Origin of the sequence: Sphingomonas immobilis (assembly GCF_030580995.1) — a bacterium.
In the GTDB taxonomy this organism is placed as follows: Bacteria; Pseudomonadota; Alphaproteobacteria; order Sphingomonadales; family Sphingomonadaceae; genus Sphingomonas; species Sphingomonas immobilis.
Genome location: NZ_JAUQSZ010000001.1, coordinates 395,894 through 504,605, shown reverse-complemented (window position 1 = coordinate 504,605; position 108,712 = coordinate 395,894). Strand labels below are relative to the sequence as shown.

Below are 108,712 nucleotides of genomic sequence, written 5' to 3'. Positions count from 1 at the left end.
TCGCCCTTCTTGAAGCGGGCGAGCACGCCGACATGCTGCGCGTCGAAGGCAAGCGTGCCGGTGGTGGTATAGGCGCCGAACGACGAGCGCGGCCCGACATCGACCGGCAGCGTGTAGGCACCGGTCGTCGTCGCATCGTCGAGGATGATGTCGCGCTGGCCGACCTTGGCGAAGGGATAGCCCTGTTGCGGCAGGACGGTGCTGACGTTCGCCTCCGCGCCCTGCACGCGCGCGGCATCGATCGGGTCGCCGGTCTTGAGCGGCATCGCCGTCGTGATGAGATCGGCCGGGACGACGGGGTCGGCGACGATCGTCACCGAACTCAGATGATAGAGCTTGCCCGGCGTCGCGCTGACGATCGCGCGCAGGCGGTCGGTGGTCTTGCCGTCCGCGCCCTTGACGACCTCGATGGTCGAGATCGCGGTGCCGTCGTAATAGCCGAGCGAGCGCATCAGCCGTCCTGCGAGCGCCTCGTCCTCGCGTGCCCGCGCCGACACCATCGTCGCATTGGCCGCCTTGCCGCCGCCGTCCTTCAGCGCCGACAGGCTGTTGAACTGTCCCCCCAGCCCGATCCCGTCGAGCCCCTTGAGGACGGTGTCGTAGCGGATCTGGGTTTCCTTGTCCTCGACGTCGGCGACCGTGACGAACGGCGTCGAATCGAACGTCGCGAGCGGCGGCAGCGGCTGCGACAGCTCGGCGGGTTCTTGCGGCGTCGGCGCGGTCGGCGGGACGGTGACGGGCGGCGGCGCGCCGATCGGCTCGATGGCGATCGGCTCGAGCGGCGCGTTGATATCGTTCGACAGCGGCGGCAGCGCCTTGTCGAACTCGGCCTCGGGTATGATCGGCTTGTCGGCGTCGGGATCGGCCGGCTGCGCGGGTGCCTGATCCGCCACGGGCGGCGGCGGCGTCACCTGCTGGGGTGACGCGGCGGCAACGAGCAACAACAGGCCGGTCGAAAATTCCAGCGACACCAAGCGATTCTATCCCCTTTGCTGGGGATACAACCACGTTCGCCATACCCCCGACCTTCACCTAACGCGCGCGAATCCGAAAGGTTTCCATCAGCCGCGCGCTTTCGCCCGCGCGCGGTAGGCATGGAGCAACGGCTCGGTGTAGCCGCTCGGCTGCGACAGCCCCTCGAACACCAGCGCCCGCGCCGCCTGATAGGCGAGACTGGCATCCTCGTTGCCCGCCATCGGCCGGTACAGCGGGTCGCCCGCATTCTGCACGTCGACCTTCGCCGCCATCCGCGTCAGCGCGGCATCGACATCGGCGGCGGTGGCGACGCCGTGGTACAGCCAGTTCGCCATATGCTGCGACGAGATGCGCAGCGTCGCGCGGTCCTCCATCAGGCCGACGTCGTGGATATCGGGCACCTTGGAGCAGCCGACGCCCTGATCGATCCAGCGCACGACATAGCCGAGGATGCCCTGCGCATTGTTGTCGAGCTCGGCGCGCACCTCCTCGGGGGTCCAGTTCCGCCCCTGCGCCGCGACCGGCACCGTCAGCAGCCCGCCGAGATCCGGGATCGCCTCCTTGGCGATTTCCTTCTGCCGCGCGAAGACATCGACCTGATGGTAATGCATCGCATGCAGCGTCGCGGCCGTCGGGCTCGGCACCCAGGCGGTGTTCGCGCCCGATTTCGGATGCGCGATCTTCTGCTCCATCATGTCGGCCATGCGGTCCGGCGCGGCCCACATGCCCTTGCCGATCTGCGCCTTGCCCGACAGCCCGCAGGCAAGCCCGATGCGGACGTTGCGATCCTCATAGGCCTTGATCCAGTCGCTCGCCTTCATCTCGGCCTTGGGGATCATCGCCCCGGCCTGCATCGCGGTGTGCATCTCGTCGCCGGTGCGATCGAGGAAGCCGGTGTTGATGAAGACGATCCGGTCCCGCACCGCATGGATGCAGGCGGCGAGATTGGCGGAGGTGCGGCGCTCCTCGTCCATCACGCCGACCTTCAGCGTATGCCGCGCCAGCCCCAGCAGATCCTCGACCGCATCGAACAGGCGGTTGGTGAAGGCTGCTTCCTCGGGTCCGTGCATCTTCGGCTTGACGATATAGACCGAACCCGCGCGGCTGTTGCTGTACCGACCGAGCCCGCGCAGATCGTACAGCGCGATGGTCGACGTCACGATCGCGTCGAGGATGCCCTCGGGCGCCTCGCCGTCGTGCGGCAGATGGATCGCCGGCGTCGTCATCAGATGCCCGACGTTGCGGACGAACAGCAAACTGCGCCCCGGCAGCGTGACGTCGCCGAACACCCGGTCGCCGTTCAGCGCGCGCGTGATCGTCTTGCCGCCCTTCTCGAAACTCTCGACCAGATCGCCGCGCATCAGCCCGAGCCAGTTGGCATAGGCCGCCACCTTGTCCTCGGCATCGACCGCCGCGATCGAATCCTCGAGATCGACGATGCTGGTCAGCGCCGACTCCAGCACGACGTCGGCGATGCCGAGCGGATCGGTCGCGCCGATCGGATGATCGCGGTCGACCACCACCTCGATAAACAAGCCATTGTGCCGGAACAGCGCGCCGCGCTCGCTCGCCGCGACGAGATCGGGATGCCCCTCGCCTTTCAGCGCGCCTTCCCAGCCGGGCACGGCGGCGTTCAGGAACTCGCGCGCGGCCGCGATAACCTGATCGCCGCGCACCGGATCGTATCCGCCGGGCACCGCCATGCCGGGCAGCGCATCGGTGCCGTAGAAGGCATCGTACAGGCTGCCCCAGCGCGCATTGGCGGCGTTGAGAACGAAGCGCGCGTTGAGCACCGGCACGACGAGCTGCGGCCCCGCCATCGCCGCGACCTCGGCATCGACGTTCTGCGTGCCGACCGTGAAGGGCTCCGGTTCGGGCACGAGATAGCCGATCTCGCGCAGGAAGGTTTCGTCTGCGGCCTCCCCCGCCTGATAGCGCGCATCGATCGCCGTCTGCAGATCGTCGCGCTTCGCCAGCAGCGCCGCATTCTCCGGGGCCATCGCGACGAGGATGCCCGCAACGCCCTCCCACCATCCCGGCGCGGCGATACCGAGCGGCGGCAGCACCTGCTCTTCGATGAAGGACACGAGCGGGGCGGCAACGGACAGGCCGGCACGGTTGAGCATCTCGGGCACAAGGTCTCCTGACGATAAGCACCCGGGGAGGCGGCCCGCGCTTAGGCGAGCAGGCGGGGTTCGTTCAAGGGGCTGAACGAAACTCCGCCTCGTCCTTTAGAACACCGCCTTCCCGTCGCCGCCCAGCATCGCCTTGCGCACCAGCGGGATCGGCGGGCCGCCGAAGCTGAGGAACGTGTCGTGGAATTGCTTCCACGACGCCCGCCCGCCGTGCTTCGCCGTCCAGTCGTCGCGCAGCTTGCGGATCATCAGCTTGCCCATCGTATAGTTGAGATACGCGGGGTCATACGTGCCGCGCGCCGATTGCTGCTTGGCGTTGCCCTCGTCCTGATAGCATTCCTTGAGGAACATCTGGCGCGACTGTTCCTGCGTCATGCCCCGCGCGTGCAGCCCGATCGCCGAGAGGAAGCGGCAATCGCGCAGCAGCGCGTTGGAAAGCTGGCCGACGTGCGTCTCGGCGTTCCCCTTATGCAGCCCCGCTTCCCACATCATCTCCTCGGCATAATGCGCCCAGCCCTCGGCATAGGCATAGCCGACGAAGATCCGCCCGAAGATCGAGGGCGATTTGTTGGCGTGGCGGAACTGCAGGAAATGCCCCGGCATCACCTCATGCACCGAGGTGAACAGCAGATCCTCCTTGCCCGGAATGAAGGCGAGCTGGTCGGCCTTGCTCCACGAAGGATCGGGCGGCGAGATATAGTAGATCGACGGGATGCCCTTCTCATAGGGCCCCGGCGGATCGATATATGCCGAGTTCTGCCGGTTGTAGGGCGGGCTCTCCTCGACCAGCGCCTGCTCGTTGTCGGGGATCGAAACCACCCCGCTCGCCAGCACGAACGCGCGCAGCTCGGGGATCTGCTTGCGCGCCTCCGCCACCGGATCGTTGTTGGCGGGCTTGTTGGCGCCCATCTTCGTCATGCATGCCTGGATCGTCGCACCCGGCGCGTAGATCGCACACGCCTCGCCAAGCGCCTTCTGGTTGCGCGCCAGATCGGCCTTGCCCGCCGCCTCCAGCGTGGCGAGCGGCACGTCGACGCCCTCGGTCTCCTTGATCATTCGCGAGAATTTATCCGCGCCCAGCGCGAAATCCTGCGTCGCCGTCCCGCGCTGGCTCTCCAGCCACGCGGCAAGATCGGTCATCGCCTTGTTCGCCGCCTTCGATGTCTTGTCGAACTCATCCTGCAGCGCGGGGCTCTTCACGTCCGCGAACGCTTTTTTCGCGTCGCCGGTGTAGTAATCGGCCAGCCCCTTGAAGCCCGCGACACCGTAATTGATGTAGCTGAGCGGCATCGGCGTCTTCAGGTTCGCGCGGATCTGCGCTGCGGCCTTGGGGATCTTGTGGAGGAAATCGATCGTCGCGCGCATCCGGGTCGCGGGATCGGTATAGTTGCGCGCGATATAGACGTTCGGGTCGAGCCCCTGCCCGATATACCAGGCCGGGTTGCGATGCGGCTGGTCGGCATCTTCCAACCAGAACAGCTGCCCCTGTGCAACGGTGATCAGATACTCGCGCTCGAACGCATCGTCCTTGCTCAGCTTGGCAGCGTCGAAGCCCTTGGCCTTGGCGATCGCATCGCGCAGGAAATCGCCCTGCTGCTTGAGCCCCTGCGGGCTCCAGTCGCCGAGGCCGCCGTCGAAATCGTGGCGGCCCTGATAGACCGCGCCCGCCGGCGCGATGCGGAAGCCGTTCTCGATGAAGGCGTCGCGGAATTTCGGCCAGCTATCGGTCGGCATCGCGGCCAGCGTGGGCAACGTATCCTTCGGTGCGGGCGGGTGCGCCGAACAGCCCGCCAGCGCGAGCGCGGCCAATCCCCCAAATACCACCTTACGCATACCCGCTCCCGTGATTCGTTTGCGGCCGGATGCTGGCAGCTTGCGGCGGCGTGCGCCACCCCGGCGGGAACGCCCCCGCCCCGCGCTCGTTTTGGCTGTGATCTCAAGGAGAACGACCATGCCCTATGTAAAGACGCGCGACGGCACTGATCTCTACGTCAAGGATTGGGGCGAAGGCCGCCCGGTCATTCTCCTCCACGGCTGGCCGCTCAACGCCGACAGCTGGGACGCGCAGGCCCTGGCGCTGGCGGAGGCCGGTTTCCGCGCCATCGCCTACGACCGGCGCGGCTTCGGCCGCTCGGGCCAGCCCTGGGGCGGCTATGACTACGATACGCTCGCCGACGATCTCGCCGACGTCATGAAGGCGGCGGGTGCGGAGCAGGACGCGACCATCGTCGGTTTCTCGATGGGCGGCGGCGAGGTCGCCCGCTACATGAGCCGCCACGGCGGCCGGGGCGTGATCGGCGCGGGGCTTATCGCCTCGGTCGTGCCCTATCTCCTTCAGACCGACGATCATCCCGAAGGCGTGCCGGCCGATCAATTGCAGGGGATAGCCGACGGCATCAGGCGCGACCGCTACGGCTTCTTCCAGCCGTTCTTCAAACAATTCTTCGGCGTCGGCTTCATCAGCTCGCCGGTCAGCGAGGAAACGCTGGAATGGGCCGCGCAGGTCACCGGTCAGGCCGGCCTCAAGCCGATCCTGGAATGTGCCAAGGCGTTCAGCTTCACCGATTTCCGGCCCGATCTGCCCGCGATCACCGTGCCGACGCTCGTCGTCCACGGCACCGCCGACAAGACGGTGCCGATCGATGCGACCGGGCGTCTTGCCGCCAAGGGCATCCGCCAGTCGCAGCTCGTCGAATATGACGGCGCGCCGCACGGCCTGACGATCACCGAAAGCGACCGTTTCACGCGCGACCTGCTCACCTTCCTCGGCCACCGCCCCTCGGTGGAAGAAACGCGCGCGATCGAGGAAGGCGAACGCGACGCCTTCTTCGATGCGAAGCTGCAGCCGATCCTGCCGGGCGGTTGAGCATAGCGATATCCTCCCCCGCCAGGGGGAGGTGGCATGCGAAGCATGACGGAGGGGGAGGTCAGCGGAACGCTCGAGAGGACGCCGCCGTCCGCCCCCTCCGTCGCTGCGCGACACCTCCCCCTGGCGGGGGAGGATGGAAAATCACTTCCCGTCGAGCGGAACGATCACCTCATCCGGGTGCGCGACGTTCAAGTCCTTGCGCACCAGCTCGTCGACCATGTCCGGGTCGGCATGTTTCGGATCGAGCAGCTCGACGCGATTCTTCAGGACGTCGCGCTGCTTGCTCAGCGACGCGAGCTCCGCCTGCTTCTGCCCCAGGTGCCGCTCGATATCGCCATATGCCAGCGCGCCGTTCGGCCCGATGATCGCATAGCCGCCGAAGAACGCGCCCACCGTCAGCAGCGCCGCGGGCGGACCCGCGCGGCGGAGCATGTTGCGGAGCGTCGACGGCTTCGAGCTTTTACGTTTTGCCATGCGCCGATTCTGACGCATCGCGACTCGCGGATCAAGCTCGATTCGCCGCAAATTTCTACCTAGCGGAACACTACTTACGCAGCACGCTCCGTCCGGCATAGACCGCCGCCAGATCGAGCTCCTCCTCGATGCGGATAAGCTGGTTGTACTTGGCGAGCCGGTCGCTGCGCGCGAGGCTGCCGGTCTTGATCTGCCCGCAATTGGTGGCAACGGCGAGGTCGGCGATCGTCGCATCCTCGGTCTCGCCCGAACGGTGCGACATGACGGCGGTATAACCCGCGCGCTGCGCCATCGACACCGCTTCCAGCGTCTCGGTCAGCGTGCCGATCTGGTTGACCTTCACCAGGATCGAATTGGCGATACCCTGGTCGATGCCGGTCTTGAGGCGCTTCGGATTGGTTACGAACAGGTCGTCGCCGACGAGCTGGCACTTGCTGCCGACGAGGTCGGTGAGCGCCTTCCAGCCCTCCCAATCGTCCTCGCTCATGCCGTCCTCGATCGAGAAGATCGGATATTTCGCGACGAGATCGCCGAGATAGCCCGCCATCTCCTGGCTGGAGAGGATCTTGCCCTCGCCGGAGATGTTGTACTTGCCGTCCTTGTAGAATTCGGTCGCGGCGCAATCGAGCGCGATCATCACGTCGTCGCCCGGCGTGTAGCCGGCCTTCTCGATCGACTGCATGATGAAATCGAGCGCGTCGGTGGTGCTGGCGATGTTCGGCGCGAAGCCGCCCTCGTCGCCGACCGACGTCGCCAGGCCCTTGTCGTGCAGGCCCTTCTTCAGCGTATGGAAGATCTCAGCCCCGCACCGCACCGCCTCGATGATCGACGGCGCGCCGACCGGCACGATCATGAATTCCTGGAAATCGATCGGGTTGTCGGCATGTTCGCCGCCGTTGATGATGTTCATCATCGGCACCGGCAGCACGTGCGCCGAAACGCCGCCGACATAGCGATAGAGCGGCAGCCCGCGCGCATCCGCCGCCGCCTTCGCCACCGCGAGGCTGACGCCGAGGATCGCGTTCGCGCCCAGCCGGCCCTTGTTCTCCGTCCCGTCGAGCTCGATCATCGCCCGGTCGACGTCGCTCTGGTCCTCGGCATCCATGCCCAGCACGGCGTCGGCGATCTCGGTATTGGCGGCATCGACCGCCGCCTGCACGCCCTTGCCTAGCCAGCGGGTCTTGTCGCCGTCGCGCTTCTCGACCGCCTCGTGCGCGCCGGTCGACGCGCCCGAGGGCACCGCCGCGCGGCCGAAACTGCCGTCCTCGAGCATCACGTCCACCTCGACCGTCGGATTGCCCCGGCTGTCGATGATCTGCCGGGCGTGGATGTCGATGATTGCGGTCACGGAATGATCCTTCTATCGTTGTGCGGCGCGGTATGCGGGCAGCCTCTATCGGCTAACGGCACGGGCCGCAATTCATCTACGGGCGATGGAACCGGGGCCAGTGCCTGCCGGTTTGAAGCGTCAAGACTTTACCCGGGAAAGGCGTGTGGCATGGCCGACGAAACTTCGAACGAGCTCAACGACGTGCTGAACGACACGCCCCCCAGCGAGGCGAGCGGCGCGGCGGATGCCAAGCCCAGCGCGACGCAGGCGATCAAGGACGGTGCCGCCAAGTTGAAGACCGAGGCTGCCGACAAGGCGCGTACCTATGCCGAGGACGGCAAGGCGCGCGCGGGCGGCGCGCTCGACGAGCTTTCGCGCCTGATGGGCGATGCCGCCAACACCGTCGATGAGAAGGTCGGCGCGCAATACGGCCAGTACGCCCGCTCCGCAGCAGAACAGATCGCGAGCCTTTCCGAATCGATCAAGGCGAAGGACGTCGACGATCTCATCGAAGACGCCCGCGCTTTCGTGAAAAAGAGCCCGGCGGTTGCCATCGGCACCGCCGCCGCGCTTGGCTTCGTGCTCGTGCGGCTGATCAAGTCGGGGCTTGAGGCCGATAACGCCCCCGACAAAGCCTGATCTCGAACGCGCCTGGGGGAATGATGGCCGAAGAGGCGCCACTGGAGCCGCAGCCCGCGCCACCTGCACCCGCCGCCGAGGACGGCGGCTTCGTGAAGCTGTTCCTGCGGCTGATCGACGATGTCGAACGCTTCATCCGCGCCGAGCTGCGGCTGTGGCGCGCGCAGGTCTACGAACGGCTGCGGCAGGCGCGCACCGCGATCATCCTGATCGTGGCGGGTTTCCTGATCGCGCAATCGGCATTCATCGCCTTCCTCGTCGGGCTGCTCATCATCCTTCGCCAGGAAGCGCAACTAAGCCCGGCGCTCGCGACCCTGATCGTCGTCGGCACCGCCCTCCTCATCGCCGGCGGGATGATTCAGGTCGCGATCCTCAAGATCAAGAAGCTCACCGAGATCCGCGAGAAGGCCGACCGGAAATGACCGACGAACGCACCGAACTGACCACGGCGGAGGAGCGCTCGCAGCTCGCGCGCTCGCGGCTGGCGGGTACGTTGGTCGCGATCCAGGCGCGGCTGAAGCCCGCCGCCCTCGCGCGTGACGCAATCGACGAACTGCGCGAGACCGGGCAGGAACTCGCGCATGCGGGCATCGCCGCGGCGAAGCGCAATCCGCTGCGCGTGGCGGGCGTGGTTGCGGCGGTCGGCCTGTTCGCGGCGCGCGGCCCCATCGCCGCGCTGTTCCGGCGCAAGCCCGCTGAAACGGAACCGACACCGAAGAGTTACTCCAGACGCAAGGCTGCGGCCGCGACGAAAGGAAGCGAACAATGACGACCACCGAGACGACCGCGCCCGCCGGAACCCCCGAAAAAGCGCCCGCCACGACACTCGAAAAGGCCAAGGACAAGGCCGTTCAGGTTCTCGATTCCACCCGCGACAGCGCGAAGGAAAGCGCGCGCAAGACGGTCGATGCGATCGAGGCCAATCCGCTCGGCGTGCTGGTCGGCGGCGTCGCGCTCGGAGTGCTGGTCGGCGCGCTGATCCCGCGCACCAGGAGCGAGGCGCAGTTGCTCGCGCCCGTCGGCAAGCGCCTCGCCGACACCGCCAAGGGCGCGGTGCTGGCCGCGAAGGACGCGGGCCAGGCCGAGCTCGACGCGCTCGGCCTCAACAAGAACGTCGCGCGCGATACCGCCGGCAAGCTGATCGACGGCGTGTTCAAGGCGCTCAACACCGCCGGCTCCGCCGCGGCGAGTGCCGCAAAGGGGGCGAAGAAAGACGCCTAGAGTGATTTTCTGGTTTATGATGTCAGCACAGCGTTGAAATGAACCGCCGTCCGCTTAGGAGAGGTGAAACCCCTTCCCCAAGGAATCATACGCCATGAGCAAGCTCCATCTCGTCTTCGGCGGCCGCGTCAGCGACCCCCAGACCCTCGACTTCAGCAACCCTGACGCCCTCGACGTCGTCGGTATCTTCCCGGACTATGCCAGCGCCGAAAAGGCGTGGCGTGGCGCGGCACAGCGCACAGTAGACGATGCCGAGATGAAATATGTGATCGTGCATCTACATCGGTTGCTGGAGCCAGACCTGCGCGAAGGCGCGTAAGCCAAAGCTTACAAGCCGGTGCGCGCAGCGCATCGCCAGGTTCGGACGGCGGGTCGCGCAAGCGCGAACCCGGCCGACGGCTCTGCCGGCGGCGAACTCAACAACCCGTCGCCCCGGCCTTGAGCCGGGGTCTCACTTCTTTCTCTGGCGATGAAATACGAGCCGGGCGCGGCTTGAGCTCGCGATTGGCTTCGCCAATCGCGTCGCCGCCGCCTAGATAAACTCGATCTTCTCGACGACGTAATACCGATCGCCCGATGGCACCGTCACCTCGACCTCGTCCTCGACCTTGCGGCCGATCAGCGCGCGGCCCAGCGGCGAGTTGTACGAGATGCGGCCGCCCTTGGCGTCCGCCTCGGTCTGGCCGACGATCTGGTATTTGATCGGTTTGTCGTCCTCGTCGAGCAACGTCACCGTCGCGCCGAAGATCACCTTGTCGCCCGACAGATCCTTGGGATCGATCACCTGCGCACGGCTCAGCTTGTCCTCGATGTCGGAAATCGACGCCTCGATCTGGCCCTGGCGCTCCTTGGCGGCATGATATTCGGCGTTTTCCGAAAGATCGCCGTGCGCGCGCGCTTCCTCGATCGCATCGACAATGGTCGGGCGCTCCGCCTTGAGTTGCTTGAGGTGCGCAGTGAGCGTGTCATAGCCCTCCTGCAGCATCGGCATCTTGTCGACGGTAGCCATCCCTAAAGTCCTTCGTCCCGAAAAATAGCGCCCCCAACCCGCTCTCTCGAGCCGGCCCGCACTGTTCTCATCGGTGGGGGATTAGTGGTGCGAAGAGGAATAATAGGATTGAAGCGGCTTTACTTCAAGATCGCGCGTCGCCAGCGCGACGATTGCCTGCGCCGCTTCGACGCTGGCGGACGCCGTGGTGAAGTAGGGAATCTTCTGCGCGACCGCCGAGGCACGGATCGGCTGCGAATCCTTGAGGCTCTGCCACCCTTCCGTCGTGTTGAAGATCAGGTCGATATCGCCGTCCTTGATGCGATCGACGATGTGCGGCCGGCCCTGCGCAACCTTGTTGACGCGCTCTACCGCCACTCCGTTCTCCGCGAGGTAATCGGCCGTCCCCGCCGTCGCGACGATCGTGAAACCGTGATCGGCGAGCAGCCGCATCGCCGGCAGCACGACCTGCTTGTCGGTGCCCTTGACGCTGACGAACAATGTCCCCGACTGCGGCAGCACGGTGCCCGCGCCGAGCTGCGCCTTGGCGAACGCGGTCGAGAAGTCGGGATCGATCCCCATCACTTCGCCCGTGGACTTCATTTCCGGTGAGAGCACCGGATCGACTCCCGCGAAGCGCGCCCAGGGGAACACTGCCTCCTTCACCGCATAATATTCGATGTTACGGTCGATCGGCGGCAGATCGGCGAGTTTCTCGCCCGCCATCACTCGCGCCGCAATCTTCGCGACCGGCGCGCCGATCGCCTTGGCGACGAAGGGCACGGTGCGGCTGGCGCGCGGATTGACCTCGATGAGGTACACCAGCCCGTCCTTGACCGCGAACTGGATGTTCATCAGCCCGACCACCGACAGCGCTTTGGCGAGCGCGCGCGTCTGGCGCTCGATCTCGGCGATCACATCGGGCGCGAGGCTGTAGGGCGGGATCGAACACGCGCTGTCGCCCGAATGGACGCCGGCTTCCTCGATATGCTGGAGCACGCCCGCGACGACGACGTCGGTGCCGTCGGAGATCGCATCCACGTCCACCTCGGTCGCGTCGCGCAGATACTGGTCGATCAGAACCGGCGAGGAACCAGAGACTTGCACCGCCGTCTGGATATATTCCTCGAGCTGCGCGCGCCCGTCGACGATCTCCATCGCCCGCCCGCCCAGCACGTAGCTGGGGCGCATCAGCACCGGATAGCCGATCTTCTCCGCCACCGCGACCGCCTCGTCGCGGCTGCGCGCGATGCCGTTCGCGGGCTGGCGCAGGCCGAGCTTGTTGATCATCGCCGCGAACCGCTCGCGGTCCTCGGCCAGATCGATCGCGTCGGGTGAGGTGCCCAGGATCGGGATGCCGGCATCCTGCAGCGCCTGCGCGAGGTTGAGCGGCGTCTGCCCGCCGAACTGCACGATCACACCGACGAGCGTGCCGTTCGACTTCTCGACCTCGAGAATCTCCAGCACGTCCTCGGCCGTCAGCGGCTCGAAATAGAGCCGGTCGGACGTGTCGTAATCGGTCGAGACTGTCTCCGGGTTGCAGTTGACCATGATCGTCTCATAGCCGGCATCCGCCAGCGCGAAGCAGGCATGGCAGCAGCAATAGTCGAACTCGATCCCCTGCCCGATCCGGTTCGGACCACCGCCGAGAATGACGATCTTCTTCCGGTCGGTTGGCTGGCTCTCGCACTCCGGCTCGCCGAAGCTCGGCGCCTCGTAGGTCGAATACATATACGGCGTCTTGGCGTCGAACTCCGCCGCGCAGGTGTCGATGCGCTTGAACACCGGCCGCACGCCGAGCCGGTGGCGCAGCTTGCGCACATCCGCCTCGCTCGTACCGCCGGTCATCGCGACGACCGCATCATGGATCAGGCCGGTGCCGCGCGCGAAGCCTTCGGTGCCGCGCCGCAGATTGGCCGATTGCAGCGCGAGATACGCCAGCCGCTTGTCGGAAAAACCCATCGCCTTCAGCCGCCGCATCCCAACCGCGTCGCGCGGCAGGCCGTTCGAACAGACATGGTTCTCGGCCGCGACGATCTCGGCGATCCGCTCCAGGAACCACGGATCGTATTTGGCGATCGCATGGACCTCGGCGACGGTGAAGCCCTCGCGCAGCGCCTGCGCCGCGACCAGCAGCCGGTCGGGCGTGGCGGTCGCCAGCGCCGCCTCGATCTCCGCGCGCGGCGCGCCCTGCAGATGCTCGACCATGTTGAAGCCCGACAGACCGGTCTCCAGCCCGCGCAGCGCCTTCTGCAACGATTCGTGGATGTTGCGGCCGATCGCCATCACCTCGCCGACCGATTTCATCGCGGTCGACAGCACCGCTTGGCTGCCCTTGAACTTCTCGAAGGCGAAGCGCGGGATCTTGGTGACGACGTAATCGATCGTCGGCTCGAAGCTCGCCGGGGTCGCCCCGGTGATGTCGTTGGTGATCTCGTCGAGCGTATAGCCCACCGCCAGCTTCGCCGCGACCTTGGCGATCGGGAAGCCCGTCGCCTTGGAGGCGAGCGCGGAGGAGCGCGAGACGCGCGGGTTCATCTCGATGACGACGAGGCGGCCGTCCTTCGGATTGACCGCGAACTGGACGTTCGAACCGCCTGTTTCGACGCCGATTTCCCGCAACACCGCGATCGATGCATTGCGCATGATCTGATATTCCTTGTCGGTCAGCGTCAGCGCGGGCGCGACGGTGATCGAATCGCCGGTATGCACGCCCATCGGATCGATATTCTCGATCGAGCAGATGATGATGCAATTGTCGTGGCGGTCGCGCACGACCTCCATCTCGTACTCTTTCCAACCGAGCAGCGATTCCTCGATCAGCACCTCGGTCGTCGGCGAAGCGTCGAGGCCGGAGCGGACGATCTCGATGAATTCCTCGCGGTTGTACGCCACCCCGCCGCCGGTGCCGCCCAGCGTGAAGCTCGGGCGGATGATCGACGGCAGCCCGGTCTTCTCCAGCCCGGCCAACGCCTCCTCGACCGTATGCGCGATCGCCGAACGCGCGCTTTCCAGCCCGATCTTGTCCATCGCGTCGCGGAACTTCAGCCGGTCCTCGGCCTTGTCGATGGCGGCGGCATCGGCGCCGATCATCTGCACGCCATACTTCTCCAGCGTGCCGTCGTTGTAGAGTGCCAGAGCGGTGTTGAGCGCGGTCTGCCCGCCCATCGTCGGCAGCACCGCGTCGGGCCGTTCCTTCTCAATGATCTTGGCAACGATCGCCGGCGTGATCGGCTCGACATAGGTCGCATCGGCCAGCTCGGGATCGGTCATGATCGTCGCCGGGTTCGAATTGACGAGGACGATGCGATAGCCCTCCTCCTTCAGCGCCTTGATCGCCTGCACGCCCGAATAATCGAACTCGCACGCCTGCCCGATGACGATGGGCCCCGCGCCGATGACGAGGATCGAGGAGATGTCGGTACGTTTTGGCATATCAGTTCGTCTGTCCGTCCTCGGCCGTGCAACCCCAGCCGTCATATTCCACATCGTAGATCAGCTCGATCTGCAGGCATTTCAGCGTCAGCGCGCGAATCGCGGCTTCGTCGGCGGTCTGCTCGCAGCCGAGGAACAGGCTCATCTCGCCGTCCTCGTCCTCCTCGCGCTCGATCACTTCGAAGCCGAGTTCCCCGGCATCGTCCTCCAGCCGGTCGAGCGCCTCGTCGTCGCCGCGAAAGCTGACGTCGACGGGGCGCACGATCTCCGCGCGGTCGCCGTTGGCGGCGAGGCTGGCGAGCACCTGCTTGTCCTCGGCCCATTCCGCCTCGAGCCGCGCCGGATCCACATCTGGGAGGGTCATTCGGCGTCCTTCTCGGGCGGATAGGTGAAAGGATGGTCGTGGAGCTGCTTCTCGACCGCGGCGAAGGCCTCGGTGAAGCCTTTCATTGTCCCGATCTCGGTATCGGCGGGCAGCTTGCAGGTCTTGGCATAGCCGGCGAACACGGTGTGAACGGTATCGCGTACCGCCTTCTCGCGGGCAGCGGCGCCGTCGAAATTCACGCCCATCGCGGTGTTCCCGCCGGTGCATCCGGGAAAGGATGCGACGAACACCGCGACGATGCCATTTTCGGGCGAACGGCCGTTGGGCGTGTAGCGCACCTCCGCCGCATCGGTCGTGCGATCGATCGAAAGCGAGCGGTCGCCATCATCCCCGGGCTTCCCGCCCGCGTCGGCCAGCGTCCAGCCGGCAACCGTGCGCGACACGTCGGTCGCGTGCGCACCCGATGCCAGCAACGCGATCGCCAATGTGGCGACGATACGCCTCACGCCTTCAGCATCCCGACGAACTTCTCGAACAGGTACAGGCTGTCCTGCGGGCCGGGGCTCGCCTCGGGGTGGTATTGCACACTGAACGCGGGCTTGTCGGTCAGCTCGAGACCGGCATTGGAGCCGTCGAACAGCGATACGTGCGTCTCGCGGGCGTTGGCGGGGAGCGTCTCGCGCAGCACCGCGAAGCCGTGGTTCATGCTCGTGATCTCGACCACGCCGTCCGACGCGCGCCGCACGGGATGGTTCGCGCCGCGATGCCCCTGGAACATCTTGCTGGTCTGCGCGCCCACCGCCAGCGCGAGCAACTGGTGCCCCAGGCAGATGCCGAACAGCGGAATACCCGTTTCCAGCAACTTCTGGATCACAGGCACGGCATATGCGCCCGTCGCCGCGGGATCGCCGGGGCCGTTCGACAGGAAGATGCCGTCGGGCATCAGCGCCATCACATCCTCGAAGGTCGCCGTCGCCGGCATCACCGACACGCGCGCACCCGCCGCGACGAGGTTGCGGTAGATGTTGCGCTTCGCCCCGTAATCGATCGCGACGACATGCGGGCGCGTATCGTCGCGGCCTTGCGCGTCGTAGCCGAAGCCGAGCCGCCAGATGCCGCCGTCCCACGTCCCGTGCGTCTCGCGCGTCACTTCGATGGCGAGGTCCATGCCCTCGAGCCCCGGCCATGCCTGCGCCTGCCTGAGCAGTGCCGGGATGTCGAAATCACCCGAGGCCGAATGCGCGATCACGCCGTTGGGCGCGCCGCCGGCGCGAATCCGCCGCGTCAACGCGCGCGTGTCGATGCCCGACAGGCCGATCCGGTTGTGCCGCACCATCCAGTCGTCGAGCCGCTCGTTGGAGCGGAAGCTCGACGGCGCGGTCACGTCCTCGCGCACGATCATGCCGAGCGCATGAGGGTCGTCCGCTTCGATATCGTCGGGGTTCGCGCCGACATTGCCGATGTGCGGAAAGGTGAAGGTGATGATCTGCCCGGCGAACGACGGGTCGGTCATGATCTCCTGATAGCCCGTCATCGCGGTGTGGAAACACACCTCGCCGACCGCCGCGCCCTCGACTCCAAACCCGCGCCCCCACAACACATCGCCGCTTGCGAGGACCAGAACGCCGGTCGCTCCTTCAGGCGCGGGCATGGGTTTAGGCTCGGCCATTGCGGCGGGCACTCCTTCGTCGGGTTGTCGATGTCGCTAAGCGGCGGGAGCTAGAGACAGCGGGGCATAGCGTCAATCTGTTATCGCCCGGCCGCTTCGGCTAAGCGTGCGGATTGCTATCGGGACTTCGAAAAATGATTCGGGATGACATCAAGGCCGCGCTCGTCACCGCCATGAAGGCGGGCGAAAAGGCCGACACCGCCACGCTCCGCCTCGTGCAGTCGGCGATCAAGAACCGCGACATCGAGGAGCGCACCAAGGCCCAGCCGACCGAGGATGACGCTTTGGTGGTCGAGGTGCTGCAGAAGATGGTCAAGCAGCGTCGCGAATCGATCGAGATGTTCGTGAAGGGCGGCCGCCAGAAACTCGCCGACGCGGAAGGCGCGGAGATCGCGGTGATCGAACGCTTCCTGCCGCAGCAGATGACCGAAGCCGAGACGACGGCCGCGATCGAGGCGATCAAGGCCGAGCTGGGCGCGAGCGGCATGAAGGACATGGGCCGCGTGATGGCCGAACTGAAGGCCCGCCACGCGAGCGAACTCGACATGACCAAGGCGAGCGGCCTGGTGAAAGCGGCGCTGAGCTGAGGTGAGCGACACAGGCCTTCTTCCCACCTCCCCCCGGCCTGCGCCCACTCCTTCCCGTTCGTGCTGAGCTTGTCGAAGCACGTGCCCCAAGTACCACCCTCTCGACCGAATCGCCGATATCTGGCATCGCCTCGCGATGGTGTTTTGGGCCTATCTCCTGCGCTGCGGTGACGGCAGCTACTATGCGGGCCACACCGACGATCTCGAACCGAGGATCGGTGCGCACGAAGGTGGCGCGGGAAGCGACTACACGGCTCGTCGCCAGCCGGTGGCCTTGGTCTGGTGTCAGGATTTCGCGAGCCGGCTCGAGGCGCTTGCGGCGGAACGGCAGATTAAGGGGTGGTCGCGCGCCAAGAAGGAAGCGCTGATCGCGGGCGATTGGGAGCGGGTGTCGCAACTGGCGGTGTCGCGTGGGACACGTGCTTCGACAAGCTCAGCACGAACGGAGTCGGGGGTCAGTCCCTCATTTCAAAATCCCGTTCGTGCTGAGCCTGTCGAAGCACGTGCCACAGATCCCGCGCCATGACCCTCTCCCCGCAATTCCTCGACGAACTCCGCGCGCGCACCACGCTGTCGACGCTGATCGGGCGCACCACCAAGCTGCAGAAGGCGGGGCGCGAGTATCGCGCATGCTGCCCGTTCCACAACGAGAAGAGCCCCTCCTTCTACGTCAATGACGAGAAGGGCTTCTACCATTGCTTCGGCTGCTCGGCGCATGGCGATGCGATCCGCTGGCTGACCGACCAGCGCGGTCTGCCGTTCATGGATGCGGTGAAGGAACTCGCGCAATCCGCCGGCATGGAACTCCCGGCGATGGACCCGCGCGCCGCCGAAAAGGCCGAGGCCGCCAAGGGCCTGCACGAAGCCTGCGCCGATGCCGCCGCCTGGTTCACCGAGCAGCTCGACGGCATCGGCGGCGCGGAGGCGCGCAAGGTGCTCGAGAAGCGCGGCATCCGCCCGGAGATCGCGCGCGATTTCGGCTTCGGCTTCGCGCCCGATTCGCGCGGGAAGCTGAAGGCCGCGTTGAAGGACTATGGCGACCCGCTCCTCATCGAAGCAGGCCTCCTCATCTCGGTCGAGAACAAGGAGCCGTACGACCGCTTCCGCGGCCGCCTGATGATCCCGATCCGCGACCAGCGCGGCCGCACTGTCGCCTTCGGTGGGCGCATCATCGGCGACGGTGAGCCCAAATATCTCAACTCGCCCGAGACTCCGCTCTTCGACAAGGGCCGCACGCTCTACAATATCGACAGGGCCGCCCCAGCCGCGCGCAAAGCCGATCGGCTGATCGTGGTCGAAGGCTATATGGATGTGATCGCGCTGGCCGGCGCGGGCATCGCCGAGGTCGTCGCCCCCAACGGCACCGCCGTCACCGAGCATCAGCTCGAGCGGATGTGGCGCATGTCCGACGTGCCGATCTTCTGCCTCGACGGCGATTCGGCCGGGCAGAAAGCGGCGATCCGTGCCGCGCACCGCGCCCTCCCCCTGCTCGCGCCGGGCCGCAGCCTCGCCTTCGTGACGCTGCCGCAGGGTCAGGACCCCGATGATCTCGTCCGCGCGAAAGGCCCGGCGGCGTTCGAGGCGCTGCTGCGCGAGACGCGCCCGCTGGTCGATCTGCTCTGGGCGCACGAGCTCGCCGCCGAGTCGCTCGCCACGCCCGAACAGAAGGCCGGCCTCAAGGCGCGCCTGACCGAACTGGCCAACACCATCGCCGATCCGGGCGTGAAATCCGAATATCTCGCCGAATTCCGCCACCGTTTCGACGAGCATGTCCGCCCGTCGCGCGCACCCTTCGTCCCGCAGCAGCGCGGCCCCGCCCGCAAACCCGGCCAGCCCTGGAAAGCCCCCATCGCCCCGGTCGGCCACCACGCCAAGGCCGTGCGCGCGTCGGGCATCGACCGTATCCTCGCCAAGGCGGTGCTCGCCGGGCTCATCCGCCACCCGGCCGAAATCGCGCGCCACATGGACGTACTCGGGTCGCTACAACTGGCCGACGGCGCGCTCGGGCGGCTGTTCGAGGCGGTGGTCGATCTCGCCGTCGAAGATCAGGCGCTTGATAGTGATCGGCTTCTTACCATATTGGCGTCATCCGGTTTCGATCAAATCGCCAATGAATTGCTTCGTCCCGATCAGCTCAGCCTCTCCTTTACCGAGAAAGGCTCGGATTCCGAGCGGGCGCGTGCTGATCTTGACGAAGCGATAGCGATTTTGGTGGCACGGCCCGAGATCGATGCGGCACTCGCCGAGATCGATCGCGAGGCGGCGACGTTATCGGATGAGGCATTCGAGCGGCAGGTGTCGCTGGTACGGGAAAAACAGGCTCTGGACTCGCGGCTTGCAAATCTGGTGCAGGCGAACGAAGACGCCAGAGCTTCCAACGCTGAGGGCAATTGATGGCGAAGACGGACATGGCGGACCTGCCCGAGACGAACGAGGGTAGCGATGCGCCGCTGATCGATCTCAACGATGCGAACATCAAGAAGGTGGTCGCGCGCGCCAAGAAGCGCGGCTACATCACCTATGATCAGCTGAACGAGGCGGTCGGCGAAATGTCGACCGACCAGATCGAGGACATCACCTCGGCGCTCAGCGAGATGGGCATCAACATCGTCGAGAACGAAGAACAGGGCGAGGACGGCGACACCGCCCAGCCCGACGACGACGAGGCCGAGGCGACCGATACCGCCGAGGAATCCGCGCCCAATATCGACGTCAAGAAGAAGGAAGTCGTCGACCGTACCGATGATCCGGTGCGGATGTATCTGCGCGAGATGGGTGCGGTCGAGCTGCTGTCGCGCGAAGGCGAGATCGCCATCGCCAAGCGTATCGAGGCCGGCCGCGACACGATGATCCTCGGCCTGTGCGAATCGCCGATTACCTTCAACGCCATCATCGACTGGTCGACCGCGCTCAACGAGGGCACGATGCAGCTGCGCGAGATCCTCGATCTCGACGCGATGCTCTCGAAGGATCCCGCCCCCGAATCGCTGACCGACGACGATGACGATGCGTCGGGCGAAATCTCCGAAAAGACCGCCGGTCCCAGCTTCAAGGAAGAGGAAGAGCCCGAGGAGGCTCCCGCCGAGGAGGAAGAGGATTCGATGCAGGAGCGGCGCACGCCGCGCCCGAGCGACGATGAGGAGGAGGATAACACCCTCAGCCTCGCGCAGATGGAGGAGCAGCTCAAGCCGATCGCGCTGGAGCGGTTCGCCAACATCACGGCGATCTACAAGAAATTCTCCAAGATGCAGGCCCAGCGCCTCGACCAGATGAGCGCCGGCGGTGAGCTGTCGGCGGCGGAGGAGCGCAAGTATCAGAAGCTGCGCGAGGAGCTGACCGCCGAGGTCGAGAGCGTCCAGTTCCACAACGCCAAGATCGAATATCTCGTCGATCAGCTCTACGCCTTCAACCGTCGCCTCACGGCGCTGGGCGGCCAGATGCTGCGCCTCGCCGAGCGCCACAAGGTGCCGCGCAAGGATTTCCTCGATCGCTATATCGGCCATGAGCTCGACGAGCAGTTCCTGTCGAGCGTCGCCAAGATCGACAAGAAGTGGACGAACTTCGTCAACGGCGAGAGCGACGCGGCCGACCGCATCCGCCTCGAAATCTCGGAGATCAGCCAGCAGACCGGCATGGCACTCGGCGAGTTCCGCCGCATCGTCAACATGGTCCAGAAGGGCGAGCGTGAGGCGCGCATCGCCAAGAAGGAAATGGTCGAGGCGAACCTGCGCCTGGTCATCTCCATCGCCAAGAAATACACCAACCGCGGCCTGCAGTTCCTGGATCTCATCCAGGAGGGCAACATCGGCCTGATGAAGGCGGTCGACAAGTTCGAATATCGCCGCGGCTACAAGTTCAGCACCTATGCGACGTGGTGGATCCGTCAGGCGATCACCCGCTCGATCGCCGACCAGGCGCGCACGATCCGCATCCCTGTCCACATGATCGAGACGATCAACAAGCTGGTCCGCACCAGCCGCCAGTTCCTGCACGAGCAGGGCCGCGAGCCGACCCCGGAGGAGATGGCAGAACGCCTCTCCATGCCGCTGGAGAAGGTCCGCAAGGTGATGAAGATCGCCAAGGAGCCGATCTCCCTCGAAACGCCGATCGGCGACGAGGAGGATTCGCATCTCGGCGATTTCATCGAGGACAAGAACGCGATCATCCCGGTCGATGCCGCGATCCAGGCGAACCTCAAGGAAACCGTCACCCGCGTACTGGCGAGCCTCACCCCGCGTGAGGAACGCGTGCTGCGCATGCGCTTCGGCATCGGCATGAACACCGATCACACGCTCGAGGAAGTCGGACAGCAGTTCAGTGTGACGCGCGAACGCATCCGCCAGATCGAGGCGAAGGCGCTGCGCAAGCTGAAGCATCCGAGCCGCTCGCGGAAGATGCGCAGCTTCCTGGACCAGTGAGCCCGCGCGCCCGCAGATAAGCCTAGGCTTATCTGCGGAATCAGCGCCGGGCCGGTCGGCGGCGCGTAGTGCCGTCCGACGTCACGGGTTTCCTCCCGCGACAGCTCGGAAAACTTGCTCCGTTCCGGCGCGGAGCCATCGTCAGCCGCGCGCACGGCCCTACACCGGCAACGATGCTTCTCGATATCGATTCCTCCGCGCGGCAGATCGTTACCTCTTCGGATCTCGTCCGCCATTTCGGACACTGGCAGGACAAGGCCGCGCGCGAGCCCGTGTACGTGCTGCACCGCGGCCGTCTCCGCTTCGTCATCACCGCCGTGGACATCATGGATGCGCTCTGCGCCACCTCGGCCGATCAGGGCGCGCTGGCAGAGGCGATGGCGGCGGCGGGCGGAATCGCCGCCGCGCGGATCGACCGCGACGGCTTCATCGAATCCCCCGATCCGGTCCTCGCGGATTTCCTGCGCCAGCCACTGCACCTCCTCCATGCGCTGCCCTTCGCGGATCTGTTCGATACGGGCAGCCGCAAGGCGGTGGCGCACGCCGTCGCGGCGGTGGCGGCGGGCGCGCAGCCGCAGTCGGTGGACGCGCGCAGCTGGGACGATCCGGAGGCGCCCGCCGACATCCGCATCGGCCTCGCCCGGCGGCGCGGCGGCGCGGCGGAAAGCGGCGTCGTCGCGGTGATGACGACGTCTTTGTTCGCGCCGCCATCTGGTTGAGACAGGCTTAAGCGGCTCTAAACCGTGTCTTTACGTGCTTCGGTTATAGCCTCGGGTCACAAGGGGGTTCGCCCCCGACCCGAAAAGGCACAGCGATCTCATGGCGTTCGAAGCACCCTCGTCGGAAACCTTTGGCGGCGCGTGGCCGGTCCTCGCCTCGCTGGTCGAGATCGACGGCAGCGCCGGCCACCGCGTCGTCGCGACGCTGGCCGAGCCGCGCGTCGCCAAGCGCGATCTCGCCGATGCCGTCCACGCCATCTGCGCGCTCCACGGTCGCCATCTGTTCGAGGATGCCGCGCGCGACCGCACGGACCCCGGCACCACCGACTGGATCGACGCGATTACCGGCGGCTTCCCGGTCGAACGCGCCTATCTCGCCCGCCTGACCGCCGCCGCCGGCCCCCTGCCCTCCACACCCGGCCAGGCCGAGGCCGACGCCGCCTTCGCCAACCAGCGCCACGCCTTCGACATGCTCGTCCGCTCCGATCGCAAGGGCTGCGCGAGCGGCGCGGCGATCGCGCTGGTGCTCGACTGGCGCGCATTCCGCACCGTGCTCGACGGCGCGGCGACGCGCTTCGGTATCGAGGCGCCCGCCTGCGAACTGCCCGACATGAACGAACTCGCGGGCCTCGCCGCCGCGATCGGCGACACGCCCGGCGTTCAGCGCGCCATCGCCTTCGGCGCGCAACAGGTCTTTGCTCAGCACCGCGGCCTGTGGGATCTGCTCGAAGCCCGCGCCATCGCCCGCGACCATCATCACTAAGTTAACTTGCTTTGCGGCGCGGAATGATTCTAATCGGGTCGTATGAAAAGATTCGAAGGCACGCAGAGCTATGTCGCGACCGATGACCTGAAGGTCGCGGTCAATGCCGCCGTCACCCTGCGGCGTCCCCTGCTCGTCAAGGGCGAGCCCGGCACCGGCAAGACCGTCCTCGCCTATGAGATCGCCAAGGCGGTCGACGCGCCGCTGATCGAGTGGAACGTCAAGTCCACCACCAAGGCGCAGCAGGGCCTTTACGAATATGACGCGGTCGCCCGCCTGCGCGACGGCCAGCTCGGCGACGAGCGCGTTCACGACATCTCCAATTACATCCGCAAGGGCAAGCTTTGGGAGGCGTTCACCGCCCCGAAGCTCCCCGTCCTGCTGATCGACGAGATCGACAAGGCCGACATCGAATTCCCCAACGATCTCCTGCAGGAGCTCGACCGGATGGAATTCCACGTCTACGAAACGCGCGAGACGATCCGTGCGGTCGAGCGCCCGATCGTCGTCATCACCTCGAACAACGAAAAGGAACTGCCCGACGCATTCCTGCGCCGCTGCTTCTTTCACTACATCAAATTCCCCGATCGCGACACGATGCAGGCGATCATCGACGTGCATTTCCCGGGCATCCAGAAGCTGCTCGTCACCCGCGCGATGGATATCTTCTACGATCTGCGCGAAGTGCCCGGCCTCAAGAAGAAGCCGAGCACCAGCGAGCTGCTCGACTGGCTCAAGCTCCTCCTGCATGAGGACATGCCGCTCGAGGTGCTGCAGAATCGCGATCCCACCAAGGCGATCCCGCCGCTCCACGGCGCGCTGCTCAAGAACGAGCAGGACGTGATGATGTTCGAACGGCTCGCTTTCCTGTCGCGCCGCAACCAGCCCTGAGCTGCCAGCCGTGAGCTACACCGGCCGCTGTGCCTGCGGCGGCGTCACCGCGACGCTGTCGGGCACGCCGGTCGCGATCCGGCAATGCTGGTGCCGCCAGTGCCAGCAGGTCGCGGGCGGGGCGCATACCACCAACGCGATCTTCCCGGCCGACGGCGTCGCGATCACCGGCACGCTCGCCACGCATTCCTACACGGCGGCGAGCGGCAACGTGCTGACGCACAGCTTCTGCCCCGGCTGCGGCACGCCGGTAATGGCGCAGACCACCGCGCGGCCGCATTTCCGCACGATCCGCCTCGGCTTCATCGATGCGCCGCACGATCTTGCGCCGGACACGGCGATCTGGACCGGCGATGCCCCCGCCTGGGCGGTGATCCCCGATCATCTCGAACACTATACGGCCCAGCCGCCCGCCCCGCCTGCGCCTGCGCCTGCCACCGATCCGCCCCCGAAATGAAAAACTGGTAACCGCCACTTAAACCAGATTCGCACACCGGATCGCCGGGGCCCCGCGCCTAGGGTGGCCCCATGAAGAAGCTGCTCCTCTCCGCCGGTATCCTCGCCAGCCTGATGGCGACGTCTCCCGTCTCCGCGCAATCGCTGCTCGATTATGTTGGCCAGTGCGTGCCCTTCGCGCGCGCCGCCTCGGGCATCCAGATCTACGGCGACGCCTGGACCTGGTGGGAAAAGGCGGAAGGCCATTACCAGCGCGGCGACGTGCCGCGCGTCGGTGCGGTGGTGGTGTTCGCCCGCACGCAGCGCCTGCCGCTCGGCCATGTCGCCGTCATCAGCCGCGTGGTGGACGACCGCGTCGTGATGGTGACGCACGCCAACTGGTCGCGCGTCGGCGGCGAGCGCGGCCATGCCGAGCAGGACGTGACGCTTACCGACACCTCGCCCGACAACGACTGGAGTTCGGTGCGCGTCTGGTATCGCGACATGGGCGGCCTCGGCAGCACGACCTATCCGGTGTCGGGCTTCATCTACGGCACCCCCGCCACCCGCAGCGCCCCCCGCGCCCGCCCCGCACGCGAACTCACCAGCCGCGACCCGGACTATGTGGGTGCGCTGCTCGACGTCTACAGGTAAGCCCCTCCCCCCTTCCTGCTCCCCTCCCTGGAAGGGAGGGGCTGGGGGTTGGGCTTTCTGGGGCAGGCGCCACGATTCCTCGCGGGCCGAAGAAACAGTTGATCTGATCGCGACCGGCGATACGGTCACGCCATGTTCCTCAATTTCCTCGACGCGCTCCGCGCCGCCGGCATCCCCGCCAGCTTGAAAGAGCATCTCCTGCTGCTCGAAGCGCTCGACGCCGAGGTGATCGATCGCGACCCCGAGCAATTCTACTACCTCTCCCGCGCCGTCTACGTGAAGGACGAGGGCCTGCTCGATCGCTTCGATCAGGTGTTCGGCAAGGTCTTCAAGGGCTTGCTGACGAGCTACGGCCAGGACGTCACCGACGTTCCCGCCGAATGGCTGCGCGCCGTCGCCGAGAAATATCTCACGGCCGAGGAGATGGAAAAGATCAAGTCGCTCGGCGACTGGGACGAGATCATGGAGACGCTGAAGAAGCGGCTCGAGGAGCAGCAGGGCCGGCACCAGGGCGGCAACAAGTGGATCGGCACCGGCGGCACCTCGCCCTTCGGCCACAGCGGCTATAACCCCGAAGGCGTGCGGATCGGCGGCCAGGCCAAGCACGGCCGCGCGATCAAGGTGTGGGAACAGCGCGAGTTCAAGAACCTCGACGCCACGCGCGAGCTCGGCACGCGCAACATCAAGATCGCGCTGCGCCGCCTGCGCAAGTTCGCCCGCACCGGCGCCGCCGACGAGCTCGACATCGACGCTACGATCAGCGGCACCGCGCGCCAGGGCTGGCTCGACGTCCACATGCGCCCGGAACGGCGCAATGCCGTGAAATTGCTGCTGTTCCTCGACGTCGGCGGATCGATGGACCCGTTCATCAAGCTCTGCGAGGAGCTGTTCTCCGCCGCGACGACCGAGTTCAAGAACCTCGAATTCTTCTACTTCCACAATTGCCCCTACGAAGGCGTGTGGAAGGACAACCGCCGCCGCTTCGCCGAGCGCACGCCGATGTGGGATATCCTCCACAAATACGGCCACGATTACAAACTGGTGTTCGTCGGCGATGCCGCGATGAGCCCGTACGAGATCACGCATCCCGGCGGCTCGGTCGAGCATATGAACCCGGAAGCGGGCGCGGTGTGGATGGACCGGCTGACGACAACCTATCCGGCGGCGGTGTGGCTCAACCCGACCCCGAAGGAACAATGGGTCCATTCGCAATCCACCAAGGTGATGCGCGAGCTGATGAACGACCGCATGTACCCGCTGACGCTGCAAGGTCTCGACGACGCGATGCGGGAGCTGACGAGGAAACGCTAGGTGGCCCACGCGGATAGCGCAGCTATGCGCGAGAGGCCACCGGCCCGGCCGGCGGTCGCGCCCGCGACCGTCCGACGACGCGGCTTCGCCGCGGCGGGCCTCGCTACCGCGCTCGCGCTGGCCGGCTGCAATAAAACCGGTGTCCCGACCGATGCGTACCGCCACCTCGACGATCAGGCGAAGGCGGTGACCGGAGGAGTCTTCGGCTATCCCTGCAAGCGCCCGGCCAGACACGCAGACGGCACAGCGTATCTGCAAGATACTGACATACGCGATTGTTACCGCTTTGGAGACGCCCGCCCGATGCGCGGCATCATCTATGGAACGGATTTCTACGAAAACGCGAACAAGAGACCAAGCAATTATTGGAACTCAACCCGCAGCGTAGTGACAACCTCCCCGGGCGTGAAATGGTGGGCGAAGCTAGGCGAACCGAGATGCGAACATATGATTGAACTGATCGGACGACGCACGGTTATAGAGAGTGCTCACGGCTACCCGAACTCGACCAATAACGCCGTTCTCATCGACCGGGTCGTTAACTTGAAACGCCTTCCCGGAACCTGCGAGAAACCCACGACATTGAAGTGGAACGGGCCCTATCTGTAATGCCCCTGTCCTACACGCCCGAAACCTGCCATCCCTCGGCCGAACGCTCTTTGACATCGCCGGAGATCATCGCAATTTCGGAAACGATCAGTCCGAATAGTTTCCAACCAGGTGTCAATCGTGTCAACCAGGTGTGAACTTCGCCACGCCACATGCGCGCCCGAAACATGCCAATCAGTGTGACCTTAGTGTGACTTTCCGCGCCCCCGCTCAGGCGCTCATCTTCTGCGCGGCGACCTTGGCTTCGAACATCTGCGCCAGTTCGAGCCGTCGCTGGCGGGCTTCCGCGGTGAGCGCCGTGCGGGCCGCGGCATGTTCCTGCATGGCGCGGCGCGAGTAATAAAACAGGTTCGATTCCATCTGCCCCAAGTCCACTTCGCGACTTTGTTTTGCTCTGAACCAAATCCAGCGCAAATTTCCGAACGAACATAAGACTTTGTGACGAACCGCTCCCGCAGCGCGGCAAAATGAGAGCTTAACCTGCGTAAAGCAGCAAATGGCGGATTTCCGCGGCCCAGGCGGCTTCATCGGGCAGCGTCAGCGAGTCGAGATCGCCCGCCGTCGCGCCCGAGTCGTCCACCCATTCGCGCAGCAAAGCACTGCCATTGATGACGTCAATGGCGAGCTTGCCGAACTCGTATTCGTACGGGAAATCACGCCACAGATCATAATCCGGCCGCAGCCGCCGGATCGCCTTGAACGCCAGCGCCTGCAACCGCCACGGCTTGAAGGCGGCATGGTCGTAGAACGGCCCCTCGGCATGCACATGCACGCCGTTGCAGAGCTGCCCGACATGCTTGTGGAACGTCGGCTGGAACCAGATGTCGCGCAGCACGCAGCCCTCCAGCCACTCCGGCGCGAGCTTGCGCATCTCGGCGATCACCGCCTTCGCATCGAGATCGGGCGCGCCGAACAGTTCCAGCGGCCGCGTCGTCCCGCGCCCCTCGGACAGCGTCGTCCCCTCCAGCATCACCGTCCCGGCATAGGCGCGCGCCATGTTCAGATTGGGCGCGTTCGGGCTCGGGTTGATCCACACCCGGTCCTCGGGCCAGCCGAAGCCCGGCGCGGCGCCCGGCTCCCAGCCCTCCATCGCGATGACGCGGTACTCGACGTCGAGCCCCAGCGTCTCGACGAACCAGGCCCCCAGCTCCCCCATCGTCAGCCCGTGCCGCATCGGCATCGCGCCCGCGCCGACGAAGCTCTCCCAGCCCGGCCGCAGCGTCAGCCCCTCGATCGGCCGTCCCGCCGGATTGGGCCGGTCGAGTACCCACACCGCCTTGCCGTGCTGCGCCGCCGCCTCCAGCACGTACCGCAGCGTCGTGATGAAGGTGTAGATGCGCGTGCCGAGATCCTGCAGATCGACCAGCATCACGTCGAATGTGCCCATCGACTGCCCCGTCGGCCGCCGCACCTCGCCATAGAGGCTGAACACCGGCATCCCGTAGGTCGGGTCGGTATAGTCCGGCGACTCCATCATGTTGTCCTGCAGGTCGCCGCGCACGCCGTGCTGCGGCCCGAACACCGCCGACACATTGAGCCCCGCCGCGACCAGCGCGTCGAGGCTGTGTGTCAGGTCCGCCGTCACGGAAGCCGGATGCGCGACGAGCGCGACGCGCTTGCCTTCGAGGGGCCTGCGCAATTCTGGGTCGGCGAGCAGCCGGTCGATTCCGAATTTCATGCCGGCTCAGGTGCCGGGAGCGGCGCGACAAAGCAATCCGGGTCGTGGAAATCCGGCGGCCCGTCGCCGTGCGCGAGTGCCCAATAGGATTTGGTCCCGTCGCGCTCCTCCACGACGACGCTCAGCGCGGCGAGCGTGCCGGGCGGCGCGGGTGCCGCGATCCGCACCGCGACGATCAGCGCATCGCCCTCGTCGCTGATGCCGATGCGCGGCGCGGCGTCGGCCGGTGCCATGCCGGTGCGATAGTCGGAGAAGCGATAGGCCGCCCACGCGCTCGACGGCGAGAAGTTGAATTCGAGATAGTCGGTCGCCCCGGTCTGCACGAACAATTCGAAGCAGGTCGTCCGCCACAGTTCGTCGGTACGGCACGGCGCTGCTGCGGGCGGAATCACCAGCCCGGCGGTATCCCCACCGATGACGTAGCAGAGGTTCAGTCCATGCTCGTCCTGCCGTATCGAGACGCCGACGAAGTCGATCGCGCGCGGCGGCGTGTCGGGATGTGGAACAAGGGTATATTCGGCCATCGGCCCTTCTAGGCGGGCAAAGTCAGCGTCCGCAACATGGCCCCTGCGATCGGTGCATCGAAACGACAGCCGGCGAGGCCATCCCCGCACCACACCACCGTCGCCGCCACCGGCAGGCCGCCGAGGAAACGAAGCCACAGCCGCTCGCCCACTTCGGTGTCGAGATCGGACTGGATCCGGCAGCCGAAGATCGAGATGTCGTGCAGGCTCGCATCGACGGATCTTTTGCCATGCCGCCGCACCGCCGCGCGGTTGACGACGACTGTATGCCGTGCCGCTCCGCGTGCCTCCAGCGAGGCCGGTTCGACGGGCTGATATTTGCTCGCTCTCGACGCCATATAGGGCTCCCCCAGTGACGGGGTTTGCGCGCGACATGGTAAACACCGGGTTAACGCGCCCACCTATGGAAAAACCTCGCGATCTCGCCTATGTGGCGCGCTTCTCATGGCAACTGTCCTCCCCTCCCCGCCGCGCGTCGGCATGGTTTCGCTCGGCTGTCCCAAGAACCTGGTCGACAGCGAACGCATCCTCACCAAGCTGCGCAGCGACGGCTATGCCATGTCGCCCGATTACGCCGGCGCCGACGTGGTGCTGGTCAACACCTGTGGCTTCCTCGATTCCGCCAAGGAGGAATCGCTGGAGGCGATCGGCGAGGCGATCGCCGAGAACGGCCGCGTCATCGTCACCGGCTGCATGGGCAAGGAGGCGGAGGTCATCCGCGCGCGTTTCCCCAACGTCCTGGCGGTAACCGGCGCGCACCAGTATGAAGAGGTCGTCGGCGCGGTCCACGAGGCGGCGCCGATGCCGCCCAGCGCCTTCCTCAATCTCGTTCCCGACAGCGGGTTGAAACTGACGCCGCGCCACTACAGCTATCTGAAGATTTCGGAGGGGTGCAACCACCGCTGCGCCTTCTGCATCATCCCGAGCCTGCGCGGCGATCTCGTCAGCCGCCGCCCCGACGCGATCCTGCGCGAAGCCGAGAAGCTGATCGAAGCGGGCACCAAGGAACTGCTGGTCATCAGCCAGGATACCTCGGCCTACGGCGTCGATATCCGCCACCAGCCGCGCGAGTGGAAGGGCCACGAGGTCCGCGCGCACATGACCGATCTGTCGCGCGAACTCGGCAAGTTGGGGGCGTGGGTGCGCCTGCACTATGTCTACCCCTATCCGCACGTCGATCAGGTCATTCCGCTGATGGCCGAGGGGCTGGTCCTCCCGTACCTCGACATCCCGTTCCAGCATGCCAGCCGCAACGTGCTCAAGCTGATGAAGCGCCCCGCCAACGAAACGAAGGTGCTGGAGCGTATCAAGAGCTGGCGCACCATCGCCCCCGATATCGCGATCCGCTCGACCTTCGTCGTCGGCTTCCCCGGCGAGACCGAGGACGATTTCGCCTATCTGATGGACTGGCTGGAGGAAGCGCAGCTCGACCGCGTCGGCGCCTTCCGTTTCGAACCCGTCGAGGGCGCCGCCGCCAACGACCTGCCGAACCCGGTGCCTGAAGAGGTCAAGGAGGAGCGCTACGCCCGGCTGATGGAGCTGACCGCCCGCATCTCCGCCGAGAAGCTGCAGGCCAAGGTCGGCCGCACGCTCGACGTCATCATCGACGAGGTCGGGGAAGAAGGCGCGACTGGCCGCTCCAAGGCCGATGCACCCGAAATCGACGGTGAGGTGTTCCTGCGCGATGCAGGCCATCTCAAGCAGGGCGATATCGTCGCGGTCTCGATCGAGGATGCCGACGAGCACGATCTCTACGGCGTGCCCGTCGCCTGAGTCTCGCGCGCGGTGACGAGGCCCCACGAAGCGCTCACCGCGCTCCCGCCGCAGCGTTACGCCGATATCCGCAAGATCGTCCGCACCGGCGATCTGGCGCTCTGTTCGGGCGATCAGATGTTCTCCAAGGTCATCCGCTGGGCGACCAAGAGCGACTGGAGTCACTGCGCGATGATCGTGCGCGTCGATGCGCTCGACCGCGTGATGGTGCTGGAGGCGGTGCAGAAGATCGGCGTGCGCTGCGTGCCGCTCAGCCGCTTCCTCAATGATTTCAAGACGCCCGACCAACCGTTCCCCGGCAAGGTCGTGATCGCCCGCCACGACCGCGTCGCCGACGCGAGCCCCGCGCAGTTCCGCCAGATGAGCGAGTTCGCGACCGACCAGCTCGGCCTGCCGTTCGATGCGATGGAGCTGGTCAAGATCGGCCTGCGCATCGCCTTCGCCCGGCCGCATATGCGGGTGCCGAAGCTGATCCAGCCCGGCGACGAATATTTCTGCGCGGAATATATCGATCAATGCTTCCAGCGGCTCGGCATCGCGATCCCGTGGGACGGGCGCGGGTTCATCGCCCCATGCGATTTCGCGAAGGCGCCCGAGGTGCGTGCAGTCGCGCGCGTTTCGCGATACCCTCTGCGCAAGGGCCCGATGGAGGACGACGAATGAAGCCAGGCTGGTTGCTGCCGATATTCGCGACGGTAGCCGCGCCCGCCGCCGCGCAGGATCTCACCCCGGCCGAAACCGCGCGCATCAACGCCATCGTCGCGCAGAGCCTCGCCCGCACCGGCGTCCCTTCCGCCTCGGTCGCGATCGTGCGCGGCGGGCGCATCGTCTTCGCCAAGGCATACGGCAAGCAATCCGACACGATCCCGGTCGCGCGCACCGACGCCAAATATCCGATCGCCTCGGTCTCCAAGCAATTCACCGCTGCCGCCGCGCTCCTGCTCGAGGACGAGGGCAAGCTCAGTCTCGACGACACCGTCGCGAAATACCTTCCCGGCATCAGCGGCGGCGACAGGATCACGATCCGCCAGCTCCTCAGCCACACCTCGGGCCTGCAGGACTATTGGCCGCAGGATTACAGTTTCGCGGCGATGAGCAATCCCACCACGCCGCAGGGCATCATAGATCGCTGGGCGAAGAACCCGCTCGATTTCGCGCCCGGCACGCAGTGGCAATATTCGAACACCGGCTATGTCGTCGCCGGCATGATCATCGAGAAGGTGGCGGGCATGCCGCTGCTCGATTTCCTGAGGGCCCGCGTCTTCACCCCGCTCGGCATCGCGGCGATCGACCAGGATCTTGCGACCGGTTCCGGCTTTCCGAACGGCTATCACCGCTACGCGCTCGGCCCGGTGCGGGTCGCCCAGCCTGCAGCGCCGGGCTGGCTCTACGCTGCGGGGGAACTGGCGATGTCGGCGAGCGATCTCGCCAAATGGGACATCGCGCGGATGAACCGCACGCTGCTGCCCGCCGACGACTGGGCAGCGCAGGAAACGCCGGTACGCCTGCCAGACGGCAGCACCAACGGCTACGGCCTCGGCGTCTATGCCAAGGAGCAGGACGGCCACGCCTACGTCGAACACAGCGGCGAAGCGGTCGGCTTCCTGTCGCAGAACACCGTCTTTCCCGACGACAAGGCGGCGGTCGTCGTGCTGGTCAACGGCGATTTCGGCGACGCCCAGGGCAAGATCGCCAGCCAGATCGCGGCGCTGATCCTCCCGCCCCCCACCACCATCGCCACCGAAGCCACCAGGGCGAAGCAGGCGCGCGCGATCTTCGACGCGCTGCGCACCGGCACGCTCGATCGCGCGACGATGACCGACGACGCGAACTACTATTTCACGCCGACCGCGCTCGCCGACTACAAGACGTCGCTCGCTCCGCTGGGGGAGCCCAGGAGTTTCGAGCTGGTCCGTCCGCCTCGCCTGCGCGGCGGTTTCGTCAACCGCAACTACCGCGTCACCTTCGCGAACCGTGCCGTCAACGTCGTCACCTATGCCGAACCCGGCGAGCATGGGCGTTACGAACAGTTCCTGATAATGCCGGGCGAATGAGCTTCGATCCCCAACCCCTGCTGCAGCCCGATCGCGGGCAGAGCGCCCGCACCATCCATGTCGTCGTCAAGGATGGATTCGACGCTTGGCGTACCGCCCAGCCGCCGCGCGCGCGCGCCCTGCTCGACGCCCAGCGTTTCGAAGGCAAGGCCGGTGCCTCCGCCATCCTCGCCGTCGACACGCCCGAGGATTGGTCGGTCCTGCTCTGCGTCGCAAAGACGCCGCTCGGCCCGTGGGATCTCGCCAGACTCGCCGAGACCCTGCCTGATGGGAACTACCGGCTCGACGGCGCGGACGCTGGGGCGGCGATGCTCGGCTGGGCGCTCGGCCAACACACGTTCGCCCGCTACAAGAAGCCCGATCGCACGCCCACGCGGGTGCTGCTCTCGACCGAGCCTGCGCGCATCGCCGAAGCGGTCGCGCTCGCCGCCGCCACCGCCAGGGTTCGCGATCTCGTCAACACCGCCGCCGCCGATCTCGGCCCGGCGGAGCTGGAGGAGGAAGCGCGCGCCCTCGCCGAGACCCACAGCGCCGTCCTCGCCGTGACGAAAGGCGCGCCACTCGTCACGGGCTATCCGATGATCCACGCGGTCGGCCAGGCCGCCGCCCCCGGCCGCGAGCCGCGCCTGATCGAGCTCGAATGGGGCAACCCCGCGCATCCGCGCATCGCCGTGATCGGCAAGGGCGTGTGCTTCGATTCCGGCGGGCTCGACATCAAGCCGAGCTCCGCGATGCGGCTGATGAAGAAGGACATGGGCGGCGCGGCGCACGCGCTGGCGCTCGCCGAGCTCATCATGGCCGCACGCCTGCCGGTGCGGTTGCACCTGCTGATCCCGGCGGTCGAGAACAGCGTATCGGCCAGCGCCTTCCGCCCCGGCGACGTGCTCGCCACCCGCAAGGGCCTGACGGTCGAGAACACCAACACCGATGCCGAAGGCCGCCTGATCTTGGGAGACGCGCTCACCCGCGCCGCCGAGGAAAGCCCGACGCTGATCCTCGACTTCGCAACCCTCACCGGCGCCGCGCGCGTCGCGCTCGGCCCCGATCTGCCTGCGACCTTCGCCAATGACGATACGCTCGCCGATGCGCTGATCGCGGCGGGCACGGCGGCGGAAGATCCGCTGTGGCGGCTGCCGCTATGGGACGGCTATGACGAGATGCTTAGCTCCGACATCGCCGATCTCGTCAACGCCCCCGACGGCGGATTCGCGGGCGCCGTCACCGCCGCGCTGTTCCTGCGCCGCTTCGTGCCGGAGGGCACGCCCTGGGCGCATCTCGATACCTTTGCCTGGCGTCCCGCCTCCAAGCCCGGCCGCCCCAAGGGCGGCGAGGCGCTGGGCCTGCGCGCCGTCTGGGGAATGTTGAAGGCGCGCTACGGGCAGCCCTAGAGCGCCGCCCCCGCGTCGATGATCGGCACGAACTTCGCCGCCGTCAGGCTCGCCCCGCCGACCAGTGCGCCGTCGACATCGCCCGCGCCGAGCAGCGACGCCGCATTCTCCGCCGTCACCGATCCGCCATACAGCACGCGCATCGCCTGCGCATCGTCGCCGAGCAGATCGACCAGAGTCGCGCGGATCGCGCCGTGGATCGCCGCCACATCCTCGACCGTCGGCGTGCGGCCGGTGCCGATTGCCCACACCGGCTCGTACGCGATCGAGAGCCAGCCCGACGCTGCGCCGTCCGGGAAAGACGCGCGCAGCTGCCCCGTCACCACCGCCTGGGCCTGCCCCGCGTCGCGCTCCGCCAACGTCTCGCCGACGCACAGGATGGCGTGCATCCCGTGCCGCAGCAGCGCCTCCGCCTTGGCCCTCACGTCGGCGTCGGTCTCGCCGCAATCGGCGCGGCGCTCGCTATGCCCGACGATGGAAAAGCTCGCCCCCGCCTCGCGGATCATCGGCACGGAGATGCAGCCGGTATGCGCGCCCTTGTCGGCGGGATGCACGTCCTCCGCGCCGATCGTGAAGCCGGGCACGCGCGCCGCCGCCGGTGCGATCAGCGTGGCCGGCACCGCGATCGCCACGTCCACGCCGGGTGCCGCGACCGCAGCGGCGGCGATCCCCTCCAGCTCGGCCAGCGCCGCGAGGTCGCCGTTCATCTTCCAATTGCCCGCCACCAGCTTGCGTCGTGCCATGCGTATCTGCTCCCGGATCAGTCTTTGCTGCACCGCGATAACGCGCTCGTCCGCCCGCACAAGCTTGAAGCGCCGCCGGTCCGCCCGTAAAGCACCCGTTCTGCAACAGATCGGCCCGTGTTTTCATGCTCAGTTTCTTCCGCCGCCTGATCAATTCGAAGGTCGGTGTTTTCGTGACCCTCGGCGTGCTCGTCGTCATCGCGGCCATGTTCGCGCTCGGCGACGTGGCCGGGCTGCGGAACGGGAACAGCGCGACGCCGACGGGCGACGTCGTCGCGACGGTCGGCAAGGAAAAGGTCACGGAGGCCGAACTGCGCGACCGCGTGCAGCGCGACGTCGAGAATTTCCGCGCGCAGCAACCGAACCTCGACCTCGCGCAATATATCGCCGGCAGCGGGCTGGAGGGCTCGCTTGATCGCACGATCGATACGATCGGCTTCGAACAATTCGGCGAAGCGCAGGGCCTCGTCATCACCAAGCGCGCGATCGACGGCAAGATCGCCAGCATCCCCGGCCTGCAGGGGCCCGACGGCAAGTTCAGCCAGGCCGTCTACGACAACGCGCTCCAACGCACCCGCCAGACCGACGCGGGGATCCGCGCCGATCTGAAGCGCGACATGATGTCGCAATTCCTGATCGTGCCGACGATCGGGGCGTCGCAGGTGCCCAAGGGCGTCGCCACGATCTACGCATCGCTGCTGCTCGAAAAGCGCCACGCGCATATCGCCGTCGTGCCGACCACCGCCGTAACCGTGGACACGCCGCCGACCGACGCGGAGATCGCCGCTTTCTACAAGCAGAACGCGGCGCGCTACACGATCCCGGAGCGCCGCCAGATTCGCTACGCGGTGATCGCGCCGAAGGATTTCGCCGCGCAACTCACCGCCAGCGACGCAGAGATCGCCGCCGCCTACAAGGCCGGTTTCGCCAAATATAATGCGGTCGCGCGCCGCACCGTCACCCGCGTCGTCGCGGCCGACCGCGCCAGCGCCGACGCGATTCTCGCCAAGGCCAAGGCGGGCACACCGCTCGATGCTGCCGCCCGCGCCGCAGGCCTCGAACCGACGTCGCTCAAGGAGCAGGAAAAGGACGCGCTCGCCGCGCAGACCTCCGCCGAATTCGCCACCGCCGCCTTCGCCGCGCCGAAAGGCGGGCTGATCGGCCCGAGCAAGAGCGCGCTTGGCTATATGATCGGCCGCGTCGATAGTTTCGACGACCGCGCGCTCATCCCGCTCGAGGCGGCTCGTGCCGATCTCAGCAAGCAGGTCATCGCGCAAAAGACCACCGCGAAGGTGCGCGCCGTCCACGATGCGCTCGACGATGCGATCTCGAACAAGGCGACCTTCGACCAGATCGTCGCGCAGCAGAAGCTGTCGCCGCAGACCTCGGTGCCGGTGCTGGCTTCGGGTCAGGATCCGACGCTGCCGCCGAGCACGCCGCCCGCCGTCGCCAAGGGCATCGCCGACGCCGCCTTCGCCGCGCAGCCGGGCGATGCGCCGCAGCTCGTGCCGGTCGACAACGACAGCTTCGCGGTCGTCGCGCTCGGCAAGATCACCGCAGCCGCTGCCCCGCCGCTCGCGCAGGTCCGCCCGAGCATCGTTCGTGACTTCACGCTCGACCGTGCCGCCAAGAAGGCGCGCGAGATCGCCCGCACCGTCATGCTCGCCGCCAGCAAGGGCACTCCCCTGCAACAGGCCATCACTGCGACCGGCGTGAAGCTGCCACCTGTCCAGCCGCTCGACAAGGCGCGCGCGGAGCTGGCCAACGCACAGGGCGGCGTGCCGCCGCCGCTCGCGCTGCTGTTCAGCATGTCGGAACGCACCGCAAAGATCATCGCCGCGCCGGGCAACGCCGGCTGGTACGTCATCTATCTCGACAAGATCGAACGCACCGACGCCGGCAACCGGCCGGATCTGATCAAGGCCACTCAGGCGGACATCGGCAAGATGGTCGGCCGCGAATATGTCGGCCAGTTCGCCAAGGCGGTACGCAAGGTCGTCGGCGTCAAGATCAGCACGCCAGAGGTTGCCAAGCTCAAGGCCTCGCTCACCGGGCAGGAGGTCAGCGATCAACAGTGATCGTGACGGCCCCTTGAACGGGAATCTTCAGGCAGCGGTCGCGGCGCTCGGCGCCGGGCGGCCCGCGTTGCTGTGGCGTCGCCAGATCGCCGACACCGAAACGCCCGTAGCCGCAGCACTCAAGCTGATCGAGCCCGGTCGCGGCGATTTCCTGCTGGAATCGGTCGAGGGCGGCGAGACGCGCGGCCGCCACAGCCTGATCGGCCTGGCGCCAGATCTCCTTTTTCGCGCGCACGGCCAGAGCGCCGAGATCAACGCGCGCTGGCTTACCGACCGCGAGGCTTTCGTGGCGGCGGACAAGCCGGCGCTCGCCGCTTTACGCGATCTCGTCGCGTCGTGCCGGATGGACGTGCCGCCCGAACTGCCGCGCGCGCTCGCCTGTCTCGTCGGCTATTTCGGCTACGAGACGGTCGGCCTGGTCGAGACGCTGCCGCGCCCGGAGAACGACCCGCTCGGCCTCGCCGACATGATGTTCGTGCGGCCGACCGTGATCCTGATCTTCGACCGGCTCGCCGATGCGCTGTTCCTCGTCGCCCCGGTCTGGCCCGATGCGACGCGCGATCCGCACGTCATTGCCGCCGAGGCGCAGGAACGGATCGAAGCGACCGCCGCGCGCCTCGCCGCCACCGCGATCCCTGCGCCCGTCCGCGCCGCCGATCTCCCTGACGTTGCGCTGACCCCAACGCTGCCGCCGGGCCGCTACACCGAGATGGTCGAGGCCGCGCGCGACTATATCGTCGCGGGCGACATCTTTCAGGTCGTGCTGGCACAGCGCTTCACCGTCCCCTTCCCGCTGCCGCCATTCGAACTCTACCGCTCGCTGCGGCGGATCAATCCCTCGCCGTTCCTCTATCATCTCGACCTGCCGGGCTTCGCGCTCAGCGGCTCCTCGCCCGAAATCCTCGTGCGCGTGCGTGACGGTGAAGTGACGATCCGCCCCATCGCCGGCACCCGCCCGCGCGGCAAGACGGCGGCGGAGGACGAGGCCAACCGCACCAGCCTGCTCGCCGATCCGAAGGAACGCGCCGAGCATCTGATGCTGCTCGATCTCGGCCGCAACGATGTCGGCCGCGTGGCAAGTGTGGGCAGCGTGCAGGTGACGGCGAGCTATACGACCGAATTCTACAGCCACGTCATGCATATCGTCTCGAACGTGATCGGCGCGCTCGATCCGGCGCACGATGCGCTCGATGCGCTGTTCGCTGGCTTCCCGGCGGGCACCGTCAGCGGCGCACCGAAAGTCCGCGCGTGCGAGATCATCGCGGAACTCGAAAATGCCGTGCGCGGGCCGTACGCGGGCGGCGTCGGCTATTTCTCGCCCGACGGATCGATGGATTCGTGCATCGTGCTGCGCACCGCGATCGTGAAGGACGGCGTCATGCACGTCCAGGCCGGCGCCGGCATCGTCGCGGACTCGACACCCGAATACGAACAGCGCGAATGCGAAGCCAAGGCCGGCGCCCTCCTCGCCGCCGCCCGCGAGGCGATTGCGCGGGCGGGCGATGCAGGGTTCGGGCAATAGCCATGAGCGTCGCCCCAGCGAAAGCTGGGGTCTTTCCGGGGTTGATGCTGCGCTCACCACAAAAGAGACCCCAGCTTTCGCTGAGGTGACGACAGGCTTACGGATTGTTCGGGTCGATCGACTCGCCATTCTCGCGAGCGCGCTTCTCGGCCGCCCATTGCTGGATCTGCGCGAGGCTGCATCCGGTCGATCCCGACGCGCCGATGTTGGTGCAGCTATTGGGCAGCCCGCCCGCCTTGCGGCCGAGCGTGTCCAGCGCCGCGGCGCGGTTGACCCAGCTCTGGTTCTGCGCCGGGATCGGCTTGCGATCGCGCAGCGACTTGGGGATGCGGTACGGCTCCTCGATCCGCGAACACACGACGACCTCGGTCGGATCGGTCGCCTTCGGGCACGGCTGGTTGCCGACCAAGGCGATGTTGCGGATGCGCTGCGGCGGCTTGCCCGTCTCCGCCTGCTTCAACGCCCCCGCATGATCCTGCGCGGCCTGCGCATCGGCAGCCGCGACCTCCGCCTGGGTGGGCACCGGCGTTTGCGCAAAGGCGGCGGACGTCGAGAGCATCAGGGCAATCGTGAGAGCAGGGGCAAGCGCGCGAACCATGTTTCTAGTCTCCTCGGGTGCGTAACGTTCCCCCGGCCGGATTGCTCCATGCTGAATAGCGTTCGGGCGGGCGCGAATCGTGGCGCAATCCGGGCCTTATGTTGCGATTGCGTACGCTTTGGCTATGGCGGAGCGCATGATCCTGGTCATCGACAATTACGACAGCTTCACCTGGAACCTCGTCCATTATCTGATGGAGCTCGGCGCAGAGGTGAAGGTGGTGCGCAACGACGCGATGAGCGCGGCGGATGCGGTGGCGAGCAATGCGCAAGGGTTCCTGATCTCGCCCGGCCCCAAGACGCCCACCGAAGCCGGCATCAGCCTCGATCTCGTCGCCGCCTGCGCCGATCTCGGCAAGCCGTTGATGGGCGTGTGCCTCGGTCATCAGGCGATCGGCCAGCATTTCGGCGGCCGCGTGGTGCGCGGCGGGCTGATGCACGGCAAGACCTCGCCGGTGACGCATGACGGCACCGGCGTGTTCGAGGGCCTCCCCTCACCCTTCACCGCGACCCGCTATCACTCGCTGATCGTCGAGGATCTGCCCGCCGATCTCATCGCCAACGCGCACAGCGACGACGGATCGGTGATGGGCGTGCGCCACCGCGAGTTGCCCATCCACGGAGTCCAGTTCCACCCCGAGAGCATCGCCACCGAACACGGCCACGCCCTCCTCGCCAATTTCGTGCGGCTGGCGGGTGTTCCCGCCAAACTCCCCTCCCGCTTGCGGGAGGGGCTGGGGGAGGGCCCGTCCTTGGCAAGGGCGTCGTAATGTCGACAGCCCCTCCCCTAACCCCTCCCGTAAACGGGAGGGGAATACGCCTCCTCCCCGAAACGCGCGCGCCGCTCAGCCATGAGGACGCCGCCGACGCCTTCGCCGCGATCCTCGACGGGAAAGCGTCCGACGAGGCCATCGCCGCCTTCCTGATCGGCCTCTCCGAACGCGGTGAGACCAGCATCGAGATCGCCGAGGCCGCCCGCGCGATGCGCGCGCGCATGATCCCGATCGAGGCCCCCGCCGGCGCTATCGACGTCTGCGGCACCGGCGGCGACGGGCAGCACACGCTCAATGTCTCCACCGCCGTCGCCATCGTCGTCGCGGCCGCCGGCGTGCCTGTCGCCAAGCACGGCAACCGCGCCGCGTCTTCGAAGGCCGGCGCCGCCGACACGCTGGAGGCGCTCGGCCTCGACATGGACGCGGCGGCGCTGAAGGCCGAGGCGTCCTTACGCGATCTCGGCATCGCCTTCCTGTTCGCGGTCAATCACCACCCGGCGATGAAGCGCATCGCGCCGATCCGCAAAGCCATCGGCCGCCGCACGGTGTTCAACCTGATGGGCCCGCTCGCCAACCCGGCGCGGGTGACGCGGCAGTTGCTCGGCATCGCCCGGCCCGATTACGCACAGGTCTATGCCGAGGCGCTGACCTTGCTCGGGGCGGAAGCCGCGGCGATCGTCGCGGGCGAGGAAGGGCTCGACGAACTCTCCTGCGCCGGCCCCAGCATCGTCGCCAATGTCGGCACCGCCAGCCTGCCCGCTCGCATCACGCCGGAAGATGCCGGCCTCCCGCGTCACCCGCTCGCCGCGATCCGTGGCGGCGATGCGGCCGAGAACGCCGCCGCGCTCCGCCGCCTCCTCGCGGGCGAAAGCGGTGCCTACCGCGACGCCGTCCTCCTCAACGCCGCCGCCGCGCTCGTCGTGGCGGGCCGCGCCGATACCCTCCCCGAAGGCGCCAGCGCCGCCGCCGCCGTCATCGACAGCGGCGCCGCGAACAGGCTCCTCGACCAATGGATCGCATATTGATGGGCAATGTCCTCGACCGTATCCTCGAAACCAAGCGCGCCGACGTCGCCGCGCGCAAGGCGACGACTCCGCTTTCCGAACTCGACGCCTGCATCCACGCGCGCTCGAAGCCGCGCGGCTTCCGCGCCGCGCTCGATGCGAAGGCTGCGACCGGCCACGCGCTGATCGCCGAGATCAAGAAGGCGAGCCCCTCGAAAGGCGTGATCCGCGAGGATTTCGATCCCCCGGCGCACGCCGCCGCCTATGCCTCCGGCGGTGCCGCCTGCCTCTCGGTCCTCACCGACGAGGCGTGGTTCCAGGGCGCCGACTCCTACCTCACCGCCGCGCGCGACGCCTGCGACCTGCCGGTGCTGCGCAAGGATTTCATGGTCGATCCCTGGCAGGTGCCCGAATCGCGCGGGCTCGGTGCGGATTGCATCCTGCTGATCGTCGCCGCTCTCGACGACGGCCTGCTCGCCGAGATCGAGGCGAGCGCGCTCGAATGCGGCATGGACGTGCTGGTCGAGGTCCACGACGCCAAGGAGATGGAGCGCGCGCTGAAGCTCAAGTCGCGCCTGATCGGCGTCAACAACCGCGACCTGCGCGATTTCTCGGTCGATTTCACGCGCAGCTACGATCTCATGGCCAAGGCGCCCAAGGACTGCACCTTCGTCGCCGAAAGCGGCCTGACGACCCGCGCCGACCTCGACGCGATGGCCGAACACGGCGTCCACTGCTTCCTGATCGGCGAAGCGCTGATGCGGCAACCCGACATCGAAGCCGCCACGCGGGCGCTGGTGGGGTGAATGCGCCCCCTCCCCCGTTCGCCCTGAGCGAAGTCGAAGGGCATGTTCCGGGCGCTGCGATTTGGGGCACGTGCTTCGACTTCGCTCAGCACGAACGGAAGAAGAATGGCTGACCTCACCCACCTCGACGCCTCGGGCGCGGCCCGCATGGTCGACGTCGGCGGCAAGTCCGTCACCGCGCGGCAAGCCATCGCCACCGGGCGGATCACCATGTCGGCGGAGGCCGCGCGCGCCATTCGCGACGGCACCGCGCTGAAAGGCGACGTCCTCGCCGTCGCGCGGATCGCCGGCATCATGGCGGCCAAGCGCACCGCCGATCTCATCCCGCTCTGCCACCCGCTGCCGCTCACCAAGGTGTCGGTAGACCTCGCGCCCGACGCAACCGGCGTCACCGTCACAGCGACCGCCGCCACCGAAGGCAAGACCGGCGTCGAGATGGAGGCGCTCACCGCCGCCTCGGTCGCGCTGCTGACGATCTACGACATGGCCAAGGCGATCGACAAGGCGATGCAGATCACCGGCATCCGCCTGCTCGAAAAGCGCGGCGGCAAATCGGGCGACTGGAAAGCGCCCGAATGACCCTGCTCTCGGTCGAGGAAGCCACCGCGCGCCTGCTCGCGCTCGCCGATCCGGTCGCGACCGAAACCGTATCGCTGGGCGAGGCCGCCGGGCGCTGGGCGGCGGAGGATATCCCGGCGCTGCGCACTCAGCCCGAGCGCGACCTGTCCTCGATGGACGGTTACGCCATCCGCTTCGCCGACCTGCCCGGCCCGTTCCGCGTCATCGGCGAGAGTGCGGCGGGACGGCCCTTCGCGGGAACCGTCGCCCCCGGCGAGGCCGTCCGCATCTTCACCGGCGCGGCCACACCCGAAGGCACCGACACCGTCATGGTGCAGGAAGAAGCCGCACGGGAGGGCGACACCCTCACCCTCGCAGGCGAAGGCCCCGGCCGCGCTGGCCGCAACGTCCGCCCGAAAGGCCTCGACTTCACCACCGGCGACCTGCTGGTCGCGCGTGGCGAGCGCCTCTCCGCCCCCCGCATCGCGCTCGCCGCGACCGGCGGGCACGGCGCGCTCCCCGTCCGCCGCCGCATCCGCGTCGCCATCGCCGCGACCGGCGACGAACTCGTCCCCCCCGGCACACCCGTCGCGGAGGGCAGCCTGCCCGAGGGCAACAGCGCGATGCTCGCCGCGATGCTCGCCGATCTGCCGGTCGCGCTGATCCCGCTCGGCATCCTGCCCGACCGGCTCGACGCCATCACCGCCGCCTTCGCCAGCGTGGATGCCGACGTCCTCGTCACCACCGGCGGCGCGTCGGTCGGCGATCACGATCTTGTCCGTCCCGCGCTGGAGGCCGCAGGCGGCAGCCTCGATTTCTGGCGGATCGCGCTCCGGCCCGGCAAGCCGATGCTCGCCGGGCGGCTGAACGGCACGATCGTCCTCGGCCTGCCCGGCAACCCCGTCTCGGCCTTCGTCACCGGATCCGTGTTCCTGCGTCCGCTGATCGCCCACCTTGGCGGCGCGGCCGACACGCGCCTGCGGACGCAGCCCGCAATCCTCGGCGAGGATCTGCCCGCAAACGATCACCGCATGGATTTCCTGCGCGCGGAAACGCGGGACGGCCGCGTCCACGTCGCCGCCATTCAGGACTCCTCGATGCTGCGCACGCTCGCCCGCGCCGACTGCCTCGTGCTGCGCGCGCCGCGCGCGCCGAAGGCCAGTGCGGGCGACTCGGTGGAAATCCTGCGCATCGCTTGACTTGCAAAATAATGTTCCATATTGGTTCCGCATCTGTTCGGACGGAGGAACGCGATGCTCACCCGCAAGCAGCATGAGCTGATCTGCTTCATCAACGATCGCCTGGAGGAGACCGGCGTGTCGCCCTCTTTCGAGGAGATGAAGGAGGCGCTCGACCTCAAGTCCAAGTCGGGCGTCCACCGCTTGATCTCGGCGCTCGAGGAACGCCAGTTCATCCGCCGCCTCCCCAACCGCGCCCGCGCGCTCGAAGTGCTGCGGATGCCCGAACGCTCGGCGACCGCGAAGAAGGTCGTCGCGGCGGCGCCCGAGCCCAAGCCCGACAATTTCCGCCGCATGCCCGAGCCGGCGAACGACGTCATCGAGATCCCGCTGCACGGCCGCATCGCCGCCGGCGTCCCGATCGAGGCGTTCGAGGGCCAGTCGATGCTCGCCGTCCCCGCCGCCCTGCTCGGCGGCGGCGAACATTACGCGCTCGAAGTGGCGGGAGATTCGATGGTCGAGGCCGGCATCCTCGACGGCGACTATGCTCTCATCCGCCGCACCGAGACCGCGCGCGACGGCGAGATCGTCGTGGCCCTGATCGAGGATGCCGAGGCAACGCTCAAATTCTTCCGCCGCGAAGGCGCGATGATCCGCCTAGACCCCGCCAACCGCGCCTACGATCCCCAACGCTACGCCCCCGCGCAGGTCCGCGTGCAGGGCAAGCTGGCGGGGCTGTTGCGACGGTATGACTGACGGCCGCAGGCGCGTAGCGTAGCTATGCGCCGGTGCGGCTCTGCCGCAGCGCCCGGCCCGGACGGCGGGTCGGCGCGAAGCACCGAACCCGGCCGACGGCTTTGCCGGCGGCGGAAAACTACGGCCGAACGTCTGTTTACGACCCTTAGCGGACATTCAGCGGGCTTCGTGGAAGGGCAGTCAACGCCCCACTAGCGGACTTTCCCAAGGCATCGACGAACCATCGCCACTTTCGTATATTTTCGAATGAGGAGTGATCGCTGATGGCAAGACGGCGTATTCGTGGCTTAAAAAAAGCGCTCATAGCCTTTACGGGCGGAGCCACCGTCGTCGCTGGCACGGCCGTTGCGCAAACGCTAGCGTCTCCCCGCTCGCCGCCATTGCGGCTAGCAGAACCTAACTGGGTTCCTCTCGATGCGGCGCAAGTATCGGCAATGTTCGCAAATAGAACTCTCGAACTCAATGAACGCTATGAACCCGCACGGGGCATAACCGTGAGCGTCACCTTTATGGGAGGTTGCGCGCCATTAGAGACATTTTACCAGAATGGAGATTGGTCGCTGAACGAGTGCCATCGCGCTCGTCGAACTTACGACGGGCGTTGGAAGGTTGAGCCATATCGAGGGACAGCGCGACTATGCGTCTCTGCGCCTGATCTGCCCGATCGCTGTAGAGTTGTCTGGCAAGGGCCGTCCGCCCACGACGTTATCATGTTGCCGGTGAGGTCCCCCATCGGAAACGATGAATTTGACGACTGGTACGTACCGTACCGCCTCGCCGAACGTCGGGGCCCAGATCACCCTCCGCACGCTGACGTTTTGCCTCGTCTAACTGAGTTACCCGATCTGTCTCCGGCGAAATGAAGAAGCTGCGCCTCGCCACTGTCGGCTTTCCACCCACTACCGACATTCCCCTGTCCTACACCCGCGCCCTTGCGCTATCCTCGCGGCCGCTCTTTCTCATCGCCAACATACCCTCGCCCCGCCAGCCGCACAGGGACGCGCGAACCCTGCGGATCAGTGTGACCTTAGTGTGACCTTCCGCGCCGGATCGGTACAATTCTGGAAACGATCGCGCCTTACAGTTTCGATTCAGGCGTCAATCTGTCAAGCGAGCTATCACTCTGGCCGACGCCCGCTCGCTCGCGCGCCGCTCCCGCTGACCTGCCCGACCTCTGCCGCCACCGCCGCCGCGAACGCTCCGGCACGACGGGCGGCGCGACCACCCACGGATGCTTGTCCCCCGGTTGCCGCACCGTCGTCGTCCGCCCGGCCGCCAGCGCGATCGCCACGCCGCCCGTCGTCGCCAGCGTCGCACGGTCCAGCTTCAGCCAGCGCGGCATACACCCCCGCGGCAGGCCACGCTCGCTGACGACGATGTCGGCGCTCGCACACGCCGCGATCAGCTCCTTCGCCGGCACCAGATAGGCGCTGCGCGTCGCCAGGATGCGCCAGCTCCGCCCGCCGGTCGTGCGCGTCGCCAGGCACAGGTCGCGGCTGCAGCGCGCGTCGGGCTGTTCGGAGAGCAGCACCGGCACCGCATCGATTCCGGCATTTTCGGAGAATATGTCGGCGGTATAATCCCCCACCCGGTCGCGCAGCACGGCAAGGTTGCCGCCCGAGGTGCGGATCGCGACGTGGCGGCCGTCGCCCGTCACCAGCAGATCGGGCGCGGGCGTCGCCAGCGCCCAGATCGCGCCCGCCGCCAGCGGCACCGCACCAAGCCTCCGCCAGCGCGTCCGCCACAGCGCGATCCACAATCCGCCCGCCACCATCAGCGCATAGGCCCCGCCCGGCACCGCCGGCAGCGCCGCGACCGCGCCGGGCAAGCCCGCCACCGCATGCGCGATCCACAGCAGCAGATCGAGCGACCGCGCCGTCAGCCACCAGAACGGCCAGCCCAGCCCAACTGGATCGAGCAGCAAGGCCAGCGCCTCGAGCGGCATCGTCACGAAGGTCGTCAGCGGGATCGCGACGATGTTGGCCACCGCGCCGTACACGCCCGCGCGGTGGAAATGGTAGACCGAGATCGGGATCAGCGCGACCTCCACGACGAGGCCGGTCAGCAGCAGCGACGCCAGCCCGCGCAGCATCGCCCGCCCGCGCCCCTCCTCGTGCGGCCCGAACCAGCGCCGCATCGCGGGATGCTCATGCAAGGAAATGATCGCCGCCACCGCCGCGAAGCTGAGCTGGAAGCTCGGCCCCGCCAGCGCCTCCGGGAAGAGCAGCAGCACGACGAACGCCCCCGCCGCGACCAGCCGCAGCGTCAGCGCCTCGCGCCCCATCGCCAGCGCGACCAGCACCAGCAGCGCGGCGACGCACGATCGGATCGTCGGCACCTCCGCGCCGGTCAGCAGCGTATAGCCGATCGCCGCCAGCGCCCCCGCGCCCGCCGCGATCAGCGGGATGCGCGTGCGCAGCGCGATCCAGGGCGAGAGCGCGAGCAGCCGCCCGACCAGCAGCATCACCGCGCCCACCGCCGCGGTGATGTGCAGCCCGCTCACCGAGAGCAGGTGCGCGAGGCCCGACCGGCGCATCGCATCGGCATCCGCTTGCGAGATCGCGCCCTGATCGCCGGTCGCCAGCGCGGCCGCGATCGCGCCCGCGCCGCCCGGCGCGCTCGTCTGGATATGCTTCGACAGCGTCTGGCGCAGCCCGCTCAGCGCATCGCCGCCGCCCGCCGTCACGATCTTCACCGGCGCGAAGCCCCGTCCGGTCGCACCGATCCCGTCGAACCAGGCGACGCGGGCATAGTCGTAGGCACCCGGCACCGCAGGCCCCGGCGGCGGCATCAGCCGCGCACCGAGCGAGATCACCGCGCCGCGCGTGAGCCCGGCAGGCACGTCCGCCTCGGCGATATTGACGCGGATATGCGACGGCAAGGTCGGCGGCGGACGATCGCTCGGGCGGCTCCCCGGCAACACCCGCAGCGGTGCCAGCCGCAGCCGCACCAGATCGCGCGCCACCAGCGGCTCGATCCGCTCGACCCGCGCCTCGAACGTCACCACCGCCGGCGCGGCCAGCGGCGGCGCCCAGACGCTCTCTGCCCGCCACCACACGATCGCCACGCCAACGGCCACCAGCACCCCGCCGACCGCGATCGCCCGCCCAGCCCGGTCGCCGCGCCCGATCGCCACGCCGCCCAGCGCCGCGCCGGCCGCCACCAGCATCACGGTGATCCATGCCGGCGCGTCCGGCAGCAGGAACCAAGCCGCGATCCCCGCCCCCAGCGCCACCGGCAGCCACAGCACGAGCTGGTCGCGCTCTGCCTCCAGCCATCGCTCCACCCCGCGTCCGGCACCCCCCAAAGGCGCAAGCCACCGCGCGATTTGAAGCGGCGGGAGGTGCGTGCTAGGGGCGTCGGCGGCTGATCTGGCCATTCATTCCTGTCTGGGAGCATGCGCGCTTGGGCGCAACTGAAGATACCGCGACGGCCCTTCCCGGCGCGTCCGATACCGCACCTGTCGTTACCCGGTTCGCGCCCTCGCCGACCGGCTATCTGCACATCGGCGGCGCGCGCACCGCGCTGTTCAACTGGCTGTATGCCAAGGCGAAGGGTGGCAAGTTCCTGCTGCGGATCGAGGATACCGACCGCGCCCGTTCGACCGATCAGGCGATCGCGGCGATCCTCGACGGGATGCGCTGGCTCGATCTCGACTGGGACGGTGAGGAAACCTACCAGTTCGCGCGCGGCGAGCGGCACGCCGCAGTGGCGCGCGAAATGGTCGAGAAGGGCGCGGCCTATCGCTGCTACCTGACGCAGGACGAACTCGCCCAGATGCGCGTCGAGGCGGAAGCCGCCAAGAAGCCGCTGCGCATTCGCTCGCCCTGGCGGGAGCGCGACGACGAGCCGGCCGGCGACAAGCCGTATGTCGTCCGCCTCAAGGCCCCGACCGAGGGCGCGACGACGATCCACGACCGCGTCCAGGGCGAGGTCACCGTGCAGAACAGCGAGATCGACGATCTCGTCCTGCTCCGTTCGGACGGCACGGCGACCTATATGCTGGCGGTGGTGGTCGACGATCACGACATGGGCGTCACCCATGTCATCCGCGGCGACGATCACCTCAACAACGCCTTCCGGCAGCTCCCGATCTACCGCGCGATGGGCTGGGCCGAGCCGGTCTATGCGCATATCCCGCTGATCCACAACGCCGACGGCAGCAAGATGTCGAAGCGCAAGAACGCGGTCGCGGTCGATCTCTACCGCGACGAGCTCGGCATGTTGCCCGAGGCGATCGACAATTACCTGCTCCGCCTCGGCTGGGGGCACGGTGACGACGAGATCATCAGCCGTGAACAGGCGATCGCATGGTTCGATCTGGCAGGTATCGGAAAATCACCAAGCCGGTTCGATATCAAGAAGCTCGAGAACCTTAACGGCCATTATATCCGTGAGGCGGACGACGCTCGGCTGGCCGCGCTGATCGCACCGCGCGTGGCCCCAGATCTTTCGGCGAAGGACGTAGAATTGCTGCAACGCGCCATGCCATCGATGAAGCCGCGCGCCGCCAATCTCGTCGATCTGGCGGATGGTGCGACCTTTCTCTTTCGCGCTCGCCCACTGGAAATTGCGGCCGATGCGGCAGCGCTTCTCGCCGGTGACGCCCCTGCGCTGCTCGCCCGCCTGCACGCGGCGCTTGACGCGGTGGAAAGCTGGGATACGGAGAAACTCGAAGCCGCGGTTCGGCAGGTCGCCGAAGATGCAGGGGTCAAGCTCGGTCAGGTCGCGCAGCCGCTGCGCGTAGCCCTGGTCGGGCGGAAAACCTCCCCGGGGATTTTCGACGTGCTCGAATTGCTCGGGCGCGACGAGAGCCTCGGCCGGATCGCGGACCAGATGGGTAGCTGAACAGAAGGACTTGGATATGGGTGAGACCGCGAAAATCAGCGTGGCCGGCAAGGATGTCGAGAATGCCGTCATGTCCGGCACGGTCGGCCCGGACGTCATCGATATCCGCAAGCTGTATGCCCAGACGGGCATGTTCACCTACGACCCCGGCTTCACCTCGACCGCGAGCTGCGACTCGGCGATCACCTATATCGACGGTGACGAGGGCGTGCTGCTCCACCGCGGGTATCCGATCGGGCAGCTGGCGGAAAAGTCGAGCTTCATGGAGGTCTGCTACCTCCTGCTGAACGGCGAGCTGCCGTCGAAGGACGAGCTCGGCACCTTCAGCCACACGATCAGCCGCCATACGATGCTGCACGAACAGCTCGCCAACTTCTATTCGGGCTTCCGCCGCGACGCGCACCCGATGGCGATCATGTGCGGCGTCGTCGGTGCCCTCTCGGCATTCTATGCCGACTCGGCGGACGTGACCGACCCCTATCAACGCATGATCGCCAGCCACCGGCTGATCGCCAAGATGCCGACGATCGCGGCGATGGCGTACAAATATTCGATCGGCCAGCCGTTCATGCACCCCAAGAACGACCTGTCGTACACCGGCAACTTCCTGCGCATGACCTTCGGCGTGCCGGCCGAGGAGTATGTCGTTGATCCGGTGATCGAGAAGGCGATGGACCGCATCTTCATCCTCCACGCCGATCACGAGCAGAACGCCTCGACATCGACCGTGCGCCTTGCCGGATCGTCTGGCGCGAACCCGTTCGCGTGCATCGCGGCGGGCATCGCCTGCCTGTGGGGCCCGGCGCACGGCGGCGCGAACGAAGCCGCGCTCAACATGCTCCACGAGATCGGCACGCCCGACAAGATCCCGGAGTATATCGCCCGCGCCAAGGACAAGAACGATCCGTTCCGCCTGATGGGCTTCGGCCACCGCGTGTACAAGAACTACGATCCGCGCGCGACGGTGATGCAGCAGACCGTGCGCGAGGTGTTCAAGGCGATGAACGTCAGCGACCCCGTTTTCGACACGGCGCTGAAGCTGGAAGAGATCGCGCTGAGCGACCCGTATTTCATCGAGAAGAAGCTGTTCCCGAACGTCGATTTCTATTCGGGCATCATCCTTTCGGCGATCGGTTTCCCGACGACGATGTTCACCGCGCTGTTCGCGCTCGCCCGCACCGTCGGCTGGGTCGCGCAGTGGAACGAGATGATTTCCGACCCGCAGCAGAAGATCGGCCGTCCGCGCCAGCTCTACACCGGCGCGACCGAGCGCGACTACGTTCCCGTCGAAAAGCGCTAAGTGCGCATCGCCATCGCCACCATCGGCGCGCTGATGGTGACGATGGGCCTGCTCTGGATCGGCCAGGGCCTGGGCTTCATCATGTGGCCTGCGTCGAGCTTCATGCTCGCGCAAAAGCAGTGGGCGCTCTATGGCGCGATCCTCGCAGTGGCGGGCGCGGCGCTGATCTGGGGAGCGCGGCGTCGCTAAAGTGATAGCTCGGTTGACAGATTGACACCTGAATCGAAACTGTCACCCACGATCGTTTCCGAAATTGCGCTGATCGAGCGCGGAAAGTCACACTAGGATCACACTGGTCCGGGGTGTACGGGCGCTCACGTGTTGGACGGTTTGTACGCGGAAGTTTACAAAGTTACGCTACGTCTGCGTCTGTTGTCCCTTTCCGGCGGCCGCGCGGCGCGGACGCGAGAACGGTTTTCGCGGGAATGGCGAGTGGCGGGTCCAACGGTTCAAAGAGCGTCGGCGCGATATCGCAGATCGGTTGCGTGTAGGACAGCGGGAATGTCCGGGATCGGGTGGAAAGCGGACATTTCTGCTTCGCCGAACTAGACGCTACCAACCCAGACGGTGGCGCATCCGCTGCCACCACGAACCCTGCTCCGATGACGCTGTTACCAAAAGCCGCCCCGCTTGCGTTGCGGTGACACCGAGCAGAAGCGAGATCTCTTCCACTGAGATGTCGGGCCGTTCTTTTCGCAGGTCTTCCGCCGTCCAAACCAGCGACGGGGAGAGGCGCTCCAAGAAGATGCAAGGTCGAATACGCAACGCGTGCCCTGTTTTTAGCACGCGCTCGTAACTGAGAAACTCGACCGGCCATTCGGCATTGACAAAAATGCGGTCGGCTTCATCTACGCTCAACCGCCGTAGGAAATACTCATCGAAGATGCGTTCTTCCTGAGCAATCATCCAATGCTGACCGCACGCATGGCACTGCGATAGGTGTAACCACCAAGCGTCTCCGCCATGATCGACTACATTCTCGACAGTCGCGAACACTCGCTCGTCCAGACCGTCTCCACCCATCGGCACTGCGGCCAAGTCAGGCAGGGATGCGCAACAACAACGGCTTGACGCTTCGTTCATCTAAGCAGGATGCGGCGAAGAGCGAATGTCCGCAATGGGTCGCAAACAGACCCTCGCGGCTTAGGTTCAGCCCCGATACGGCAGCGTGAACACGAACCGCGCGCCCTGCCCCGGCGCGCTGTCGACCGTGACGTCGCCGCCCATCGCGCGCGCGAGGCGGCGGGCGATGTAGAGGCCGAGGCCGCTGCCGCCGGGCTCGCGCGGATCGACGCGCTCGAACTTTTCGAAGATGCGGGTCTGATCGGCGAGCGCGATACCCTTGCCCTGATCGGCGACGATGATCGCCGCGAAGGCACCGTCACGCTCGGCGCGGACCCACACCATCCCCTCGCGCGGGGAATAGCGCACGGCGTTGCCGATGAGGTTGACGAGCACCTGCAGCGCGCGGCGAAATTCGCCGGTGGCGGGGAGAAGCTCGCCGGTGGCGGGGCGATCGATCCGCACCTTCGCCTCGGCAGCGCGGACGGACAGGAGACCGGCGGCGCGGCGGGCGATATCGGCGAGATCGAGCGCTTCGGACGCGACCGAGAAATCGGGCCGTTCGATCGCCTGCAGATCGACGAGATCGTCGACCAGGCCCATCAGATGCCGCCCCGCGCTGGCGATGTCGGCGGCGTAATCGGCATAGTCCTGGCGCAGCGGGCCTTCGGACTGGGCGTTGATGCTGTCGGCGTTGGCGATGATGCGGCCGAGCGGCGCGCGGAGCGCCGCGTCGAGGCGCGCGGCGAAGGCGATCGTCGCGTCGGTGCGGGGTGCGGGCTCCGGGGTGGCGACCTGCACCGTCACCGCGCCGCGAAAGCCCGCGAAGCCGCCGCGCTTGTCGATCAGGGGGCGCGCTTCCAGCCGCACCTGCTCGCCGGTCGGGCGCAGCGTCGCGGGCTGGTCGTCGAAATGCTCGTGCATGGCGAGGCCGCCGAGGATCGGGAAGCCGCCGACGCGGTCCTCGCCGAGCGCGAACAATCTGGTGAGCGGGCTGCCCAGCATCGCGTCGCCGTCGAAGCCGTGGCGCGGGCCCGCCTTGGGCGAGAGAAAGGTCAGCCGCAGCGCGGAGTCGGTTTCCCACGACCAGTCGGCGTCGATCGCGGCGAAATCCGCCTCGCGCGTGTCGACCGTCTCGGGCGCATCCCATTCGGGGCGGCTGCGCCAGCCGGTGATGCCGAGCGAAACGCCGCCATCGGTCGGCTCGGCGCGCACCCAGAGTTCGATGTCGCGCTCTCCGTCCGCCGCGACGATGCCGCGCGCGACGAGGATGCCGAGCCGCTGTGCGAGGCGCGCGATCGTCGCGATCTGCGGCACCGCCACTGTCGCGCCGAGCCGCCCGCCCGCGCGCGCGTTGAGATCGTGCAGGCGCTGGTCGGCCTCGATCAGCCGCCCGTCGCGATCGACGAGGCCGCGCACCGGCGGCAGGGTCGCCTCATGCGCGTTCATGCGCGTGCGCCGCGCGCGAGCGCGAGCAATGCCGCGCGGTAATCGGGATGAAGCAACAGCGGCGCGATCGCGCTGCGCGCCTCGGTGGCGGGGACCGAGGCGATGCCGTCGAGCGCATCGGCGAACCGCTCGACATCGCGGCGCGGATCGGCGTCGCTGAGCGCGAGGCCGATCCTGGCGATGGCGATCCGGTCGAGTTCCAATGCGCGCAACACCAGCCACAAACGATCGGCATCGGGATCCAGCACCACGTCACGCGCATCGGCGAAATCGAGGCCGAGCGCGTGGCCGAGCAAGGCGATGAACAGCGACAGCCGCCGGTCGGCGAGCGATTCGAGCAGCAGCGGCGCGAGTTCCTCCGCGCGCGGATCGAGCGCCGCCGCCAGCCGCATCGCCGATGCCTCCAGCCGCTCGCTCTCGTCATGCGCGGCGACGCTGCGCAGCGCAGCCTCGGCGAGCGCGCGATCGAGCGTGTCAGTTGCGTCGGGCGCGCTGTCGCGCAGGGCGGCGGCGACCCACCAGACGAGGCGGTGATGGAGTTCCGCGGGCAAATCGGTGCGCGTCCCCGCGCCGGGCTCGCGCCTGCGCCCCTCGGCGGCGAGCAGCGCGACGGCGTTGGTCGCGACGACGTGATCGGGATATTGCGAGAGCCGGGCGAGCATGCTCGGCTGATCGGCGCGATCAGGCGATTCGACCGGGAGCGCCTCGGAGAGTTGCGTCTGGCGCACGCGACCGATGAGTTCGCCCATCAGCTCGCTGTCGCGGACGAGGCCGACCGCGACGAGCCGGTCGAGCGCGAGCGGTGCCCCGGCCAGCGCGGGGCCGCCGCGTGCCGCGAGCAGACGCCCGGCATGCGCGCGAATCGCCGCCTCGATCGTGCCGACGAGGCCGCTCAGCGACTGGGCGAGGCCATCGCGAAGCTGGTCGTCGAGCCGCCCGTCGTCGCTCAGAAAGAAATCGTCGATGGCGATGGCGAGCCTGCGGTCCGCACGCGCGTCTGCCTGCGCTGCGCGGGTGCGCAACGTGGCTGCGCCGCTGCGGACGCCGTCTTCCTGGTCGCGATGAGAGATCGCCATGCGACAGTGCTTAGGGATTTGCGGTTAAAACGCACCTAAGGCTTTTCGGGTCATTTTTCATGACTCAGCCCCTCGATTGCCGAAGCAAGGGTGACGACCGCGTAGAGCGTGACGACCCCGACGGCGACGAGCGCCTCCCCCACCAGCACCGGCGCGAGCATCAGGAGGGGTGCGGCGAGCGGGCTAGACCACCAGCGGCGGGGATGTGCGGCGCGGGTGATTCGCTCGACCAGCAGGCTGGCGACGAGCGCCCCGACGGCCAGCATCCATCCGGTCGCCTGCCCGGTCGATCCGCCGACCGCGACCACGGAGAGCGCGGAGAGCGCGGGGCTGGCGATGGCGAGGCCGCGCGCGAGGCCGTCCTCGTCGCGCAGCCACGCCAGCGTCGACCCGGTCGTGCCGAGCAGCGCCGCGACGAGGACCGTCACCAGCCCGACCACGCCCCAGCCGAAATAGATCGCCGCCAGCCCGATCAGCCCGAGCACGCCCGTCCCCGCGCCGAGCGGCCAGGTCGGCACCCCTTGCGCGAACAGGTGCGGCAAGGCGGCGCGCGCCAGGGGGGCGGCGATGTAGCGATCGGCCCAGCGCACCGGGCGCGCGACGAGGCTCGCGATCGTCGCATTGCCGAGTGCCGCCAGCGCGCGCGAATCGCGTTCGATCGCGTGATGGATCTCGGCCTCCGCGGGAAGGTGGACGTGCGCCGCGCCGCTCTGTGCGATCACGCGCAGCAGCGTCGACTGGAAATCGTAATCGCGCGGCAAAGCGGCGACGTCGGCGATCCGCCGCGCCTCGACCAGCGCCATGCCGGCCCAGGCGGTGGCGACGCCGATGCGTTCGAACGCCGGATCCTCGTCGTCGATGACGAGGATGCCCTCGCCGCTCTCGTCGACCAGCGCCATCACCGCATCGCCGGTGGTGACGAGCCCGTCCGCCACGACCAGCACGCGCGCGAGCGGATGGAGCTTCTCGATCGCCTCCGCCGCCGTGCGCACCGCATCGACCGACACGCCGCGCCGTCCGATGCGGCTGATCGCGCCGAGCAGCCCCGGCGTCATCCGCGCGACCGCCAGCACGATCTGCGTCGCGCCGGCCGCGATCAGCAGCCGCGCCTGAAACTCGATGAGCGTGAGCCCGCCGAACGGCAACGTCTCGGCAAGCGTCCCCGCTTTGTCGTCGGCGTCTTCCGTCGCGAAAATGAGCCCCGCCAGCATCGGCGGGGTGTTAAGCGGTCAGGCCGGTAAAGGCAAAAGCTGGGTTACAGCCGTTCGACGGCGCGCCGCAGGCGACGGATCATCGCCGCGTCGCCCGGCTCCACCTCGGCCGCTTCGCCGGCGATCGCCATCAGCCGGATCGCGCCGAAGCTGGCGGCAAGGCCCTTCAGGCGATTGGCGGCGGCACGCCATGCGGCGGCATCCTGCGCGCCCTCGAGCGCGTCGAGCGCGCGGCCGGCGCTTTCCATGAAGGCGAAACGCAGCTCCGCGATCAGTTCGGGCTGGTCGCCCAACGCCGCCGCCAGAGTCGCATCGATTGCACCGGGATCATAAGCCATGTCCGCAGCGATAGCCGCCGAGCACTTAAGGCAAGGTTTCGTACGGAGGTTTCCCCGTGGCAAAAACGTGGTAAACAGATGGTATGAACGGGGGTTCGCACATCATCGACCTGCGCAAGGGCATGGCAACCACGGTCAAGCCGAGCGTCAATTCCGCGGATATCGAAGAGGGCGCCGGCATCGACACCGAGCAGCAGCAATCATCGCCGGAGCCCGACGAGGAGCCGTACGACCTGATCGATCTCGTCCTGCAGGAGCCGAAAAAGCCGCGGAGTTTCGGATGGGTGCTGCCCACGCTCGGCGGCATCGTGTCAGTCGCGTGGATCGCCGGGATGCTGTGGCTTGCGCGCGGCAGCATCGCCGCGGCCGAGCCGATGGCGCTGGCCGGGTTCATCGCCGCATTGTGCGTGCCGCCCGCCCTGATCGGCGTGCTGCTGCTGCTGACGCTGCGCACCAGTCGCGCGGAAGCCGCGCGCTTCGGCACGACCGCGCGCGCAATGCGCGAGGAGGCCGCGTCGCTCGAACGCACCGTCGCGTCGCTTTCGGCCGCGATCGAGGACAATCGCCGCCAGCTTGCCGACCATGCCGTCGCGCTCACCGCGATCGGAGAGAGCAGCAACGCCCGCTTCGGCACGCTCGGTTCGGGCATGGCCGCCGAGATCGCCCGCGCCGAGGAGAATGCGCGCGCCTTCTCCGCCCTGTCGGACAATGCGCGCGGCAATCTCGAAGTGCTGCTGAACGTGCTGCCGCGCGCGGGCGAGCAGACGGTGTCGCTGACCGATGCGCTCAGGCAGGCGTCGGTCACGGTCAGCGAAAGCGCGACGGCGCTCGACGCGCAGCTTACCGCGCTCGCCGACCGGGGCCGCGAGGCCGACACGATCACCGGCGGCGCGGCGCAGAAGCTCGCGGCGCATCTGCTGCGCATGGAGGCGACCAGCGAATCGGCGGGCGCGCGGCTCGAACAGGTGACGGGCGCGATGTCGACCGCCGTCGACGATCTGCTCGGCCGCACCGCCAATGCGGTCGACGAGGCGCGCAAGGGCATCGCGACGCAGGGCGAAGCGATGCTGGCGATGCTCGGCACCAACCAGGCCGCGCTCGACCGCACCGCCAAGGACAGCGTCGAGGCGCTGGCCGGCCGCATCGGTGCGATCGAGGAAATGATCGACCGCGTCGCCGCCAGCCTTTCCGACCAGCACCACGCCTCCAACGATCTGATCTCGACGCTGGGAACGGGGCTCAGCCGCGTGTCGGTCGATTTCGAGCAGTTCCACATGCGCGAGGCGGCACGCGGGCACGAGCTTGCCGTGTCGATGGATGCGCTGCGTGCCTCGGCGGAGACGATGGCCGAGCGCATCAAGGCCGGCGACGTCACCGCGCGCGAGACGATCGAGACGACCGAGCGCCTGCTCGTCGCGCTCGACGCCGCCACGCGCGAGATCGACGAGACCGTGCCGCAGGCGCTGATCCGCATGGACGAGCGGATTGCCGCCAGCCGCCAGGTGGTGATCGATTCGAAGCCCGAGCTGATGGCGCTCGTCTCCGCGGCCGAAAGCACGCACGACGCGATCGAGGCGATCGCGACCGTGATCCACGGCCAGCGCGATCAGGCCGACAAGCTCGCCGTGACGTTGCTCGAGACGCTGGCCGCCAGCAACGACAAGGCGCTGGCGCTCGGCGCGTCGGTCGACGAGACGATCGCACAGAGCCACCGCTTCACCGAGGAGGCCGCGCCGCGCCTGGTCGAGGCGCTGCTGCGTGTCCGCGATACCGCCAGCGCCGCCGCCGACCGCGCGCGCGAGACGCTGGCGTCGGTCATCCCAGACGCGGCCGCAGCGCTGCAGGCGGCGAGCAGCGATGCGTTGAAGCGCGCCACGACGGAAAGTTTCGAGCGCCAGATCGCCGCGATCGGCGAGGCCGCCGAGGGCGCCGCCTCGGTCGCCGAGCGCGTCTCCGCCAAGCTCAGCGCACAGGTTGCGACGATCACGCAGACCAGCGCGATCGTCGAGGCGCGGATCGAACAAGCGCGCAACGAACGCGAGAAGGCCGAAGAGGACAATTTCGCGCGCCGCGTCTCGCTGCTGATCGAGGCGCTCAACTCCGCGTCGATCGACATCGCCAAGACCTTCTCCGCCGAAGTGTCGGACAGTTCGTGGGCCGCGTATCTGCGCGGCGACCGCGGCGTCTTCACGCGCCGTGCAGTGCGGCTGCTCGATTCAGGCGAGGCGCGCGAGATCGCGCGGCTCTACGACGACGACAATGCATTCCGCGAACAGGTCAATCGTTACATCCACGATTTCGAGGCGATGCTGCGCGCGATCCTGGCGCAGCGCGACGGCTCGCCACTCGGCGTAACCTTGCTGTCTTCGGATATGGGCAAGCTCTACGTGGCGCTGGCGCAGGCGATCGAGCGGCTGCGGACTTAGGCTCTGAAATCATGCCGTTCGGGCTGAGCTTGTCGAAGCCCTGCCCTTTCTTCTAGCCAAGAAGTACAGCCCTTCGACAAGCTCAGGGCTAACGGTGTTTTGGTTTGGCCTGATTCAGCCCGCGCGCCGTCCGAAGCCGCCGACGCGGCGCTCCACGATCGGATTGGCTTCGCGCTCCAGCACGCTCAGCGTGCGTTCGAACAGCGGGCGGAGTTCGACCACCAGCTCCAGCGCTTCGTCGGGCGTGTCGCGATTCTCGACCGAATCGCGTGCGATCGTCTCGATCCGCTCCGCCAGCATACCGAGCGGCTCCGCACCGAACTGACGCGACTCGCCCTTTAGCGTGTGCGCGGGAATCACCAGGCCGGCGGCGTTCTGCGCGCGCATGGCCGCTTCGATCGCGGCGACCGATTTGACGCCGTCCTCACGGAAATAGCCGAGGATGCGCACGAAACCGGCGCCGAGTTCGTTGCGCGAGCGTGCGAAAGCCGTCCAGTCGACTAGGCTTCGATCGTCGAGAGACACCGCAATCTCCTCATCCCGGTCACCATGATCGGGATGCTTTCAAGGCAGTTTGTACGCGCGATCGAGTAAAGGATGCGTTGACGAGCTTGCGTATTTGTTTGCGACTTCAGGCTAACTGTCAGCGGTCGAACGGGTTCTTCGGCGCGCGCAAGGTAAGCCGCACCGGAACCGCGCCGAAGCCGAGATCGCGACGGATGCCGTTGATGAGGTATCGCTGGTAACTCATTGGCAATTGGTCGACTCGCGTGCCGAACAGCACGAAGCCGGGCGGCCGCGTCTTGGCCTGCGTCAGGTAGCGCAGCTTGATGCGCTTGCCGCCGGGCGCGGGCGGCGGATTGGCCTCGACCGCGCGTTCGAACCAGCGGTTCAGCTCGCCCGTGCCGACCCGCCTGGACCACGCCTCGCGGGTGTCGAACGCGACCTTCAGCATCGTGTCGATGCCCTTGCCGGTGATCGCCGAGACGGTCAGCACCGGCATGCCCTTGATCTGGCTGAGCCCCTCTTCAAGCGCACCCTTGATGCCGTTGAACAGGCTCGATCCGTTCTCGGCCACATCCCATTTGTTGATGACGACGATCAGCGCGCGGCCCTCCTGCAGCGCGGCGTCGGCGATGCGCAGATCCTGCGACTCGAGCCCGCGCGTTGCATCGAGCAGCAGCACGACGACCTCGGCGAAATCGATCGCGTGCAGCGCGTCGGCGACGGCGAGCTTCTCGAGCTTTTCCTGCACGTTGGCGCGCTTGCGCATGCCGGCGGTGTCGATCAGCCGGACTTTGCGCGCATCGTCGCCGGGCTCGCGGTCCGGGTCGTGCCACATCCAGTCGATCGCGATCGAATCGCGCGTGATGCCCGCTTCCGGCCCGGTGATGAGCCGTTCCTCGCCGAGGATCTTGTTGATCAGCGTCGACTTGCCCGCATTCGGCCGGCCGATGATGGCGAGCTTCAGCGGCGCGTCGGGGCTGTATTCCTCTTCGGGGTCAGCATTGGGGATGTCGGTGCCGTCCGGGTTCTTCTCGGGCTCGATAAAGGGCAGCAGCGCGTCGAACAGCTCGACCAGCCCCTCGCCATGCTCCGCCGACAATTCGACCGGATCGCCGAAGCCGAGCGCCAGCGATTCGAGGATGCCGTCGTTGCCCGCTTTCCCTTCCGCCTTGTTGGCGACGAGCACGATCGGCGTGGTGGAGCCGCGCAGCCACCGCGCGATCTCCTCGTCGAGCGGGACGATGCCGGCGCGCGCGTCGACGAGGAACAGCGCGACATCGGCTTGCGCGACGGCGGCCTCGGTCTGCTGGCGCATGCGGCCGGGCAGCGACGCGGCGTCCTCGTCCTCGTAGCCGGCGGTATCGATGACGCGGAAATCGATGCCGATCAGCGTCGCATCGCCCTCACGCCGGTCGCGCGTGACGCCGGGGGTATCGTCGACGAGCGCGAGCTTCTTGCCGACGAGACGGTTGAACAAGGTCGACTTGCCGACATTGGGACGGCCGATAATCGCGACCACGGGGAGACTGGGCATGATCAGCCCTTACGGCAACTGTGTGCTTTCGTCACCCCAGCGAAAGCTGGGGTCTCTCGAGGCAGGCGCGCGGGCCGTCACAGGGAGATCCCAGCTTTCGCTGAGATGACGAAACGCCCTCACTTGTACGCGACGATATGGCCCTTCTGGTCGAGCACGTAGAGCGTCGACTTGGCGACGATCGGCGGCAGCGTGAAGCTCTGCTTGGCGTTGATCTTCGACAAGACCTTGCCGTCGTCGGGCGATGCCGAGACGATCTGGCCGACCGAATTGGTCAGGATCAGCCGCCCGCCGGCGAGCACCGGGCCGAACCAGCTGATCTGGTTCTTGCGGTTCTCCTTCTTGCCGGGCTTGGGCAGCTTGCGATTGCCCTCGCGATCGTACTTGTCGCTGCGGAAATGCTGGAGCTGGCTGATCCAGCGCACCTTGCCGGTCGCGCGCGCGAGGCAGACGAGGCGCGCGTCGTCGGTCACGACGAACACCCACTCGCCCGCCACCCACGGCGTCGAGATGCCGGCGAAATTCTGTTCCCACAGCCGCGTGCCCGAAGCGATTTCGAGCGCGACGGTGCGGCCGCCCTGCCCGACCGCGAACACCGTGCCGCGATCGATCACGGGATCGGCGTCGATGTCGGCAAGGCTCGACACCGAGGTCGAGATGCTCGAGCGCGACAGCGCGTCGGCCCAGAGCGTGCGGCCGTTCTCGTAACGATAGGCATTGAGCTCGCCCGAGGAGAAGCCCGCAACCACCGTGCCCTGCGCGACGGCGGGTGCCGCGACGCCGAACACGCCCTGCGTCTCGAGGCTGCCCGAGCCCGTCCAGACGACCGATCCATCGGCCTGCGACAACGCGAACAACTGGTTATCCTGGCTCAGCACCAGCACCTGCCCCAGCGCGAGCGTCGGCGCGTTGCGCAGCGGACCGCCCGGCTTGACGCGCCACTTCTCGGCGCCGGTCTTGGCGTCGTAAGCGACGACGTCGCCGAGGCCGTCGGTCGCAAAGACCTGGCCATCCTCATAGCTCACGCCGCCGCCGAAGCGCGCCGCGCGGTTCTTCTTGTTGCTGCCCTTGGCGATATCGGCAGTCCACAGCTTCGCGCCGGTATCGGCGTTGAAGGCGTGAACGGTCGCTTCGACGTCTACGGCAAACAACATGCCGTCGCCGACCACCGGCGTCGCGCCGAGCCGCTGGCGGTTCGATCCGCCGTCGATCGACACGCTCCAGCGCCGCGAAAGCGACGAGCCGAGCGCGACCTGCCCCATCGATTTGGAGGCGCTGCCGCCGGGCTGCGCCCAGGCGTCGTTCTCCGCCGGGGCCGGCAGCAAGACCTGAACCTCGCCGATCGTCTTGTCGGCATTGACCTCGCTTTCGGAGGCGAGGATCGGGATGCGTTCGCCCAGCGTCGGCGTCTTCTTCTTGCCCTTCAGCGCCGCACAACCACTCAGCGCAAAGGACGCCGTCGCCACCGCGAGCAGGATCGCGTTCGATTTCCTCATTTCGCCTTCTTTTCCTCAGCCTGGTCGCCAGTTTTCTCGGGGGCGTCCACACCCAATAGTCCGCTCATCTGAACCGCACGTTGCTTGATCGTGTCGGGTACGTCGTCCCCCTTGGCGATCTGCGAGAACAGCGCGGCGGCCTTGTCGCGCTGGCCGCTTTTCACATAGGCGGCGGCAACGAGCTCGCCGGCGCTGCCGAACCACGGATTGTCCTTCACCGCCAGCCCGCGCAGCCGGTCGATCACGACCTGCGGCTTGAGCGTGTCGAATTCCGCAGACGTCTGACGGACGAGCGCGAGATCGCGGAACGGCTGCGCCACCTTCTGATCGGCGGTGATGGCGGCGAAGATCTTCGCGGCGCCCGCCGTATCGTCCTTCTGCAGCAGCAGATCGGCCTGGGTGAAGCGCGCGACGGCGCTGTAGCCGGGGCCGTCCGACTTGGCGAGATCGGCGAGCGGCTTGGCGGCGGCATCGACCTTCTTCGCGGCGAGGTCGTCGAACGTCTTCGACAGCAGCTCGCCCTCGACGCCCGCAGCGGCCTGGCGCTGGTTCTGATAGATCAGCCAGCCACCGAACGCCGCCAGTGCGAGCACAAGCGCGGCGACGGCGATCCGTCCGTACCGCTTCCACGCGCCGACCATCTGGTCGCGGCGCAGTTCCTCATCGACCTCGCGAAGAAATGCGGCATCGGTATTCGGCGGAACAGCCAACGAGAAACTCCAGTCAAAGCGGGGGGAGGAAGGCACGGACCTTAGCGGGGTCGCTTATATAGGGGAAGCGGTCAATCCTTCGGCAGATAGGTCTGTTCCGGGCCGGGAAATGTCCGGCTGCGCACCTCGCCCGCATAGGTCTCGACCGCGGCGGAAATACGGCCAGCCATGTCGTCATACTTCTTCACGAAGCGCGCGGTGCGCTCGAACAGGCCGAGCATATCCTCGGTGACGAGCACCTGCCCGTCGCACTGCGCGGACGCGCCGATGCCGATGACGGGGCACGACACCTCCCCGGTCAGCGTGCGGGCGAGCGGCTCCATGATCCCCTCCGCGACGATCGCGAAGGCCCCCGCCTGATCGATCGCGCGCGCGTCGCCGATGATCTTGTCATGCTCGGCATTGGTCTTGCCGCGCGCGCCGTAGCCGCCGAGCGCGTTGACCGCCTGCGGGGTGAGGCCGACATGGCCCATCACCGGAATGCCGCGTTCCGACAGGAAGGCGACGGTCGGCGCCATCGCCGCGCCGCCCTCCATCTTCACCGCCGCAGCGCCCGTCTCCGCGAGCAGGCGCGAGGCCGAGGCGAAGGCCTGTTCGGGGCTTGCCTCGTAGCTGCCGAAGGGCATGTCGATGACGACGACCGAATGATAGCTGCCGCGCACCACGGCGGCACCGTGCGCGGACATCAGATCGAGCGTGACCTGCAGCGTCGACGGGAAGCCGTAGATCACTTGGCCCAGGCTGTCGCCGACCAGCAGGATGTCGCAATGCGGATCGAGCAATTGCGCCATGCGCACCGTGTAGGCGGTGAGCATCACAAGCGGCTCCTTGCCCTTGCGGTTGCGGATCGCGGGGACGGTCAGCCGCTTCATCGGCGCGGGCGTCGGGTTGGCGCGGCTGGTCGAGGTGTCGATGGTGAAGGTCGTGGACATGGACGTCCGAATAGCGCGCGGCAAAGGCGGCGGCGAGTCCGATCGTGCTAGCCGATCCAGCGCCGCTTGATCGCATGGCCCGACAGCCAGACTTCCAGCACGCAGATCGCGAAGATGAACACCGGAAAGCCCATTGCGACGCCCACGCCCTTCACCGCGATAAGATCCGTCGCGATGAAGATGAAGCCGAACATCACCACCACGGTGATCAGCGAGACGATGAACAGCCACCGCGCATGTGCCGAGCGTGCCAGCAAGAGCGCGGAGCCGATCAATCCGCTCCATACCGACGCACCGTACAGCCAGGGGAACCAGACGGGGCGGCTCGCCAGCAGGCGCTGATCATAGGCGGGGAGCTTGGCCAGATCGGCCGCGCTCATCGTTACGTCGGCATAGAAAGCGTAGACGCCCATCGCGCCCCACAGCAGCAGCAGCACGCCGATGACGTAGAACCAGATCGGCGGCCGGAGTTTCCCGAACGAGGCCATCGCGCAATCCCCTCGGTTATTATGCGAAGGAACCTGCCCGGTTCATTGCGAAAACGCAATCAGGCGACTTTCACGCCCTTCCAGAAGGCGAAGCGGTCCTTGATCTCGGCGGCGGCGGGCTTGGGATCGGGATAATACCAGGCGGCGTCCGCGTTGCGCTCTCCGCCGACGACGATCGACTTGTAGCTGGCGTCGCCCTTCCACGGGCAATGGCTGTGCGTGTCGCTATCCTCGAACAGCGCGGCATCGATGCTGTCGGCGGGGAAATAGTGATTGCCCTCGACGACGACGGTGTCGTCCGATCGGGCGAGCACCGCCCCGTTCCATGTCGCGGTCGGCATTGCGGCGTCCTTTCAACCAAGTCCTGCCGCAAGATAGGTATCGGGCTTGAAGCCCGCCAGCAGCACGGAGCCGTTTTCGAGGATCGGCCGCTTGATCATCGAGGGCTGCGCCAGCATCAGGTCGATGGCCTTGGCGGGCGTAAGGTCGACCTTGTCGGCGTCGGGCAGCGCGCGGAAGGTCGTGCCGTCGCGGTTGAGCACCGTCTCCCAGCCGAGCTTGTCGACCCAGCGTTCGAGCGAGGCACGATCGATGCCCACGGCCTTATAGTCGTGAAAATCATAGGCCACGCCCTGCGCGTCGAGCCACGTGCGGGCCTTCTTCATCGTGTCGCAGTTCTTGATGCCGTAGATCGTCGTCATCTGCCCCTCATCGTCGCCCCGGCGCAGGCCGGGGCCGCTGTGTTCGTGTCAGGTCGCTCGCCAGTTACTCCAGCGGCCCCGGCCTGCGCCGGGGCGACGGCTAGTTTCCCGCCCCGATCAGTTCCCGCCCGATCAGCATCCGGCGGATCTCGTTCGTCCCCGCGCCGATATCGAGCAGCTTGGCATCGCGCGCGAAACGCTCCACTGGCCAGTCCTTGGTGTAGCCCGCCCCGCCCAGCGCCTGGATTGCCTCCAGCGACACGCGCACGGCATTCTCGCTCGCCAGCAGGATCGCGCCCGCCGCGTCGAAGCGCGTTGTCTTGCCCGCGTCGCAATTGCGCGCGACGGTGTAGATATAGGCCCGCGCCGAATTGAGCGCGACGTACATATCGGCGATCTTGGCCTGCATCAGCTGGAACCCGCCGATCGGCTGGCCGAACTGCTTGCGCTCACGAATGTAGGGCAGCACCACGTCGAGGCAGGCCTGCATGATCCCGGTCTGGATGCCCGCCAGCACCGTCCGCTCGTAATCGAGGCCCGACATCAGCACGCCGACACCGCCGTTGAGCGGGCCCATCACGTTTTCCTCGGGTACCTCGCAGTCAGTGAAGACGAGCTCGGCGGTGGGGCTCCCCCGCATCCCCATCTTGTCGATCTTCTGGCCGATCGCGAAGCCGGGGAAATCCTTCTCGATCAGGAAGGTGGTGATGCCGCGCGATCCGCCACCATCTGTTCCCTGGCCGGTCTTGGCATAGACCACGAGCACGTCGGCATAGGCCGCGTTGGTGATCCAGAACTTCGTGCCGTTGAGGACGTAGCGGTCGCCCTTCTTCTCCGCCTTCAGCTTCATGCCAACGACGTCGCTGCCCGCGCCGCTTTCGGACATGGCGAGGCTGCCGACATGCTCGCCCGAGATCAGCTTCGGCAGATAGCGCGCCTTCTGCTCGGCATTGGCCCAGCGCGCGATCTGGTTGACGCACAGGTTCGAATGCGCGCCGTAGCTCAGCCCCACCGAGGCGGATGCGCGCGACACTTCCTCGACCGCGACGACATGCTCCAGATACCCGAGCCCGAGCCCGCCGTCCGCCTCCGGCACCGTCACGCCGTGCAGCCCGAGCGCGCCCATCTCCGGCCACAGGTCACGCGGGAACCAGTCCTCCGCGTCGATCTTCGCGGCGAGCGGCGCGATGCGATCGGTCGCGAAGCGCTGCGTCGTGTCGCGGATCATCTCCGCCGTCTCGCCGAGCGCGAAATCCAGTTCGGGCGTCATGTCTATCCTCACCAAAGCCCGACCGTTAGCAGGCGCGCGGACGGCGCGAAACCGTCGCTACGGCGAACTTGGGTTCGCCGTAGCGATCAGGCCGCGACCGGCTCCTTCTCCACACCGCCCTCTGCCTTCACACGTGCGAACATGGCGTGGATCTGCGCCACCACCGCCGCGCCCTCGCCGACCGCCGCCGCGACGCGCTTGGTCGATTCCGCACGCACGTCGCCGATCGCGAAGACGCCGGGGATGCTCGTCTCCAGCGGCAGATCGGACTTGCCCGTCACGATGAAACCCTTGTCGTCGGTATCGACGCAATCCTGCAGCCAGGTGGTGTTCGGGTCGGCGCCGATGAACAGGAACAGATGGCGCGAATCGCACGATTTGACCTCGCCGGTCTTGCGATCGCGGAAGGTCGCGCCGCACAGGCCGCCCGCCGCGTCGCGCTTCAGCCCGCAGATTTCCTTGCCGACATGCAGTTCGACATTGGGCAAGGCCGCGATCCGGTCGATCAGATAGCGCGACATCGTCTCCTCCAGCGGGCGACGAACGACGACGTTCACCTCCTTCGCCCTGCTCGCGAGGAACACGATCGCTTGCCCGGCGGAATTGCCGCCGCCGACCAGCGCGACCTTCTCGTTCTCGCACAATTTCGCCTCGATCGGCGACGCCCAGTAAGAAATGCCCGCGCCTTCGAACTGATCGAGATCGGCGATATCGGGCCGGCGATAGCGCGCGCCGCTGGCGATGATCACCGCGCGCGCCCGCACGCGCCCGTCGGCCAGCTCCAGCACGAGCGGATCGCCCGGCACGTGATCGGGCGGGCAATCGAAGCCGTGGACGCCGAGCGGAATGGCGATCTCCGCGCCGAACTTCAGCGCCTGGCTGAAGGCGCGGCCCGCCAGCGCCTGGCCGGAAATGCCGGTCGGGAAACCGAGGTAATTCTCGATCCGCGCCGATGCGCCCGCCTGCCCGCCGATCGCGCGTTCGTCGAGCACCAGCACCGACAGCCCTTCGGAGGCAGCGTAGACCGCCGCCGCCAGCCCGGCCGGCCCCGCACCCACGACCGCGACGTCGTAAACCTTGTCGGGGTCGAGCTGCGGCATCATGCCGAGGCAGATCGACACTTCGGCGGTGGTCGGGCGTTTCAGGATCGTGCCGTTGGGACAGACCATCAGCGGCAATTCCTCGGGCAGCACACCGCTCCGCTCGATCAGCGCCTTGCCCTCCTCATCGGACGCCGCGTCGAGCACGAGGTGCGGATAGCCGCTGCGCGCGAGGAAGCCCTGCAGCCTGGTGACCTCCGGGCTGTTCGGCGCGCCGATGATGATCGACCCCGCACCGCCTTCCTCGATCAAGCCGACGCGGCGGAGGATAAGCGCGCGCATCACCGTCTCGCCGATATCGGCCGATCCAACCATCAGCGCACGCAGATGCGCGGCATCGAAGGGGAGCGCGGTGCAGCCGTCCGCGCCAGCACTGCCGCCCGCTATCGACGGCCGCCCGGATAGCTGATTTACTTCGCCGCTGAACTGCCCGACGTGATGCTCCGTCACGGCCGCATCGTGATTGAGCCCGTCGCGGCGGATCACCGCGATCGATCCTTCGAGAACCAGCCACGCGGGTGCCCCGACATCACCGATGCCGAAGATCGTCGCGCCGGGTTCGAACGCCTGCGCCTCACCGCTGGCGAAGCGCCGCGCGACGTCGATCTGCGGGCCGGTCAACACCGGGAACATCTGGTCGCGGCGTTGGTCGAGATTGCTCATCGATCTGATCCTGCTGGTGCGGAAGCGCGATCGTTCCACGTCCGCCCGCTGGCGTCAAACCGCCAGAACAGGTCCGTTCCGACAGATCAGTAAGGAAAATGGTGGAGCCGTGGGGGATCGAACCCCAGACCTCTGCAATGCCATCGCAGCGCTCTCCCAGCTGAGCTACGGCCCCATGTCGCAGGCTGGTAGCTCCTGCGAAGGCGACGCCCCTAAACGGGCGGCGAGACTTTGGCAAGCGGTGCGGGCACCGCTTGCCAAGGAAATTTCAACTCTAGATCAATGGTCGTCGTCGTTGGTCGGCGCTTCCACGCCGAGATCGTCGTCACCGCCGAGATCGACCTCGTCGTCCGGCGACGGCTCCTCGTCCTCGCCGATATCCAGCGTCTCGTCGTCACCGGCGAGATCGTCGTCCTTCTTCGCCTCGTCGGGCTTGGCGGATTCGAACGGCAGAGGCTGCTTCGACTTCAGGATCGGCTCCGGCTCCCAGGTCGACCCGCATTCGATGCAGGTGACGGGATCGTCCTTGCCGAGATCGTAGAAGCGCGTTGCGCATTTCGGGCACGAGCGTTTCGTGCCCCATTCCGGCTTGATCATGTGCCGCTTAGACCTTTCAAATCTTCGGATGTCATTTTGGGGTTGCCCCGCAAAGTGGCGCGCGCCTTGCCATAGCGCAAGGGCACTGTCAAAAGCCGCGGCCCCCAAGGAACGCATATGCCGCACCCCCTTCCCTCCCCCCGCGAGATCACCGCATCCGGCCCGCTCAAGGGCCGCGTGACGGTGCCCGGCGACAAGTCGATCAGCCACCGCTCGCTGATGCTCTCGGCACTCGCGGTGGGCGAAAGCCGAATCTCCTGGCTGCTGGAGGGCGAGGATGTGCTCGCCACCGCCGCCGCGATGCGCAGCATGGGGGCGGACATAGAACGCGGCGCGGATGGCGTGTGGCGCGTTCACGGCGTCGGCGTGGGCGGGCTGCTCCAGCCGCAAGCGGCGCTGGAGATGGGCAATTCGGGCACCTCCACGCGGCTGCTGATGGGCCTGATCGCCAGCCACGGCATCACCGCGACCTTCACCGGAGACGCATCGCTGTCCAAGCGGCCGATGGGCCGGGTGATCGAGCCGCTTTCCAAGATGGGCGCGGAGTTCACCGCTTCGCCCGGCGGTCGCCTGCCGCTGATGCTGCGCGGGATCAATCCGGCGGTGCCGATCGCATACACGCTGCCGGTCGCCTCGGCGCAGGTGAAGTCGGCGGTGCTGCTGGCGGGGCTCAACACGCCGGGGATCACGCGCGTGATCGAGCCGGTCGCCACGCGCGACCATAGCGAACGGATGCTGCGCGGCTTCGGCGCGGAGCTGACGGTCGAGGAGTCGCCCGCGGGCAAGATCATCTCGATCCGGGGCGAGGCGGAGCTGAAGCCGCAGGAGATCGTCGTGCCCGGCGATCCCTCCTCCGCCGCCTTCCTCGTGGTCGCGGCGACGATCGTGCCGGGGTCCGATATCGTGGTCGAGAATGTCGGGCTCAATCCGACGCGGGCGGGCATCTTCACCGCGCTGCGACTGATGGGCGCGAGCATCGAGGAAGTGAACCCTCGCGAGGTCGGCGGCGAGCCGGTCGCGGACCTGCGCGTGCGCCACGCCAGCCTCACCGCGATCGAGGTGCCGGGCGAGCTCGCGCCGAGCATGATCGACGAATATCCCGCGCTGTTCGTCGCCGCCGCCTTCGCGCATGGCCGGACGGTGGCGCGCGGCGCGCACGAGCTGCGCGTCAAGGAATCGGACCGGATCGCGGCGATGGCGGCGGCGCTGGGCGCGTGCGGGGTCGAGACCGAGGAGTTCGAGGACGGCCTCGCGGTGCTGGGCCGAGGCGGCGATCCGATCGCGGGGGGCGCGACCATCGCCACGCACCTCGACCACCGCGTCGCGATGAGCCTGGCGGTGGCGGCGCTCAACGCGAAGGCCCCGGTCACGCTCGACGACGCATCGCCGGTCGCGACCAGCTACCCCGCCTTTTTCGACCAGCTCGCGCAGTTGCAGGCATGATCGGTTCGCAGACCGCCGACGTGATCGGCTTCGTCGGCAGCGTGCTGATCCTCGGCGGCTATGGCTGGCAGACGCTGCGCGGGATTGCGCCCAATCTGGCCCTCAACACGCTGAATTTCCTCGGTGCATCGTTGCTCGCGCTGTCGCTTGTCGTAAACTATAACCTGCCGGCGCTCGCCCTGGAGACGATCTGGGCGGCGATCGCGTTACTGGGGGTGATACGCAAATTGGTGGCTACGCGATGATCATTGCCGTCGATGGGCCTGCCGCTTCGGGAAAGGGCACGATCGCGCGTGCGCTCGCGAAGCATTACGGCCTGCCCTATCTCGATACCGGGCTGCTGTACCGCGCGGTCGCGGCGAACGTGCTGCGCGAGGGGCTCGACCCTGCGATCGAGGCGGATGCGGTGGCGGCGTCGAACTTCGACGACGAGCTGCTCGCCGATCCCGTGCTTCGCACCGACGAGAGCGGCAAGACCGCCTCGATCGTCTCGGCGCATCCGCTGGTGCGCGCAGCGCTGCTGCAGCGCCAGCGGCGCTTCGCGCGGGCGGAGGGTGGCGCGGTGCTCGACGGGCGCGATATCGGCACCGTAATCGCGCCGGATGCCGACGCCAAGCTGTTCGTGAAGGCGACGCCGACGATCCGCGCCAAGCGCCGCCACGCCGAATTGCAGGCGAGCGGATCGACCGTCAGCCTCGACAAGGTGCTCGCCGATATCCGCGCGCGCGACCTGCGCGACATGACGCGGAGCGAGGCACCGCTGGTGGCGGCGAGCGACGCGGCGACGCTCGACACCAGCTTCCTGTCGATCGAGGCGGCGCTGAAACGCGCGATCGAGCTGGTCGACCGGCAGGTGAAGCTGAAGGCGGAACGCGACGCGGGGTGAGCGCGCGTTAAAGTGATAGTTCGCTTGACAGATTGACACCTGAATCGAAAATGTAATCCCCGATCGTTTCCGAAATTGCACCAATCGGACGCGGAACGTCACACTGATCGCGCTACCCGGACGGGGTTGCGATGCCGATCTGGCAACTGCGGAAAAGCGGTTAAGGCGCATGGGACGAATAATCGCAGATCGCGCCGGTGTAGGACAGCACGCATCTCAAAATGGGCGGCGTTGCGGCGCACGAACGATTGTGCGATTAACCCTATATTCCCGCGCGTCCGACGCTCGCGTGAGGAGAGAGGGGCTGCGTCGCGGGGGCATCGCACATGAAGGTTTCGGGCTTGGTTGCGGCTGTGGCCGCGATGGTGCTGGCACCGGCTGCGGCGCATGCGCAGGCGAGCTTCTACACCGACGTCAACGCCTATCAGGCGGCGGTGACCGGTAACACGACGACGATCATCACCGTGCCCAGCTCGACGCAGGGCACGACCTACAATTACAATACTCTGTCGATCAGCGACCCAGGCGGCATCCAGACCACCGGGAACCCGACCGGAGACTATCCGGGCGGCCCCAATTACATCACGCTGTTCGATGCGCCGTCCGCGAACACGCTGGCGACGGTGTCGCTGACCGGCGGGAGCTATCGCGGCGGGGGCTTTTACTTCGGCAATGTCGGCGGCTTCACGTCGGGCACGATCACCGTCAATGGCACGAGCTCCAGCTTCTCGATGGCCGACAACGGCACCGGCAGCTATGGCCCCACCTTCGTCGGCTTCACGTCGTCCAGCCCGATCACGTCGTTCACGCTCGCGATGGACGGGTTCCCGGACTACGGCATCGACATGGTCGGCAGCTATCAGCTCGCGACCGGCCTCGCTTCGACCGCGCCCGAGCCGGCGACCTGGGCGATGATGATCGGCGGGTTCGGCTTCATCGGCGGAATGCTGCGGCGGCGCCGGCGTGAGGACATCGCCGCCCTCGCCTGACGCCTGCGCGAGCCCTTGGCGGGCTTGCTATTTTCCAGTCTCGGAGCTATGGCCCGCGCGTCCGGCGAGCTGGTGCTCGCGGAGGAAGGCGCGGAGGATATCCTCACGCGCCCTTTTCGCTTTAAGACCCCTGGTCTCTTGGCGTCTTGCCTCCGCTTCCTCGCGCGCCCGGATGCCGCGACGGCATGGGGCCTTCGCGGCACATCGGCTTGAAGACCGCCGGATACAACCGGCCGGCCGGAAATGTGATTAGGAACAAGACTTTATGGCCACATCGGCATCCCCCACCCGCGACGATTTCGCGGCTCTGCTTGAACAGACGCTCGGCGGCGCAGACAGCTTCGAAGGCCGCGTCGTCAAGGGCACCGTCACCGGCATCGAGAACGATCTCGCCGTGATCGACGTCGGCCTGAAGAGCGAAGGCCGCGTGCCGCTGCGCGAATTCGCCGCTCCCGGCCAGAAGGCCGATCTCAAGGTCGGTGACGAAGTCGAAGTGTTCGTCGACCGCGTCGAGAACGTCCACGGCGAAGCGATGCTGTCGCGCGACCGCGCCCGCCGCGAAGCCGCATGGGACACGCTCGAGGCAGAGTTCGCCAAGACCGCGCGCGTCGAGGGCGTCATCTTCGGTCGCGTCAAGGGCGGCTTCACGGTCGACCTGAACGGCGCCGTCGCGTTCCTGCCGGGCTCGCAGGTCGATATCCGTCCGGTGCGTGACGTCACGCCGCTGATGGACATCCCCCAGCCCTTCCAGATCCTGAAGATGGACCGCAAGCGCGGCAACATCGTCGTCTCGCGCCGCGCGATCCTCGAGGAAACCCGCGCCGAGCAGCGTTCGGGCCTGATCCTGAGCCTCGCCGAGGGCCAGATCATCGACGGCGTCGTCAAGAACATCACCGATTACGGTGCGTTCGTCGACCTCGGCGGTATCGACGGCCTGCTGCACGTCACCGATCTCAGCTACAAGCGCGTCGGCCATCCGAGCGAAGTCCTGAACATCGGCGACACCGTCCGCGTCCAGATCATCCGCATCAACAAGGACACGCAGCGCATCTCGCTCGGCATGAAGCAGCTCGAGAGCGATCCGTGGGACGGCGCCGCCGCCAAGTATCCGGTCGGCGCGAAGCTGTCGGGCCGCGTCACGAACATCACCGAATATGGTGCGTTCGTCGAGCTGGAAGCGGGCATCGAGGGCCTCGTCCACGTGTCCGAAATGTCGTGGACCAAGAAGAACGTCCATCCGGGCAAGATCGTCTCGACCTCGCAGGAAGTCGATGTCGTCGTGCTGGAGGTCGATCCCGACAAGCGCCGCATCTCGCTCGGCCTCAAGCAGGCGCAGGCCAATCCGTGGGAGGCCTTCCTGGAGGCGCACCCGGTCGGCTCGACCGTCGAGGGCGAAGTCAAGAACGCGACCGAATTCGGCCTGTTCATCGGCCTCGACAACGATGTCGACGGCATGGTCCATATGTCGGATATCGCCTGGGGCGTATCGGGCGAGGACGCGCTCAACCTGCACCGCAAGGGCGAGGTCGTTCAGGCGATCGTGCTCGATATCGATGCCGAGAAGGAGCGTATCTCGCTGGGCATGAAGCAGCTCGAGCGTGGCGCACCGGCAGCAGGCGGCGCGGCTTCGGCGTCGTCGGGCGGCGGTTCGTCGGCGGGCGGCCTGAACAAGAACCAGATCGTCACGGTCACCGTGCTTGAAGTCCGCGACGCGGGCCTCGAAGTGCAGGTCGGCGACGACGGCGCGACGGGCTTCATCAAGCGCACCGATCTCGGCCGCGACCGCGACGAGCAGCGCCCGGAGCGGTTCCAGACCGGCCAGAAGTTCGATGCGATGGTGACCGGCTTCGACCGTTCGAAGAAGCCGACCTTCTCGATCAAGGCGATGCAGATCTCCGAAGAGAAGCAGGCGGTTGCGCAGTACGGGTCGTCCGACTCGGGCGCGTCGCTGGGCGACATCCTCGGCGAGGCGCTCAAGGCTCGCAACGAGAAGAAGTGACCTGTTTGGCGGGCGGTCGGTAGTTCCGACCGCCCGTTTCGGGACTTTCCCGCGGTAATGGATCACTCTCGGGCTTTCAGGTCCGTAACAATTGATATAGAGCAACTCGTCCAGACACGCGGATTCGTGGCAAGGCCGGGGGGCGTTGCGGGAACGAAAACCGCGGTAAGCGGGGAAGAAGACGCAATGATCCGTTCGGAGCTTGTCCAGTTACTGGCCGACGAAAACCCGGACCTCGCACTTCGCGACATCGAAGCGATCGTCACCAGTTTCTTTGACGAGATATCGAAACGACTTGCCTCGGGCGGCCGCGTAGAGTTGCGCGGCTTCGGCGCCTTCTCCACACGCGCACGCGACGCCCGCACCGGCCGCAACCCGCGCACCGGCGAACTGGTCGACGTTTCGGCCAAGCGCGTGCCGTATTTCAAGCCCGGCAAGGAAATGCGGCTGAGGCTGAACGTCTGAGGCGAAGGCGGCTTTGGCTAAGCTCGCTTAGCCAAAGACTCGCCGAAGGCACGGCCGGCCTCGCGGAAGCGAGGACCGACGACCCGGCTTTGCCGGGTCGCCTCCCCCATCCCATAAATCACTGGCGTTGCGAGCCGTCACGCGACTAAATCGCGTGACGTCGGACGGGCTTCGCCCGCCGGCCGGCTCGACGGCGTGACGGCCAAGCTTTGCTTGGCCTGCTCGCCGCCAGCGCGCGGACGTGGCGAAATTGGTAGACGCACGGGACTTAAAATCCCTCGCCCTTTGGGTATGCGGGTTCAAGTCCCGCCGTCCGCACCACCATTGATTTAACACGGAAATCCGGCTGCGTTTTCGCAGTCGGCTTTCGTGCGTTCCAACGACTTTCCAATAGTCCATTCCAACAAGATCGGGGCGTCAACGCGCCTCGGCAGCATTGAAGTCTTCGGTCGCAAGCTCAATTGCGCGTTCGAGGATGGCCCGATGGTGCTCCCGAAAAGCGCGGCGAATATATGGGAAAGTCTTCTCCGCATTCGTCGTTGCGCTGGCGACGGGCTTCATATCGTCGGGCAGAACGCTCTGCAAAGGCACCCTCGGGCCGCCGCCACTTCGGCTGAGCGCATGCTCGCTGAACCATGCCAACGCCAAAGCGCCATCGCCGCGTCGCTGCAAGAGCGCCTGATCCTTTCGGATCCGCTCGAGCTCCTCCCGGACTGGTATCGGGTCGATCACTCCCCCACCTCCTTCGCAATCTGAGCGCGGATGGGCGCATCCTCGTACAAGCTGCCAGCCTGCCCCGGCTCGTTGCTGTTCGTGCAAATCAGGTTATGATCGGCTGCGTGGGGGCATCGCTTGTTACCGCACGTCTCGCACAGGAACATACGCGACATGCGCGGATCGAATGGACCACGCCCAAGCGGTTCAGCATAAACGCGCGCCTTTGTGCAGGCGTAGCAGCCGCAAGGCTCGACGCGGCGATAGAATGTCTGGCGCTCCCATCCGAGCGTCGCAAGCAAGTCGTCAGCGGGCGGACGCGAGCCACGCAAGAAGCTTTGCAGCGTTTCGTCCAACAGACCGCGCTCCTCCGACCAGCGGGCACGTCGCCCCTTCGGAATGCGCGCATCGATCTGGCGGCGAATGTCGTCCAGCGGCACCCACGCTTCCCCACTCACTTCTGGCCTCCGTCGAGATGGGAGAGGGCGGCAAGTGCGCGGCGCAGGTGGCCGTGCGTGAACTTATAGCGGACGATCGTATCGTCAGATGCGGGTTCGTACTGCAACTGCCGACATGCTGCCTGATAATCTCGCTCAGCCTTCGCGAACGGTTCCAACGCATCCCGCACGCTCACCTCTGCGGGTGCCGCATGCTGCTGGCGGAAGGTGGCACAACACAACTGATGGGCGTTCGGGTCATCGCCGTAGAACCGCGCAGCGCAGTCGCACGCACCCCTCTCCCCCTCGGCTTCGGGCTGTGGGGCGGCGGAGGCATTCCAGAGCGCGTCCGCGTCCTTGAGCGTCTTAGCGGTGCCGAAAGACAGATTACACTCAATGCAATACCGCTCATATCGGGGGCCGTACTTCGCGATTTGGTTCTCGGTTGACATTTGATCTGACGCGGGCACGCTGCCGCACTCGGGACAGTTCACCAGCACCCAATCTGCCGGGGTCGGGGGGTTGCTCATCGCGGTATCCTCCGTTCGCGCTGTGCTTGTTCTTTCTTGCGGTCGAAACCGAGCCCGAGGGCCAGCATGACGCCGGTTCGCGTAAGCCACTGCCAGCCGTCCGCACGGTCGATCATGCCCTTGTCGAACAGATCGTCGCGTCCCGACTTGCTTGGCAGATTGCCGTCTTCGGTCGGGCCGAGCGCGAATAGACACCAAAGCACCTCGGTTGCCGCTCCTGACAGCGGGTCGAACTGGCGCTTCCACGCCGGGGTCGGGGGGTTGGGGTTAGTCATGCTGGTCCTTTCGAACGGCTTCGTGAAGCTCGGTAAAGGGGTCTGGGCCTCCGCGCATATGATCGCGAATTGCTTCATCGAGCGCATCGTAATCGGGCAGCGGCGTCCAGAAGAGGCGGGCCAAGGTCTCGTCGTCGGCTTCCTTCCAAGGCCACCCGCCAGTGTCGCCGACTGCCTTCGGTTCGACCTCGTACAGATCGCGACCGATTTGCACGGTGAGGTCGAAGCTGACGGCGAGCCCGAGATCGAGCGGCGTGCCGACCCACGGCGCTTGCTCGATAGGCCAGAGCCACCACAGCACATCGCCGCAGTCCTCGTGCCAGTCTTCGAGCGGACGGGGCAGCGTGCTCATTCCCCCGCCTCCGTGGTCTGGGGCCGGATGAGGGCGAGTTGCGGGTAGTGCGCGAACAGCGCCGCGATCGAGCTTTCGGCGTCATGGTGCGTGATGAACACACCGCCCATTTCTATCCAGCGGTGTCGGTGCTGGGCCCAGTCATCAATCAGCACGTCGCCCGGTTTGGCGTAGTCGCGCTTGTCGGCGCTGCGGCACGTGATGATCGGGACGCCGGGGAAATGCTCAGCGGCCCACGCGACCTTCTGCCCCTGCGCCCAATCGCCGCGCGGGCATCCGGTGAGGATCGTGGGGTGCAGATGCTTCACCGCTTCGAACAGCGCCATTGCATCCGGCATCAGCGGGAGATTGCGGTAGAAGTCTCCCTTAGCCTCTAGCTCGCTCCAAAACCGCGATGATCCAACCTGTGCTTCATAGGCACGCGGCGGCATGCCGAAATAGGCTTCGGCGTAGGTGTCAAAATCCGCCAGTACGCCGTCGCAGTCGAGGAAGACGTGCGGCTCCCTCCCCACCTCGGGCGCTTCGGGGAGGGTGGTGCGGGTGTTCCAGGCGGCGGAGGCTTCGGCCTCTAGCTCCGGTAAATTGCTCTCCGCATGCTCAGTCTGATCGAACAGAACGCTGGGGCCGATCGCGTCGCAATTAGCGCACGAAACCTGAATGTCGGTGCAGTCCGCGCCGAGCGGGAAAGAGACGGAAAACAGTCTGCCAGCGCCACCACAGAACGGACACGGCAACAGCCCCGCCTCCCACTCCTGCCCCAGCCGCTGAAGATCCCGCATAGGGGGTTGGGCTTCCGGGAGCGCGAGGGCGGTGCGGGCGCGGCGGAGGTCGCCGAGAACAATGCCGGGATTTACGGAGAATTCATCATCTATTGGACCGCGAAAAACTGGAGCATATCGAACCTCGATAGCGTCCGCTGCCTTCGCAAACGGCTCCAGCGCCGACATCAGCGCCGACATCAGCGCGCGTTCAGTCTTGGTCATGGGCGGGTTCCTTGGTTGGGGTGCGCAGCCGAGCCGCTTCCACGTCATAATATTCGACGGCTGGCCACTGAGGTGCGGGCGGATCGAGCGGCCCGATGTAAAACATGCCGATCTCGAACCGCCAAAGGCTTGTCCCTGTGCAAACGCTGCATGTCAGCACGTCGAGAAAGGGGTCGCGATCCCACCGTTGGAAGCCCCAGCTATCGCCGCCTGATTGCGCGCACTGGCGGCACCACGGGCATGTTTGGATACCGCCAAAGCGCGACAGAAGTCGTTCTTCGCGCCGGTGCTTTAGCCAGCGAGACAGGCGATCTTGGATAAGGACCATTACCACCCCCTCACTCCTCCCCAAGCAGCGCCGCACGGGCGCGGAGGGCGGCTGCGGTTAGGGCGAGCGCGGGGGTGGCTGCGAAGGCGAAAGTCTCTGCTATCGGCCCCCGGCGTGTCGGATTCATCGAGACATGCCAGCTGTCGTTGAGCCCGCGCACAGTGATGTGCCAATCCTTCGGCACCAGCGACATGGCGGCGTCGAGGGAGGAGGTGTAGCGAGGCGCTGAAGTAGGCGATCCTACAGGGGGCATAAGCCATTCGTCGCCCTGAACGTGCATCACGTTCCAGCCTGCCGACAGGGCGACGGCCCGATCCAACTCGCGATCCGCCCCGCTCGCCCTCTCGACACGATCTGCGAGGGATAGGAGGTCGTGGCGGTTCATGCTGCGGCCTTCCCAATCCGACCGAGCTCAATGTAGTCGGCCTGCGGATTGGCTTTCAAATGCTCGCGGATAGCGGCATCACGGGCGCGGGCTTGCCGTTGCCAGCGAACCACATCGGGGTCAGGCTTATACGAATGGTGGCCCGTTCCGCCGCAAATGTGGCACCGCTCGCGCCGATAGCCGTCCCCGATGAACATGCTGTTCAACAGCATTTGCCATCCAGTCCCGAGGCAGGATCTGCAGATTGGAGTGCTCACCGCCCACCTCCGACCGCGCCGGGAGGGGTGGAGAAATCCGGTTCGATCATTTTCTGCCTTCCACGCCGGCGCGCCGGACTTCACCGATGCGGCGCGCCTTTTTCTCAGTGACCTTGTTGTAGACCGTCGTCTGGCCGAGGGTTTTGTGACCGGAGATCGGCCTGATATCCTCGATGCCGACATCGCCGAGCTCGGTGGCACCGCCATGCCGGAAGCCGGTGAAGGTCATCTCCTTCGGCAGTCCCGCCTTTTCGCGGATGGCTTCGAAGACGTGACGCATCGCGTCCTTCGTGTACCGGTCGCCCGAGGCCTCGCTGACGACGATCTGCCCCTTCCCGCCGGGCGCATGGCGGGCGAGTTCTTCCTCAAGGGCGGGATAGAGCAGCCGGCCGCGCTCGCGGATCTCGGCATCCTCGCTGTCGGGCTCCGGATCGCCGCGCAGCGGGATGACCTGGCGCGTGCCAGTCTTTCCCTGCCTCATCGCGAACGTGATGCCGGGCGCGTAATCCTCCCAGAAGAACCCACGCAGCTCGTCGCCATCCTCGAGGATGTATCCGAACACGTCCGTCGTGCGGCGCACCAGCTCAAACGCGATCGCCGCCGCAGTCGCCATCGACTGATAGCCCGACTTGCGCGCCTGTTCGCGGAAGCGGTCGTATTCCTCGCGCGACGTCGCCCGGTTCCCGGTCTCGGCCACCATCTTTAGGCCCATGCGCGCGAACGGGTTGTGCTTCAGCTTCTTCGCTCGGACGGCCTCGTAGAAGACGCGCCGACAGATTTGCATGCAGTGCGACGCCGCGCGCTTGCCGCGGTCCTTCGCAAGCTGGCGGTAGATCGCATCGGCATGGTCGGAGGTGATGTCGGCAGCCTGCCGATCGCCCAGCAGCGTCGACTTGAGCTTGAACGCCTCCAGCACCGGCATGTATTTCCGGTAGTCGGCCTTGCTGATCTCGCGGAGCTCCTTGTAGCGGTCGCGCTGCCGATACCAGTTGAACAGCGCCTTGATCGTGCCGCTGTCGGGTGCGACGGTGACCCCTCGCCGCCATTCGTCCAGGTGGACGTTGAGAAGCTCGGCTTTGCTGATCGCCTCGGCGAGATCGGTGCCGAGGGCCTCGGAATCGACCTTGAACAGCCGGCCCCAGCGTTCGTTGGGAGGCGCGGCCCAATTCGGGCGCTGCCAGTAATAGCGGGTCTTTCCATCGGCACCGCGCCGAGCGCGCAGATACCGCGGCAACGTGACTTTAGCCACGGCCGATGCCCTCGAACTCGTCGTCAATATCGGTCGCGGTCGTGCGGAACAGCTTGATGGTGACCTCGTCCAGCTGCTCGCGGAGATAAACCCGCTCGCCGTTTCGACCGATCGGTCGACCTGTCAGCGCGCCATTGTCCTCAAGCTGCGCGAACAGCTTGTCGGCGATGCCCGTATAGGTCAGCGCGGCGCGACGGTTGAACGTCAGCGGCGGCGCGGCGAACACGATGTCGGCGCGGGCAGCAGCACCCTTCATGCGATGGCCTTGGCCTGGCGCGCATTGGCGCGAGCTGCCTGCTTGCGCAGATAGTGGCAACGCCGACAGACGCGCGAAGTCCAAGATCCTCGATGATGAAATTTTGTGTTCTCCGCGGTATACGCATGCCCTTTTGAGCAGTGAGTTTTCTGCTGGTTGACATAGAGCTTCCGTGCGGACGCCTCAGAGGAATTCTCCTTTAATGTGCCCCAGCGGAGGTGAGCCGGGTTGCAGCAAGGCGGATTATCGCAGGAGTGCAGCGCGAACAGGTTTGGGCTTGGCCGGGGCTTCCCGGCCATATGCAGCGCGACGTGAGTGCAGCAGATGTTTTTTCCCATCCGCCCATAGCCCCGGTGCGTCCGTCGGCCCTGCCACTCCCAGCACTCATCCGGACCGCGCACGTCAGCGCCCCGCAGAAGCTGCTCCACATGGTCGCCATTAAACGCGACAATCTGGCTCACGACAGGATCCATGCCACGAGAGCGGTCCAGCCAATGATCGAGACCACATAGGCGACGATCAGCTGCGGCCACGTCAGCGGGCGCTCCGGGCGGGAGATTGGTGCCTCGACGCGCTCCCGCTGCCATTCGGTAAGATGGTCGTGTTTCATCAGAACCCCTTCCATGCCGGGCGCGCTTTCGGACGTTTGACCCAGCCGTCGGCCTCGACCGGCTTGATCTCCCCGCTGGGCGCCATGATGTTGAGCCGGCCATCGCGACGTCGCGACATGACCGGGCAGTCGAACTCGAAGACGGGCGCGGCCTGATTGGTCGGCCACCACATTTCCCGCGATGTCGCGGAGCGCTTGACGGTGATCGCCTCGACGGTTTCGGGGTCGATGCCGCGATGCTTCATTCCGTGCAGCTGAGCGCGGGTGAAACGCTGACCCTCGTCGCACCAGCCATACCAGGGCTGGCTAGCAGACGGGGTGATCTGGATTCGATCGGGCTGGCGCATTGGGGCGTTCATTCCGCGCGCTCCGTCCAGAGGTGGCGGTGCGGGCTCACCGCAGCGTAGCGCTCAGCGGCAGCGACGAGATCGATGCCCCATGCCGCCTCCCACGAGACCGCGCCGTGATCGTGATAAAGCCGATGCGCGAGGGTGCAGCCGGGCACAGCCCAAAAGTCCGCGACCTTCAGCGACACGCCCTTCCCGCCCGCATGGTCGACGTGCATCGCCTCCATGCGGCCTTCGCAGACGTGGCCCGCCTTGCCCTCGAGGATGCACGACCGGCCGCGCAACCACTTGAGGTGGCTGGGGTACGATCGCGTCAGAGCGGCGCGGCCGCTGTTGCGCTTGCGCGGGCGGAAGGCGGAGCGCTGCAGCATCAGTAATCCGCACCGATCTTGCGAACGGCCAGCATCGCATCCGCGCGGGCGTAGGCAGCCGTCGCGATGCGTTCGACATCCTGAGACCTGACGCCCATGTGGCCGGACAATCCGGCGAGCGCCTGGCCTGCAAAATAGTCGCGCAGGGACATTCCCGGATACACGGCATCGCCGGTGTCGAGCGGAAACGCGGGGCCGTTTTCCGGCGCGCTCACGCCGCTTCTCGCTTCGGCGCCGAGACCTTATGCAGATCCTGATACGCCGCGAACAGCGTACCGCCCTGCCCCATGCCGAGCAGTCCGTCGTCATGGGTGTGGATCGTCCACAGCTCGCCCGACAGGTAGGTCGGACAAGGTTCGGACCCGATCGTCACGCGTCCGCCAATCTGGCGGAACACGCGCTCTACTCGGTCGAAATCATCATCGAAAAGCAACGTAGGGCTCCTCGCCTACCGTTTTCGCTCCGCAGGGTGCGGGGATCAGGTGGCGCGGCAATTCATAGCGCTATGTTTTGTAGCGTGTCAACACGTTTTGTAGCGCTCAGTCGTCAGGATATATCTCGTCCGGGTAGAAGTCCGGTTCTTCGGGCGCCCTTCGCTCGGCCGTTGAGAGTCCCTCAAGCAGTGGAACTTCGCCGTCAAATGCGACGCGGATAACCGCGCCCCAGCTGGTCGAATGTTGAAACACGGCTGCAATCTCGCGGCCGTCGAGGATCATGCCGCCAATCCAGGGCGCGCGCTCGGCGGTGAGGTAGCCCATCTGGACGCCTGCCGCATCGAAGACCGCAACGGCATAAGGGTCGGCGGGGTTTTTCGGTTCGCTCCGAAGTTCGATCGGGTCGCCGGGCGAACACGCCTCGATAGCGAAACGGCGCGTTGGGCCGCGCTTGTTTTCGTACTGAGAGCCGACGACTGCTAGTGAGAGGGCGCGCATATAAGACGGCCGACCATATAGCCGTTCCCGCCTCCAGTGAAGAACTCGTCTTCAATCTTGCAGCCAGTCGCCGCCTTGACGGCGACACGCATATTGTCGCGCCGCGCGAGCGTGAGAGCCTTCAAGGCGCGCTTTGGGATCACCCTCACCTCTTCGCCTTCGGTCTCGACGCGGTAGCCTTCCCCGTCCAACTGCACGGTTTTGTTGATATCGGCGGTGCCGGCCGCGAGCAGCAGCGCAAGCGCGATCATTTCCGCATCCCCACGAAAATCACCCGTCCCACGATATTCACGAAGTCGATCGGCTCTTCGTCCGGAGGCACGCTCGCGTTGTCGGAGAATATCTGGAACCGATCGCCCTTTACACGCAGACGCTTGATCGCGCCGACATCTCCAACGGTGAAGGCCCAGAGCGCGTCTTGCTCCTCGACTTTCCGCTGCGACCGATCGAGCAAGATCAAGTCACCGTCGCCGATCGTCGGTTCCATCGAATCGCCGCGGCCGCGCGTCCAGGTCAGAAAGACGGGCGACGTGTTGGTGATCGAGTCCACCCAGACCTTAGGAAACCGAAGGAGCTCGATTTCAACCGGGCTGTCGGTGAAAGTGGCCCCTAGGCCATACGCTTGGTCTATGTGCTGAATTTGGACGGTATCGTCGTCGATTTCCTCGGCTTGGTGCAGGTGCGCCACTTCAGAAATCGGCGGCGTCGGCCCACCTTCAAGCAGCCATTCCGCTGACACGCCTAATTTCTTTGCGAACTGTCCGGCCAGCTTGGCGTAGCCGTTCTGCCCGTTCTCGTAAGCGCGGTAGGTCGTCGCGTTGACGCCGGCCACCTTCGCGAACGCCGCCTTGTCGGCATAGCCCGCTTGCGTGCGCGCCCATTCCAATCGGGCTTCGGGCGAATCGAGCGTTTGCGACATTATTTCGTCGTCGCACGACATGACGCTACAAATCATGTTGCATCGTAGTGCTACGTTTGGTAGCGCATACATCCCATGAACCATAGCGCGATCATCAAGGCCCTCGGCGGTGCTCATTCCCTCGGAGACGAGCTTCGGGCGCGCGGCATCGCCATCGCCGATGTCACCGTACGCTCGTGGACCCTGACGGGCCGGATGATCCCCGCGAAGTATTGGTCCCATATTGCGGCCATCGCGTCGGCCCAGGGCGTCGCAGTTTCGTTTGAAGCTCTTGCCGAGCAGGTGGCCGCGTGACCGCGACCTGTCAGCGCTGCGGCATCTCCGCCTGGCACCCTGAGGCCCGGTCCTGCACGCACGTTTCCTGCGAGATCCGCGACCAGTGCGCGAGCAACCGCGAGGCGGATCGCCTTGGGGGCGGAATGAAGCGTGTCCCTGTTCATATTGTTGCAGTAGCGAAGAAAGAGGTTCGAAATCATGCGTGACGAAGACCCGATCCTTCGCAATCTCGAAACCAAGCAGGCAGTGTTCTTCTCCGCATGCGAGCGGCGCGGCTTATCGCTCTCGACGCTGTCTGCGGCGCTCGGCGAGCCCCTCTCGACGCTCAGCGGCTACCGGCCGACGCCCGCCAAGCCCAAGCCGAACCTGATGTCGCTGGCGATGTTCATCAAGATCGCGGGCTGCGACCAGATCCCCGGCGAACTGGCGAACATTCTTATCGAGGACAGCCGGCACCAACTCGCGCCGATCGACGCGGTCGCCGCAGATTGGCTCGGCCTCGGGATGCGCGCCGCAGCGTTCGCGTCGCAGGTCTGCGAGTTCCAGGCGACTGGCGGGCACATTGATCACCGCGAGGATGCCATCCTGAAAGAGGGCATTCTTACGATCATTTCCGAAGGACACGGCGCAATCGCCGCCAAGGGTTGAGGTTTTAGAGACCGGCCGCGAGCCGGGGGAGTTGAGCAAATGAAGACGTCGAAGGACGCGGTTCTGCCGATGGGCAGTTCCGCGACGGAAAATTCGCGTGCTCCGCGCTGGGGAGCAATCGCATGAAACCGACAGCACCCCTGCCCGAAGATTTCGCAGCCCATGCGTCGAGCATGACCTTCGTCCAGCTGCGCGAACACTATGGCCGCGGCAGCGGTACGATCTCTCGCTGGATCCGCGAGTCCAAGGTGTCGCGCAGCCGCACCCGCTCGCGGCCGTCGGACTTCGCCGAGTTGGCTCAGACGATGACGAGCGCAGAATTGCGGCTGCACTATCGCACGTCGAAGGCGAGCATCTCCCAGTGGCGTCGGGAGTGCGCGATCGTCACGCCGCGCGAAAGACATATCTCCGCCGGCACGTTCAAGCCGACCCCTGTCCCGGAGAATTTTCGTCAAGTCGCCCCCACGCTCAGCGTGCATGCCGCGAAGATCTTCTTCGAGGTTGGCGATACCGTGCTGCGTCGATGGGAGGCTGAGGCGGGAGTAAGGCTTCGCCGTCAATTGCCGGGCCGACCGCGTCAGCCTGGCACGGTCATCAATGACACCATCCGCGACATGAGCCGCGCGGGACAGGCGGCCGATTTCTTGCGCCGCTTCGGCCCTGTCGCGCGCTGCGACGCCACTGGCCGCTATCTCGCCGACGGATTTTATTGGCGCCGCGGCTCGACGGTGCTTTCGGCTGATGAAGTCATTGAGCGTGCCGAGCGGAATGGCTGGCGCGCGGACGCCTGGCGACAAATCCCCGCCTCCGTCCATTATCAGGCGTCGATGTGATGGACGACGCATATCTCTCCTTCCTGGCAAGCAAGAGCATCGTCGATCCGAGCACCGGCCTTTCGGGCGATCAGGCGCTGCCGGAAGATATGTTCGCGTTCCAATCGGACATCACCCGCTTCGCGCTGCGCCGCGGACGGGCCGCGCTGTTCGCTGGCACCGGCCTCGGCAAGACGATCATGGAGCTCGGCTGGGGCGATGCCATCCGCCGCGAGACCCGTCGGCCGATCCTGCAGTTCGCCCCGCTCGCCGTGTCGAGCCAGATCGTGCGCGAGGCGAATAAGTTCGGCATCCCTGCCCGGCTGGTCACGTCCATGCTCGACGTCGACGACGATCTTATCTGCATCGCCAATTTTCAGAAGATGCAGCACTTCGACATTGCCGACTTCGGCGCGTCGACGCTCGACGAGAGCAGCATCCTCAAGTCAGTCGATGGGCACTATCGCAGCGAGCTGATCGCTGCCTGCCAGTCGGTTCCGTTCCGCCTCGCGGCGACCGCCACCCCTGCCCCGAACGACTTCATGGAGCTCGGCAATCACGCCGAATTCCTCGGCATCATGTCGTACACCGACATGCTCGCGACCTTCTTCGTTCACGATGGCGGCAGCACTCGGGACTGGCGACTGAAAGGCCATGCCGAGGACGAGTTCTGGCGCTGGATGGCGTCCTGGGCCGTCATGGTCCGCAAGCCGTCGGATCTCGGCTATTCCGACGAAGGGTACGATCTCCCCGAGCTCCGCTATCACAGCCATATCGTCGCCGACACCAGCGCGCCGCCTGAAGGCATGCTGTTCGCGCTGCCCGCAACGACACTTCAGGAACGCCTTACCGCCCGGCGAAACTCGGTCTCCGAGCGCGTCGCGCGCGCCATTTCGGTCACGCCCGAAGACGACCCCTTCGTGTGGTGGTGCAATCTCAACGAGGAAGCGGAGAAGGTCGCGGCCGGCATCCCCGGTGCGGTCGAGGTTCGCGGCAGCGACAAGGACACTGACAAGGAGCGCAAGCTGATCGATTTCAGCGAGGGTCGCATCCGCGTTCTCGTCACGAAGCCTTCGATCTGTGGCTTCGGCATGAACTGGCAGCACTGCCATCGCACCGGCTTCGTCGGGTTGAACGACAGCTTCGAGCAATTCTACCAGGCGATCCGCCGCTTCTGGCGCTTCGGCCAGACCAAGCCCGTGGACGTCCATATCGTCTCGTCGGAGCTGGAAGGCGCCACGCTCGCCAACATTCGTCGCAAGGAGGCGGACGCGGACCGGATGGCCGAAGCGATGGTGCGCCACATGGCCGATCTGTCCAGCGCCGCGGTGCGCGGGCTGGTCCGCGACACCCCCTCTTACGATCCGCGCGCCGCCCTGTGCGTGCCCAACTGGCTGGAGGCAGCATGATGTCCGTCAACGTCGTCGATCAAGTCGTCACGCCTGAATACGCCATCTACCAGGGCGACTCGTGCGAGCTTATCCGGGGCCTGCCCGACGCCAGCGTCGGCTTTGGCATTCACTCGCCGCCTTTTGAGGGCCTCTACAAGTTCTCGAACTTCGACCGCGACCTTTCGAACAGCGAGGGCGCGGACTTCTGGGCGCATTACGGCTTCCTCATCGCCGAGCTGCTCCGCGTCACCAAGCCCGGCCGCCTGCATTCGGTCCACGTCATGCAGCTGCCGATGTCGAAGATCCGGCACGGCCAAATCGGCATGCGCGATTTCCGCGGCGAGGTGATCCGCGCCTATCAAGCGGCCGGCTGGATCCTCCACAGCGAGGTCTGCATCTGGAAAGACCCCGTCGTCGCGCAGCAGCGCACGAAGAACATCCGCCTCCTGCACAAGCAGGTGGTGAAAGACAGCGCCCTCTCCGGTCAGGGCCTCGCCGATTACATCGTCACGTTTCGCAAGCCGGGCGATAATCCCGAACCGATCGCCGGATGCTTCAAGCAATATATCGGTGACGGCGAAGGGCCCGACTTCGCCAAATATACGACCGACGACGATCGCCGGAACTGGTACAGCATCGAGGTCTGGCAGCGCTACGCCTCGCCCGTCTGGATGGACATCAACCAGACCCGCACGCTGCAATATCGTGGCGGTCGCGACGAGAAAGACGAGCAGCACATCTCGCCGCTGCAGCTCGACGTCATCGAGCGCTGCATCGAGCTGTGGAGCAATCCCGGCGACACCGTACTGACGCCGTTCCTCGGTATCGGCAGCGAGGTATTCGCAGCGGTCCAGATGGGCCGGCGCGGCATCGGGATCGAGCTCAAGCCCTCCTATTTCCGGCAGGCCGCGAAGAACCTCGCCGACGGCACGGCTGCCATCGGCCTCTTCGACACCGCCGACGCTGAGTTGGCGGCATGATGTTCCAGTGGCTCCGCCCTCGCCCGGCACCAGTCGCGCGGCCGCGTTTCGACACCCTCGACGGCGTTTCGATCAGCGACCTCAAGCGGCCCAAGCGCGTCGCCGTCCTCAATGACCGCAAGCAGCGCGTTACGGCGGCCCTGCAGCGCGGCGTCGCGCGCGGCGCGATTTCCCAGATCGCCGAACGCGACGCCGTCGTGGCGCCCGTGCGCCGCCAATCCCTCAACAGTGGAGACCCGAAATGAGCGACATCATCGCAGCGGACCAGCTGCGCCTCCTGATCGAGCGCATTGAGCGCCTGGAAGAAGAAAAGAAGGGCATCAGCGACGACATCAAGGACGTTTATGGCGAGGCCAAGTCGACCGGCTTCGACGTCAAGACGATCCGTCAGATCGTGCGCCTGCGCCGTATGGAGAAGCATCACCGCGACGAAGCCGAAGCACTTCTCGAGGCCTACAAAAACGCGCTGGGTCTCGCATGACGGCCGGCATCAAACTGGTGTTCGACACCGGAGAGCTCGGCAAGGCGCTGCGCGAGGTGCGCGGCGTCGTGGAGCGGACGAACGCGATCCCCATCTACGGCAACGTCCTGATCGAAGCGGTTGCGGGCGAGCCCGTCCGCGTCGTCGCGACGAATACGGACATGACCGCTGAGCGCACCGTGTCGGCAGAGATCCTGTCGCCGGGTTCGTTCACCATCGCCGCCCATCGCCTCACCGATGTCGTCAGCGCGTTCCAGACCGGCAGCCATACCGAGATCGCGACCGAGGACGGGGCGGCGGTGGTGCGCTCCGGCCGCGCGCGCATCCGGTTCGGCACGCTGTCGCCCGGTGATTTCCCCCGCCCTGTGCAGCCCGAGGGCGCGACGACGTTCACGCTCACGGCCAAGGAGATGCTCCAGGCGATCGACGCCGTGCGTCACGCGATCTCAACCATCGAGACGCAATACTGGCTCTGCGGCATCGCGCTGCAGCTTCGCGGTGACCGGCTGTACTTCATAGCGCTCGACAATCGCCGCCTCGCCCGCCAGTCGCTGCCCGCCCCGTCCGGCGCCGACGGCCTGCCCGACACGATCCTGTCGGCAGCGACGATCGAGATGCTCCGACCCGTGCTCGACCGCCACAACGGCGACGTCACGATCCAGATCGACAAGAACAAGGCGCGGTTCTCGGCGGGCGGCTTCACGCTGCTCGCCAAGGTCATCGAGGGCACGTTCCCCGATTATTCGCGCGTGATCCCGTCGGCGCCGGAGCGTACCGTCCGCTTCGTCCGCACCGCTCTCGACGGCGCTCTGGGCCGCATGAACGTCGTCAGCGAAGGTATGGACCGCAAGGGCCGTCTGTCGCTGCGCCGCGATGCCGCGATCATCAACCTCGTCTCGCAACAGCATGGCGAGGGCGCGGAGGAGATCCCCTGCGAATACGATGCCGGCGACATCGATCTCGGCTTCAATCTCAAATACCTCCGCGATGCGATCAGCGCCCTGGACACCGACGACGTCGAGTTCGGGTTCAGCGCCTCCAATCCCATCGCCCCCGTCCTGATCAACAGCAACGCGGCACCCGGCCTTGAGCTGGTCGTGACGCCGATGCGCGCCTGAGGAGAATTGTCATGGCGATCAAGGGTTTCAAGGAACTGGCCGGCTCAGTCCCGGTCGATGTCATCATGGAGCGGCTCGATCTGATGAGCTTGCCCGACGGCTGCCCGTACTCGGCTCATCAATCGATCGAGTTCGAGTGCGTCGAAGTCGAGCAGGGCGTGATCGATGACAATGCCACGGAGGTCGAGCCCGAGACAATCGATCCTGACCTGAACGACCTGCGGGAGGGCCTGGAAGCGCTTCGCGGCGGTGACGTCGCCATGGCGAGGATCCTGCTCGAGCGGGCTTTCGATGCGCACGACGACGAGGTTCGCCAGGCGATCGCGGCGGCTCTGCAGCCCAAGGGTGTCCGGCGGGCAGCGTGAGCATTGCTGTACTCATGGAAGAGATGATTGCGGCCGGCGCCCCGATGGCGGCGGTGATCATCGCCGTGCGTGCGCTCGAGGCGAAGGATGCGGAGATCGCGCGGCGCGATGCTGCTGTGGCCGACAAGCGGGCCAAGGATGCCGCGCGAAAGCGCCGCGACCGTGGACTTTCCGAGGAACTTCCGGGGAATGTCCACGGACAGTCCGAGGAACATGACGGGACGCGTCCGGGACACACCCCTTCCCTTGATAAAGAAACGTCCCCCAGACCCCCTAAAGAAATTAATCCCAACCCCGAGCGGGATACGCGAGCGCGAGGCACCCGCCTTCCCGTCGGTTGGTCTCCGACCCTGCTGGCAGCGAGCACCGTCTCGGGCCGCATCGTCGCCGATCGCGGCGAGGCCTGGGAGCGCCGCGCCTTCGAAAGCTTCGAGAACCACTGGCGAGCGAAGACCGGCAAGGATGCGGTCAAGTGCGACTGGCAGGCGACGTGGGCAAATTGGGTGATCGAACAGGACAGGCGAGATGGACGAAATGGGCAGCGGCGAACTGACGGCATGGCAGGAAACAACGGGCGGTCGGCCTCCGGCCACGGCCGCACGGTCGACGCTGCCCTCGCTTTCATCACGGATGGCGAGCCTCACTGACCTGATCCCGGTCAGCCGGTCGGAGTTCGCGGCTGAGCTGGTGCCCTGCCTCGCCCTCGTCAGCGGTGTCGGCATGTCGGGCGAGGACCAGAAGACCTGGCTCAACGCCGCGTACAAGGCGTTGGACGGTATTCCGATCGCGCTGCTCAAGCGCGGTGCCGCGGCCGCGATGGCGAAAGCGGACCATCCCAGCAAGATCGTCCCCGCCATCATGGCCGAGGTACGCGAGCCGTGGGCATGGCGGCGCAATGCCAAGGCGCTTGGCCGGCATTACGCGCTGCCCGCACCGACTGAGACCGATGAGCAGCGCGCCGAGCGCATGGAGGTCGGCGTGCTGATGGACGCCCTCGTCAAGCGGCTTGAGGCAAAGGGCTGATGCCGTTCGGTGTTTCTGCTATGTTCTATGCGTAAGGAGTGATGATCGATGGTTCGGGGGGAAGATCGGGAGGGCTGGTGCATCCTGCGGACGTCCGCTGCCAAGACGCTGCCGCTTGTTCAGTCGCTCGCGGACGCAGGGTACGAGGTGTGGGCGCCAACAGAGACGCGCGTGCGCCTGGCTGGTCGGGACCGTAAGCAGGTCGAGCAGGATGTCGCCATGATGCCTTGCTACGCCTTCGCGCGGATCGCGCATCTCGCCGATCTGCTCGCCCTCTCCCGCTCTCCCGCGCTGACCTATCAGGTATGGGATGCAGATCTGCGCCGCATGGTGACGAAGGGGCATCCTTTTTTCTCGGTGTTCCATGAGAAAGGTGCTGTGCGCCCGCAATCTGATGCCAGCCTTGCACCGTTGCGAGCGCTTGAGGCTGCGTTGGCCGAGTTGGCCGAGCGCCGTCGCGACAAGGCGCGGATGAAGGCACTGCAGAAAGGTGAACCGCCCAAGTTTACGGCCGGCCAGATCGTGCGCGTCGATGGCGGTTTCAACGGGCTGAGCGTGGTGGTGGCCGAAACGAATCGGGGGAAGAACGTTAAACTCACGCATCCTGACTGGATGCGACCCGTTGAGATTTGCGCTTGGAAACTCGCGGACCTTCAGGTAGAAACGACAACGTCGTCTTCGACCGCTGCTCTAGCAGCATAGGCCCAGCGGGTGTCCAAGTGTCCTCGGACCATGCCCCAGCCGCTCCAATCGAGAAGCTTGCTTCCGGGTGGACTGCGTAAGCTTTGCCCTATGATCTGCAGCGTCGAAGGAGAGTTTCGTGACCTACGGCATTCCTGACCCATGCGCGCCTGTGCGCATAGGCGAGTTCATGATGGAAGATTCCCGCTTTCCGGCGGTTTACTTCCTCTACCGATACGGTGAGCTGGTCTACGTTGGGCAGAGTACGACACTGAAGTTTAGGATTGAAACGCACCTCACTGAGGGCGTTAAGATCTTCGACTCGGTCGCCTATATTAGATGCACGCTTGATCGTTTGGTCCTCATCGAGAGCCACTATATTCGCCTTCATGCACCGCGCTACAACGACTGCGCGATCGCGAAGAAAGCGAAAGAGCGACTTTCGTGGAAGACGAACAGTGGCCGCAGAGGCGCTGTCGGATCGAAGTTTGAGGCTGGGCCCGACGAAGACCTATCGAACCTGCAGTTCGTCGATGCCGCTGAGATGATGATCCCGCTCAGCGATCTCGGAGAGTTTCTCCATGTCGGCGAGAGCGATGCTGCCGAGTTTCGCAAGAAGGGAAACGTCGCAGATAACTCGGTGCTGGGGCTAATCAATTGGGTCTCTCGTAATTCGAAGCGTGTCAGCGAGGCGCAGCAGCGTTTCGAGAATCTCTGATTGACGGAGCATCGATGGGCCAGCCCGCTCGCATGAGCACTGCTGATATCCTCGAGCGTTGCGCTGGCGATCTGCACAGCGCGGCCTTCGACTTCCGTGAGCCTGCCCCGTCGATTGCCATCGTCGAGCGTCGCATCGCCGAGGTGGAGCGCATCGCCGATGCCGCGCGCGCCGCCGTGCGAGGGAGCGCGCCATGCCAAGCAAGCCGCCGCCTCTGACCAACCGTCCACAGCGCAAGGCATGGAAGCGCAGTCAGTTAGAACCCGACACCCGACTGCGCGGACGCGCCGGCATGGAGCAGCGTCGCCGCAGACTGATGGCTGAGCCGCTCTGTCGCGCTTGTGCAAAGCTTTCCATTGTCCGTGCTGCCGTCGTGCCCGACCACATTATTCCGCTATCCGAAGGCGGCCGCGACGACGACGGCAACATCCAGTGCCTCTGCCAGGAGCATCACGACGCCAAGTCGAAGGCCGAGCGCGCCGCTGCACGGCAGCGGCGGCGACCCTGATGGGAGGGGCGGGTCAAAAGTCAGGGGGCAGCAGGCCGGACACCGACGCCCCAGTCTTTTTTTCGCGCGTCCGTTTTAAACTTTTCGGCCCATATAAATTGCGGAGGCCCCGATGAAGCCTGGCCGGAAGGCTGAGACGCCCTCCGTCAAGGCGGCGCGCGGCACCCTTCGCCCGATCCGCGACGGGCTGAAAACTGAGATCGTTGTTCCAGGCAACCCGCCTGCAATGCCGGACTATCTGACGGCCGAAGCGATCGACGTCTGGCATGAGGTGCTCGGCCGCGTGATGTCGGCCGGTGTGACCGAGGTCGATAGCGCGCTGCTCGCGCGCTACTGCTCGCTCGAGGCGCTCGTGCGAAAGGCGTTCAACGCAGGCGGCGAGCCGCCACCGGCCGCCTACCTCACAGTGCTGCGCCAGCACGAAGAATTGCTGCGGATAGCTGGCCCGAAAAGCCGCGTCGGTAGCGCAGGAGCGGCTGATGGCGGCACGAAGCCGGGAAACCCGTTCGCGCGCAACGGACACAGGGCACGCTAGAGACTACGCCGCGATCGCCCTTGCCTATGCGAAGCGCGCCGCGTCGGACAAAAAACAGGTTTCGCATTGCAAATGGGTAAGGCTTGCGGCCCAGCGGCATATCGATGACCTGAAGCGCTCGCGATCTGCCGCATGGGGATGGAAGTTCGACCCCTGGCACGCGAACGATATCTGCGATTTCATGGAGAAGCTGCCGCACGTTGAAGGCGTGTGGGACAAGCCGACCATCGTCCTGGAGCCGGCGCAGATCTTCGTGCTCGCCGTTGTGTTCGGATGGCGCGTGAAGAAGACCGGCCTGCGGCGGTTCACGGTCGTCTACGAGGAGGTCGCGCGTAAGAACGCCAAGTCTACAAAGACGGCCGGCATATCGCTCTATTGCCTTGCCTGCGAAAACGAGACCGGACCGCAGGTTCTGACCGCCGCCACAACGTTCGACCAGGCGAAGAAAGTTTTCCATCCGGCCAAGCGCATGGTCGAAAAAATGCCCGCGCTGCAGGAGGCGTTCGGGATCATCCCGTGGGCGAAGTCGATCACCTGCGCCGACAATGGCGGCTATATGCAGCCGCTGCACGCGAAGTCGAAGACGCAGGACGGCCACAATCCGCACCTCGCTACGATGGACGAGCTGCACGCCCACGCTGATCGCGGCCTGTACGATGTGATGCGCTCGGCGTTCGGCGCGCGGAAGCAGCCGCTTCTTTGGCAGATCACGACGGCCGGATCGAACACGCACGGCGTCTGCTACGAGCAGCGGACGATGGCGACGAAGGTGCTGGAGCGTTCCGTAATTGCGGAACACCTGTTCGGCATCATCTTCACGCTCGACGGGCCGAAGGACTTTGAGCCCGAGCGCAAAGTCGGCGACGACCCTTACGATGAGCGAAATTGGATCAAGGCTAACCCGCTCCTCGGGGCGGCCGTTCAGCTGGACGAGCTCCGGCAGTATGCAATCGAGGCGAAGAACAGCCCGTCGGCAGAGGGCGAGTTTAAAACCAAGCGCCTCAACCTTTGGATTGGCGCAGCGACAGCATGGCTGAACGTCAGCCAATGGATCGCATGTGCAGATCCATCCTTGCGGCTTTCCGATTTTAGAGGGCTCGATTGTTACATCGGCGCCGACCTTGCCGACAAAGATGACATCACGGCGGTGACACTGGCGGCGGTCGATGGCACGGGCCGGCTGCTCGTCAAAACATGGTTCTTTCTGCCGGAGGCAGCGCTGGCGCGCGACGATCCGGCATCGAAGCAGATCGTCGAGCTCTACCGCCAATGGAAGAACGGCCGGCACCTATGGACGACCAAGGGCGATTTCGTCGACCACAACCGCGTCGAGCGCCTCATTCGTCGTCTGATCACTGCACTCGTCGTTAAGCGCGTCACCTTCGACCAGTTCGCCGCAGCGCAGGCGATGGCGTCCCGCCTCAACGAAGATTTCGCCAACGGCGACGAGCCCTTCGCCTCGATTCTCGCGAAGAACGCCAACAATGTCGCCGACCCGGCCAAGGATCTTGAGGCCCGAGTCAAGGCCGGGGCGCACCAGCTTCGACACGACGGCAACCCTGTCATGACCTGGATGGCCGGCAACGCCGTTGTCGATCGCCGCGTCAACGGCTCGATCATGCCGAAGAAGGAGACGCCGATGTCGGCCAACAAGATCGACGGCATCGACGCAACCGTGAACGCGATCGCGCCAATGCAATTGCCGCCTGCCGATGACGGCTCGCTCGACGACTTCATCGCTCGCATGAAGAACGCCGCCTGATGGATGGGCTATCCTGGCTCCGTTCCGGATTGAGTTGGTTCGCAACCGGCCAGTCCGGGAAGCTGAGCGGCGCGCCGGAAGACGAGCCAACCCGCAAGGCGATTGCATACGGGGGCCGTGCCGATAGCGCCGGCCAGGTCGTCAATCAGCGCACCGCTCTCGGCCTTCCTGCCGCGTGGGCGTGCGTCCGTTTGAAATCCGATGTCGTCGGCTCGATGGGCATGGGTGTGCATGAAAAGGCGGCAGACGGTGGCCGCAACGACCGCACCGACCACTGGCTCTACGATCTCGTCCACGAGGAGCCGAACCGCGATCAGACTCCGGCCGAATTCTGGTCGAGCATGGTCGCGTGCATGGATCTATGGGGCAACGGGTATGCCGAGAAGGAGATGCTCGGAAACCGCGTCACCGCGTTGACGCCGCTGGCACCCGACCAGATGAGCGTGGTGCGCAACCGCGACAACGAGCGTGTCTATCGGTTCTATGATCGTGGGCAGGTGGAGACGCTGCCAGCTGACAAGGTGTTTCACCTTCGCGGCCTCACGCTCGGCGGCGACATGGGTCTTTCGGCAATCGAGTTCGGACGCCGGACGCTGGGCACCGCGATCGCCGCGAACCGCACGGCAGCGGACACGTTTCATGGTGGTCTGCAGTTGTCCGGGTTTATGGAGACCGGCAGCACGTCATTGAAGCCGGAGCAGCGCGCGGATCTCATCCAGATCTTCGATGGCTTTCGCGGCGATGCCATGCGCGGCAGGATCGTTCCACTCGAAAAGGACTTCAAGTTCGCGCCGCTGACGATGAACCCGGCAGAGGCCCAGCTGCTAGAGTCGCGCGCGTGGGATGTAGAGGAGGTTTGCCGCTGGTTTGGCATGCTGCCGATCCTGATAGGCCATTCCGCCAAGGGCCAGACGATGTGGGGCAGCGGCATCGAGCAGCTGCTCCTCGGCTGGCAGACGCTGCTGCTCAATCCGCTGCTGAAGAATATCGAACAGGCGGTGAAAAAGCAGCTTCTGCCGCTCGCCGACCGCAAGAAAATCTACCCGGAGATTAACCGCGAAGCATTGATGGCGGCGGACAGCGCGGCGCGCGCGGCGCTATATTCAGCATTCGGTCAGAACGGCGTGATGACCCGCGGCGAGATGCGCAATCGCGAAAATCTGCCGTCGCTTGAGGGTGACGATTTCCTCACGGTGCAGTCGAACCTCGTCCGGCTTCAGGATCTCGGTAAAGATGTCGCGGCGACGCCGGAGAAGCAATTGCGCAGTGCGTTTGCCGGCATGTTCGAATCTGCCGGCATGCCGATGATCATCGAGGAACAGGTCAACGCCGCGGTCGCGCGTGCGCTATCGGAGAAAAGCCATGCTCACCCTGAGCAATGACCGTGCCGGCTTCGGCCGAAAGCATAGTGGCGCGTTAAAAGTCCGCGACTTTGATTTCGAGATCAAGACCGTCGCGGATGACGGAACGTTCAACGGCTACGGCTCTGTATGGGACGTCGTCGACAGCTACCAGGAAATCGTCGCGCGCGGCGCATTCACGGATAGTCTGGAGCAGATCAACGCCAAGGGTCGCCCCGTCCCGATCCTATGGCAGCACCAAAGCAGCCAGCCCATCGGCGCATGGAGCAACCTCAAGGAGGATGACCACGGTCTCTGGGGCGACGGAGCCATCCTGCTCGAGGCCGGCGACATGGAAAAGCGCGCCTATGCACACATGAAGGCCCGTACCGTGACCGGGCTCTCAATCGGCTACTGGGTCCGTGAGAGCACCTTCGACGAGAAGACCGGCATCCGGACGTTGACCAAGCTCGACCTGGTCGAAATCAGCCTCGTGACCTTTCCCGCCAATGATGACGCGCGGGTCGAGGCGGTGAAGTTCAAGCTCGCGCACGGCGAAATGCCGACCGAGCGCGAAATGGAGAAATTTCTGCGGGAGGCAGGCTTCTCCAAAAGCCGGGCCGCGGGCGTCGTCGCCCACGGCCTGACAGAAATGCGCCGGAGGGAGTCCGAGCGCGATGCGACCAACAACCCGGCCCTGAAGGCCATCTCGGACACCCTGGCCGGCTTCACCCTGTAGCCCGCCAAACGGAGACAATTTCATGAATATGCTGACCTCCGCTGCGGCCATTGCCGCGGCTTCGACCCCGCTCGAGTTCGGCCGCAAAGACGGCGGCGCCGAGCCCGATATCAAGGCGCTGCAGACGCAACTCGAAGGCGCCCTCAACACGGTGAAGGCTGCGGCCGAAGAGTTTCGCGCCAAGGCCGCAAGTGGCGAGCAGATCTCGAATTCGGCGAAGGAAAAGGCCGATGAGGCCCTGACCAAGCTGACCGAAATCCGCGGCGAAATCACCGAGCTCTCGCAGAAGCTGGCGCAAGGGCGTCGCGGAGAGGGCGACCCCGCCCTCAAGTCGATGGGCGAACAGGTCGGCGCGTCCGAGGCAGTGAAGTCGTTTGCCGAGAACGGCGCGCGCGGCACGATCCGCATTCCTATCGAACAGAAAGCGATCACCAGCGCATCGGTATCGGCGGGTGCCCTCAGTCGGCCCGAGCGGCTGGCGGAGATCGTCTCGCTGCCGATGCGCCGCATGCGGGTGCGTGATCTCCTGATGCCCGGTCGCACGAACAGCGCGTCGATCGAGTATCCGAAGCAGACGTCGCGCGTGAACAATGCCGCGCCGGTCGCAGAGCAGGCCGAGAAGCCCGCCAGCTCTTACACCTGGACGGTGGCAACGGCGAACGTGCGCACGATCGCGCATTGGGTGCCGGTGTCGCGCCAGGCTATGGACGACACGCCGCAGCTGGAAAGCCTGATCGACGGTGAGCTGCGGTATGGTCTCGATATCGTCGAGGAGGCCCAGCTGCTCCTCGGCGACGGCACCGGCCAAAACCTGTACGGACTGATCCCCCAGGCGGTCGCGTTTGCCGCACCTGCCGGCATCACCGCCCCGGGCGCAACCGGCAACGGCTCGGTCGATATGCTGCGTCTCGCGATGCTGCAGGCGGAACTCGCCGAGTATCCGGCAACGGGTCACGTCCTCAACCCGATCGACTGGGCCATCATCGAGCTCAGCAAGGATACGCAGGGCGGTTATCTGTTCGCAAATCCGCAGCAGCTCGCAGGCCCGACGATGTGGGGCCTGCCCGTCGTGCCGACCCAGGCGATCGCGCAGGACAAGTTCCTGACCGGCGCATTCAATATGGCGGCGCAGATCTTCGACCGGATGGACACCGAGGTGCTCATTTCGTCCGAAGATCGGGACAACTTCATCACCAACATGCTGACCGTGCGCGCCGAGCGCCGGCTGGCGCTGGCGGTGAAGCGCGGCGCGGCCCTCGTGTATGGCGACTTCGGTCGGGTCTGATGAACGTGGCGGGCGGCCTCGCCGCTCGCCAGTGACGCGCGGCGAGGCCGCAGAAGGAGAATCGACATGGCAGAATTTACCCCTGGCGGCACGCTCACGCTGCCTGCTCCCTATGCCGTCGCCGATGGCAACGGCGCGCTCATCGGCGTCCTGTTCGTCGTGGCAATGGCCGACATCGCCAACGGCGCAATGGGCGTGTTTCGCCGCAACGGCGTGTTTACGCTGGCGAAGGCGACCGGTCAGGCGTGGACCGTCGGCCAAGCCCTTTACTGGGACAATACCGCGAAAAACGTGACGTCGACCGCAGGCGGCAACACCTTGATGGGTGTCGCAGTCCTCGCGGCCCTCTCCGCTGACACGACCGGCAAGGTTCTCGTCCGCTGATCTGGGCGGCTCGGAAGGGCCGTCCACCTCTCAAGAAATGGAGGTTTCCATGAAGGAAGCAGTCGTTACCCGCGATCATATCGGCGAGGATCAGGTTCAGGTTTCGAAAGGCGACGAGCTGACACTCGCCGACGAGCGCTTCGACGAGCTGCGCAAGCGCGGCCTGGTGAAGGAGAAGGGCGACAAGACCGACGTCCAGCCTCCGCAGATCGAAACCAAGCTCGCCCCGAGCCCCGCCAACAAGAAGGCGGCGGACGCGAAGAACAAGGCCGCGTAAGCCTCCGTGCGCACCTTCGTCGTCATTCCTCCCGCGCCCGTCGTGGCGTGGGAGGAAGCTGACCAGCACCTTCACCTTGACGGCGATACCGATCAGCAGGCCGAAGTCGAGGCAATGATCGCCGCTGCGACCGGCACGCTCGACGGCCCGACAGGGTGGCTGGGCCGCGCGCTCGGTGCGCAAACGCTCGAGGCTCGGCTCGATAACTTCGGCTGCGGATCGATCCGCCTCCCCTACCCGCCCATGATTGAAATCGTCAGCGTCAAATATGTCGATAGCGCCGGCGTCGAGCAGACTGTCGCCGACGGAAATTACGAGCTGCTCGGCGAGTCCTTGGTTTCCAGTTACGGTGTTTCGTGGGCGACGCCCCGGAATCAACGCGAAGCTGTGCGGATCCGGTATCGTGCCGGATATGAAGCCACTTTGCCCGCACAGATCCGCGCGGCCATCCTACTGATGGTGGGCGATTTGTACGCCAATCGCGCGACCGCTGGCCCGACGCAGTTCGGCGCGGTGCCGATGTCGACGACGGTCGAAAATCTGCTCGCGCCTTTACGGGTTTGGGCATGATCAGCATCGACGCCGGATCGCTTGACCGCCGTGTACGCCTTCTTCGCTTTGGCCTCGCCGAAAATGAGTACGGCGACGAGACGGAGGGATTTGCGCCGCTGGCGGATGTTTGGGGTTCTGTGCGCCCCGCCCCGGGCGCAGAGCGCCTCGCAAACGCGGAGAACGCCGCCAACGCCGTTACCGTCGTCACCGTGCGCTGGTCTACTCGGGTCGCCGACCTCAATCCGAAAGACCGTGTCGAATATCCGATAGGTTCCGGCCGGCAGTTCGACATCAAGTCAGTGACCGAGAAAGGGCGGCGTGTCGCACTTGAAATCGCCGCGGTCGGGCGGGCGGACCAGTGAGCTATAGCGTCAAGGTCGAAGGCCTAGCGGAACTTGATGCTGCCCTCGCGGAATTGCCAAAATCGGCGCAGACGGCTGTTCTTCGTCGGGTAGGCCTAACCGCGCTCGCACCATTCGTTGAAGCTGTACGCTCGCTTGCTCCGGTCGACGCTGACCCGGCCAACACACCAAAACGGCCGCCCGGGACGCTGCGCGATAGCTATCACGCCGGCACGAAATTGAACAAGTCGCAGGCGAAGGCAGCTCGGAAGGCCGGGAAGTCCAGCGTCGAGGTTTATGCGGGCACGAACGATGCGGCGGGCGTGCAGACTGAGTTCGGCAATACGCACCAGGGCGCGCAACCCCACGCGCGACCCGCATGGGATTCCACCGGCGGCACTGTTCTCGCAATCGTAAAACAGGAACTTGGTGGCGAGATCGACAAGGCGGCGCAGCGTCTCGCGCGCCGCGCCGCTCGCCTGGCAGCGAAAGGTTAGCGATGTCGATGTCCGCCGACCTTCGTGACCGCCTGAAGGCTGCGGACGTCGCCGCCGGCCGCGTGTATCGGGACGAGCGACCGCAGGGAAGCCTTCTCTCAGCCGTTCGGCTTCAGGTGGCCAGCGATCCGCGGCCCAGCACCTACGAGGGTCGGCAAGTCCTTCGCGGCACGCTGGTGCAGGCGGACTGTATGGCCGCGAGCCGCGGTGAGGCGGACGAGTTGGCGGAGTCTCTTATCGCGGCGGCCGAACCTGAGGGCGTCGTCGGGACAACCCGTTTCGCCCGGTCCTTCGTCGAGGCCAGTCGTACCTATAGCGACCGCGAGGACAACGGCGCCGTCACTTACGTCACTTCGCTGGACCTACGGGTTTGGCACCAACCGGCAGCATAAAGGAGCGCCGCAATGTCGACTGCACAAATCGGGTACGGCACCCGCTTCTATATGATGGCTACGTCGGGCGCTTCCGCGCTCACGAAGGTCGCCGAGGTCACCAGCGTCTCGCTGCCGAACGAGCAGATCGCCGAAGTCGAGGTGACGCACTACGAGAGCCCCGGTCGTACGCGGGAGTTCATTCCCGGTCTCAATGATGCCGGGGAAATCACGATCGGCATCAACTGGCATCCAGGCGACGCGACCGATGCGATGATCGTCACGGCGAAGGCAGACGGCGCGGTGCGCACGATGCGCGTCGTGACGCCGCCTGGGGATGATTCCCAGATGTATAGCTTCCCTGGCTTCGTGAAAGGATTCGAACGGACTACGCCGATCGATGATCGCATGACGGCGACCGTGACGATCCGCGTCGCTGGCGCCGTTGTGCAGTTGGACACGTCCGCCAACCCGACGGTTCCGTGATGGGCACGAACCCCCTTCGCGGTGAGGCGGATCTCGTCGCCGGCGATCAGACCTACAAACTCGTCTTCGATGTGAACGCCTTCATCTGCGCCGAGCAGGCTCTGGGCGGAATGACGACTGATGAGATCGTCGAGCGTTACGAGCGCACGCAGGCCAAGGCGGACATGACCCTGCTTCGGGCCCTGGTGTATGGTGGCCTGCAGCGGGAGCATCCTTGCCACCTGATCCAAGCTGGTGAGATCGTCGCCGATGCCGGCATTGCGTCAGTTCGCGACGCGGTGCGCACAGGTCTTGGTGCAGCGTTTGGAATGAAGCCGGCGGAGGATAAGGAGGAGCCGGACCCTCCCGTAGCGCCGGACGAAACTGGGACTGGCTGAAGCTCCACCAACGGTATTGCGAAGCGGGCGGCGATTCTGCCTATTTCTGGCGGGAGCCCCCGCGCCTCGTCGGATCAGTGATCGCCGCATATGCCGAACGCATCGAGCTCCAGCAGAAGATCGTCCGAGAGGGAGCCATGATTGCCCGCGCGGACACCAAGCGCCCGGACTTTGGGAAACAGTCAGCCATTCAGCAAGATCAGTCGAAGGCTGAAATAGTATCCGCACTCAACGCGTGGGCCGCCGCGACCAAACACCGGGGATCGAGCGCGGCGCATTAAACCTCAGTGTTGATCGCCGCGGCGCCCTTCAAATTGTTAATCGCTTGGATGACGCCTGCAGCAGTGAGAAACATTGCTGCTACAATCATGGCGCCAATTCCCGAGTAAACTTCGTTCCAACCGATCCAGACCGACGCTGTGGTCTCTATCAAATTTAATGGCGTTGCGGCTCTTTGGAGTTCGGCGACGCCAACGTAGATTAGGCCGCCTCCAAGCAGCGTTAAAATCCCTCCGATAATTCCAAAAATGAATCCCAACGCCGCCTCCTAAAGCCCGCGCGAGCCTATTTGCTCACGATCGCGAAGTCTAGGCTGGCGGCCCAACGCACCGTTGCGTTCATTGATCGAGGAGGCAGTGATGGCAGGAGGTGACGGTCTGATCGGCGCGCTTCGCGTCACCCTCGGCATCGACACAGCAAACTTTGAGAGCGGCACAAAACGCGCGCGCGACATCGCGAAGCGCGATGCTGCCTCAATCCAGTCGACGATGCAGGGCCTGAGCGCCTCGGTGAAAGGGCTCGTCGCAGGCGCCACTGTCACGGCTTTGATCGGCGCAGCCTCCCGCGCGCTGGACTACGCGAGCTCGCTCGGCGAAGTCTCTCAACAGCTCGGTGTCACCAGCAAAGACCTCCAGGTCTATCGGTATGCGGCCTCGCAGGTCGGCATCGAGCAGGACACGATGGATGCGTCGCTCGCGAAGTTGACGAAGACCATCGGCGAAGCTGCTGACGGCAGCAAAGCGCAGGCAACGACCTTCCGAGACCTAGGGATCGCGGTCAAAGACGCGAGCGGTCGCGTCTACACCGCCGGCGAAATAATCCCGCGCCTTGCGGACGCGCTGTCGAAGGTTAAAGATCCGGCGACCCGCGCGCGTGTCGAGACCGAGCTATTTGGTCGCGCAGGACAGAAGCTCGACACATTACTTGCTGGCGGCTCAGCGGCGATCGACGACATGGCGAAGACTGTCGATAAGCTGGGGCTCGCACTCAGCGACGAGCAGATCCAGAACGCGGACAAAACAGCCGATAAGCTCTCTGAGCTCAAGCAGGTGCTGCAGGCGAGTTTCGCGAAGGTGGTGGCGGAAAATGCCACGTCGCTCTACAACTTCGCAGACGCTATCGAACACCTGATCGCGAAAATCCCCGATGCCGTTCGCGGCCTCGACAGCTTTTTCCAGCGGCTTAAGATTGTTCAATCGCAGGCGATTTTCGCTTCCCCGCTATCAACGCAGACGGCGAAGGTGGAGTCGCTCGCCGTTGCGACGATGGCACGCAATAAGCTGGCTCGAAACGACATCACCGATCAGTTGGCGAAGGCGCCGGACAATGTACGTGGGGCTCTTGCGAAACTTCTCCCGAAGCAGTTCGGTGAAGAGTTTGGCCTTTATCGCGACCAGCGCAAGACGGCCCCGAAGGTGCTGGACGGCGCGCTGCCCACACCGCGCGGCGGCGGCGCGAAGTCCGGGGAAAAGGACAAGTCGGCCAAGCAGCAAGAGCGCTATGACCGCGAACTGGCAGCACTGACGCAGGATCAATATCGAACTGAATCCGATCTTTCCAACAGCCTCGTCGAGCGGGCGAACCTAGAAAGGCGTCGGATCGATCTGGCCGCGCAGGCCTATGATGACGAGCAAGACAGCAAGGCCAAGCTTGGAGAATTGAAGCCTGAGCAGGCCAACCGCCTGAAGATCGCCCACGCCTTTAATGTGCAGATGGAAAAGGAACTCGTCGAACAGCGGCTATCAGATGATCTGAACCGCGAAAGCCTTCAGGCTCGCGACGAGGCGCTCAAGCTGCAAGCGGATCTGAAGAACGGCGAGCTTGGCGAGGCAAAAACCCAGAAAGAGCGCCGCCGACTCCAGCTCGACTTGCTCGACATCGAGTTTCAGCGCCAGCGCGCTGCGCTCGAATCGGTTCTCGCGCTCAACTCTTCGACCGATGCGGAAAAGCAGATCGCGCAGGCGCGGCTCGATCAATTGGACAAGATGCAGGCGACCGCGACGCGCGGCGTAACGCGCGAGACGATGAGCCCGCTTGAAAAATTTCGCGACGAGCTGCACCGGACAGCAGGTCAGATTAGCGAAGACTTCGAGCAGATCGAGGTCGATGGGCTGAAAACTTTCAACGATGGGCTCGTCGACGCAATTACGAACGGAAAATCGCTGGGCGACGTCCTGCATTCCGCGCTCAATCAGGTGTTGGGTGACCTCATCAAGATCAGCCTCCAGTCGCTTGAGGGCGGAATCCTCGGCGGTGGATCGGGCGGCAGCGGCTTGCTCAGCGGCCTGCTTGGCTCGATTTTCGGCGGCGGAAAGTCGTTTGCAGCCACTCGCGCAGCGTCGTTCAGTTTGCCGGGCTTCGCGGCTGGTGGATCGTTTAAGGTTGGTGGGAACAAAGGCGTTGATCGAAATGTCCTCTCGATCAACGGGATCCCAGCTGTTCGCGTCGGCGCTAACGAAACCGTCAGTGTCACGCCCGCGAATGAGAATGGATCGGGCCCTGGCGGCATGCGCTATTACGATTTTCGCGGAGTGCAATCGGCCGATATCCCTCGCCTTGAAGCGATGATCAACAAGCTCGACCGCAGCATTGAGCCGCGATCGGTAGCTGCGGCAGGCGATGCAAGAGCACGGCGCATCATCCGATGACCGTCGCGACAATGCCGACGTTCGGCATCACCGATTGCCAGTTCACGATCCAGCGCAACGATTTCCTGTCGCCTGAGAACAATGGCCGCCTCCGTGGCGTCACGGCAGGTTTCCCGGTGTGGCAGCTGATGGTCGCATTGCAGAATATGGCGCTGCCGCAGGGCGATGCTTGGCAAGCGTTTGTCGACGGCCTCGACGGCGTCCAACGACCTTTCCTTGCGTACGACGTCGCCCGGGCCATGCCGCGTTTCCACTCGGCCGGAATACCGTTCACGGCGCGACCGGCCGGTTGGTCGAAGGTGCTCGATAGCGACGGCAACATGGTCGTGACGCTTGAGGAGTGCATGCGGGGAATGGTTCTATCGCCTCGTGATTACATCGGGTTTGAATGGGGCGATACCGGCCGGGCGCTGGCGCGCGTTTCGCGTGGCGGGGTTGCCGATGTCGACGGCAATCTGTCGGCCATCGTCAAGCCGGCGCTCCCCGCGTTCGTGCCCGCCGACGCGCAAGCCAACCTGCTGCGCCCGACTGCGATGTTCCGGCTCGATACCGGCAACACTAAGCTGACCGAGCCAACCTACGAGGGGTTCTACCCCGCAGGGGGCCAGATCTCGGCGTATCAGGATGTCGCGCCGTGAAGATATTTTCGGACGAAGCCATCGAGGCAATCGAACGCGGCGACGTCATAGTCAGCGGCGCGGTGGAAATACTTTCTGATCCGCCGGTGCGGGTCTGGGGCGGCTATAACCAGATCGTGATTGATGGGCAGACGTTCGACGGCATCGGCGATCGCGGCCTCGCTGCCGTGTCCGGCGGCGCGCTCGGCGGCGCGGAGCAGAATGTAACGCTCGAGCTCTCCCGCATCGAACCCGATGTCATCGCCTTGTTCGATGCAGGCCCGCTGCGGCGCGTAATCACCGTGATCCGTCGTCTTCTGTTTGACGGATCCGGTACGCAGCTGCTGCACGCCGAGATTTTCACGCGCGGGACGCTTGACCAGCTTCCGGTCGAGGAAACGCCTGGCGGCACGTCGACGATAAAGGCCTCGGTTGAGACAGCTGCGCGTGGCCTTGGTCGGCGCGGCGGCCGGATGCGTACCGACGCAGACCAGCGCCTGATCAAGGCGACCGATGGCGGCTTCAAGGCGATTGCGTACGCCGGTCAGAAAAACCTTTACTGGGGCGGCAAAAAGCCCGCGACCGCCGCGAACGCGCTGACGTCTGGCTCGGCCGGTGGCGGCGGTGGTCGCTATTATAGCGTGGACAACGATCAGCGCTGATGGCCCGCGATTTGGAAGCCCTGCACCGCTTCTTCGCGGAGCGACAGAACGCGCCCTTCGAATGGGGTGATCACGCGAATGACTGCGTCAGCTTCGCTGCCGCTGCGGTCGTTGCGCAAGGAGGAGCCGATCTTGTCGCCGGCATGCGATGGGACAGCGAGGACGCCGCGCACGCCGCTTTGGATGCTTCGGGCGGGCTTGAGGCGGCCGTGTCGGGCCTTCTGCCGTTCGTCGCGGAGGCGTTCGCCGAACGCGGCGACATCGGCGCGATTCCGGCTGGGAATGGACTGATCTTAGTGGTTGTCGAGGGCGACACGGTCGTCGGCCCCGGCCCGCGCGGCATACGCCGCCTTCCCCGGAGCGCGATGGTTCGAGCATGGAGAGCAATGTGAAGGCGGGTCCATGGCGCAGGCGCCGGGTCACGCTTTACTGGGGCGGCCGGAGGCCCGTGCCTCTGTGGCGCCGCCATGCGATCGGGTTCCGCATGCGCCTGGCGATGTCCGTGGCGTCGATGATCATGGCGCCGACGCCGGCTCGCGCCGACCCGATCTCGGCGGCGGTGCTAGCCTTCCTCGGGACGCAAACGGCGACAGCCCTTGCGCTCGCGGTCACGACGTTTTTGCTGACCACGGCAGCGTCCCTCGTACTCGGCTTAGTCGCCGGTGCTTTGTTCGGACCGAAGAATAATGCGCAGGATCGGCAGGCCTCGGTCGCGCAGATGACGATCGGCGAAAATCCGCGCGAAGGCATCTTGGGCGAAGTCGGCACCGGGGGCTCACTCGCCGATGCCTTCAATGATGGTGGGACTGACGGCACCGATTACGAAACGCTGGTCATCGACGTCGGTGATCATCGCTGCCACTCGCTCACCGGTTTCTATGTTGGCGATGTCTATGTGGCGTTCACGGGCAGCGGGATTGTCCCGGGCTATAACAACCAGTTGGAGGTCTACTGGCTTGAGGGCACCGAAGATCAGGTTATGCCCGCATGCGTCACGAGCTTCGGCGGCTGGGATGCCGACAGCAACCTCGCCGGCTGTGCCGTCGTCGTCGTGAGGTACAAGGCGGATAAGCCCGATGCGAAGAACCCGATCTGGACGGCTGGTCGACCGAACTTCCTCTGGGTCGTGAAGGGCAAGCTTTGCTACCAGCCGCGCAAGGATAGCAGCATCGGCGGATCCGGCGCGCATCGCTGGGACGATCCGTCCACCTGGGAATGGACCGACAACCTCATCGACTGCCGCTACAACTGGGTCCGCGGCATCTATGCGTGCGACCGGATCGATCAGCCGGGGATGCTGCTTGTTGGCCGCGGTCTGTCGGCGATCGAAGCGCCGCCCGAGCGCATCTTCGCCTATGCGAACACCTGTGACGAAGCCGTCGCGCTGAAGGCGGGCGGGACGGAGAAGCGATACCGCTGCAATCTCGTGGTGCGCGCGAACGAAGACTATATCGCGACCGAGGAGATGTTCGCTGCGGCCTGCGCCGGCGTCATCATTCAGGTGCAGGGCGGCGTGGAGGTCGAGCCAGGCGCGGCGCGCAGCGTTGTCGCGGAGATCACCGACGCGGACTTCGTCGTCGGCGAGAGCCTGACGTTTAACCCGTTCAGAACAGACACACAGCGGGTCAACACGGTCGTGCCGCGATACGTCGAACCGACACAGCGCTGGGTCGACCATGCCGCTCCGCTGCGGCGCGTTCTCGCGGACCTCGCCGAGGATGGAGGACCGCGCGAGGAGACGCTCACGCTGACGGCCGTCACATCAGGAACGCAGGCGCAGCGCTGCGGCGAGATCAGGCGCCGGCTAGCGCGACTGGAGCGATCCGCGACCGTCGTGCTCGGCCCTCGGTTCTCGCATCTCGAGGAAGGCGACTGGATCGCGTGGACGTCTGTCCGGCACCTGAAGGGCGAACGGGTCGTGTTCCGCGTCTCAAGCTACAATCTCGCGGAGAGCTGGCGCAACACGCTCGCAATCGAAGAAATTTCGGCATCCTGCTATTCGTGGACTGCCGCAGTCGACGAGCTCGTGCCGGGTGCCGTGGCCGAGCAGCAGACGCCACCCGTGCGCGCTGCGCCGAGCGGGTCGGATTGGGCGCTAGCCGGCGCGACACTGACGTCGGCGGGCGGGTCCATTCCGGCAATCGTCTTCACGGGTGCCTCCGGCAATGCCTATGCCGAGCAGATCGTGTTCGAATACCGGCTCGATGGCGGGACCGATGCCGACTGGATTGATACAGGGCTCGCAACGCCTTCGGTCACTCGGCGCGAGGTGACGAGCGTCAGCCCTGGCGCAGACTACGAGGGCGCAGTCTCTTATGTCATAGGCGGCACGCCGACTGATCGCCTGGTGCTGGGCCCGGTGACGGCGGGCGATCTCGGAGCGCCCGGGGCATCGCGCGGCGCATATCGCCTGACCGGCCAGAGCGTCGACTATCCGCTTACCAGCAACGATACGACGATCACGATCTCGACGTTCAGCGGGCTTCTCGACGACGGCAGCACGATCACGTTTCCAGCTGGCTCCATCGGCAGCCTGACGGGCAGCACCAATTACGGCGTGTTCTGGAGCATTTCGGGCTCGTCCTATTCGGTCGAAGCCGACCCTGCCCTCACCTCGCTCGCCAATCCCGACCTCGTCTTCCTCGGCTGGATGGTCACGTCGACCGGGGGCACGTTCCCGACCGCGCCCACGCCGCCAGGCGGGTTCGGTGGCAACGGCACTCGACCGAAAAACGAGTTCGCCTGATGTCCGACCCGATGCCCATCCCGGCCACGCGCCGGCTCAACGTCTCGGTGCAGCCCGGCAGCACGCCCGGAATGATGGCGTTCGTGATCTCGACGCTGTCGACCGGCTTCGCGGCCTCGGCGGCGCGCTTCCTCTGGCGCGGTTCGATGTCGGGCGACGACCTTTCGATCCCGTTCGTCAGCGACCCTTCGCTGGTGAAGGGGCCGAAAGGCGACAAGGGTGACAAGGGCGACAGCGTCAAAGGTGACAAAGGAGATGCGGGCGCGCCGGGAGCGACGCTGATCGGCACAGCGACGATCTCGCAGACGGTTGCGCTCGTTGCCCTGTCGCTGGGCGTTCATGAATTCACGGTAACGCGCGCAGGCGTGGCCGTCGGCGACAATATTCTTCTCTTCCCCGTCGGCGCTCTCCCGGCTGGATATGCCATACACGGGGCGGTGGTGACCGCGGCGAACACCCTGAAAGTGACGATGACGACTCCGCTGCTGGCGATCGGCACCGCAATCTCGATCCCCTGCCGCGTGATGCGGATCGGCTGACCCCTCAGGCACTGGAGTTACAATGGCAGGACCGACCACGCCCGGGCGCGTGAACTGGCGCGTCAATCGCTGGGTGCCCTTCGTCGATACGATCGCCGTTCGTGGTATTGATCTGTCGGCCGGCCCCTTTCTGATGCAGGTCAGGCTCTTTCGCGACGCACCGGGGTCGCCGCTGCTCAATCTGGTGGCGGCCGCTGCCAATGCAGAGGGCATCTCCGCTTCGGTAGCGACAAGCGGCGGCGTGCCGACGACCACGATCCAGATCAGGGTCAACGAAACGACTATCGAAGGCCTGCTTCCCTATCCGGGCAACGGCGTCCAGCCTGGTGCGGACGTGCCGCTCGTCTGGGACATGCTGATCGGAAGCGGCGCGGCGAAGGCTCGCTGGTTCGAGGGCAGCCTCACGATCATTCCGGGAGTGACGCAGGCATGACGGCGACGTTCGAATATCTGGCCGATCAGCAGGTGATTTTCGAGATCGAGGGCGCGGACCTCCTCGGCCCGCTCGTGGAGCGCGCGGAGGATGCTGCCGCTGCGGCCGAGGGTGCTGTCGGAGATGCGGAGGCCCAGGTGGCTGCCGCCACGACCCAAGCCGGAAACGCCGCAGCGTCCGCCCTGCAAGCTGCGGCCGTAGTCACCGGCTTCGGCCGCAGTCGATACGGCAACACGCGCGACACCAATTATAGCAGCAACGCCAACCCTCCGACGCAGAACGCAGACGGGACGTGGAAGTCCACAACGAACGCCCCGCTTAACTGGGCTATGAATGCCACAGATGACTTCGCCATCGGCAATACGGTCATCTGGGCCACCCGTCAGCCATTGGGGTATGGTTCCACCCCGCCCGCCATCGTGTTCCAAAACTCGGGCGGCGGAACCATCAGCACCATCACGGCGGCCGCCGCCGATGCCAACGGCTATCGGGCGGCCTCGGCGACCATCCCGGCGAACACCGCCACC

127 protein-coding genes and 2 tRNA genes (2 of these 129 cut by a window edge) are annotated in these 108,712 nt (G+C 66.0%); 76 read left to right on the top strand and 53 right to left on the bottom strand.

Annotated features, from left to right (window positions below; genetic code table 11):
- The 3 genes from Q5H94_RS02545 to Q5H94_RS02535 form a co-directional block, all read right to left on the bottom strand.
- On the bottom strand, window positions 1–965 hold the 5' portion of the coding sequence (locus Q5H94_RS02545) for an autotransporter assembly complex protein TamA (protein ID WP_304559750.1). The gene continues 1,129 nt to the left of window position 1, outside the view; the window shows 965 of its 2,094 coding nt (coding positions 1–965); it begins with the start codon at window positions 963–965; the stop codon falls past the left edge of the window.
- 96 nt (window positions 966–1,061) lie between these two features.
- A complete protein-coding gene (locus Q5H94_RS02540; RefSeq protein ID WP_304559749.1) occupies window positions 1,062–3,101 on the bottom strand; it encodes a malate synthase G in 2,040 nt (679 codons plus the stop codon).
- 105 nt (window positions 3,102–3,206) lie between these two features.
- Window positions 3,207–4,943, bottom strand: a complete 1,737-nt coding sequence (locus Q5H94_RS02535; RefSeq protein ID WP_304559631.1) for a DUF885 domain-containing protein — start codon at window positions 4,941–4,943, stop codon at window positions 3,207–3,209.
- Window positions 4,944–5,061: 118 nt separating this feature from the next.
- Here Q5H94_RS02535 and Q5H94_RS02530 point away from each other — a divergent pair, with 118 nt between their 5' ends.
- The gene (locus Q5H94_RS02530; protein ID WP_304559630.1) at window positions 5,062–5,976 is read left to right on the top strand and encodes an alpha/beta fold hydrolase; all 915 of its coding nucleotides are present in this window, start codon (window positions 5,062–5,064) and stop codon (window positions 5,974–5,976) included.
- 144 nt (window positions 5,977–6,120) lie between these two features.
- On the opposite strand, the gene Q5H94_RS02525 is transcribed toward Q5H94_RS02530, so the two are convergent.
- The gene (locus Q5H94_RS02525; protein ID WP_304559628.1) at window positions 6,121–6,453 is read right to left on the bottom strand and encodes an FtsB family cell division protein; all 333 of its coding nucleotides are present in this window, start codon (window positions 6,451–6,453) and stop codon (window positions 6,121–6,123) included.
- Window positions 6,454–6,523: 70 nt separating this feature from the next.
- Window positions 6,524–7,801: a phosphopyruvate hydratase gene (gene eno, locus Q5H94_RS02520; protein ID WP_304559626.1), complete on the bottom strand. Its 1,278-nt coding sequence runs from the start codon at window positions 7,799–7,801 to the stop codon at window positions 6,524–6,526.
- Window positions 7,802–7,951: 150 nt separating this feature from the next.
- Between eno and Q5H94_RS02515 the strand changes: the two genes are divergently transcribed.
- The 5 genes from Q5H94_RS02515 (at window position 7,952) to Q5H94_RS02495 (ending at window position 9,962) form a co-directional block, all read left to right on the top strand.
- Window positions 7,952–8,422 carry a hypothetical protein gene (locus Q5H94_RS02515; RefSeq protein WP_304559624.1) on the top strand — a complete coding sequence of 157 codons (471 nt, stop codon included), beginning with the start codon at window positions 7,952–7,954 and terminating at the stop codon, window positions 8,420–8,422.
- A 23-nt stretch (window positions 8,423–8,445) separates the two neighbouring features.
- Entirely contained in the window at window positions 8,446–8,844 is a 399-nt protein-coding gene (locus tag Q5H94_RS02510) for a phage holin family protein (RefSeq protein ID WP_304559623.1), read from the top strand.
- A complete protein-coding gene (locus tag Q5H94_RS02505) occupies window positions 8,841–9,191 on the top strand; it encodes a DUF3618 domain-containing protein (RefSeq protein WP_304559621.1) in 351 nt (116 codons plus the stop codon). Before Q5H94_RS02510 ends, Q5H94_RS02505 begins: the two co-directional genes overlap by 4 nt.
- Window positions 9,188–9,643, top strand: coding sequence for a hypothetical protein (locus tag Q5H94_RS02500; protein ID WP_304559618.1), 456 nt, complete (start codon window positions 9,188–9,190; stop codon window positions 9,641–9,643). Before Q5H94_RS02505 ends, Q5H94_RS02500 begins: the two co-directional genes overlap by 4 nt.
- Window positions 9,644–9,737: 94 nt before the next feature.
- Complete coding sequence (locus tag Q5H94_RS02495; protein WP_304559617.1) at window positions 9,738–9,962, top strand: DUF4170 domain-containing protein; 225 nt, start codon at window positions 9,738–9,740, stop codon at window positions 9,960–9,962.
- A gap of 213 nt (window positions 9,963–10,175) precedes the next feature.
- On the opposite strand, the gene greA is transcribed toward Q5H94_RS02495, so the two are convergent.
- From greA to carA, 5 genes are all read right to left on the bottom strand, one after another.
- A complete protein-coding gene (gene greA, locus Q5H94_RS02490) occupies window positions 10,176–10,652 on the bottom strand; it encodes a transcription elongation factor GreA (protein ID WP_304559615.1) in 477 nt (158 codons plus the stop codon).
- 81 nt (window positions 10,653–10,733) lie between these two features.
- Complete coding sequence (carB, locus tag Q5H94_RS02485; RefSeq protein WP_304559613.1) at window positions 10,734–14,066, bottom strand: carbamoyl-phosphate synthase large subunit; 3,333 nt, start codon at window positions 14,064–14,066, stop codon at window positions 10,734–10,736.
- A gap of 1 nt (window position 14,067) precedes the next feature.
- Window positions 14,068–14,430 carry a ribonuclease E inhibitor RraB gene (locus Q5H94_RS02480; RefSeq protein WP_304559612.1) on the bottom strand — a complete coding sequence of 121 codons (363 nt, stop codon included), beginning with the start codon at window positions 14,428–14,430 and terminating at the stop codon, window positions 14,068–14,070.
- A complete protein-coding gene (locus Q5H94_RS02475) occupies window positions 14,427–14,897 on the bottom strand; it encodes a hypothetical protein (protein WP_304559611.1) in 471 nt (156 codons plus the stop codon). Before Q5H94_RS02475 ends, Q5H94_RS02480 begins: the two co-directional genes overlap by 4 nt.
- A complete protein-coding gene (carA, locus tag Q5H94_RS02470; protein ID WP_304559610.1) occupies window positions 14,894–16,060 on the bottom strand; it encodes a glutamine-hydrolyzing carbamoyl-phosphate synthase small subunit in 1,167 nt (388 codons plus the stop codon). Before carA ends, Q5H94_RS02475 begins: the two co-directional genes overlap by 4 nt.
- Window positions 16,061–16,194: 134 nt before the next feature.
- On the opposite strand from carA, the gene Q5H94_RS02465 reads away from it, so the two are divergent.
- The 11 genes from Q5H94_RS02465 to Q5H94_RS02415 all read left to right on the top strand — a co-directional run bounded on the left by Q5H94_RS02465 (window position 16,195) and on the right by Q5H94_RS02415 (window position 26,447).
- Window positions 16,195–16,647, top strand: coding sequence for a GatB/YqeY domain-containing protein (locus Q5H94_RS02465; RefSeq protein ID WP_304559609.1), 453 nt, complete (start codon window positions 16,195–16,197; stop codon window positions 16,645–16,647).
- Between the two features lie 136 nt (window positions 16,648–16,783).
- Window positions 16,784–17,173 (top strand): GIY-YIG nuclease family protein, encoded by a 390-nt coding sequence (locus Q5H94_RS02460; RefSeq protein ID WP_304559608.1) that lies wholly within the window; start codon window positions 16,784–16,786, stop codon window positions 17,171–17,173.
- Window positions 17,170–19,041 carry a DNA primase gene (gene dnaG / locus Q5H94_RS02455; RefSeq protein ID WP_304559607.1) on the top strand — a complete coding sequence of 624 codons (1,872 nt, stop codon included), beginning with the start codon at window positions 17,170–17,172 and terminating at the stop codon, window positions 19,039–19,041. The genes Q5H94_RS02460 and dnaG overlap by 4 nt, the downstream gene beginning before the upstream one ends.
- Window positions 19,041–21,065: an RNA polymerase sigma factor RpoD gene (gene rpoD, locus Q5H94_RS02450; RefSeq protein WP_304559606.1), complete on the top strand. Its 2,025-nt coding sequence runs from the start codon at window positions 19,041–19,043 to the stop codon at window positions 21,063–21,065. Before dnaG ends, rpoD begins: the two co-directional genes overlap by 1 nt.
- 173 nt (window positions 21,066–21,238) lie before the next feature.
- On the top strand, window positions 21,239–21,784 hold the full coding sequence (locus tag Q5H94_RS02445) for a hypothetical protein (RefSeq protein ID WP_304559605.1): 546 nt from the start codon (window positions 21,239–21,241) through the stop codon (window positions 21,782–21,784).
- Between the two features lie 100 nt (window positions 21,785–21,884).
- A complete protein-coding gene (locus tag Q5H94_RS02440) occupies window positions 21,885–22,547 on the top strand; it encodes a DUF6975 family protein (RefSeq protein ID WP_304559603.1) in 663 nt (220 codons plus the stop codon).
- A 42-nt stretch (window positions 22,548–22,589) separates the two neighbouring features.
- On the top strand, window positions 22,590–23,438 hold the full coding sequence (locus Q5H94_RS02435) for an AAA family ATPase (protein ID WP_304559602.1): 849 nt from the start codon (window positions 22,590–22,592) through the stop codon (window positions 23,436–23,438).
- 10 nt (window positions 23,439–23,448) lie between these two features.
- Entirely contained in the window at window positions 23,449–23,895 is a 447-nt protein-coding gene (locus Q5H94_RS02430; protein WP_304559601.1) for a GFA family protein, read from the top strand.
- A 71-nt stretch (window positions 23,896–23,966) separates the two neighbouring features.
- Window positions 23,967–24,527: a CHAP domain-containing protein gene (locus tag Q5H94_RS02425; protein WP_304559599.1), complete on the top strand. Its 561-nt coding sequence runs from the start codon at window positions 23,967–23,969 to the stop codon at window positions 24,525–24,527.
- A 132-nt stretch (window positions 24,528–24,659) separates the two neighbouring features.
- Window positions 24,660–25,838, top strand: a complete 1,179-nt coding sequence (locus Q5H94_RS02420; RefSeq protein WP_304559598.1) for a vWA domain-containing protein — start codon at window positions 24,660–24,662, stop codon at window positions 25,836–25,838.
- Window positions 25,839–26,447: a hypothetical protein gene (locus Q5H94_RS02415; RefSeq protein ID WP_304559597.1), complete on the top strand. Its 609-nt coding sequence runs from the start codon at window positions 25,839–25,841 to the stop codon at window positions 26,445–26,447.
- A gap of 210 nt (window positions 26,448–26,657) precedes the next feature.
- Here the strand turns inward: Q5H94_RS02415 and Q5H94_RS02410 are convergent, their stop codons facing one another.
- From Q5H94_RS02410 to Q5H94_RS02395, 4 genes are all read right to left on the bottom strand, one after another.
- Window positions 26,658–26,807, bottom strand: coding sequence for a hypothetical protein (locus tag Q5H94_RS02410; RefSeq protein ID WP_304559596.1), 150 nt, complete (start codon window positions 26,805–26,807; stop codon window positions 26,658–26,660).
- Between the two features lie 115 nt (window positions 26,808–26,922).
- Window positions 26,923–28,125 (bottom strand): exo-beta-N-acetylmuramidase NamZ family protein, encoded by a 1,203-nt coding sequence (locus Q5H94_RS02405; protein WP_304559594.1) that lies wholly within the window; start codon window positions 28,123–28,125, stop codon window positions 26,923–26,925.
- The gene (locus Q5H94_RS02400; RefSeq protein WP_304559593.1) at window positions 28,122–28,649 is read right to left on the bottom strand and encodes a DOMON-like domain-containing protein; all 528 of its coding nucleotides are present in this window, start codon (window positions 28,647–28,649) and stop codon (window positions 28,122–28,124) included. Before Q5H94_RS02400 ends, Q5H94_RS02405 begins: the two co-directional genes overlap by 4 nt.
- Before the next feature lie 8 nt (window positions 28,650–28,657).
- Window positions 28,658–28,987 carry a PilZ domain-containing protein gene (locus tag Q5H94_RS02395; protein ID WP_304559591.1) on the bottom strand — a complete coding sequence of 110 codons (330 nt, stop codon included), beginning with the start codon at window positions 28,985–28,987 and terminating at the stop codon, window positions 28,658–28,660.
- 106 nt (window positions 28,988–29,093) lie between these two features.
- On the opposite strand from Q5H94_RS02395, the gene rimO reads away from it, so the two are divergent.
- From rimO to Q5H94_RS02375, 4 genes are read left to right on the top strand one after another with little or no spacing between them, the layout of a single operon-like run.
- Complete coding sequence (gene rimO, locus Q5H94_RS02390) at window positions 29,094–30,422, top strand: 30S ribosomal protein S12 methylthiotransferase RimO (RefSeq protein WP_304559589.1); 1,329 nt, start codon at window positions 29,094–29,096, stop codon at window positions 30,420–30,422.
- Between the two features lie 12 nt (window positions 30,423–30,434).
- Window positions 30,435–31,085 (top strand): YiiX/YebB-like N1pC/P60 family cysteine hydrolase, encoded by a 651-nt coding sequence (locus tag Q5H94_RS02385; RefSeq protein WP_304559587.1) that lies wholly within the window; start codon window positions 30,435–30,437, stop codon window positions 31,083–31,085.
- Window positions 31,082–32,476, top strand: a complete 1,395-nt coding sequence (locus Q5H94_RS02380) for a serine hydrolase domain-containing protein (protein WP_304559586.1) — start codon at window positions 31,082–31,084, stop codon at window positions 32,474–32,476. The genes Q5H94_RS02385 and Q5H94_RS02380 overlap by 4 nt, the downstream gene beginning before the upstream one ends.
- Window positions 32,473–33,864, top strand: a complete 1,392-nt coding sequence (locus Q5H94_RS02375) for a leucyl aminopeptidase family protein (RefSeq protein WP_304559584.1) — start codon at window positions 32,473–32,475, stop codon at window positions 33,862–33,864. Before Q5H94_RS02380 ends, Q5H94_RS02375 begins: the two co-directional genes overlap by 4 nt.
- Here Q5H94_RS02375 and tpiA read toward each other — a convergent pair.
- Window positions 33,861–34,607 carry a triose-phosphate isomerase gene (gene tpiA, locus Q5H94_RS02370; protein WP_304559583.1) on the bottom strand — a complete coding sequence of 249 codons (747 nt, stop codon included), beginning with the start codon at window positions 34,605–34,607 and terminating at the stop codon, window positions 33,861–33,863. The genes Q5H94_RS02375 and tpiA overlap by 4 nt on opposite strands.
- A 125-nt stretch (window positions 34,608–34,732) precedes the next feature.
- Between tpiA and Q5H94_RS02365 the strand changes: the two genes are divergently transcribed.
- Both Q5H94_RS02365 and trpE read left to right on the top strand, forming a co-directional pair.
- A complete protein-coding gene (locus Q5H94_RS02365) occupies window positions 34,733–36,685 on the top strand; it encodes a SurA N-terminal domain-containing protein (protein ID WP_304559581.1) in 1,953 nt (650 codons plus the stop codon).
- 13 nt (window positions 36,686–36,698) lie between these two features.
- The gene (gene trpE, locus Q5H94_RS02360; RefSeq protein ID WP_304559579.1) at window positions 36,699–38,207 is read left to right on the top strand and encodes an anthranilate synthase component I; all 1,509 of its coding nucleotides are present in this window, start codon (window positions 36,699–36,701) and stop codon (window positions 38,205–38,207) included.
- Window positions 38,208–38,304: 97 nt separating this feature from the next.
- On the opposite strand, the gene Q5H94_RS02355 is transcribed toward trpE, so the two are convergent.
- Window positions 38,305–38,805, bottom strand: a complete 501-nt coding sequence (locus Q5H94_RS02355; RefSeq protein ID WP_304559578.1) for a hypothetical protein — start codon at window positions 38,803–38,805, stop codon at window positions 38,305–38,307.
- Between the two features lie 136 nt (window positions 38,806–38,941).
- On the opposite strand from Q5H94_RS02355, the gene Q5H94_RS02350 reads away from it, so the two are divergent.
- The 6 genes from Q5H94_RS02350 to lexA all read left to right on the top strand — a co-directional run bounded on the left by Q5H94_RS02350 (window position 38,942) and on the right by lexA (window position 43,879).
- On the top strand, window positions 38,942–39,574 hold the full coding sequence (locus Q5H94_RS02350; RefSeq protein WP_304559576.1) for an anthranilate synthase component II: 633 nt from the start codon (window positions 38,942–38,944) through the stop codon (window positions 39,572–39,574).
- Entirely contained in the window at window positions 39,574–40,602 is a 1,029-nt protein-coding gene (gene trpD, locus Q5H94_RS02345; RefSeq protein ID WP_304559574.1) for an anthranilate phosphoribosyltransferase, read from the top strand. The genes Q5H94_RS02350 and trpD overlap by 1 nt, the downstream gene beginning before the upstream one ends.
- Window positions 40,602–41,387, top strand: a complete 786-nt coding sequence (gene trpC, locus Q5H94_RS02340) for an indole-3-glycerol phosphate synthase TrpC (RefSeq protein WP_304559748.1) — start codon at window positions 40,602–40,604, stop codon at window positions 41,385–41,387. Before trpD ends, trpC begins: the two co-directional genes overlap by 1 nt.
- Before the next feature lie 105 nt (window positions 41,388–41,492).
- Window positions 41,493–41,966, top strand: coding sequence for a cyclic pyranopterin monophosphate synthase MoaC (gene moaC / locus Q5H94_RS02335; RefSeq protein WP_304559572.1), 474 nt, complete (start codon window positions 41,493–41,495; stop codon window positions 41,964–41,966).
- Entirely contained in the window at window positions 41,963–43,144 is a 1,182-nt protein-coding gene (locus Q5H94_RS02330) for a molybdopterin molybdotransferase MoeA (RefSeq protein WP_304559570.1), read from the top strand. Before moaC ends, Q5H94_RS02330 begins: the two co-directional genes overlap by 4 nt.
- A 54-nt stretch (window positions 43,145–43,198) precedes the next feature.
- On the top strand, window positions 43,199–43,879 hold the full coding sequence (gene lexA / locus Q5H94_RS02325) for a transcriptional repressor LexA (protein ID WP_304559569.1): 681 nt from the start codon (window positions 43,199–43,201) through the stop codon (window positions 43,877–43,879).
- Window positions 43,880–44,957: 1,078 nt separating this feature from the next.
- Here the strand turns inward: lexA and Q5H94_RS02320 are convergent.
- Window positions 44,958–47,165 carry a ComEC/Rec2 family competence protein gene (locus Q5H94_RS02320; RefSeq protein ID WP_304559568.1) on the bottom strand — a complete coding sequence of 736 codons (2,208 nt, stop codon included), beginning with the start codon at window positions 47,163–47,165 and terminating at the stop codon, window positions 44,958–44,960.
- A 119-nt stretch (window positions 47,166–47,284) separates the two neighbouring features.
- Here Q5H94_RS02320 and gltX point away from each other — a divergent pair, with 119 nt between their 5' ends.
- The 3 genes from gltX to Q5H94_RS02305 are packed head-to-tail and all read left to right on the top strand — an operon-like array spanning window position 47,285 to window position 50,216.
- Window positions 47,285–48,727, top strand: coding sequence for a glutamate--tRNA ligase (gltX, locus tag Q5H94_RS02315; protein WP_304559567.1), 1,443 nt, complete (start codon window positions 47,285–47,287; stop codon window positions 48,725–48,727).
- Between the two features lie 16 nt (window positions 48,728–48,743).
- Window positions 48,744–50,027 (top strand): citrate synthase, encoded by a 1,284-nt coding sequence (locus Q5H94_RS02310; RefSeq protein ID WP_304559566.1) that lies wholly within the window; start codon window positions 48,744–48,746, stop codon window positions 50,025–50,027.
- On the top strand, window positions 50,028–50,216 hold the full coding sequence (locus Q5H94_RS02305) for a hypothetical protein (protein ID WP_304559564.1): 189 nt from the start codon (window positions 50,028–50,030) through the stop codon (window positions 50,214–50,216).
- Between the two features lie 363 nt (window positions 50,217–50,579).
- On the opposite strand, the gene Q5H94_RS02300 is transcribed toward Q5H94_RS02305, so the two are convergent.
- From Q5H94_RS02300 to Q5H94_RS02280, 5 genes are all read right to left on the bottom strand, one after another.
- On the bottom strand, window positions 50,580–50,933 hold the full coding sequence (locus tag Q5H94_RS02300) for a hypothetical protein (protein WP_304559563.1): 354 nt from the start codon (window positions 50,931–50,933) through the stop codon (window positions 50,580–50,582).
- 243 nt (window positions 50,934–51,176) lie between these two features.
- On the bottom strand, window positions 51,177–52,538 hold the full coding sequence (locus Q5H94_RS02295; RefSeq protein ID WP_304559561.1) for a sensor histidine kinase: 1,362 nt from the start codon (window positions 52,536–52,538) through the stop codon (window positions 51,177–51,179).
- A complete protein-coding gene (locus Q5H94_RS02290) occupies window positions 52,535–53,614 on the bottom strand; it encodes a DUF2336 domain-containing protein (RefSeq protein WP_304559560.1) in 1,080 nt (359 codons plus the stop codon). Before Q5H94_RS02290 ends, Q5H94_RS02295 begins: the two co-directional genes overlap by 4 nt.
- 50 nt (window positions 53,615–53,664) lie before the next feature.
- Window positions 53,665–54,825, bottom strand: a complete 1,161-nt coding sequence (locus Q5H94_RS02285; protein WP_304559559.1) for a hypothetical protein — start codon at window positions 54,823–54,825, stop codon at window positions 53,665–53,667.
- Window positions 54,826–54,869: 44 nt separating this feature from the next.
- Window positions 54,870–55,163, bottom strand: coding sequence for an Hpt domain-containing protein (locus Q5H94_RS02280; protein ID WP_304559558.1), 294 nt, complete (start codon window positions 55,161–55,163; stop codon window positions 54,870–54,872).
- Window positions 55,164–55,246: 83 nt separating this feature from the next.
- Between Q5H94_RS02280 and Q5H94_RS02275 the strand changes: the two genes are divergently transcribed.
- Window positions 55,247–57,589, top strand: coding sequence for a coiled-coil domain-containing protein (locus Q5H94_RS02275; protein WP_304559557.1), 2,343 nt, complete (start codon window positions 55,247–55,249; stop codon window positions 57,587–57,589).
- A gap of 114 nt (window positions 57,590–57,703) precedes the next feature.
- Here Q5H94_RS02275 and Q5H94_RS02270 read toward each other — a convergent pair whose 3' ends face one another.
- The 12 genes from Q5H94_RS02270 to Q5H94_RS02215 all read right to left on the bottom strand — a co-directional run bounded on the left by Q5H94_RS02270 (window position 57,704) and on the right by Q5H94_RS02215 (window position 67,587).
- Window positions 57,704–58,120, bottom strand: coding sequence for an Hpt domain-containing protein (locus Q5H94_RS02270; protein WP_431312130.1), 417 nt, complete (start codon window positions 58,118–58,120; stop codon window positions 57,704–57,706).
- Between the two features lie 112 nt (window positions 58,121–58,232).
- Complete coding sequence (gene der / locus Q5H94_RS02265; protein WP_304559554.1) at window positions 58,233–59,630, bottom strand: ribosome biogenesis GTPase Der; 1,398 nt, start codon at window positions 59,628–59,630, stop codon at window positions 58,233–58,235.
- A gap of 119 nt (window positions 59,631–59,749) precedes the next feature.
- Window positions 59,750–61,126, bottom strand: coding sequence for a PQQ-like beta-propeller repeat protein (locus tag Q5H94_RS02260; RefSeq protein WP_304559551.1), 1,377 nt, complete (start codon window positions 61,124–61,126; stop codon window positions 59,750–59,752).
- On the bottom strand, window positions 61,123–61,836 hold the full coding sequence (locus Q5H94_RS02255) for a tetratricopeptide repeat protein (protein ID WP_304559550.1): 714 nt from the start codon (window positions 61,834–61,836) through the stop codon (window positions 61,123–61,125). Before Q5H94_RS02255 ends, Q5H94_RS02260 begins: the two co-directional genes overlap by 4 nt.
- 71 nt (window positions 61,837–61,907) lie before the next feature.
- Window positions 61,908–62,768, bottom strand: coding sequence for a 3-methyl-2-oxobutanoate hydroxymethyltransferase (gene panB / locus Q5H94_RS02250; protein WP_304559549.1), 861 nt, complete (start codon window positions 62,766–62,768; stop codon window positions 61,908–61,910).
- 47 nt (window positions 62,769–62,815) lie between these two features.
- Window positions 62,816–63,256, bottom strand: a complete 441-nt coding sequence (locus tag Q5H94_RS02245; protein WP_304559548.1) for a hypothetical protein — start codon at window positions 63,254–63,256, stop codon at window positions 62,816–62,818.
- Window positions 63,257–63,315: 59 nt separating this feature from the next.
- Window positions 63,316–63,597: a DUF427 domain-containing protein gene (locus Q5H94_RS02240; RefSeq protein ID WP_304559546.1), complete on the bottom strand. Its 282-nt coding sequence runs from the start codon at window positions 63,595–63,597 to the stop codon at window positions 63,316–63,318.
- A 12-nt stretch (window positions 63,598–63,609) separates the two neighbouring features.
- Window positions 63,610–63,957, bottom strand: coding sequence for an ArsC family reductase (locus Q5H94_RS02235; protein ID WP_304559544.1), 348 nt, complete (start codon window positions 63,955–63,957; stop codon window positions 63,610–63,612).
- 100 nt (window positions 63,958–64,057) lie between these two features.
- Window positions 64,058–65,227 (bottom strand): isovaleryl-CoA dehydrogenase, encoded by a 1,170-nt coding sequence (locus Q5H94_RS02230; RefSeq protein WP_304559542.1) that lies wholly within the window; start codon window positions 65,225–65,227, stop codon window positions 64,058–64,060.
- A gap of 86 nt (window positions 65,228–65,313) precedes the next feature.
- A complete protein-coding gene (locus Q5H94_RS02225; RefSeq protein ID WP_304559540.1) occupies window positions 65,314–66,990 on the bottom strand; it encodes an FAD-dependent oxidoreductase in 1,677 nt (558 codons plus the stop codon).
- Window positions 66,991–67,089: 99 nt separating this feature from the next.
- Window positions 67,090–67,165: transfer RNA gene (locus tag Q5H94_RS02220), tRNA-Ala, on the bottom strand.
- 104 nt (window positions 67,166–67,269) lie between these two features.
- A complete protein-coding gene (locus Q5H94_RS02215; protein WP_304559538.1) occupies window positions 67,270–67,587 on the bottom strand; it encodes a TIGR02300 family protein in 318 nt (105 codons plus the stop codon).
- 117 nt (window positions 67,588–67,704) lie between these two features.
- On the opposite strand from Q5H94_RS02215, the gene aroA reads away from it, so the two are divergent.
- The 7 genes from aroA (at window position 67,705) to Q5H94_RS02180 (ending at window position 73,690) form a co-directional block, all read left to right on the top strand.
- Entirely contained in the window at window positions 67,705–69,030 is a 1,326-nt protein-coding gene (aroA, locus tag Q5H94_RS02210) for a 3-phosphoshikimate 1-carboxyvinyltransferase (protein WP_304559536.1), read from the top strand.
- Window positions 69,027–69,275: a CBU_0592 family membrane protein gene (locus tag Q5H94_RS02205; RefSeq protein ID WP_304559534.1), complete on the top strand. Its 249-nt coding sequence runs from the start codon at window positions 69,027–69,029 to the stop codon at window positions 69,273–69,275. Before aroA ends, Q5H94_RS02205 begins: the two co-directional genes overlap by 4 nt.
- Entirely contained in the window at window positions 69,272–69,916 is a 645-nt protein-coding gene (gene cmk / locus Q5H94_RS02200) for a (d)CMP kinase (RefSeq protein WP_304559532.1), read from the top strand. The genes Q5H94_RS02205 and cmk overlap by 4 nt, the downstream gene beginning before the upstream one ends.
- A 326-nt stretch (window positions 69,917–70,242) precedes the next feature.
- Window positions 70,243–70,905: a PEPxxWA-CTERM sorting domain-containing protein gene (locus tag Q5H94_RS02195; protein WP_304559530.1), complete on the top strand. Its 663-nt coding sequence runs from the start codon at window positions 70,243–70,245 to the stop codon at window positions 70,903–70,905.
- A gap of 265 nt (window positions 70,906–71,170) precedes the next feature.
- Window positions 71,171–72,904 carry a 30S ribosomal protein S1 gene (gene rpsA / locus Q5H94_RS02190; protein WP_304559529.1) on the top strand — a complete coding sequence of 578 codons (1,734 nt, stop codon included), beginning with the start codon at window positions 71,171–71,173 and terminating at the stop codon, window positions 72,902–72,904.
- Between the two features lie 186 nt (window positions 72,905–73,090).
- Entirely contained in the window at window positions 73,091–73,369 is a 279-nt protein-coding gene (locus Q5H94_RS02185; RefSeq protein ID WP_304559528.1) for an integration host factor subunit beta, read from the top strand.
- 235 nt (window positions 73,370–73,604) lie between these two features.
- Window positions 73,605–73,690, top strand: a tRNA-Leu gene (locus tag Q5H94_RS02180).
- 96 nt (window positions 73,691–73,786) lie between these two features.
- On the opposite strand, the gene Q5H94_RS02175 is transcribed toward Q5H94_RS02180, so the two are convergent.
- The 18 genes from Q5H94_RS02175 to Q5H94_RS02090 form a co-directional block, all read right to left on the bottom strand.
- Complete coding sequence (locus Q5H94_RS02175) at window positions 73,787–74,101, bottom strand: hypothetical protein (RefSeq protein WP_304559526.1); 315 nt, start codon at window positions 74,099–74,101, stop codon at window positions 73,787–73,789.
- Window positions 74,098–74,523, bottom strand: a complete 426-nt coding sequence (locus Q5H94_RS02170; protein ID WP_304559525.1) for a hypothetical protein — start codon at window positions 74,521–74,523, stop codon at window positions 74,098–74,100. Before Q5H94_RS02170 ends, Q5H94_RS02175 begins: the two co-directional genes overlap by 4 nt.
- A gap of 14 nt (window positions 74,524–74,537) precedes the next feature.
- Window positions 74,538–75,050, bottom strand: coding sequence for a hypothetical protein (locus Q5H94_RS02165; protein WP_304559524.1), 513 nt, complete (start codon window positions 75,048–75,050; stop codon window positions 74,538–74,540).
- Window positions 75,047–75,325 (bottom strand): hypothetical protein, encoded by a 279-nt coding sequence (locus Q5H94_RS02160; RefSeq protein WP_304559522.1) that lies wholly within the window; start codon window positions 75,323–75,325, stop codon window positions 75,047–75,049. Before Q5H94_RS02160 ends, Q5H94_RS02165 begins: the two co-directional genes overlap by 4 nt.
- Window positions 75,318–75,677, bottom strand: a complete 360-nt coding sequence (locus tag Q5H94_RS02155; protein ID WP_304559521.1) for a hypothetical protein — start codon at window positions 75,675–75,677, stop codon at window positions 75,318–75,320. The genes Q5H94_RS02160 and Q5H94_RS02155 overlap by 8 nt, the downstream gene beginning before the upstream one ends.
- Window positions 75,674–76,660, bottom strand: a complete 987-nt coding sequence (locus tag Q5H94_RS02150) for a Lar family restriction alleviation protein (protein WP_304559519.1) — start codon at window positions 76,658–76,660, stop codon at window positions 75,674–75,676. Before Q5H94_RS02150 ends, Q5H94_RS02155 begins: the two co-directional genes overlap by 4 nt.
- Window positions 76,647–76,988 carry a hypothetical protein gene (locus tag Q5H94_RS02145; RefSeq protein ID WP_304559517.1) on the bottom strand — a complete coding sequence of 114 codons (342 nt, stop codon included), beginning with the start codon at window positions 76,986–76,988 and terminating at the stop codon, window positions 76,647–76,649. Before Q5H94_RS02145 ends, Q5H94_RS02150 begins: the two co-directional genes overlap by 14 nt.
- A 381-nt stretch (window positions 76,989–77,369) precedes the next feature.
- Window positions 77,370–77,579, bottom strand: coding sequence for a hypothetical protein (locus tag Q5H94_RS02140; protein ID WP_304559516.1), 210 nt, complete (start codon window positions 77,577–77,579; stop codon window positions 77,370–77,372).
- A 97-nt stretch (window positions 77,580–77,676) separates the two neighbouring features.
- Window positions 77,677–78,879: a tyrosine-type recombinase/integrase gene (locus Q5H94_RS02135; protein ID WP_304559515.1), complete on the bottom strand. Its 1,203-nt coding sequence runs from the start codon at window positions 78,877–78,879 to the stop codon at window positions 77,677–77,679.
- Window positions 78,872–79,219, bottom strand: a complete 348-nt coding sequence (locus tag Q5H94_RS02130) for a hypothetical protein (RefSeq protein WP_304559514.1) — start codon at window positions 79,217–79,219, stop codon at window positions 78,872–78,874. Before Q5H94_RS02130 ends, Q5H94_RS02135 begins: the two co-directional genes overlap by 8 nt.
- 373 nt (window positions 79,220–79,592) lie before the next feature.
- Window positions 79,593–79,745 (bottom strand): hypothetical protein, encoded by a 153-nt coding sequence (locus Q5H94_RS02125; RefSeq protein ID WP_304559513.1) that lies wholly within the window; start codon window positions 79,743–79,745, stop codon window positions 79,593–79,595.
- Complete coding sequence (locus Q5H94_RS02120) at window positions 79,745–80,092, bottom strand: hypothetical protein (protein WP_304559512.1); 348 nt, start codon at window positions 80,090–80,092, stop codon at window positions 79,745–79,747. The genes Q5H94_RS02125 and Q5H94_RS02120 overlap by 1 nt, the downstream gene beginning before the upstream one ends.
- Window positions 80,093–80,100: 8 nt before the next feature.
- Window positions 80,101–80,463, bottom strand: a complete 363-nt coding sequence (locus tag Q5H94_RS02115; RefSeq protein ID WP_304559511.1) for a hypothetical protein — start codon at window positions 80,461–80,463, stop codon at window positions 80,101–80,103.
- On the bottom strand, window positions 80,463–80,678 hold the full coding sequence (locus tag Q5H94_RS02110; RefSeq protein ID WP_304559510.1) for a hypothetical protein: 216 nt from the start codon (window positions 80,676–80,678) through the stop codon (window positions 80,463–80,465). The genes Q5H94_RS02115 and Q5H94_RS02110 overlap by 1 nt, the downstream gene beginning before the upstream one ends.
- Window positions 80,675–80,896, bottom strand: coding sequence for a hypothetical protein (locus tag Q5H94_RS02105; protein WP_304559509.1), 222 nt, complete (start codon window positions 80,894–80,896; stop codon window positions 80,675–80,677). The genes Q5H94_RS02110 and Q5H94_RS02105 overlap by 4 nt, the downstream gene beginning before the upstream one ends.
- A 106-nt stretch (window positions 80,897–81,002) precedes the next feature.
- A complete protein-coding gene (locus Q5H94_RS02100; RefSeq protein ID WP_304559508.1) occupies window positions 81,003–81,395 on the bottom strand; it encodes an HIRAN domain-containing protein in 393 nt (130 codons plus the stop codon).
- Window positions 81,377–81,646, bottom strand: coding sequence for a hypothetical protein (locus Q5H94_RS02095; RefSeq protein WP_304559507.1), 270 nt, complete (start codon window positions 81,644–81,646; stop codon window positions 81,377–81,379). The genes Q5H94_RS02100 and Q5H94_RS02095 overlap by 19 nt, the downstream gene beginning before the upstream one ends.
- Entirely contained in the window at window positions 81,643–82,314 is a 672-nt protein-coding gene (locus tag Q5H94_RS02090) for an XRE family transcriptional regulator (RefSeq protein ID WP_304559506.1), read from the bottom strand. Before Q5H94_RS02090 ends, Q5H94_RS02095 begins: the two co-directional genes overlap by 4 nt.
- A 75-nt stretch (window positions 82,315–82,389) precedes the next feature.
- Between Q5H94_RS02090 and Q5H94_RS02085 the strand changes: the two genes are divergently transcribed.
- The 28 genes from Q5H94_RS02085 (at window position 82,390) to Q5H94_RS01950 (ending at window position 100,261) form a co-directional block, all read left to right on the top strand.
- Window positions 82,390–82,608, top strand: coding sequence for a hypothetical protein (locus Q5H94_RS02085; protein ID WP_304559505.1), 219 nt, complete (start codon window positions 82,390–82,392; stop codon window positions 82,606–82,608).
- Window positions 82,609–82,788: 180 nt separating this feature from the next.
- The gene (locus tag Q5H94_RS02080; RefSeq protein WP_304559504.1) at window positions 82,789–83,238 is read left to right on the top strand and encodes a hypothetical protein; all 450 of its coding nucleotides are present in this window, start codon (window positions 82,789–82,791) and stop codon (window positions 83,236–83,238) included.
- A gap of 122 nt (window positions 83,239–83,360) precedes the next feature.
- Window positions 83,361–84,071 (top strand): hypothetical protein, encoded by a 711-nt coding sequence (locus Q5H94_RS02075; RefSeq protein ID WP_304559503.1) that lies wholly within the window; start codon window positions 83,361–83,363, stop codon window positions 84,069–84,071.
- On the top strand, window positions 84,071–85,459 hold the full coding sequence (locus tag Q5H94_RS02070) for a DEAD/DEAH box helicase (protein WP_304559502.1): 1,389 nt from the start codon (window positions 84,071–84,073) through the stop codon (window positions 85,457–85,459). The genes Q5H94_RS02075 and Q5H94_RS02070 overlap by 1 nt, the downstream gene beginning before the upstream one ends.
- Window positions 85,459–86,421 carry a DNA-methyltransferase gene (locus Q5H94_RS02065; protein ID WP_304559501.1) on the top strand — a complete coding sequence of 321 codons (963 nt, stop codon included), beginning with the start codon at window positions 85,459–85,461 and terminating at the stop codon, window positions 86,419–86,421. The genes Q5H94_RS02070 and Q5H94_RS02065 overlap by 1 nt, the downstream gene beginning before the upstream one ends.
- Window positions 86,421–86,666 carry a hypothetical protein gene (locus Q5H94_RS02060; protein WP_304559500.1) on the top strand — a complete coding sequence of 82 codons (246 nt, stop codon included), beginning with the start codon at window positions 86,421–86,423 and terminating at the stop codon, window positions 86,664–86,666. Before Q5H94_RS02065 ends, Q5H94_RS02060 begins: the two co-directional genes overlap by 1 nt.
- Complete coding sequence (locus Q5H94_RS02055; protein ID WP_304559499.1) at window positions 86,663–86,902, top strand: DUF2312 domain-containing protein; 240 nt, start codon at window positions 86,663–86,665, stop codon at window positions 86,900–86,902. The genes Q5H94_RS02060 and Q5H94_RS02055 overlap by 4 nt, the downstream gene beginning before the upstream one ends.
- Window positions 86,899–88,020 carry a DNA polymerase III subunit beta gene (gene dnaN, locus Q5H94_RS02050; RefSeq protein WP_304559498.1) on the top strand — a complete coding sequence of 374 codons (1,122 nt, stop codon included), beginning with the start codon at window positions 86,899–86,901 and terminating at the stop codon, window positions 88,018–88,020. The genes Q5H94_RS02055 and dnaN overlap by 4 nt, the downstream gene beginning before the upstream one ends.
- An 11-nt stretch (window positions 88,021–88,031) precedes the next feature.
- Window positions 88,032–88,385 (top strand): hypothetical protein, encoded by a 354-nt coding sequence (locus Q5H94_RS02045; RefSeq protein WP_304559497.1) that lies wholly within the window; start codon window positions 88,032–88,034, stop codon window positions 88,383–88,385.
- Window positions 88,382–89,032: a hypothetical protein gene (locus tag Q5H94_RS02040; protein ID WP_304559496.1), complete on the top strand. Its 651-nt coding sequence runs from the start codon at window positions 88,382–88,384 to the stop codon at window positions 89,030–89,032. Before Q5H94_RS02045 ends, Q5H94_RS02040 begins: the two co-directional genes overlap by 4 nt.
- Entirely contained in the window at window positions 89,016–89,408 is a 393-nt protein-coding gene (locus Q5H94_RS02035; RefSeq protein ID WP_304559495.1) for a hypothetical protein, read from the top strand. Before Q5H94_RS02040 ends, Q5H94_RS02035 begins: the two co-directional genes overlap by 17 nt.
- 48 nt (window positions 89,409–89,456) lie before the next feature.
- A complete protein-coding gene (locus Q5H94_RS02030) occupies window positions 89,457–90,110 on the top strand; it encodes a hypothetical protein (protein ID WP_304559494.1) in 654 nt (217 codons plus the stop codon).
- 118 nt (window positions 90,111–90,228) lie between these two features.
- Complete coding sequence (locus Q5H94_RS02025) at window positions 90,229–90,807, top strand: hypothetical protein (protein WP_304559493.1); 579 nt, start codon at window positions 90,229–90,231, stop codon at window positions 90,805–90,807.
- Between the two features lie 14 nt (window positions 90,808–90,821).
- A complete protein-coding gene (locus Q5H94_RS02020) occupies window positions 90,822–91,025 on the top strand; it encodes a hypothetical protein (protein WP_304559492.1) in 204 nt (67 codons plus the stop codon).
- Window positions 91,001–91,315: an HNH endonuclease gene (locus tag Q5H94_RS02015; RefSeq protein ID WP_304559491.1), complete on the top strand. Its 315-nt coding sequence runs from the start codon at window positions 91,001–91,003 to the stop codon at window positions 91,313–91,315. The genes Q5H94_RS02020 and Q5H94_RS02015 overlap by 25 nt, the downstream gene beginning before the upstream one ends.
- 112 nt (window positions 91,316–91,427) lie before the next feature.
- Window positions 91,428–91,850 (top strand): hypothetical protein, encoded by a 423-nt coding sequence (locus tag Q5H94_RS02010; protein WP_304559490.1) that lies wholly within the window; start codon window positions 91,428–91,430, stop codon window positions 91,848–91,850.
- Window positions 91,795–93,612, top strand: a complete 1,818-nt coding sequence (locus Q5H94_RS02005) for a terminase large subunit (RefSeq protein ID WP_304559489.1) — start codon at window positions 91,795–91,797, stop codon at window positions 93,610–93,612. The genes Q5H94_RS02010 and Q5H94_RS02005 overlap by 56 nt, the downstream gene beginning before the upstream one ends.
- The gene (locus tag Q5H94_RS02000) at window positions 93,612–94,994 is read left to right on the top strand and encodes a phage portal protein (protein ID WP_304559488.1); all 1,383 of its coding nucleotides are present in this window, start codon (window positions 93,612–93,614) and stop codon (window positions 94,992–94,994) included. The genes Q5H94_RS02005 and Q5H94_RS02000 overlap by 1 nt, the downstream gene beginning before the upstream one ends.
- Window positions 94,975–95,691, top strand: coding sequence for an HK97 family phage prohead protease (locus tag Q5H94_RS01995; RefSeq protein WP_304559487.1), 717 nt, complete (start codon window positions 94,975–94,977; stop codon window positions 95,689–95,691). The genes Q5H94_RS02000 and Q5H94_RS01995 overlap by 20 nt, the downstream gene beginning before the upstream one ends.
- A 22-nt stretch (window positions 95,692–95,713) precedes the next feature.
- On the top strand, window positions 95,714–96,976 hold the full coding sequence (locus Q5H94_RS01990; RefSeq protein ID WP_304559486.1) for a phage major capsid protein: 1,263 nt from the start codon (window positions 95,714–95,716) through the stop codon (window positions 96,974–96,976).
- Window positions 96,977–97,042: 66 nt separating this feature from the next.
- On the top strand, window positions 97,043–97,360 hold the full coding sequence (locus Q5H94_RS01985; protein WP_304559484.1) for a DUF2190 family protein: 318 nt from the start codon (window positions 97,043–97,045) through the stop codon (window positions 97,358–97,360).
- 49 nt (window positions 97,361–97,409) lie between these two features.
- Window positions 97,410–97,637: a hypothetical protein gene (locus tag Q5H94_RS01980; RefSeq protein ID WP_304559483.1), complete on the top strand. Its 228-nt coding sequence runs from the start codon at window positions 97,410–97,412 to the stop codon at window positions 97,635–97,637.
- A gap of 6 nt (window positions 97,638–97,643) precedes the next feature.
- On the top strand, window positions 97,644–98,207 hold the full coding sequence (locus Q5H94_RS01975; protein WP_304559482.1) for a head-tail connector protein: 564 nt from the start codon (window positions 97,644–97,646) through the stop codon (window positions 98,205–98,207).
- A complete protein-coding gene (locus tag Q5H94_RS01970; protein WP_304559481.1) occupies window positions 98,204–98,551 on the top strand; it encodes a phage head closure protein in 348 nt (115 codons plus the stop codon). The genes Q5H94_RS01975 and Q5H94_RS01970 overlap by 4 nt, the downstream gene beginning before the upstream one ends.
- Complete coding sequence (locus Q5H94_RS01965) at window positions 98,548–99,027, top strand: HK97-gp10 family putative phage morphogenesis protein (RefSeq protein WP_304559480.1); 480 nt, start codon at window positions 98,548–98,550, stop codon at window positions 99,025–99,027. Before Q5H94_RS01970 ends, Q5H94_RS01965 begins: the two co-directional genes overlap by 4 nt.
- Before the next feature lie 8 nt (window positions 99,028–99,035).
- The gene (locus tag Q5H94_RS01960; RefSeq protein ID WP_304559479.1) at window positions 99,036–99,419 is read left to right on the top strand and encodes a hypothetical protein; all 384 of its coding nucleotides are present in this window, start codon (window positions 99,036–99,038) and stop codon (window positions 99,417–99,419) included.
- A 12-nt stretch (window positions 99,420–99,431) separates the two neighbouring features.
- Window positions 99,432–99,884, top strand: coding sequence for a phage tail tube protein (locus Q5H94_RS01955; RefSeq protein WP_304559478.1), 453 nt, complete (start codon window positions 99,432–99,434; stop codon window positions 99,882–99,884).
- Window positions 99,884–100,261, top strand: coding sequence for a hypothetical protein (locus Q5H94_RS01950; RefSeq protein ID WP_304559476.1), 378 nt, complete (start codon window positions 99,884–99,886; stop codon window positions 100,259–100,261). The genes Q5H94_RS01955 and Q5H94_RS01950 overlap by 1 nt, the downstream gene beginning before the upstream one ends.
- Window positions 100,262–100,538: 277 nt before the next feature.
- Here Q5H94_RS01950 and Q5H94_RS01945 read toward each other — a convergent pair whose 3' ends face one another.
- On the bottom strand, window positions 100,539–100,799 hold the full coding sequence (locus Q5H94_RS01945; protein ID WP_304559475.1) for a hypothetical protein: 261 nt from the start codon (window positions 100,797–100,799) through the stop codon (window positions 100,539–100,541).
- A gap of 100 nt (window positions 100,800–100,899) precedes the next feature.
- Between Q5H94_RS01945 and Q5H94_RS01940 the strand changes: the two genes are divergently transcribed.
- From Q5H94_RS01940 to Q5H94_RS01905, 8 genes are all read left to right on the top strand, one after another.
- Window positions 100,900–103,188 carry a phage tail tape measure protein gene (locus Q5H94_RS01940; protein ID WP_304559474.1) on the top strand — a complete coding sequence of 763 codons (2,289 nt, stop codon included), beginning with the start codon at window positions 100,900–100,902 and terminating at the stop codon, window positions 103,186–103,188.
- A complete protein-coding gene (locus Q5H94_RS01935) occupies window positions 103,185–103,826 on the top strand; it encodes a hypothetical protein (protein WP_304559472.1) in 642 nt (213 codons plus the stop codon). The genes Q5H94_RS01940 and Q5H94_RS01935 overlap by 4 nt, the downstream gene beginning before the upstream one ends.
- Window positions 103,823–104,467, top strand: coding sequence for a hypothetical protein (locus tag Q5H94_RS01930; RefSeq protein WP_304559471.1), 645 nt, complete (start codon window positions 103,823–103,825; stop codon window positions 104,465–104,467). The genes Q5H94_RS01935 and Q5H94_RS01930 overlap by 4 nt, the downstream gene beginning before the upstream one ends.
- A complete protein-coding gene (locus tag Q5H94_RS01925; protein ID WP_304559470.1) occupies window positions 104,467–104,859 on the top strand; it encodes a DUF6950 family protein in 393 nt (130 codons plus the stop codon). Before Q5H94_RS01930 ends, Q5H94_RS01925 begins: the two co-directional genes overlap by 1 nt.
- A gap of 119 nt (window positions 104,860–104,978) precedes the next feature.
- Entirely contained in the window at window positions 104,979–107,213 is a 2,235-nt protein-coding gene (locus tag Q5H94_RS01920; RefSeq protein ID WP_304559747.1) for a phage tail protein, read from the top strand.
- The gene (locus tag Q5H94_RS01915; protein ID WP_304559469.1) at window positions 107,213–107,752 is read left to right on the top strand and encodes a hypothetical protein; all 540 of its coding nucleotides are present in this window, start codon (window positions 107,213–107,215) and stop codon (window positions 107,750–107,752) included. Before Q5H94_RS01920 ends, Q5H94_RS01915 begins: the two co-directional genes overlap by 1 nt.
- Window positions 107,753–107,774: 22 nt before the next feature.
- Window positions 107,775–108,185 (top strand): hypothetical protein, encoded by a 411-nt coding sequence (locus tag Q5H94_RS01910; RefSeq protein WP_304559468.1) that lies wholly within the window; start codon window positions 107,775–107,777, stop codon window positions 108,183–108,185.
- Window positions 108,182–108,712 carry the start of a hypothetical protein gene (locus tag Q5H94_RS01905; protein WP_304559467.1) on the top strand. 966 nt of this gene lie beyond the right edge of the window, so the window shows 531 of its 1,497 coding nt (coding positions 1–531); the start codon lies at window positions 108,182–108,184; the stop codon falls past the right edge of the window. The genes Q5H94_RS01910 and Q5H94_RS01905 overlap by 4 nt, the downstream gene beginning before the upstream one ends.

Excerpts from the sequence above, each read along its gene's own strand:
- Q5H94_RS02310 (WP_304559566.1), top strand. The coding sequence starts at position 48,744 with ATGGGTGAGACCGCGAAAATCAGCGTGGCCGGCAAGGATGTCGAGAAT.
- Q5H94_RS02525 (WP_304559628.1), bottom strand. The coding sequence starts at position 6,453 with ATGGCAAAACGTAAAAGCTCGAAGCCGTCGACGCTCCGCAACATGCTC.
- Q5H94_RS01985 (WP_304559484.1), top strand. The coding sequence starts at position 97,043 with ATGGCAGAATTTACCCCTGGCGGCACGCTCACGCTGCCTGCTCCCTAT.
- Q5H94_RS02405 (WP_304559594.1), bottom strand. The coding sequence starts at position 28,125 with ATGAAATTCGGAATCGACCGGCTGCTCGCCGACCCAGAATTGCGCAGG.
- tpiA (WP_304559583.1), bottom strand. The coding sequence starts at position 34,607 with ATGGCACGACGCAAGCTGGTGGCGGGCAATTGGAAGATGAACGGCGAC.
- Q5H94_RS02380 (WP_304559586.1), top strand. The coding sequence starts at position 31,082 with ATGAAGCCAGGCTGGTTGCTGCCGATATTCGCGACGGTAGCCGCGCCC.
- Q5H94_RS02085 (WP_304559505.1), top strand. The coding sequence starts at position 82,390 with ATGAACCATAGCGCGATCATCAAGGCCCTCGGCGGTGCTCATTCCCTC.
- trpC (WP_304559748.1), top strand. The coding sequence starts at position 40,602 with ATGGGCAATGTCCTCGACCGTATCCTCGAAACCAAGCGCGCCGACGTC.
- Q5H94_RS02505 (WP_304559621.1), top strand. The coding sequence starts at position 8,841 with ATGACCGACGAACGCACCGAACTGACCACGGCGGAGGAGCGCTCGCAG.
- Q5H94_RS02045 (WP_304559497.1), top strand. The coding sequence starts at position 88,032 with ATGGCGATCAAGGGTTTCAAGGAACTGGCCGGCTCAGTCCCGGTCGAT.
- Q5H94_RS01960 (WP_304559479.1), top strand. The coding sequence starts at position 99,036 with ATGTCCGCCGACCTTCGTGACCGCCTGAAGGCTGCGGACGTCGCCGCC.
- rimO (WP_304559589.1), top strand. The coding sequence starts at position 29,094 with ATGGCAACTGTCCTCCCCTCCCCGCCGCGCGTCGGCATGGTTTCGCTC.
- Q5H94_RS02015 (WP_304559491.1), top strand. The coding sequence starts at position 91,001 with ATGCCAAGCAAGCCGCCGCCTCTGACCAACCGTCCACAGCGCAAGGCA.
- Q5H94_RS02460 (WP_304559608.1), top strand. The coding sequence starts at position 16,784 with ATGGTGTTTTGGGCCTATCTCCTGCGCTGCGGTGACGGCAGCTACTAT.
- Q5H94_RS02290 (WP_304559560.1), bottom strand. The coding sequence starts at position 53,614 with ATGGCGATCTCTCATCGCGACCAGGAAGACGGCGTCCGCAGCGGCGCA.
- Q5H94_RS02120 (WP_304559512.1), bottom strand. The coding sequence starts at position 80,092 with ATGCGCCAGCCCGATCGAATCCAGATCACCCCGTCTGCTAGCCAGCCC.
- Q5H94_RS02005 (WP_304559489.1), top strand. The coding sequence starts at position 91,795 with ATGGCGGCACGAAGCCGGGAAACCCGTTCGCGCGCAACGGACACAGGG.
- greA (WP_304559615.1), bottom strand. The coding sequence starts at position 10,652 with ATGGCTACCGTCGACAAGATGCCGATGCTGCAGGAGGGCTATGACACG.
- Q5H94_RS02185 (WP_304559528.1), top strand. The coding sequence starts at position 73,091 with ATGATCCGTTCGGAGCTTGTCCAGTTACTGGCCGACGAAAACCCGGAC.
- Q5H94_RS01920 (WP_304559747.1), top strand. The coding sequence starts at position 104,979 with ATGATCATGGCGCCGACGCCGGCTCGCGCCGACCCGATCTCGGCGGCG.
- rpoD (WP_304559606.1), top strand. The coding sequence starts at position 19,041 with ATGGCGAAGACGGACATGGCGGACCTGCCCGAGACGAACGAGGGTAGC.
- Q5H94_RS02235 (WP_304559544.1), bottom strand. The coding sequence starts at position 63,957 with ATGACGACGATCTACGGCATCAAGAACTGCGACACGATGAAGAAGGCC.
- Q5H94_RS02080 (WP_304559504.1), top strand. The coding sequence starts at position 82,789 with ATGCGTGACGAAGACCCGATCCTTCGCAATCTCGAAACCAAGCAGGCA.
- Q5H94_RS01955 (WP_304559478.1), top strand. The coding sequence starts at position 99,432 with ATGTCGACTGCACAAATCGGGTACGGCACCCGCTTCTATATGATGGCT.
- Q5H94_RS02330 (WP_304559570.1), top strand. The coding sequence starts at position 41,963 with ATGACCCTGCTCTCGGTCGAGGAAGCCACCGCGCGCCTGCTCGCGCTC.
- Q5H94_RS02240 (WP_304559546.1), bottom strand. The coding sequence starts at position 63,597 with ATGCCGACCGCGACATGGAACGGGGCGGTGCTCGCCCGATCGGACGAC.
- Q5H94_RS02205 (WP_304559534.1), top strand. The coding sequence starts at position 69,027 with ATGATCGGTTCGCAGACCGCCGACGTGATCGGCTTCGTCGGCAGCGTG.
- Q5H94_RS02215 (WP_304559538.1), bottom strand. The coding sequence starts at position 67,587 with ATGATCAAGCCGGAATGGGGCACGAAACGCTCGTGCCCGAAATGCGCA.
- Q5H94_RS02445 (WP_304559605.1), top strand. The coding sequence starts at position 21,239 with ATGCTTCTCGATATCGATTCCTCCGCGCGGCAGATCGTTACCTCTTCG.
- Q5H94_RS01950 (WP_304559476.1), top strand. The coding sequence starts at position 99,884 with ATGGGCACGAACCCCCTTCGCGGTGAGGCGGATCTCGTCGCCGGCGAT.
- Q5H94_RS02065 (WP_304559501.1), top strand. The coding sequence starts at position 85,459 with ATGTCCGTCAACGTCGTCGATCAAGTCGTCACGCCTGAATACGCCATC.
- Q5H94_RS02230 (WP_304559542.1), bottom strand. The coding sequence starts at position 65,227 with ATGACGCCCGAACTGGATTTCGCGCTCGGCGAGACGGCGGAGATGATC.
- Q5H94_RS02100 (WP_304559508.1), bottom strand. The coding sequence starts at position 81,395 with ATGCGCGCCCTCTCACTAGCAGTCGTCGGCTCTCAGTACGAAAACAAG.
- Q5H94_RS02280 (WP_304559558.1), bottom strand. The coding sequence starts at position 55,163 with ATGGCTTATGATCCCGGTGCAATCGATGCGACTCTGGCGGCGGCGTTG.
- Q5H94_RS01910 (WP_304559468.1), top strand. The coding sequence starts at position 107,775 with ATGGCAGGACCGACCACGCCCGGGCGCGTGAACTGGCGCGTCAATCGC.
- Q5H94_RS02355 (WP_304559578.1), bottom strand. The coding sequence starts at position 38,805 with ATGGTTCGCGCGCTTGCCCCTGCTCTCACGATTGCCCTGATGCTCTCG.
- Q5H94_RS02090 (WP_304559506.1), bottom strand. The coding sequence starts at position 82,314 with ATGTCGCAAACGCTCGATTCGCCCGAAGCCCGATTGGAATGGGCGCGC.
- Q5H94_RS02410 (WP_304559596.1), bottom strand. The coding sequence starts at position 26,807 with ATGGAATCGAACCTGTTTTATTACTCGCGCCGCGCCATGCAGGAACAT.
- Q5H94_RS02020 (WP_304559492.1), top strand. The coding sequence starts at position 90,822 with ATGGGCCAGCCCGCTCGCATGAGCACTGCTGATATCCTCGAGCGTTGC.
- Q5H94_RS02515 (WP_304559624.1), top strand. The coding sequence starts at position 7,952 with ATGGCCGACGAAACTTCGAACGAGCTCAACGACGTGCTGAACGACACG.
- Q5H94_RS02070 (WP_304559502.1), top strand. The coding sequence starts at position 84,071 with ATGGACGACGCATATCTCTCCTTCCTGGCAAGCAAGAGCATCGTCGAT.
- Q5H94_RS02440 (WP_304559603.1), top strand. The coding sequence starts at position 21,885 with ATGGCGTTCGAAGCACCCTCGTCGGAAACCTTTGGCGGCGCGTGGCCG.
- trpD (WP_304559574.1), top strand. The coding sequence starts at position 39,574 with ATGTCGACAGCCCCTCCCCTAACCCCTCCCGTAAACGGGAGGGGAATA.
- Q5H94_RS02160 (WP_304559522.1), bottom strand. The coding sequence starts at position 75,325 with ATGACTAACCCCAACCCCCCGACCCCGGCGTGGAAGCGCCAGTTCGAC.
- Q5H94_RS02260 (WP_304559551.1), bottom strand. The coding sequence starts at position 61,126 with ATGAGGAAATCGAACGCGATCCTGCTCGCGGTGGCGACGGCGTCCTTT.
- Q5H94_RS02060 (WP_304559500.1), top strand. The coding sequence starts at position 86,421 with ATGTTCCAGTGGCTCCGCCCTCGCCCGGCACCAGTCGCGCGGCCGCGT.
- Q5H94_RS01915 (WP_304559469.1), top strand. The coding sequence starts at position 107,213 with ATGTCCGACCCGATGCCCATCCCGGCCACGCGCCGGCTCAACGTCTCG.
- Q5H94_RS02035 (WP_304559495.1), top strand. The coding sequence starts at position 89,016 with ATGGCGAGCCTCACTGACCTGATCCCGGTCAGCCGGTCGGAGTTCGCG.
- Q5H94_RS01940 (WP_304559474.1), top strand. The coding sequence starts at position 100,900 with ATGGCAGGAGGTGACGGTCTGATCGGCGCGCTTCGCGTCACCCTCGGC.
- Q5H94_RS02530 (WP_304559630.1), top strand. The coding sequence starts at position 5,062 with ATGCCCTATGTAAAGACGCGCGACGGCACTGATCTCTACGTCAAGGAT.
- panB (WP_304559549.1), bottom strand. The coding sequence starts at position 62,768 with ATGTCCACGACCTTCACCATCGACACCTCGACCAGCCGCGCCAACCCG.
- Q5H94_RS02295 (WP_304559561.1), bottom strand. The coding sequence starts at position 52,538 with ATGAACGCGCATGAGGCGACCCTGCCGCCGGTGCGCGGCCTCGTCGAT.
- Q5H94_RS02300 (WP_304559563.1), bottom strand. The coding sequence starts at position 50,933 with ATGATTGCTCAGGAAGAACGCATCTTCGATGAGTATTTCCTACGGCGG.
- Q5H94_RS02400 (WP_304559593.1), bottom strand. The coding sequence starts at position 28,649 with ATGGCCGAATATACCCTTGTTCCACATCCCGACACGCCGCCGCGCGCG.
- Q5H94_RS02535 (WP_304559631.1), bottom strand. The coding sequence starts at position 4,943 with ATGCGTAAGGTGGTATTTGGGGGATTGGCCGCGCTCGCGCTGGCGGGC.
- Q5H94_RS02350 (WP_304559576.1), top strand. The coding sequence starts at position 38,942 with ATGATCCTGGTCATCGACAATTACGACAGCTTCACCTGGAACCTCGTC.
- Q5H94_RS02150 (WP_304559519.1), bottom strand. The coding sequence starts at position 76,660 with ATGACCAAGACTGAACGCGCGCTGATGTCGGCGCTGATGTCGGCGCTG.
- Q5H94_RS02480 (WP_304559612.1), bottom strand. The coding sequence starts at position 14,430 with ATGACCCTCCCAGATGTGGATCCGGCGCGGCTCGAGGCGGAATGGGCC.
- Q5H94_RS02095 (WP_304559507.1), bottom strand. The coding sequence starts at position 81,646 with ATGATCGCGCTTGCGCTGCTGCTCGCGGCCGGCACCGCCGATATCAAC.
- Q5H94_RS01980 (WP_304559483.1), top strand. The coding sequence starts at position 97,410 with ATGAAGGAAGCAGTCGTTACCCGCGATCATATCGGCGAGGATCAGGTT.
- Q5H94_RS02425 (WP_304559599.1), top strand. The coding sequence starts at position 23,967 with ATGAAGAAGCTGCTCCTCTCCGCCGGTATCCTCGCCAGCCTGATGGCG.
- Q5H94_RS02510 (WP_304559623.1), top strand. The coding sequence starts at position 8,446 with ATGGCCGAAGAGGCGCCACTGGAGCCGCAGCCCGCGCCACCTGCACCC.
- carA (WP_304559610.1), bottom strand. The coding sequence starts at position 16,060 with ATGGCCGAGCCTAAACCCATGCCCGCGCCTGAAGGAGCGACCGGCGTT.
- dnaG (WP_304559607.1), top strand. The coding sequence starts at position 17,170 with ATGACCCTCTCCCCGCAATTCCTCGACGAACTCCGCGCGCGCACCACG.
- Q5H94_RS02435 (WP_304559602.1), top strand. The coding sequence starts at position 22,590 with ATGAAAAGATTCGAAGGCACGCAGAGCTATGTCGCGACCGATGACCTG.
- Q5H94_RS02125 (WP_304559513.1), bottom strand. The coding sequence starts at position 79,745 with ATGAAACACGACCATCTTACCGAATGGCAGCGGGAGCGCGTCGAGGCA.
- Q5H94_RS02245 (WP_304559548.1), bottom strand. The coding sequence starts at position 63,256 with ATGGCCTCGTTCGGGAAACTCCGGCCGCCGATCTGGTTCTACGTCATC.
- Q5H94_RS02115 (WP_304559511.1), bottom strand. The coding sequence starts at position 80,463 with ATGCTGCAGCGCTCCGCCTTCCGCCCGCGCAAGCGCAACAGCGGCCGC.
- lexA (WP_304559569.1), top strand. The coding sequence starts at position 43,199 with ATGCTCACCCGCAAGCAGCATGAGCTGATCTGCTTCATCAACGATCGC.
- Q5H94_RS02420 (WP_304559598.1), top strand. The coding sequence starts at position 24,660 with ATGTTCCTCAATTTCCTCGACGCGCTCCGCGCCGCCGGCATCCCCGCC.
- Q5H94_RS02285 (WP_304559559.1), bottom strand. The coding sequence starts at position 54,825 with ATGCTGGCGGGGCTCATTTTCGCGACGGAAGACGCCGACGACAAAGCG.
- dnaN (WP_304559498.1), top strand. The coding sequence starts at position 86,899 with ATGACGGCCGGCATCAAACTGGTGTTCGACACCGGAGAGCTCGGCAAG.
- cmk (WP_304559532.1), top strand. The coding sequence starts at position 69,272 with ATGATCATTGCCGTCGATGGGCCTGCCGCTTCGGGAAAGGGCACGATC.
- Q5H94_RS02275 (WP_304559557.1), top strand. The coding sequence starts at position 55,247 with ATGAACGGGGGTTCGCACATCATCGACCTGCGCAAGGGCATGGCAACC.
- Q5H94_RS02365 (WP_304559581.1), top strand. The coding sequence starts at position 34,733 with ATGCTCAGTTTCTTCCGCCGCCTGATCAATTCGAAGGTCGGTGTTTTC.
- Q5H94_RS02195 (WP_304559530.1), top strand. The coding sequence starts at position 70,243 with ATGAAGGTTTCGGGCTTGGTTGCGGCTGTGGCCGCGATGGTGCTGGCA.
- aroA (WP_304559536.1), top strand. The coding sequence starts at position 67,705 with ATGCCGCACCCCCTTCCCTCCCCCCGCGAGATCACCGCATCCGGCCCG.
- Q5H94_RS02055 (WP_304559499.1), top strand. The coding sequence starts at position 86,663 with ATGAGCGACATCATCGCAGCGGACCAGCTGCGCCTCCTGATCGAGCGC.
- Q5H94_RS01990 (WP_304559486.1), top strand. The coding sequence starts at position 95,714 with ATGAATATGCTGACCTCCGCTGCGGCCATTGCCGCGGCTTCGACCCCG.
- Q5H94_RS02500 (WP_304559618.1), top strand. The coding sequence starts at position 9,188 with ATGACGACCACCGAGACGACCGCGCCCGCCGGAACCCCCGAAAAAGCG.
- Q5H94_RS02495 (WP_304559617.1), top strand. The coding sequence starts at position 9,738 with ATGAGCAAGCTCCATCTCGTCTTCGGCGGCCGCGTCAGCGACCCCCAG.
- Q5H94_RS01995 (WP_304559487.1), top strand. The coding sequence starts at position 94,975 with ATGCTCACCCTGAGCAATGACCGTGCCGGCTTCGGCCGAAAGCATAGT.
- Q5H94_RS02075 (WP_304559503.1), top strand. The coding sequence starts at position 83,361 with ATGAAACCGACAGCACCCCTGCCCGAAGATTTCGCAGCCCATGCGTCG.
- rpsA (WP_304559529.1), top strand. The coding sequence starts at position 71,171 with ATGGCCACATCGGCATCCCCCACCCGCGACGATTTCGCGGCTCTGCTT.
- Q5H94_RS02000 (WP_304559488.1), top strand. The coding sequence starts at position 93,612 with ATGGATGGGCTATCCTGGCTCCGTTCCGGATTGAGTTGGTTCGCAACC.
- Q5H94_RS02145 (WP_304559517.1), bottom strand. The coding sequence starts at position 76,988 with ATGGTCCTTATCCAAGATCGCCTGTCTCGCTGGCTAAAGCACCGGCGC.
- Q5H94_RS02225 (WP_304559540.1), bottom strand. The coding sequence starts at position 66,990 with ATGAGCAATCTCGACCAACGCCGCGACCAGATGTTCCCGGTGTTGACC.
- Q5H94_RS02010 (WP_304559490.1), top strand. The coding sequence starts at position 91,428 with ATGAAGCCTGGCCGGAAGGCTGAGACGCCCTCCGTCAAGGCGGCGCGC.
- der (WP_304559554.1), bottom strand. The coding sequence starts at position 59,630 with ATGCCCAGTCTCCCCGTGGTCGCGATTATCGGCCGTCCCAATGTCGGC.
- Q5H94_RS02375 (WP_304559584.1), top strand. The coding sequence starts at position 32,473 with ATGAGCTTCGATCCCCAACCCCTGCTGCAGCCCGATCGCGGGCAGAGC.
- Q5H94_RS02395 (WP_304559591.1), bottom strand. The coding sequence starts at position 28,987 with ATGGCGTCGAGAGCGAGCAAATATCAGCCCGTCGAACCGGCCTCGCTG.
- Q5H94_RS02165 (WP_304559524.1), bottom strand. The coding sequence starts at position 75,050 with ATGAGCAACCCCCCGACCCCGGCAGATTGGGTGCTGGTGAACTGTCCC.
- Q5H94_RS02540 (WP_304559749.1), bottom strand. The coding sequence starts at position 3,101 with ATGCTCAACCGTGCCGGCCTGTCCGTTGCCGCCCCGCTCGTGTCCTTC.
- Q5H94_RS01935 (WP_304559472.1), top strand. The coding sequence starts at position 103,185 with ATGACCGTCGCGACAATGCCGACGTTCGGCATCACCGATTGCCAGTTC.
- Q5H94_RS01925 (WP_304559470.1), top strand. The coding sequence starts at position 104,467 with ATGGCCCGCGATTTGGAAGCCCTGCACCGCTTCTTCGCGGAGCGACAG.
- moaC (WP_304559572.1), top strand. The coding sequence starts at position 41,493 with ATGGCTGACCTCACCCACCTCGACGCCTCGGGCGCGGCCCGCATGGTC.
- Q5H94_RS02155 (WP_304559521.1), bottom strand. The coding sequence starts at position 75,677 with ATGAGCACGCTGCCCCGTCCGCTCGAAGACTGGCACGAGGACTGCGGC.
- Q5H94_RS02465 (WP_304559609.1), top strand. The coding sequence starts at position 16,195 with ATGATTCGGGATGACATCAAGGCCGCGCTCGTCACCGCCATGAAGGCG.
- carB (WP_304559613.1), bottom strand. The coding sequence starts at position 14,066 with ATGCCAAAACGTACCGACATCTCCTCGATCCTCGTCATCGGCGCGGGG.
- Q5H94_RS01970 (WP_304559481.1), top strand. The coding sequence starts at position 98,204 with ATGATCAGCATCGACGCCGGATCGCTTGACCGCCGTGTACGCCTTCTT.
- Q5H94_RS02030 (WP_304559494.1), top strand. The coding sequence starts at position 89,457 with ATGGTTCGGGGGGAAGATCGGGAGGGCTGGTGCATCCTGCGGACGTCC.